Here is a 115,063-nt window from a genome sequence, read left to right as displayed (position 1 = left end):
GCGGCCGGTGAGATGGGCGGTGGCCCGCTGCACCTCCTGGCCGTCCATGCCGACGCCCGCGTCGTCGATCACCACGCAGGCGCCGTTGTGCACCGGCTGCAGGCTGACCTCGACGGTGGTGTTCGGCTGCGAGTGGCGGGCGGCGTTGTCGAGCAGCTCGGCGACCGCGAGCACCACCGGCTCGACGGCCCGGCTGGCGACGGCGATGTCGATCTGGCTGTGCACCTGGACCCGGCGGTAGTCGCGGATCCGGGACTTGGCGCCCCGTACCACGTCCGTGAGGGGGGAGGCGGCCCGCTGCCGGCCGGGCCACGAGCCGCACAGCACGGCGATGGCCTGGGCACGCCGCCCGAACTGGGAGTTCGCGTGGTCGATCTCCAGCAGGTCGCGGAGCACGTCGGGGTTGTCGTGCCGGTCCTGCATGTCGGAGATCGACAGCTGCTGCTCGTGCGCGAGTCCCTGGAGCGCCCGCATGGACGCCTTGAGTGCGGCCTTCGCCGAGGCGTCGGCCTTGGCCTGGGCCTTCTCCCCCGCCTGCGCGAAGAGGTCGAGCAGCGTCTGGAGGCTCTGCGCGTACGCCGTCCCGGCGAGCCGTCCGTCCCGGAGCCCGGGCAGCGGGCCCGGCTGGTTCAGTGCGTCGCCGATGGCCGGGAGGCGGACCGCGACCAGGTGCTGGAGCTCCTCGTCACGTGCCTGCAGGCTGCCTTCCAGAACGGCGGTTCGCCGGCGCACGGCGGCGGTGATGCGGTGCTGGCGCAGCAGCAGGATCAGCACGACGAGCAGGACCGCGGCCAGGCACCAGACCATCACCTCCGATATGTGATCTGTCATCAGTTCCTCATGGACGGGGGCGTACAGGAGTCCAGAAGCGGAATACGGCGATCATCCTAGCCACGCCGGTGACCATGCGTCCGTTCGCCGTAACAATTTGCGAAACGCTGAGGCAATTGGCGGGCGGACAGCCCGCCCCGCGACGCGGCGGATCCCGGACCCGGGGTTGCCGTTACGGTGGACCCCAGAACACGCGTGACCCGAGAAGGAAGATGTGAGCAGGTTGTTTACCGGAATCAGCGGGCCGACCAGGAGTGCGGGGTAGACACGCCATGCACATCGTGATCATGGGCTGCGGGCGGGTGGGCGCCGCGCTCGCCCAGACCTTGGAAGCACAGGGGCACACGGTCGCCGTGGTCGACCAGGACCCCACGGCCTTCCGTCGGCTGGGCGCCGGGTTCGGCGGCCGCCGGGTGACCGGCGTCGGCTTCGACCAGGACACCCTGCGCGAGGCGGGCATCGAGGAGGCCGGGGCGTTCGCCGCGGTCAGCAGCGGTGACAACTCCAACATCATCGCGGCCCGGGTGGCCCGGGAGATGTTCGGCGTGGAGAACGTCGCGGCCCGTATCTACGACCCGCGCCGCGCCGAGGTCTACCAGCGCCTCGGCATCCCCACCGTGGCGACGGTCCGCTGGACCGCCGACCAGATGCTGCGGCGACTGCTCCCCTCGGGCGCGGAACCGCTGTGGCGCGACCCGAGCGGCGGCGTGCAGCTCGCCGAGGTGCACGCCGCGCCGTCCTGGGTGGGGCACAAGGTCAGCAGGCTGCAGGACGAGACCGGGGTTCGGGTGGCGTTCCTCACCCGCCTGGGCGAGGCGATGCTGCCGACCTCGCAGACCGTGCTGCAGGAAGGCGACCTGGTGCACGTGATGATGCGCTCGGACGAGGTCGACAAGGTCGAGGCCGCATTCGCGGCAGGGCCGGAGGAAGCGTGATGAGGGTTGCCATTGCCGGGGCCGGCGCGGTGGGCCGCTCCATCGCGGGTGAGCTCCTGGAGAACGGTCATGAGGTGCTCCTCATCGACAAGGCGCCGACCGCCATCTCGGTGGAACGGGTGCCGCAGGCCGAGTGGCTGCTGGCCGACGCGTGCGAGATCACCTCGCTGGACGAGGCCGCGTTGCAGCGCTGCAACGTCGTCATCGCGGCGACCGGCGACGACAAGGTGAACCTGGTCGTCTCGCTGCTGGCGAAGACCGAGTACGGGGTGCCGCGGGTGGTGGCCCGCGTGAACAACCCCAAGAACGAGTGGCTGTTCAACGAGTCGTGGGGCGTCGACGTCGCCGTCTCCACGCCGCGCCTGATGTCCGCCCTGGTCGAGGAGGCGGTGAGCGTCGGCGACCTGGTGCGGCTGCTGCGCTTCAGCCACGGCGACGCGAACCTGGTGGAGCTGACGCTGCCGCCGGAGGCTGCCCTGGCGGGCACCCGGGTCGGCGAGGTGGCGTGGCCCGAGGACACCAGCCTGGTCACGATCATCCGCGGGACGCGGGTGCTGACCCCCAGCAAGGACGACGTGCTGGAGGCGGGTGACGAGCTGCTGTTCGTGGCGGCTCCGGCCCGCGAGGAGCAGCTGGAGGACCTGCTGTCGGTCCGGCGCGAGGACGCCACCGACTGACGGCCGCGTCTGCGTCTGCCTCTGCGCACCGAAACGGCGGACTCCCCCGGCTGTGGCTGGGGGAGTCCGCCGTTTGAGGACCGTGTTATGGGCCGGGAGCCCCCGCGGTCAGGAGGTCTCGACCTGGGCGCGCGCCGTGCGCTCGCGCTCCCGCTCGGCCTGCTCCTCCGCCTCCATCTCGGCGATGACGTCGATCGGCGGCGGCGCCTTGGCGAGGAAGATCCAGGTCAGGTAGACGCACAGCAGGAACGGCGGGATGCCCAGCGCCACCTTGACCCAGCCCAGCTGTGTGGCGTCGCCCCACCAGTAGAGCGGGAAGAGGATCGCCGACTTCGCCAGCAGGATCAGGCCCCATGCCCAGGTGGCCTTGGTGTACGCGCGGAACCGCCCCGGATTGCGGGTGCGCCAGGAGAGGTTCTCCTTGAGCATCGGGCCGAGCAGCACCCCGATCAGCGGGAAGCGGAAGATCGCCGAGAGGACGTAGGCGATGGCCAGGCCCAGCGTGTAGAGCATGCCGGGCAGGTAGAAGTTCTTGGCGTCACCGGACATCATCGCGAAGACCGCGCCGAACGCGACGCCGAAGACGCCGCTGAAGGCGTGCTTGAGGGTCTCCTTGCGCACCAGCCGCGCGACCGCGAGCAGCAGCGTCAGCGCGAGCGCGGCGATGGCCGCCAGATGGATGTCCCGCTTGATCGTGTAGAGCAGGACGAAGACCAGGCCGGGGACGGTCGTGTCGACCATCCCGCGCACCCCGCCGAACGCCTCCAGGAGCGCGGTGTCGGCCGCCGCCCTGCTCTGCGCGGCGGCGGCCGCGGCGTCCTGGTCGGTGTCGGTCGGGGTCTGCTTGCCTTCAGACGTCACCCGTCACTCCTGTCCGAGCGGTCGGAGCTCGTACTTGGGGTTGAACAGCACCCGGCGCCCGTGGCTCATGGAGATACGGCCGGTGGCTATCAGCTTGCGGCCCGGCTCTATCCCGATGATGGAGCGCCGGCCCAGCCACACCACGTCCAGGGCGGCGGTGCCGTCGAAGAGCTCCGCCTCCAGGGCGGGCACCCCGGCCCGCGGCCGCAGCGTGACCGTGCGCAGTGTACCGGTCACCTTGACGATCTGCCGGTCGCCGCACTCGCCGATCTTCGTGCAGCCCGTAGCCTCAGCGTCCTGCTCCAGCTCGGCGGCGGTGAGCTCCTCCTGGGAGCTCGACAGCCGGTCGAGCATGCGCCGGAAACGCCCGGCGGGCTTGTCGGTTCGGGATACGGCACTCATACGGTCAGCGTACCGGGGTCCCTCGCACGAGCTACCCCTCGAACGCGGTATCCCTTCTCCGGCCCCGGCTCACCCTTCGAACCGGTACCCCATCCCCGGCTCGGTGATGAAGTGCCGCGGGTGGGAGGGGTCGGCCTCCAGTTTGCGGCGCAGCTGCGCCATGTAGACCCGCAGGTAGTTGGTCTCGGTCCCGTACGACGGGCCCCAGACCTCCTGGAGCAGTTGCTTCTGGCTGACCAGCCGGCCGGTGTTACGGACCAGTACCTCCAGCAGATGCCACTCGGTGGGGGTCAGCCGGACGTCCCGGTCACCGCGGTGGACCTTCTTGGCGGCCAGGTCGACGGTGAAGCTGTCGGTTCTGATCATGACGGCGTCGTCGCTCTGCCCGGTGGGCTCGGCGCGGCGCACCGCGGCACGCAGCCGCGCCAGCAGCTCGTCCATGCCGAACGGCTTGGTGACGTAGTCGTCGGCCCCGGCGTCCAGCGCCTCGACCTTCTCGTCGGAGGTGTGGCGCGCGGAGAGCACCAGGATCGGGACCCTGGTCCAACCGCGCAGCCCCTTGATCACCTCGACGCCGTCCATGTCGGGCAGGCCCAGGTCCAGGACCACCACGTCGGGGTGGCGGGCGGCGGCGAGCTGGAGGGCGGTCGCGCCGTCGGGGGCGGCGTCCACCTCGTACTTGCGCGCCTTCAGGTTGATCACGAGGGCGCGTACGATCTGCGGCTCGTCGTCCACCACGAGCACCCGGTTCATTCGGCGGCCTGCCCTTCTGGTCTGTTGTCTCGTCGGTTGCGGCCGGTCACGTGGTGACCTGGGCCGGGAGGTCGGGGCGGGCCGGCGGCCGGCCCGGTGCGGCCTGGAGGGTGAGGACCATGGTCATCCCGCCGCCGGGGGTGTCCTCGGCGGTGAGCTGGCCGCCCATCGCCTCGGCGAAGCCCCGGGCGACGGCGAGGCCGAGGCCGACCCCGGCGCCGCGCGGGGCGTCTCCGTACCGCTGGAAAGGCTCGAAGATGCGGTCCTTGGCGCTGTCGGGGACGCCGGGGCCGCGGTCGGCGACGCGCAGCTCCACCCGCTCGCCCAGGGCGCTGGCCTTGACCAGCACCGGGGTGTCCGCGGGGCTGTACTTGACGGCGTTCTCGACGATGTTGGCGACGCTGCGCTCCAGCAGGCCGGGGTCGACCGCGACCATCGGCAGCGCCTCGGGGATGTCGAGGCTGACGCTGCCCTCGGGGACGCCGACGAGGGCCATCGGGACCACCTCGTCCAGGTCGATCTCGCGGATGAGCGGGGTGACGGTGCCGGTCTGCAGCCGGGACATGTCCAGGAGGTTGCCGACCAGGTGGTCCAGGCGGTCGGCGCCCTCCTCGATCCCCTCCAGCAGCTCCGCCTCGTCCTCGTCCGACCAGGCGACGTCGTCCGAGCGCAGCGAGGTGACGGCCGCCTTGATGCCGGCGAGCGGGGTGCGCAGGTCGTGGCTGACGGCGGCCAGCAGGGCGGTGCGGATGCGGTTGCCCTCGGCCAGCTCGTGGGCGCGCTCGGCCTGGCCGACCAGCCGCTGGCGGTCCAGTACGACGACGGCCTGGGCGGCGAAGGCGGCGAGCACCCGGCGGTCCTCGGCGGGCAGCACCCGGCCGCTGAGCGCCAGCGCCATGTGGTCGCCGACCGGCATGTCGACGTCGGCGTCCTCGGGCCGTACCGGCGGCGGGGCGTCGCCGCTGCCCGCGCTGCCCGCGCAGGTCCAGGGGTCGACCTCGCTGGTGCGCTCCAGCAGCGCGACCGAGTCCATGCCGAAGGTCTCCCGGACCCGCTCCAGCAGCGCCTCCAGGCTGGTCTCGCCGCGCAGCACGCTGCCCGCGAGGAAGGAGAGCACCTCGGATTCGGCGCGCAGCCGGGCGGCCTGGTGGGTGCGGCGGGCGGCGGTGCCCACCACGGACGCGACCAGGGCGGCGACCGCGAAGAAGATCACGATCGCGACGATGTTCTTGGGGTCCTGGATGGTCAGCGTGCGGGTGGGCGGGGTGAAGTAGTAGTTGAGCAGCAGGGAGCCGAAGGCCGCGGAGGCCAGGGCGGGCAGCATGCCGCCGAGCAGCGCCGCCAGCACGTTGAGGAACAGGAACAGCAGCACCTCGTTGGCGAAGCCCGGCCCGGAGTCGTACGAGTCGGGGTTGGCGTTGATGCCGATGAGGAGCAGCGAGAGGAGGACCGGGCCGACCATGCCGACCAGCCATCCGGCGACGATGCGCGGCCGACCGAGCCGGGCGCGGCGGGCGACGGGCAGGCCGCGGCCCTTGGCGACCTCGTCGTGGGTGACGATGTGGACGTCCAGGTCGGGTCCCGAGTCGCGGGCCACGGTGGCGCCGACGCCCGGCCCGAAGATGTACTGCCACGTCTTGCGGCGGCTGGAGCCGAGCACGATCTGGGTGGCGTTGACACCGCGCGCGAACTCCAGCAGCGCGTGGGGGATGTCCTCACCTATGACGTGGTGGAAGGTTCCACCGAGGTCCTCCACGAGGGTCCGCTGGACGGCCAGCTCCTTCGGAGAGGCGGAGGTCAGCCCGTCGCTGCGGGCGATGTAGACGGCGAGGATCTCGCCGCCCGCGCCCTTGGCGGCCATCCGGGCGGCGCGGCGGATGAGCGTGCGGCCCTCGGGGCCGCCGGTGAGGCCGACGACGATGCGCTCGCGGGCGCTCCAGATGGTGGAGACCCGGTGGTCGGCCCGGTACTGCTGGAGGTACTCGTCGACCCGGTCGGCGGTCCACAGCAGCGCGAGCTCGCGCAGCGCGGTGAGGTTGCCGGGCCGGAAGTAGTTGGAGAGCGACGCGTCGATCTTGTCGGGCTTGTAGATGTTGCCGTGCGCCATGCGGCGGCGCAGCGCGTGGGGCGACATGTCGACCAGCTCGATCTGGTCGGCGCGGCGGACCACCTCGTCGGGCACGGTCTCGCGCTGGCGGATGCCCGTTATGGACTCCACCACGTCCCCCAGCGACTCGAGGTGCTGGATGTTGACGGTGGAGATGACGTCGATGCCGGCCTGGAGCAGCTCTTCGATGTCCTGCCAGCGCTTGGTGTTGCGGGAGCCGGGGACATTGGTGTGGGCCAGCTCGTCGACGATCGCGACGGCGGGGCGGCGGGCGAGGACGGCGTCCACGTCCATCTCGGTGAAGGTGGTCCCCCGATACTCCATCGCGCGGCGCGGCACCTCCTCCAGCCCGTGCAGCATGACCTCGGTGCGGGGGCGGCCATGGTGCTCGACCAGCGCGACGACGAGGTCCGTGCCCCGCTCGACCCGCCGGTGGCCCTCCGAGAGCATCGAGTAGGTCTTGCCGACGCCTGGTGCCGCACCGAGGTAGATCCGAAGTTTGCCGCGTCCCATGGGCCCCATTTTCGTGCTTGGGCCGGTAGACCGCCCTGCCTATCGAATATGCAACCTCGACTTTACGGCCCAGGTAGCGGACAAATGGGACGCGGGGCGCCGGTGCGGCGGTATTGACACAGTCCTGACGTGCCCCTACAGACCGAAGCGGCCCGTGGCGCCCCTCGTACGGGGTGCCACGGGCCGCTGGGCCGTCGGGCGGTCGGCTCTGGATGCCGGGTGGTCAGCCCTTGGCGAGCTTCTGCACCGCGATGTTGAGCTTGAGCACGTTGACGTGCGGCTCGCCGAGGAAGCCGAAGGTGCGGCCCTCGGTGTTGTCCTTGACCAGCTTCGCGACCTGCGCCGCGGTCAGTCCGTTGTGCTTGGCGACGCGCTCGACCTGGATCTCCGCGTACTTCTTGGAGATGTGCGGGTCGATGGCCGAGGCCGAGCCGGTGACCGCGTCCTTGGGGACGTCGGCCTGCTCGACCTCGTAGTGGCCGGGCACCGTGTTGAACGCGGCGACCTGCTTCTTGGCGTCGCCCACCATCTTGACCAGCTTCGCATCGCTGGTGCCGAGCTGGCTGGAGCCGGTGGCCAGCGGGTCGTAACCGCTGTTGGACGGCCGCCCCTGGAAGAACCTCGGGTCCGGCTTGGGGTCCTCGCCCTCCTTGGCGGGCAGGTTGTAGGTCTGGCCGATCAGCTCGGACCCGACCTCCTTGCCGTCCACCTTGATCATGGAGCCGTTGGCCTTGTCGTGGAACGCGCCCTGGGCGACGCCCGTGATGGCGAGCGGGTAGAGCACGCCCGTGACCACGGTGAGGACCAGCAGCGCGCGGAACGCGGCCACCACCAGCCGGGTGGTGCTCTGTACGGATTTCATCATGAGGGTCACCCGATCCCGGGGATCGCAGAAATGATCAGGTCGATGAGCTTGATGCCGATGAACGGCGCGATCAGGCCGCCCAGGCCGTAGATGCCCAGGTTGCGGCGGAGCATCCTGTCCGCGCTCATCGGCCGGTAGCGCACGCCCTTCAGAGCGAGCGGCACCAGCGCGATGATGATCAGCGCGTTGAAGATGACCGCGGACAGGATCGCGGACTCCGCCGAGGCCAGGCTCATGATGTTGAGCTTGTCCAGGCCGGGGTAGGCGGCCGCGAACATGGCCGGGATGATCGCGAAGTACTTCGCGACGTCGTTGGCGATCGAGAAGGTGGTCAGCGCGCCGCGCGTGATGAGCAGCTGCTTGCCGATCTCCACGATCTCGATCAGCTTGGTCGGGTTGGAGTCCAGGTCCACCATGTTCCCGGCCTCCTTGGCGGCCGAGGTGCCGGTGTTCATGGCCACGCCGACGTCTGCCTGGGCCAGCGCGGGCGCGTCGTTGGTGCCGTCGCCGGTCATGGCGACGAGCTTGCCGCCCGCCTGCTCCCGCTTGATGAGCGCCATCTTGTCCTCGGGAGTCGCCTCCGCGAGGAAGTCGTCCACGCCCGCCTCGTCGGCGATCGCCTTGGCGGTCAGCGGGTTGTCACCCGTGATCATGACGGTCTTGATGCCCATGCGGCGCAGTTCCTCGAACCGCTCCCGCATGCCGTCCTTGACGACGTCCTTGAGGTAGATGACGCCCAGGACGCGGGCGCCCTTGTCGTCCTCGACGGCGACGAGGAGCGGGGTGCCGCCGGCCTCGGAGATCTGGTTGGCGAGCTTGTCGGCGTCGTCCGCGACGGTGCCGCCCTGCTCCCTGACCCAACTGATGATCGAAGCGGTCGCGCCCTTGCGGACCTTCCGGCTCACGCCGTCCTCGTGAAGGTCCACGCCAGACATCCGGGTCTGCGCGGTGAAGGGCACCCACTCGGCGCCGACGAGCTCGCCCTCGTGGCGCTCCCGCAGGCCGTACTTCTCCTTGGCGAGGACGACGATCGAGCGGCCCTCGGGCGTCTCGTCGGCGAGCGACGAGAGCTGGGCGGCGTCCGCCACCTCGGCGGCCGTGGTGCCCTTGACGGGCCGGAACTCGGCGGCCTGGCGGTTGCCGTACGTGATCGTGCCGGTCTTGTCCAGCAGCAGCGTGGAGACGTCGCCCGCCGCCTCGACCGCGCGCCCGGACATCGCCAGGACGTTGCGCTGGACCAGCCGATCCATGCCCGCGATGCCGATGGCCGAGAGCAGCGCGCCGATGGTGGTCGGGATCAGGCAGACCAGCAGGGCGGTCAGCACGATCAGGGAGGTCTCGTCGTCGGCGCCCGCGTAGATCGCGAACGGCTTCAGCGTGACGACGGCCAGCAGGAAGACGATCGTGAGGGACGCGAGCAGGATGTTCAGCGCGATCTCGTTGGGCGTCTTCTGCCGCGCCGCGCCCTCGACCAGGTTGATCATCCGGTCGATGAACGTCTCGCCGGGCTTCGTCGTGATCTTGATGACGATCCGGTCGGAGAGCACCTTGGTGCCGCCGGTGACAGCGCTCCGGTCGCCGCCGGACTCGCGGATGACCGGCGCCGACTCGCCCGTGATGGCGGACTCGTCCACGGACGCCACGCCCTCGACGACGTCGCCGTCGCCCGGGATGATGTCGCCCGCCTCGCAGACCACCAGGTCCCCGACGCGCAGCGCGGTGCCGGGCACCTGCTCCTCGGCGGTGCCGTCCTTGGTCAGGCGGCGCGCGACGGTGTCGGTCTTGGCCTTGCGCAGGGTGTCGGCCTGCGCCTTGCCGCGGCCCTCGGCCACGGCCTCCGCCAGGTTGGCGAAGAGGGTGGTCAGCCAGAGCCAGGCGGCGATCGCCCAGCCGAACCAGTCGCCCGGGTCCTTGACCGCCAGCACGGTGGTGACCACCGAGCCGATCAGCACCACGAACATGACCGGGGACTTGACCATCACCCGCGGGTCGAGCTTGCGGAAGGCGTCCGGCAGCGACTTGACGAGCTGCTTGGGGTCGAAGAGCCCGCCGCCGACCCGGCCGTCCTCCGGCTTGTGCCCGGTGGGCACGTCCTGGTGCGGCGCGGAGGTCGGGGCGTGCGTGGTGGACATGGAGCGAGGCTCCTCTTTGGTTACTTCAGTGTTCATACCGAGAGCCCCTCAGCGAGCGGACCGAGTGCCAGGGCCGGGAAGAAGGTGAGGCCGGTGATGATCAGGATCGCCCCCACCAGCAGCCCGGTGAACAGCGGCTTCTCGGTCCGCAGCGTGCCAACAGTGGCCGGGACCGGCTTCTGCTCGGCGAGCGAGCCGGCCAGCGCCAGGACGAACACCATGGGGACGAAGCGGCCGAGCAGCATGCACAGGCCCAGCGCGGTGTTGTGGTACTCCGTGTTGGCCGCGAATCCGGCGAACGCGCTGCCGTTGTTGTTCGAGGCCGAGGTGTAGGCGTACAGCACCTCGGAGAAGCCGTGCGGGTTGGGTACCCCATTGATCGGACCGTTGGTCATGGAGCTCTCGCCCTCACCCAGCGCCATCGCCAGGGCGGTGCCGATGAGCACCAGCGCCGGGGTGACGAGGATGTAGCAGGCGGCGAGCTTGATCTCGCGGGTGCCGATCTTCTTGCCGAGGTACTCGGGCGTACGGCCGACCATGAGGCCCGCGATGAAGACCGCGATGATGGCCATGATCAGCATGCCGTAGAGGCCGGAGCCGACGCCGCCGGGCGCGATCTCGCCGAGCATCATGCCGAGCAGCAGCACACCGCCGCTGAGGCCTTCGAACGAGTCGTGGAAGGAGTTGACCGAACCGGTCGAGGTCATGGTCGTGGAGACCGAGAACAGTGAGGAGGCGCCCTCGCCGAACCGCTGCTCCTTGCCCTCCATGGCGCCGCCGGCCAGCTGCGAGGCGGTGCCCGGGTGCGCGAACTCCGTAACAGTCACGGCGATGACCGCGCCGAACCAGATGATGCCCATGGCCGCGACGACGGCGTAGCCCTGCTTCACGCTGCCGACCATCTTGCCGAAGGTGCGGGGCAGCGAGAACGGGATCACCAGCAGCAGGAAGATCGTGAGCAGGTTGGAGAAGCCGTTGGGGTTCTCGAACGGATGCGCGGAGTTGGCGTTGTAGAAGCCGCCGCCGTTGGTGCCGAGGTCCTTGATGGCCTCCTGCGAGGCGACCGCGCCACCGGTGATGCTCTGCTTGTCGCCGGTGAGCGTGGTGATCTGGTGGACGTCCGAGAAGTTCTGCACCGCGCCGGCCGCGACCAGCAGGATCGCCGCGACCACGGAGATCGGGACGAGGATCCGCACGACGCCGCGGACCAGGTCGGCCCAGAAGTTGCCGAGGTCGCCGGTGCGGGAGCGGGCGAAGCCGCGGACGAGCGCGATCGCGACCGCCATGCCGACGGCCGCCGACACGAAGTTCTGGACCGCCAGGCCGCCGGTCTGGACGAGGTGGCCCATGGCCGACTCGCCCGAGTACGACTGCCAGTTGGTGTTCGAGACGAAGGACGCGGCGGTGTTGAACGCCTGGTCCGGGGTGATCGCCTTGAAGCCGAGCGAGAGCGGCAGCTTGTCCTGGAAGCGCTGGAGCGCGTACAGGAAGAGGACGCCCACCGCGGAGAACGCGAGGACGCCGCGGAGGTAGGCGGGCCAGCGCATCTCGGCGTCGGGGTTGGCGCCGACACAGCGGTAGATCAGCCGCTCTACACGCAGGTGCTTCTTGGAGGTGTAGACGGCGGCCATGAAGTCGCCGAGGGGACGGTGGACCAGGGCCAGCGCGACGATCAGCGCGGAGACCTGGAGCACATCAGCGAGGACGGGGCTCATATTGGTGCTCAGAACCTCTCCGGGAAGACAAGGGCGAGGACGAGGTAGCCCAGCAGGGCCACGGCCACGGCCAAGCCGACGATGTTCTCGACGGTCATAGCTTCGAGACCCCCTTGGCGACGAATGCCACCAGCGCGAAGACCGCGAGCGTGGCGACGACGAAGGCCACGTCGGCCATCGGTGCTCCTACGAGATGAGGTTCGGTTGAACGGACTCCCAAAGGAAACCGCCTGCGTGGGCCCGTAAGAACGCCGTTGACGGCTCCCTTACGGCCATTAGCGCGCTCTTGACGACTTTCATACGCCTATCGCTTCTACCTGCGAAAACACCGGAGGGCCGCACTCCGAAAACGGAGTGCGGCCCTCTCGGAACAGCCGCTTCCGGCCGTTTGTGGCCGGTTCTGCCCTGTCTCAGCGCACCTCGGTGATCTCGGGCCCGCGCTGCAGCCGGTCGGCGCCGCCCGCGAACCGCGAGCCCTGCGCCTCGTCCTGCTGCACGCCGTCCGGCACCATCTGCGCGTCCTCGGGAAGCTTGAGGACGATCGGGTCGCGCGGGGCCATCGGGCCCTCGCCGCGGACCACCACGGTGTCCCGGAAGATCGCCTCCAGCAGGCTGCCGGTCTCGGGCTTGACCGCGCCCTGGCCGGAGATCACGCCGCGCAGGAACCAGCGCGAGCCGTCGACGCCGACGAACCGCACCATCTGCACGCCGTTGGTGCCGTCGGGCAGCTGCACCGGCACCTGGGCGCGCAGCTCCCAGCCGAGCGGGCCCTCGACCTCGTCCACGACGCCGCCCTGCCGGGTGATGCCGCTGGCGATCTCCTCCCGCACCTCGCCCCAGATGCCTTCCTTCTTGGGCGCGGCGAACGCCTGGAGCTGCACGGCGCTGTCCCGCAGCACCACGGTGGCGGCGACGATCGCGTCCCCCGCGACCTCCACCCGCAGTTCCATGCCCTCGACACCGGGCACGAACATCCCCCCGAGGTCCACCCGGCCCTCGGCGGGCCGAGCCACCTCGGAGACGTCCCAGGGGCCGTCGGGGCGCGGCGCCGGTGGCAGGCTCACCCTGCTCACGGCCGCGTCCTCCGCGTCCTCCGTGGCGTCCTCGACCGACTCCTCGGCCGCGACGTCGAGCTTCTCGACGTCCTCCTCGCTGCGCTTGCGGCGACGTCCGAACACGTCACTGTCCTTCCCGGTCGGAACCGACCGAAGCGTATCCATTCCCACCCGTCGAGCCGTCCACGGCGGCATGTCCGCCGGTGGACCCGAAGCCCCCGTCGGCCCGAGCCGAACCGGGAAGCTCCGCGACCTCGTGGAAGCGCACCTTCTCGACCTGTTGGACGACCAATTGGGCGATCCGGTCGAACCGCTCGAACCGCACGCTCGTGCGCGGGTCCAGGTTGACCACGATCACCTTGATCTCTCCACGGTACCCGGCATCGACCGTCCCCGGGGCATTCACCAGTGCCACACCGCAGCGGGCCGCCAGACCCGACCGCGGGTGCACGAACGCCGCGTACCCGTCCGGGAGGGCGATGGACACCCCGGTCGGCAGCACCGCGCGCTCGCCCGGGGCGAGCTCGGCGGCCTCGGTGGTGACGAGGTCCGCGCCCGCATCACCGGGGTGGCCGTACGCGGGCAGGGGCACCTCGGGGTCCACCCTGCGGATCAACACATCGACGGGCGTCCGGGTCACGCCGTCCTCCTGTTCGCTTCCATGCCCGCGGTCACGGGCCTGCCGCCTGCGGGGCATACGGTCACGGGTTCACCTCGAAGGCACGCGCCACCCGGACCTGGTCGGGGTCGGCGAGTGCCGCGTCGATCTCCTCCGCGCGGCCGTTCTCGATGAAGTGGTCGATCTTCACCTCGATGAAAAGGGCGTCGGCGCGGACCGCGACCGGTCCGTCCGGGCCGCCGATCCGGCCGGTCGCGGTGGAGTAGATCTTGCGCCCGTCCACGGCGGTCACCCGCGCTTCCAGGTGCAGTACGGTGCCGACCGGCACCGGTGAGAGGAAGTCCGTCTCCAGGCGGCCGGTCACCGCGATCACGCGCAGCAGCCAGCTGAGCGCGCCCATCGTCTCGTCCAGCGCCGTGGTCAGCACGCCGCCGTGGGCCAGTCCCGGCGCGCCCTGGTGGGCGGTCTGCACGGTGAACTCGGCGGTCAGGCTCACGCCCTCGCCCGCCCGCGCCGCGAGCCGCAGCCCGTGCGACTGGCCGTCGCCGCAGCCGAAACACTGGGCGTAGTGCGATCCCAGGGGCTCCCCGGGCGCGGGGGCGTCGGGGTGCCGCACCGGTGGTCTCGCCCCGGCCGGCGGCGTCAGCGCTGTCGTTCTTCCACTCACAGCGCCGAACCTTACCCGCGCGACAGGTACGGATCGTCCGCCGTGCCAAGCTTGCTCTCATGCAGCCTTACGAAGAACGTCTGACCGCGCCCCGTTCCTGGTGGTTCATGACGGCCCTGGTAGGGGTCGCGCTGGGGCTGATCATGCTGCCCTTGGGCACCCTGCCGCTGGTGGGCGGGCTGATCGGCGGGACGGCGCTGGCGGCCGTGGCGGTGAGTTCGTACGGCTCGGCGCGGGTCCGGGTGGTGGCGGGTTCGCTGGTCGCGGGGGACGCCCGGATCCCGGTGTCGGCCCTGGGCGCCGCCGAGGCGCTGGACGCGGAGGAGGCGGCGGCCTGGCGCACGCACAAGGCCGATCCGCGGGCGTTCATGCTGCTGCGGGGATACATCCGGACCGCGGTGCGGGTGGAGGTCACCGACCCGTCCGACCCGACGCCGTACGTCTATCTCTCCACCCGCCATCCGGAGCGGCTGGCCGCGGCGCTGGACGCGGTACGGGCGGGCTGAGCGGCGCTTTCGCCGGTCAGCCGGGCGGCAGGGGTTCGAGGGACGGCAGCGCCTCCCAGGTCAGCTGCCGGGCGCGCAGGTCCTTGCGGATCTTCTCGGCGAGTTTCCTGGTCTCGCGCCGGTTGGTCGTGGCTCCGACGACCGCGCCGATCATGTAGGGCGCCAGGCCGGGCAGATTGCGGAAGGACCGCTTGAGGACCTTCTGGCGCAGCTCGCGCCGGAGCTGGACACCGAGCGCCGCGTTGACGGTGACCGGGGCGGCCACGTCGATACCGCGCTCATCCGCCCAGGAGGCGAGGTACGCGGCGGCGCGCAGACGCCTGCCGCCGGGCGCGCGCAGTCCGTAGACCTCGTGCAGCTCGGCGACGAGCTTGAACTCCACGGCGGCCACGCCGACGATCTCGGCCGCCAGCTCGGCGGGCAGCGCGGGGGGAACCGGCAGCATCGCCGCCGCGCCGATGCCCGCTCCCACGGTGGAGGTGCCTTTGACGGCACCGGCCACCAGTGCGTCGGCCAGCTCCTCCGGTCCGAGCCCGGGGAACTGCGCGCGCAGGGTCGCGAGGTCGCGGACCGGGATGCGCGGGGCGTTCGCGATGATGCGCTCGACGGTGGTGGTCAGCCCCGCCCGCACACCTCGGCCGCCCACGCGGGCACGGCGGCCGACCGCGGCCGCGAGCGAGGCCCCGCGGCCCCGCTCGACGCTCGCGTCGCCCTGCTCCGCGCTCACGCCGGTCCGCGCCTCAGGCCGCGCAGTCGCGGCAGATCGGCTGGCCGTTCTTCTCCTCGGCCAGCTGGCTGCGGTGGTGCACGAGGAAGCAGCTCATGCAGGTGAACTCGTCCTGCTGCTTCGGCAGCACCCGGACGGCCAGCTCCTCGTTCGAGAGGTCCGCCCCGGGCAGCTCCAGCCCCTCGGCGGCTTCGAACTCGTCGACGTCGACCGACGAGGTCGACTTGTCGTTCCGGCGGGCCTTCAGTTCTTCAATGCTGTCCTCGTTGACGTCATCGTCGGTCTTGCGTGGGGTGTCGTAATCCGTTGCCATGTCGCTCTCCCCCTCTGGGTGTCTGCGGTGTCTCCAGCGCACGTAACGCGTGAGAGGCCGGACTTGTGCCCGACCCGAGGCGGAGATTTTGCCTCACATCAAGGTCTGTTACTCAATCGACACCCAACCGCACCTCTAAGAGGCGATCGAGTTGAGTGGCGAAGGGGACCGTACACGGTCCGCGAGGCGCGTGGCGCACCCGCCTTGACGTGTACTTCCCGTGAGCGGGACGCCCGGAAACCCGGATTTTCCCGGCCTTCCGCCGACCGTGGCGATCACTCAGCGTGGATGGCTGGAAATTCGCTCATGTGAGCGATCACACACGAACGAAGTGGTGGTGGGGTCCGGAAAATTCCGCCTAAAGCGAACCAGTGCGCGATCGTACGGCCTGCGGACATGGTCGCAGATCTCAGCGCGGAAGGACGACTCGCATGATCAGACCACCACCCTCGCGCGGCTCCGCCGAGATCCGCCCGCCGTGCGCCCGCGCCACCGAGCGCGCGATGGAAAGACCCAGGCCAACACCCTTGTCGCTGCCCGTACGCTCCGTACGGAGCCGCCGGAAGGGCTCGAAGAGGTTGTCCACCTCGTATGCGGGAACGACCGGACCGGTGTTCGTCACCACCAGCACCGCGTGGCCGCCCTGCGCCTCGGTGGTGACCTCCACCCATCCGTCGTCCGGCACGTTGTACCGCACCGCGTTCTGCACCAGGTTCAAGGCGATCCGCTCCAGCAGTACCCCGTTGCCCTGGACCACGACCGCCCGCCGGAAGCCGCGCAGCTCCACGCCCTTGGCCTCCGCCTCGCCGCGCACCTGGTCGAGCGCCTGGGTGGCCACCTCGGCCAGGTCCACCGGCTTGCGGTCGACGATCTCGTTCTCGCTGCGGGCCAGCAGCAGCAGCCCCTCCACGAGCTGCTCGCTGCGCTCATTGGTCGCCAGCAGCGTCTTGCCGAGCTGGACGAGCTCGGGCGACGCGGCCGGATCGGAGAGCTGGACCTCCAGCAGGGTCCGGTTGATCGCCAGCGGCGTACGCAGCTCGTGCGAGGCGTTGGCCACGAACCGCTGCTGCGCGGTGAACGCCCGGTCCAGCCGCTCCAGCATCTCGTCGAAGGTGTCCGCCAGCTCCTTGAGCTCGTCGTCGGGCCCGTCCAGCTCGATCCGTCGGGACAGGTCCGAGCCGGCGACCTGGCGCGCGGTACGGGTGATCCGGCCCAGCGGCGAGAGCACCCGGCCGGCCATGGCGTAGCCGAAGGCGAAGGCGATCACCGACAGGCCCAGCAGGGCCAGCAGCGAGCGGCGCAGCAGGCTGTCCAGGGCCAGCTGCCGCTGCTCCTGCATGCAGTCGTTGAGCGCCGGGTTGAAGACCTCGGGAGGCAGCCGTTTCCCGGTGATCTCCGGGCAGGTGTCGTTGGTGGCGATCACCTGACCGCTGACCAGCTTGAACGGCAGCTCATTGCCCACATGCAGGGCCTGGGCCGCCAGCAGGTACATGATCGTCAGCAGGATGACCCCGGCGATCAGGAACACTCCGCCGTACAGGAGAGTGAGCCGTATCCGGATCGTGGGGCGCAGCCAGGGATGCCGCGGCGCGGGCAGCCACGGGTCGCGGGTCGGCTTCGGGGGGACGGTGGGCGGCGGTGGAGAGGTGGCCATGCGGGTCAGATCCGGTAGCCGGAGCCGGGCACGGTGACGATCACGGGCGGCTCACCGAGCTTGCGGCGCAGCGTCATCACCGTGACCCGCACCACGTTGGTGAACGGATCGGTGTTCTCGTCCCAGGCCTTCTCCAGGAGCTGCTCGGCGGAGACCACGGCGCCCTCGCTGCGCATCAGCACCTCCAGCACGGCGAACTCCTTGGGCGCCAGCTGGATCTCCTTGCCGTCCCGGAAGACCTCGCGGCGGTTGGGGTCCAGCTTGATCCCGGCCCGCTCCAGGACGGGCGGCAGCGCGACGGTCGTACGGCGCCCCAGGGCCCGCACCCGGGCGATGAGCTCGCTGAACGCGAACGGCTTGGGCAGGTAGTCGTCCGCGCCGAGTTCGAGGCCCGCGACCCGGTCGCTGACGTCGCCGGAGGCGGTGAGCATCAGGACGCGGGTCGGCATGCCCAGTTCGACGATCTTGCGGCACACGTCGTCGCCGTGGACCAGCGGAAGGTCGCGGTCGAGCACGACGACGTCGTAGTCGTTGACCGCGATGCGCTCCATGGCGGCGGCACCGTCGTACACGACGTCCACGGCCATGGCCTCCCGGCGCAGGCCGGTGGCCACCGCATCGGCGAGCAGCTGCTCGTCCTCGACGACGAGTACACGCACGTCGCTTGTCCTTCCCTCGGGGACCCCGCGGACGGGGCCGTGATCACTCAGCACGCTCCTTGAGCGCCTCCATCCTGCCCCGAAGCCCGATAAACCGGCGGTAAGCGCGGTGAGCGGGGCCTTTCCGGCCGGTGGACCGGCGGTGGCGGCCGTACGGACCCGGCGGTAGCGGCCGTGCGGATGGACGGTGGCGGCCGTGTGGACCGGGGGTGGCGGCCGTGTGGACGGGCACGGAAGAGCGGGCAGACGGCCGACACACGTTCGGATTCGATTCCGATTCGTCGGGTAGTCGAGGTTTCCGCCCGGCCGGCGATGGGGAGGACGACTGCACACACCCGCGATCACTCCTTGCTTCCTGGCACGCGAACGACCCGCTGGACCTCGCGGCCGGCAGGGCCACGCACGTGATCGCCACCCTCCGGCCCCGGCCGGCGGGGAAGACCGGAAAACCCCTGAGGGCACACCCCCGTGCCGCCGATCCGACCCAGACGAGGGGGCGCCATATGGACGCGTTCACCGCAGGCCTTCTGCAGCGCATAGAGACCACCCAGTCCGACCTGTCCCGCGCCCGTGAGGCGGGCGACGAGCACCTCGTCGACGTTGAGCTGGCGGAGCTGGACGATCTGCGCCGACTGGCCGCCGAGCACGGCGTGCAGGTCGGTGCCGTCGCCGTCTGAGCCCACCCCGGCTCCCCCGTACACGGGACCCGAAGCCACGGACGACGGAGCGCCCCGGTGCCTGCACGGCACCGGGGCGCTCCGCTGTCCGCGGGCGGCCCTCAGTCGTGCCAGGCGCCGAGCTCCTCCAGCCGCCGCTGCAAGGGCTCGAAAAGGCCCGGTACGGCCGCGAGCGTCAGGTTCCCGTCGGCGGGGGCGCCCGGCCTGCCGCCGGTCAGTGCGCCGGCCTCGCGCGCGATGAGCTCGCCCGCGGCCAGGTCCCACGGGTTGAGCCCCCGCTCGTAGTAGGCGTCGAGACGGCCGCACGCGACGTCGCACAGGTCGATGGCCGCCGAGCCGCCCCGCCGGATGTCCCGCACCCGGGGCAGCAGCGCCCGCAGGACCTCGGCCTGGGCGGCGCGCCGCTCGGTCAGATAGCCGAAGCCGGTGCCGACGAGCGCCTGCTCGAAGGGCGGCGTCGGCCGGACCCGGGTCCGCTCGCCGTTCCGGAACGCGCCGCCGCCCGCGACCGCGTGGTAGGTCTCCGCGCGCATCGGCGCCTCGACCACGCCCACGATCGTCTCGCCGTCCAGTTCGGCGGCGATGGACACCGCCCACGACGGCAGCCCGTAGAGGTAGTTGACCGTGCCGTCGATGGGGTCGATCACCCAGCGCACGCCGCTGCTGCCGGCCGTGTTCGCGCCCTCCTCCCCCAGCACGCCGTCGTCGGGGCGCCGCTCGGCGAGGAAGTCGGTGATCAGCTTCTCGGCGGCCACGTCCATCTCGGTGACGACGTCGATCGGGCTGGTCTTGGTCGCGGCCACGCCGAGGTCGGCGGGCCTGCCGTCGCGCAGCAGGGCTCCGGTGCGGCGGGCCGCCTCCAGGGCGACGGCGAGGAGTTCCTGCTTGAGCTGGTCGGTCACTGTTCTCCTTGGTCGTACAGACGGCCCGCCGCGGCTGCGGGCGGTCGGGTCACACGTCGGGCACCGGCATCCGGGCGGCGGCTACGCGTACGGGCTGTCGGCGCCCGCCGCGGCGGGCCTGGGGGTCCGCGCCGGGCAGCAGCCGACGGGGCACAGGTCGTGGCTCGGCCCGAGCCGGCCCAGGACGCAGTGCTCCGGGACCGGGTGGTGCTCCTCCGGCGCCGCCGCCCGGCGCTCGGTCGCCGCCCGCTCCAGCACCAGGTCGCGGACCGCGGCGGCGAAGCGGGCGTCGGCGCCGACCGTGGCGGCGCGGCCGACCGGCAGCCCGAGCTCCTCGGCCTTGGCCGCCGCCTCGGTGTCGAGGTCGTACTTGACCTCCATGTGGTCCGAGACGAAGCCGATGGGGACCATCACGGCCGCCGGTGCCCCGGCGGCGTGCAGCTCCTCCAGGTGGTCGCAGATGTCGGGCTCCAGCCAGGGGATGTGCGGGGCGCCGCTGCGGGACTGGTAGACCAGCCGCCAGGGGTGCTCGATCCCGGTCTGCTCGCGCACCTCGTCGGCGATGACCCGCGCGACGTCCAGGTGCTGGGCCACGTACGCGCCCCCGGCCCCGTCGGAGGTGTGGTCCTCTGCGGGCCCGGAGGTGTCGGCGGCGGCAGTCGGGATGGAGTGCGTGGTGAACGCCAGGTGCGCCCCGGCCCGGACGTCCTCGGGCAGCCCGGCGAGTGCGGCGAGCGTCGCGTCCACCATGGGCCGGACGAAGCCGGGGTGGTTGAAGTAGTGCCGGAGCTTGTCCACCCGCGGCAGCGGGAGGCCCTCGCTCTCCAGGGCCGCCAGCGCGTCCGCGAGGTTCTCCCGGTACTGGCGGCAGCCGGAGTACGAGGCGTAGGCGCTGGTGGCCAGCACCAGCACGCGGCGGTGCCCGTCGGCGACGATCTCGCGCAGGGTGTCGGTCAGGTACGGCGCCCAGTTGCGGTTGCCCCAGTAGACCGGCAGGTCCAGGCCGTGCTCGGCGAAGTCCTTGCGCAGCGCCTGGAGCAGCTCGCGGTTCTGCGCGTTGATCGGGCTGACCCCGCCGAACAGGAAGTAGTGCCGGCCGACCTCCTTGAGCCGCTCACGGGGGATGCCGCGGCCCCGGGTGACGTTCTCCAGGAACGGGACGACGTCCTCCGGCCCCTCGGGGCCGCCGAAGGAGAGCAGGAGCAGGGCGTCGTACGGCGCGGCGCCGGGCTGGGGTGATCGCTGGACGGACATGTTCCCGATCCTGCCACTCCCGGGCCGAACGGGCTCATGGGGCGGGAGGCCCGCCGCGGGGCTGGGACCGGCGGAAACGTGGGGCCCGGGACCGGCGGAAATCCGGGTGTGCGCCCCCCGCCGGGGACCGTAAGCTGTATCGGCTACCTACATCCCTTACCACGCTGACCGGCGGAGCGCTGCCCTGTGCCCAGTCCCTATCGCCTGATCTTCGCCGCTCCCGGCGCCAAGGGCTTCTCCGCGGCCGGCTTCCTCGGCCGGATGCCCCTGTCGATGATGGGCATCGGCGTGGTCACGATGATCTCGCAGCTCACCGGCCGGTACGGCCTCGCGGGCGGGCTCGCGGCCGCCGTGGCGCTCTCCGCCGCCGCCGTGGGACCCCAGATATCCCGGCTGGTCGACCGCTACGGCCAGCGCCGGGTCCTGCGGCCGGCCACCCTGGTCGCGGCGACGGGCGCGGCGGGGCTGCTGGTGAGCGCGCACCGCGGGTGGCCGGACTGGACGCTGTTCGTGTTCGCCGCGGTGGCCGGCTGCGTGCCCAGCGTCGGCTCGATGGTGCGGGCGCGCTGGGCGGCGATCTACCAGGACTCCCCGCGTGAGTTGCACACCGCCTACGCCTTCGAGTCGGTCGTCGACGAGGCGTGCTTCATCGTGGGGCCGATCCTGTCCATCGGACTGTCCACGGCCTGGTTCCCCGAGGCGGGCCCGCTGCTCGCCGCCTGCTTCCTGACGGCCGGGGTCTTCCTGCTCACCGCGCAGCGCGCCACCGAGCCCGTGCCGCATCCGCGCGAGCAGCACGCGGGCGGTTCGGCGCTGCGCTCCCCCGGCCTGCAGGTCCTGGTGGCCACCTTCGTGGCGACCGGGGGCATCTTCGGCGCGGTGGACGTGGTGACCGTGGCGTTCGCCGAGGAGGAGGGGCACAAGGCCGCGGCGAGCCTGGTACTCGCCGTCTACGCGCTCGGCTCCTGCCTGGCGGGCGTGGTCTTCGGCCTGCTGGACCTCAAGGGGTCCGCGGCCCGCCGGTGGCTGCTGGGCGTGTGCGCCATGGCCGTGAGTATGATCCCCCTCCAACTGGTCGGGAGCCTGCAGTTCCTGGCCGTGGCGCTCTTCGTCGCGGGCCTGTCCATCGCACCGACGATGGTCACCACCATGGCCCTGGTCGAGCGGCACGTACCACGCGCGAAACTGACCGAGGGCATGACCTGGACGAGCACGGGGCTCGCGGTCGGGGCGGCGCTCGGCTCGTCGGCCGCCGGTGCGGTGGTCGACGCCGCCGGGGCCGGTGCCGGGTACGTGGTCTCGACGGCGTCCGGAGCGCTCGCGGCGGCGGTGGGCTTCCTCGGCTACCGCCGGCTGCTGCGGCCGGCGCCACAGCGGGTGACACCGCAGGCGAGGGGAAGGTCAGGGGCGGATGGCCACGACGAGGACCGGGCGGAGCAGCGGCACTTGGCATAACTGGGCGGGGAATGTCACCGTCCATCCGGTACGGACGGTGTCCCCGGCGTCCACGGAGGAACTGGCGGCGGCGGTCCGCGCGGCGGCCGCCGAGGGCCTGGCGGTGAAGGCCGCCGGCACCGGCCACTCCTTCACCGCCGCGGCCGCCACCGACGGGGTGCTGATCCGGCCCGACCGGTTGACCGGGGTGACCGGGCTGGACCGCGCGGCCGGCACGGTGACCGTGGCGGCCGGCACCCCGCTGCGGCGGCTGAACGAGACCCTCTCCGCGCACGGGCTGTCGCTGACCAACATGGGCGACATCATGGTGCAGACCGCGGCCGGGGCGACCAGCACAGGCACCCACGGCACCGGCCGCGACAGCGCCTCGCTGGCCGCCCAGATCCGCGGCCTCGAACTGGTGACGGCGGACGGCTCGGTGCTGCGCTGCTCGCCGACCGAGAACCCGGAGGTCTTCGCGGCGGCCCGGCTGGGGCTCGGCGCGCTGGGGGTGGTCAGTTCGATCACCTTCGCGGTGGAGCCGGAGTTCCTGCTCACCGCCCGTGAAGAACCCATGTCCTTCGACCAGGTGACCGGATCCTTCGACGAACTCGTCGCGGACAACGAGCACTTCGAGTTCTACTGGTTCCCGCACACCGACCGCTGCACCACCAAGCGCAACAACCGCACCGAGGGCCCCGCCGCCCCGCTCGGCCGGGTCAGCGGCTGGATCGACGACGAGTTGCTGTCCAACGGGGTCTTCCGGGCGGCCTGCGCGCTGGGGCGGGCGGTACCGGCCACGATCCCGGGCATCGCCCGGCTCTCCAGCCGCGCCCTGTCGGCCCGTACGTACACCGACATCCCCCACAAGGTCTTCACCAGCCCGCGCCGGGTCCGCTTCCTGGAGATGGAGTACGCGGTGCCGCGCGAGGCGGCCGTCGAGGTGCTGCGCGAGCTGAAGGCGACCGTGGACCGCTCGGACTTCCGGGTCGGCTTCCCGGTGGAGGTGCGGACCGCGCCCGCCGACGACGTACCGCTGTCCACCGCGTACGGCCGGGACAGCGCGTACATCGCCGTGCACATGTACCGGGGCACCCCGCACCAGGCGTACTTCACGGCGGTGGAGCGGATCATGACCGCGCACGGGGGACGGCCGCACTGGGGCAAGCTGCACAGCCGCGACGCCGGGTATCTGGCCGGGGTCTATCCGCGGTACGGGGAGTTCACCGCGCTGCGCGACCGGTTGGACCCGGGGCGGGTCTTCGGGAACGACTACCTGCGGCGGGTGCTGGGGGCCTGACGCGGCCCGGCGACCTGACGCGGCCCGGCGGCCCGATGCGGCTCAGCGGCCGGCGGTGGTGCCCCCGTTGGAGTCGCCGGTCGCGGGGTTGGCGGGGGTCGCGGGTGGTGTGGTCGCACCGGTGTCCGTGCCGTCCTCGTCGCCGTGGCCCGCGTCGCCACCCGTAGCGCCGGTGCCCGGCGAGGGGGTCGGGGTGGGAGTGGGGCTCGGAGTGGGCGTGGCGGTGCCGTCCGGCCTGGACGTACCGTCGCCGTCACCGGTCGGGGTCTTCGACGGGGTCGGGGTCGGAGTGGGCGTCGCGCCGCCGCCTGCCGGGGTTTCGCCGCCCGGGGACGGGGCGCCGGGCGTCGGGTCGGGGCGCGGGGTGGAGCGCCGGGAGCCGCCGTCGCCCACGCTGTTGCCCACGGTGGTGCCGCCGTGGTCGCCACCCCAGACGTTGGACACCGGCCCGCCGGAGAACATCTCGATTCCGGTGATGGCCCCCATCGCGAGGGCGAAGACCGTGCCCGCCGCCAGGGCGGGACGCTTCCAGCCGCGCAGCCGCGTGCCGTGCGTCGTCGCTTCGCCGTACGCGCCGGGCACCGGTGGGTGGGAATCGCGGGCGCCGGTCCCGGACTTGGGCCGGGCCTGGACCGTCACTTCCTTCAACTGCTCACCGGTACGCCGGAACAGATGCTGGAAGACCGAACCTCCGGCCGTGGCCACCACGCTCACCACGCCGGCGCCGATGATGGTTCCGTACACACCCAGTTTGGAGGCGAGTACGGCCGCGGCGACAGCCGCCAGCGCGCTGCCCGCGACCTGAGCGACACTCAGCTCGAGGCGTCGGGTTTCCGCCTTTCCGCCGCTTCCCGCCGACTTTTCCTCACTTTCGGCTCTGACGCCCATCTCTGCCCTTGATCGACCGTTCATGCCACCTTGCAACCACAAGTGACTTCCGAGCGAAGCGAGTAGTTCCATTTCTGACGCTTCTGTGAAACTCGACACGCCACCGGATTCCGGCGGCCGCGCCGGAGGGGCGGAACTCAGCCGTCTGGCGTGAACTTGGCTGGCGCGCCGGTCCACCCAGGTGGCCCGAATGGAGTACTGTGGCGAGCCTTGGCCCCGCTTTCCCGTCCGGCCGCCCGGACCCAGCGGGAGGGGTCGACCAGCGGCAACTCGACCGGCGGCGCCGCGACATGGCAGGGGACTTGCTGCACAGAGTGACGACCGTCACTATGAGTTGCGAACAGGTAACCGTGCCATAACGGCGGATCGGGGCCCAGACCCGACACGCCGGGCAACTCGGCAATGTTGTGGCAGGCTGCACCCGGGCAGGCCACACTCGTCTAGCGGGAGAACGGCAGCGACGCACGTGACGTCGGCAGGCACCACCCGGGAGGTCCCCATGCCCGAACTGCGTGTCGTGGCCGTCAGCAACGACGGCACACGGCTGGTGCTCAAGGCTGCGGACAGCACGGAGTACACGCTACCGATCGACGAACGGCTGCGCGCCGCGGTGCGCAACGACCGTGCCCGGCTCGGCCAGATCGAGATCGAGGTCGAGAGCCATCTGCGGCCCCGCGACATCCAGGCGCGTATACGAGCCGGTGCGACCGCGGAAGAGGTCGCCCAGATGGCCGGCATCTCGGTGGACCGGGTGCGCCGCTTCGAAGGACCGGTGCTCGCCGAGCGCGCGTTCATGGCCGAGCGCGCCCGTAAGACTCCCGTCCGCCGCCCCGGTGAGAACACCGGGCCGCAGCTGGGCGAGGCCGTCACCGAGCGTCTGCTGCTGCGCGGCGCCGAGAAGGACACCGCGCAGTGGGACTCGTGGCGGCGCGACGACGGCACGTGGGAGGTGCTGCTCGTCTACCGCGTCGCCGGGGAGCCGCACTCGGCGAGCTGGACGTACGACCCGCCCCGGCGGCTGGTACAGGCGGTCGACGACGAAGCGCGGGCGCTGATCGGCGAGACCGACGACACGCCCGAGCCGAGCTTTCCGTTCGTACCCAGGATCGCGCGGCTGCCCCGGGACCGGGTACTCGACCGGCCCGACCGCCCCGAGCGCTCCACCGACCGGCTCGACCGACTGGAGCGGCTGGAACGCCCCCTGTCGGCACCGCACTCCGACGCCGACACGGAGGCCGTGGCCGCCGACGACAGCGGGGTCAGCGGCGGCGAACGCGAACGTGACTCGCTGACCAGCCTGCTGGAGGCGGTGCCGAGCTTCCGGGGCGACATGGTCGTGCCCGAGCAGTCGGGGCCGCCGTCCGACCCGTCGGACGAGCCCGCCGAGGAGCCGGAGGCGGTCGAGCCGCCCGCCCCGGCGGCGAGCGCAGGCGCGGGCGCGGCGTACGCGGATGTGCTGATGCCCCGTTCGGTGGCCGGGCACCGCGAACGGCTCACCGGCACGACCGACCGCCAGGCGGAGGCGGACGGCGTCCGCCCGGGCCGCCGGGCGGCGGTACCGAGCTGGGACGAGATCGTGTTCGGCACGCGCCGCAAGAAGCAGGACTAGCGCCGCCGCTCCTGCGGCGGGGTGCGCCTTGCCGTTGTCCCGACGGCGGGCGGTGAGCGCGCGGGCGCGCGGGCGACCACCCCGGTGAGGTGGTCGCCCGCGCCCGCCCGAGCACCCCCGCCCGCCCGAGCGCCCGCGTCCCGCAAGTGGCTTCGCGCGGTGGGTACCTGACGGGCGGGTGGGTGGGAAACGTCAGCCGGGGTGAGGGCCCGTGGCCACCGGGCGGGTCCCGTCCGACGACCACTCGCTCCACGACCCGACGTACAGCGCCGCCGGAACCCCTGCCACCGCCAGCGCCAGCACCTCCTGGGCGGCCGAGACGCCCGAGCCGCAGTAGACCCCGACCTCCACTCCCTCCTTCGCGCCGAGCCGGGCGAAGCGGTCGGCCAGCTCCGCCGCCGGCCGGAAGGTGCCGTCCGCCGCCACGTTCTCGGTGGTCGGGGCGGACACCGCGCCCGGGATGTGGCCGGCGACCCGGTCGATCGGCTCGACCTCGCCCCGGTAGCGCTCCGCCGCGCGGGCGTCCAGCAGCACCCCGCGCCGCGCCAACTCCGCCGCGCCCTGCGCGTCCAACAGCTCCAGCGCGCCCGGCGCCGGGGTGAAGTCGCCCGGCGCGACCGGGGGCTCCTCGGTGGTCAGCGGGCCGCCGGCCGCGGTCCACGCGGCGAGCCCACCGTCCAGGACGCGTACCCGGGTGTGGCCCGCCCAGCGCAGCAGCCACCAGGCACGGGCGGCCGCCCAGCCCTGGCCGCCGTCGTAGACGACGACGTCGCGCCCGGCGGTCACCCCTGCCCGGCGCATCGCGGCCGTGAAGACGGACAGGTCGGGCAGCGGATGCCGGCCCTCGGTGCCGGCCGGGCCCGCGAGTTCGGTCTCCAGGTCCACGTAGACCGCGCCGGGGATGTGCCCGGCGGCGTAGGCCGGGCGGCCGGGCGGACCGCCGAGCTGGTAGCGGACGTCCAGCAGGGTCGGCGGCTGCTCGGCGGCCGACTCGCTGCCGAGTTCGGATGCGGTGATGATGGCATTCATAAGACCCCATCCTTGCGTAGAGACGCCTGCGCCGAATGGTCTCCCGGGATACGCGGTGTACGTCGCATTGACATCATCCAGCAACGCGGCCGAAAAGGGTGCGACACATGAAAACGGGCATGCTCCTTCGGGAACCCGGGGAATGCGGCGCGGTCAGGGCGTACGGGGCGGCTGGTGGTGCAAGCATCTGCTCGGGCCCCGTCCCGTACGACCCCATCCATCCCCGAGGAGCCGATCGGCCTGTGCCGCACGGCTACCCCGATGGTCCGAGGAGAGAGTTTGATGACCGAGGCACCGGCTCGGTGCGCACCGGGCATGCCCTGCTGGACAAGTCTGATGGTGCACGGCCTGGCCACGACGGAGAGTTTCTACCAGGCGCTGTTCGGCTGGGACTTCAGGCCCGGACCACAGCAGCTGGGCGCGTACGTACGAGGAGTGCTCGACGGCCACGCGGTGGCCGGGATCGGTGAACTCGCCCCCGAACGGCACCTTCCCATCGCCTGGACGACCTACTTCGCCTCGGACGACGCCGACGAGACGGCGGAGCGGATCCGGTGCTGCGGGGGCACCGTGGCCGTGGGGCCGCTCGGCGCGGACCTGGCGGGGCGGCTGGTGATCGCCGCGGACCCGGCGGGCGCGGTGTTCGGGGTGTGGCAGGGCCGGGAGCATCTGGGCTCGGACCTGACGGGGGCGCCGGGCACCCCGGTCTGGCACCAGCTGCGCACCTACGAGACGGCCACCGTCGGCGGGTTCTACGAGGCCGTCTTCGGCTACCGGACCGAACCGGAGGGGGCGGGGAAGGCCGAGGAAGCGGACGGGGCGGACGGCGTCGACCGGGCGACGATGTATCTGGGCGGGCGGCCGGTTGCCGCGATCCACGGCGTGGGGCATGCCCTGCCGCCGGACCGGGGGCCGTACTGGCTCACGTACTTCGGCGTGGCGGACACCGACGAGGCCGTCCGCCGGGTCACGGAGCTGGGCGGGCGTGTCATCGAGCCGCCGCGGGCGGGGCCGGCGGGGCGGCAGGCCACCGTCGCGGACCCCGAGGGCGCGGTGTTCCGGGTGGTGCAGACGCCGCGTTAGGGGGCGGTGGTCACGGGCAGGACGTCCGGGGACAGCGCGCCGGCGCGGGCCGTGGCGGCGGTCATCCGGCGCCGGTGGTGGCGCCGGCACAGCACCTCGTAACCGACCTCGCCGTCAAGCCCGTTGACGTCGCCGACGACGACCTGGGCCCCCTCGACCACCATCTGCCCGCCGACGGTGCGCGCGTTGTGGGTGGCCCGGGAACCGCACCAGCACAGCGCCTCGACCTGGAGCACCTCGATGCGGTCGGCGAGTTCGACCAGGCGCTGCGAGCCGGGGAAGAGCTTGGTGCGGAAGTCGGTGGTGATCCCGAAGGCGAAGACGTCCATGTCGAGGTCGTCGACGATGCGGGCCAGCTGGTCGATCTGGAGCGGGGCGAGGAACTGGGCCTCGTCCGCGATGACGTAGTCCACCCGGCCGCCGGCCGTGAGCTGGGCGACGACGTAGGCGTAGAGGTCGAGCCCCTCCCGCGCCTCCACCGCCTCGGTGACGAGCCCGAGCCGGGAGGAGAGCCGCCCCTCCCCCGCCCGGTCGTCGCGGGTGAAGATCAGGCCCTGGAGTCCACGTGCCGAGCGGTTGTGCTCGATCTGGAGAGCGAGGGTGCTCTTTCCGCAGTCCATGGTTCCGGAGAAGAACACCAGCTCGGGCATGGTGGTGGTAACACCTTTCGTGGATACGGGGTCGGGGGCGCAGGGCAGCGGGAGCGCCGGGCGGCGCGGGGTCGGCGCGGGGATGTGGGGCCGCCGGGGACGGGCGCGGCAGGCCCGGACGGTCAGGAGCGCACTTCGAGCAGCGGGACGAGCTGCTCGACGGCGGTCATCGAACCGTGCAGCCCCACCATCGCCGACTCCTTCGGCTCGGTCAGTGACGCGACGATCGCCACGTCGTCGGCGGCCGCGGCCACGACGTCGCCGATCCGGCCGTAGACCCGCGGGTCGACGCCGCCGCCGTGATCCGGCTGCCCGAACCAGCCCGCCGCGATGGCCTCGTCCCGCGTCGCCACCCACATCCGGTCGCCGAGCACCTCGCGCCATACCGCCGCCACGTCGGCGGCGGCGCCGGGGACGGCGTAGACATGCCGGGCGCGGGCCTCGCCGCCGAGCAGGGCGACGCCCGCGCGCAGCTCCCAGTCCTCGTCGAAGTCGATCCGGGACTCGGGGTCGAAGGGGATGTCGATCATCCCGTGGTCGGCGGTGACGTAGAGCACGGAGCGGGGCGGGAGCTGCTCGGCCAGCCGCCGGGCGAGCCCGTCGACGTACATCAGCTGGCCGCGCCACTCGTCGGAGTCGGTGCCGAACCGGTGCCCCTTGCCGTCCACCTCGCTGTAGTACGTGTAGACCAGCGAGCGGTCCCCTGCGGCGAGCTGCTCGGCCGCGAGGTCCATCCGCTCCTCGCCGGAGAGCCGGCCGTGGAAGGTCCCGCCGCTCAGCGCGATCTTCGTCAGCGGGGTCTGCTCGAAGGTGGGGGCGGACACCTGGCAGGTGTGCACGCCCGCCGCGTCGGCCAGCCGGAAGATCGTGGGGTGCGGCTGCCAGACGTACGGGTCGGTCCACGGCTGCCAGCGCAGCTGGTTCATCAGGGCGCCGGTGGCCGGGTCCATGACGGTGTAGCCGGGCAGGCCGTGGGCGCCGGGCGGCAGACCGGTGCCGACCGAGGCGAGCGAGGTCGCGGTGGTGGACGGGAAACCGGCGGTGAGCGGGGTTCCCGTGCCTCCTGTGGAGCTGGACAGCAGCGAGGTCAGGAACGGCGCCTCGGCGGGATGGGCCTTGAGCAGCTCCCAGCCGAGACCGTCGATCAGGAAGACGCAGACCCGGTCGGCGGGGGCCAGCTCCAGGCCGGAGGCGAGCCCCGGGACGCCCTGGCCGGCGGCGATCGCGGGCAGCAGGTCGGCCAGCGAACCGGTGCCGTACCGGGGTACGGGGGCGGAGCGCAGGTCGAGTACGGGCGGCTGGTGCCAGGGGGAGTCGGCGGGCGCGGAGCCGGGGGTCGGACCGGACATCAGCGGCCGGTGTCCGTGGTGGCCTCGGAGAGCGCCTGGGCGAAGGCGAGGGTCTGCCGGACGCTGTCGGGGCCGTCGCCGGCCTCGCTGACCCGCAGGCTCAGGTCGTCGGCCGTGGAGGAGCCGGTGTAGCCGTGGTCGGCCTCGCAGTTGGGGTCGCCGCAGGCGGCGGGCTCCAGGTCCAGGCGGTTCACGGCGCCCCAGCCGATGGTGAGGACGACCTCGCGGGGCAGCGTGCCCGGGGTGTACGACTCGGGGTTGGCGACGACGCGGCTGAGGACGACCGAGGAGATCCGGTCCAGCTTCACCGACTCGGTGGAGGTGGTGGCGTACGGCGACGGGGAGGTGGTGTCGGCGGCCTGCTCGTCGGTGTGGCTGACGATGAACCGGGTGCCGGTGAGGACGAGGACCGTGACATGGCGGCGGACCTCGTTGGAGTCGAAGGTGGTCTCCTGGTGGACGAGGTACGACGCGATCCGCTCGCCGCCCACGGCGGCCTCCACCGCCTCGGCAACGAGTGCCGGGTAGTAGCCGCTGCGCTCGATCGCCGCGCGCAGCCCCTGGGTCGTCGTACCGGTCTTCGCCATGAGCCCCATCCTACGGGGCCGAGCCGGTGCCGGGCCCCTCCCCCGGCGGCACCGGACCGGTCAGTAGTTCGGCAGGTGGCGCGGGCCCAGGTCGCTGCGGACCGGCGGCGGGGCGAGCCGCACGCAGGCACCGAGGACGGACAGCCCGCGCGGCGCGACGACGACGGGTTCGAGGTCGACGGCGACGATCTCGGGGTGGTCGTCCACCATCCGGGACACGCGCAGCAGCAGTTCCTCCAGGGCACCGGTGTCGACGGGCTGGGAACCGCGCCAGCCGAAGAGCAGCGGCGCGGTGCGGATGGACCGGATGAGCTCGGCGGCGTCGCGGTCGGTGGCGGGGACGAGCCGGTGGGCGGTGTCGCCGAGCAGCTCGGAGGGGGCGCCCGCGAGCCCGAAGGAGAGCACGGCGCCGGCGCCCGGGTCGATGGCGGCCCGTACGACGGTGTCGACGCCGCGCGGCGCCATGCGCTGGACGACCGGCCGCAGCTCCTCGGGGGCGCCGAGGGCCTGGGTCAACTCGGCGTAGGCCCGCCGCAGTTCGGCCTCGCCCCCCAGGTCGAGCCGGACCCCGCCGAGGTCGGTGCGGTGGCGCAGGTGCGGGGCGGTGGGCTTGAGCGCGACGGGGAAGCCGAGGCGGGTGGCGGCATCGACGGCGGTGTCGGCGTCCGGCGCGGGCAGCGCGGGCAGCAGGCTGATGCCGTACCGGGCGAGAAGCCGCTGGGCGTCGGGCGCGGAGAGCCCGACGCCGACGGCCCCGGCGGGGGCACCCCCGGCGGGCTCGTCGGGCTCGACCGCGGGGGCGGCACCGCCGGGCGGCTCGACCGCAGGAGCACGGGAACCGGACGGCCCGGCCGCAGGGCGGTGGCGTCACGGGACCCGGCCGCCGGGACCGTACCGCTCCGGGAAGGCTCGTCGGGGCCGGGACCTGCGGACTCGCCCGCCGGGGGCTCCTCCCCCGCCAGCAGCACCTCGATGTCGGCCGCGGCCCCGGCCTCGTCGATGTCGTCGTACTCCGGGACCCGGCCGGGCTCCGCCGCCTGGCGCCGCCACGCGGCATACCGCACGGCCTCGGCGAGGGCCCGCACGGCGCGCTCGGCGGCGGGATAGGCGGGGACGCGAGGGCTCCGCTCCGGCGCGGGCCTACGGGGGCGAGCCCCGCCGCCGGGCGCCCCGTCGGCCCCTGCCTCCGGTCCCGCGGGCGCCGACGCAGCCGCCGCGGGCGCGCCGGTGCCCGCGGCCCCGGCCGCCGTCGGCGCGCAACCGGGCGCGGCTGCGCCCGGTCGGCCATCGGGCGCGACGACCGTCCGAGTGCCGCCCGGTGGCGCGGCGGTTCCGCCCTGTCCTGCGGACGGGGCCGCCGCCTGCCACGCGGAGGCACGGTCGTCGTCCGGTCTGTCGGCGGTGGAGCCGCCCCCTCGGTTTGCGGGGCCCGTTCCCGTGGCGGCGGGCGTGACCTCGTCCCCATGCGGCGCGGCATCGGCGCGAGTCGGTGCCGCGAGGGCTTCCGCCAGGCCAGGGATCTCCAGGTGGACCACCGCGACCGGCTTGGTCGTGCCGCTCGCGGCGGCCGTGGCGGCGGCTTGGCGCAGTGCCGCGGCCAGGTCGGAGGCGGTCGCGCCGCCGACCCAGGGCATGGCGTTGACCACGACGGCGTCGCAGGTGCCGTCGGCCAGGGCCTCCCCCAGGGCCTGGCCGAAGTCCGCCGGACCCGCGCCGGTGGTGAGGTCGCGGGGCGGCAGCGGGCGGAGTCCCTCCGTGCGGCAGGCGTCGTACGTGAGCAGGCCGAGCGACTCGGAGTTGCCGAGGATGGCGACGCGCGGGCCTTGGGGGAGTGGCTGGGAGGCGAGCAGCAGCCCGGTGTCGGCGAGTTCGGTGACGGTGTCCACGCGGATCACTCCGGCCTGCCGCAGCAGGTCGGAGACGGTGGCGTCGGGGATGGCGGAGGTCGGCACCGCGTGGCCGGGGGGCGCGCTGCCGCTGTGCCGGGAGCCCTTGACCACGACGACCGGCTTGACGGCCGCGGTGCGCTTGGCGAGCCGGGTGAACTTGCGCGGGTTGCCGATGGACTCCAGGTACATCAGGGCGATGTCGGTGTCGGGGTCGTCGTACCAGTACTGGAGCAGGTCGTTTCCCGAGACGTCGGCCCGGTTGCCCGCGGAGACGAAGGTGGACAGACCGACGAGACCGGCGCCGCGCCGGTGCAGCCCGGACAGCAGGGCGATGCCGATGGCGCCGGACTGGGTGAACAGCCCGACCCGTCCGGCCGGCGGCATCTCGGGCGAGAGGGAGGCGTTGAGCCGCGCCCCGTCCGCGGTGTTGATGACGCCGAAGGCGCCGGGGCCGATGACGCGCATCCCGTACCCGCGGGCCTGCCGGATCAGGTCGCGCTGGCGGGCGCGGCCCTCGGCGCCGCTCTCCGCGTAGCCGGCGGAGACGACGACCAGCCCTTGGACGCCGTGTTCACCGCAGTCGGCGACGACGGACGGGACGCTCGCGGCGGGGACGGCGACGACCGCGAGGTCGACGGGCTCGGCGATCTCGCCGATGGAACGGTGGGCGGGGACGCCCTCGGGCTCCAGGACGGTCTGCCCTTGCGGGAAGGCGTGGTTGACCGCGTACGCACGACCGGTGAAGCCGCCGTCGAGGAGGTTGCGCAGCACGGTGCGGCCGACGCCGCCGGCCGCGCGGCCGGTGCCGATGACCGCGACGGAGCCGGGGGCCAGCAGCCGCTGGACGGAGCGGGCCTCGGCGCGCTGCTCGCGGGCCCGCATCACCGCGAGGGACCGGTCGGTGGGTTCGAGGTCGAATTCGAGCCGGACCACGCCGTCCTCGAAGCTGCGCTGCTGCGTGTAGCCCGCGTCCGTGAACACCTTGATCATCTTGGTGTTGGCGGGCAGCACCTCCGCGGCGAAGCGCCGGATGCCGCGCTCGCGGGCGACGGCCGCGATGTGTTCGAGGAGGGCCGAGGCGACCCCGCGCCCCTGGTGGGCGTCCTGGACGAGGAAGGCGACCTCGGCCTCGTCGGCCGGGCCGGTGGCGGACATGCCGCGCTCGTCGATGCGGTCGTACCGGACGGTCGCGATGAACTCGCCCCCGACGATGGCGGCCAGCCCGACCCGGTCGACGTAGTCGTGGTGGGTGAAGCGGTGCACGTCGCGCGCGGAGAGCCGGGGGTACGGGGCGAAGAAGCGGTAGTACTTCGACTCGTCCGAGACGTGCTCGTAGAAGCTGACCAGGCGCTGGGCGTCATCCGCGGCGATGGGGCGGATCTGCGCGGTGCCGCCGTCGCGGAGCACCACGTCGGCTTCCCAGTGGGCCGGATAGGTGTGGCGGTCCGGGTCTGACGCGGTCTGCATGGGGCCAGCGTATGCGCAGGCACTGACGGCGACACCGCCCCGCGCGGGCACACCGGCGTCCGCGGGGAAGTCCGCTTCCGGACCACTCCCGACACCATGAGAGACTGGTCTAGACAACTAGCAACGACCTGAAGGGCTACACCATGGTTGAGCGCCGCGTCACCGTCGGCTGGGCCGAGGGCCTGCACGCCCGGCCCGCCTCGATCTTCGTCCGGGCGGCCACCGCGTCGGGCGTCCCGGTCACGATCGCCAAGGCCGACGGCACCCCGGTCAACGCCGCCTCCATGCTCGCCGTGCTGGGCCTGGGCGCCCAGGGCGGTGAGGAGGTCGTCCTCGCCTCGGAGGACGAGAGTGCCGAGGCCGCGCTCGACCGCCTGGCCAAGCTGGTCGCCGAGGGTCTTGGGGAGCTTCCGGAGACCGTCTGATGCACGGAATCGCCGCGATTCCGAGCAGACAAAGGCCGCGATGTCCCGATCAGGGACACCGCGGCCTTTATCGTTTCCGCATCCATGCCGCGACCATTTCCGGCAGGGCACCCGGATATCCACCAGGGCAACGCGAAATTCTCCGCGCAGCTTTTTATGGCACCTGCTCGTCTCGCGGACCTCTTGTATACGGGCCGGTTGTTAATTCTTGACGCGCGCGGTGTTTACGGATTGTTTCGGAGCGCTCACCGCGAACGGGCGGCGCGACCGGTATTCCGCCAGGGACCGCTCCGCGTGCGCCGTGGCCAGCTCGCGGGCCCGGTCGGCGTCCCCGCGCGCCACCGCGTCCACCAGGGCGCCGTGGCCCTCCCACGCCGCCACGGCCCGCACCGTCGCCGACTCGGTCCGCACACCGCCCGGCGGCGCGGACGGGATGCGCCCCGGGTCGGCCGCGTACACCCAGTCGATCTTGCGACGGAGCTGCACCAGCAGCCCCGCCAGGCTCGGGCTGCCGGAGGCCTGGGCGAGCGTCTCGTGGAACCAGTCGCCCAGCGACCGCAGTTCACCGAGCTGGCCGCGGTGGGCCCGCTCCTGGCCCAGCCTGACCAGGCCGCGCAGCACCTTCAGATGGGCCTCGGTGCGCCGCTGGGCGGCGCGCGCCGCACCCAGCGGCTCCAGCAGTGCGCGGATGTCCAGCAGATCGGCCGCCTCCCGCTCGGAGGGCCGGGCCACGCAGGCGCCCGCGTGCCGCTTGGTGGTCACGAACCCCTCGGACTCCAGGGTGCGCAGCGCCTCGCGCACCGGCACGCGTGAAACGCCGTAGCGGCGGGCGAGGAGTTCCTCGCCCAGTCGGCTGCCGGGTGGATACACGCCGGAGACGATGTCGTCGCGAATCGCCGTGCACACCGCATGCGCCGAAACCCGGCGACCGCTCTGGATCGCAGTCGTATCGCCGGTCATTTCCGGTCCCGCATCGTCGAACCTCCGCCTTAATCCCCGCGAAACGCAGCCGATTGACGCGTGTTCCGTGAACTCTATTCCAAACTGCGGGAATTTCCGACGGCCGGCCTGATTTCATGGATATTTTTTGGCCAAGCAACAGGCCCCGGCCGGGGGCCGGGGCCTGTGCGAGAGGACGTGGCGCGATGCGCCGTGGCGCTGGTGCGCGTCAGATGGCGACGCCGTGGCCGCGCAGGTACGCCACCGGGTCGATGTCCGAGCCGTACTCGGCGGTGGTGCGCGCCTCGAAGTGCAGGTGCGGCCCGGTGGAGTTGCCGGTGCTGCCCGAGAGCCCGATCTGCTGGCCGGGGGTGACGGTCTGGCCGACCGTGACGCTGAGCGACGACATGTGGCCGTACTGGGTGTAGGTGCCGTCGTTCATCTTGATCACGACGTTGTTGCCGTACGCGCCGCCCCAGCCGGCCTCGACGACGGTGCCGGAGCCGACCGCGTGCACCGTGGTGCCCGACGCGGCGTGGAAGTCCACGCCGGTGTGGCTGCCGGAGGACCACAGCCCGCTGGAGGCGTGGTACTGGGTGGAGACGTACGAGCCCGCGATCGGCGCGACGTAGGTGTTCAGGCGCTTGCGCTCGGCCTCGCGGGCGGCGCGCTCCTTGGCGGCCCGCTCCTTCTTGGCGGCGGCCTCGGCCTTGCGCTTGGCCTCGGCGGCCTCCTTGCGGGCCTGCGCCTCCGCCTGCTGCTTGGCGGCGGCCACCTCGGCCGCCCGCTCCTGGTTGGCGGCCTGGACGCCGATCTCGTCCGCGAGGTGGTCGTCGACGACGATCGCCTGGTTCAGGCCGGTGTCCTCGAACCGCGGAGAGTCGTCGGGCGCGGCGAACGCGGGAGAGGCGACGGTCGCGACGACGCCGGAGGCGGCGAGCGTGGCCATACCGGCGATGTGCGTACCGGTGAGAGGGGTGCGGCGAGGACGGCGGTGCTTCCCGGTGGGACGGGTGAACGCCATGAGTCGGCGTACTCCTTTCCTTCCTTCTCGCCTACCGGGTTAGCTGACGGGTTCGGAGCAGGAAGGTCTCCTACGGATCCCTCCGGAGAGGCACCCGATTCACCCCAGGGGGACGTGGGTCCCCGGCTCCCCTCGGCTCACGCGTCGGGGACTCGGCGATGACTGTCCGGGTCGCGGGTGCGACGCAATCTGACGAACAGCCGGATCGACGCTAGACGCACGATCTTTCAATCACCAAACGGATCCGGCTTTTTGTTGCCCTCGCCACAGGGCAGACGGGAAGCCTCTCGCCCAAATCGGACACCCAGCGCATCAGGGGACGGAAAAGCGGAACTCCGGCGTCCTATGTGACGCCGGAGTTCCGCTTCGTCCCGTATAGGTGAGCCCCCGTCAGCCGGTGACGACCTTCACCTCACCGATCCCGAGCGCCCGCACCGGCTCCTCGATGACCGAGGCGTCGCCGACGAGCACCGTGACGAGCCGGTCGACGGGGAAGGCGTTCACGACGGCCGCCGTGGCCTCCACCGTCCCGGTCTCCGCCAGCCTCGCGTACAGATGGGCCTGGAAGTCGTCCGGCAGGTGCTGCTCGACCTGGTCGGCCAGCGTGCCCGCGACGGCCGCCGCCGTCTCGTACTTGAGCGGGGCGACGCCCACCAGGTTCTGCACCGCGACGTCCCGCTCAGCGTCGGTCAGCCCCTCGGCGGCGAGCGTGCGGAGCACCTTCCAGGTGTCCTCCAGCGCGGGGCCCGTCACCTCGGTGGCCACCGAGCCGGTGATGGCGAGCATCGCGGCGCCCGTCCCCTCCGGGGTGGAGCGCAGCACCTGCCCGAAGGCCCGTACGCCGTAGGTGTAGCCCTTCTCCTCGCGCAGCACGCGGTCGAGCCGGGAGGTGAGGGTGCCGCCGAGGCAGTAGGTGCCGAGCACCTGGGCGGGCCAGACGCGGTCGTGCCGGTCGGCGCCGGTCCGCCCGATGAGCAGCTGGGTCTGCACCGCGCCGGGCCGGTCCACGATCACCACCCGGCCGGTGTCGTCGGCGGTGATCGGCCGGTACGGGCGCTTCGACGCGGTGCCGCCGGTCCAGCCACCGAGCGTGTCGGCCAGGGCCTGGTCCAGGTCGACGCCGGTGAGGTCGCCGACGACCACGGCGGTCGCGGTCGAGGGGCGCACATGCGCCTCGTAGAACGCCCGGACCGCGGCGGCGTCGATGCGCTTCACGGTCTCCTCGGTGCCCTGCCGGGGCCGGGACATCCGGGAGTCGGCCGGGAACAGCTCCTTGGACAGCGCCATCGAGGCGCGGCGGGCCGGGTTGGCCAGCTCGTGCGGGATCTCGTCCAGGCGGTTGGCCACCAGGCGCTCCACCTCACCGTCGGGGAAGGCGGGGGCGCGCAGCGCGTCGGCGAGCAGGCCGAGGGCCTTGGACAGCCGGGAGGCCGGGACCTCCAGGGAGACCCGGACGCCGGGGTGGTCGGCGTGTGCCTCGAGGGTGGCGCCGCAGCGCTCCAACTCGGCGGCGAACTCCTCGGCCGTGTGCTTGTCGGTGCCCTCGGACAGGGCCCGCGCCATGATCGTGGCGACGCCGTCGAGACCGTCGGCCTCGGCGTCCAGCGGGGCGTCCAGGTTGATCTCGACCGCGACGACCTGCTGGCCGGGGCGGTGGCAGCGCAGCACGGTCAGGCCGTTGGGCAGCTGGTCCCGGGCGGGGGCGGGGAACGCCCACGGCTTGGCGACACCGGCCTGCGGCTGCGGGTGGAACGTCATGGCGGAGGTGACGGCGTCGCTCACTGGTTCGCTTCCTCGGTCTCGTCGTCGGTCTCGTCGGCGTCGGCGGACTGGCCTTCGGGCTCGGTGGGTTCGTAGACGAGCACCGCGCGGTTGTCGGGACGCAGCCGCGCCGCGGCGACGTCCCGCACCTCCTCCGCGGTGATGTCGAGGACCCGCCGGACCGCGGTGAGCGCCAGCTGCGGGTCGCCGAACAGCACGGCGAACCGGCACAGTTCGTCCGCGCGGCCGCCGACGGTGGCGAGCCGGTCCAGCCACTCGCGCTCCAGCTGGGCCTGGGCGCGCTCCATCTCCTCCGGCGTGGGGCCCTCGGCGGCGAAGCGGGCCAGCTCCTCGTCGATGGCGGCCTCGATGTCGGGCACCTCGACACCGGCGGAGGTCTTCACGTCCAGCCAGCCGAGCGAGGGCGCGCCCGCCAGCCGCAGCAGGCCGAATCCGGCGGCCACCGCGGTGCGGTCGCGGCGCACCAGCCGGTTGTGGAGCCGGGAGGACTCGCCGCCGCCGAGGACGGTGAGCGCCAGGTCGGCGGCGTCGGCCTCGCGGGTGCCGTCGTGCGGGAGCCGGTAGGCGGCCATCAGGGCGCGGGAGGGGACCTCCTCGCGCACCTCCGCGCGCAGCTGCTCGCCGATGACGTCGGGCAGCGTGCCGTCGCGCGGCGGCTGCTTGCCGTCGTGGGAGGGGATGGAGCCGAAGTACTTCTCGATCCAGGCCAGGGTCTGCTCGGGGTCGATGTCGCCGACGACCGAGAGCACCGCGTTGTTCGGCGCGTAGTACGTGCGGAAGAAGTTCCGCGCGTCCTCCAGGGAGGCGGCGTCCAGATCGGCCATCGAGCCGATCGGGGTGTGGTGGTAGGGGTGGCCCTCGGGGTAGGCCATGGCGACCAGCCGCTCGAAGGCGGTGCCGTAGGGGACGTTGTCGTAGCGCTGGCGGCGCTCGTTCTTCACCACGTCCCGCTGGTTCTCCAGGCTCTCCTCGTCCAGCGCGGTCAGGAGGGAGCCCATGCGGTCGGCCTCCAGCCACAGGGCGAGTTCGAGCTGGTGGGCGGGCATGGTCTCGAAGTAGTTGGTGCGCTCGAAGCTGGTGGTGCCGTTGAGCGAGCCGCCCGCGCCCTGCACCAGCTCGAAGTGGCCGTTGCCCGACACCTGGGCCGAACCCTGGAACATCAGGTGCTCGAAAAGGTGAGCCAGACCGGTACGGCCCTTGACCTCGTGGCGGGAGCCGACGTCGTACCAGAGGCAGACGGCGGCGACCGGGGTCAGATGGTCCTCGGAGAGCACCACCCGCAGGCCGTTGGCCAGGCGGTGCTCGGTCGCTGTCAGGCCGCCGGAACCGGCCTGTTGCGTGGCCGTGTGACCCATGGGCATGTACGTCCCTTCGATCGCGTGCGGGAACAGTTGCGCAACCGCGTGATGAGCAGGTGCTGTCACTCTATGCAAGCGCGCGGACATCTGGCGAAGTTCCCGCCCGGCGTCCGGACGTGCGTCAGGACGTGCGTCCGGCCGCGCGCCCCGCCACCGATCATGGGTCGCGGTCCGCGTTGTCAGTGCGGCGGTCCACAATGGTCGGCATAAGACCCAGCCTCGGCAGTTGAAGGAGCCGTAGCCGCGATGGCCCGCCGCAGCACGAAGACCCCGTCCACCGGTGGGGGCACCTCCCGGACGCAGCCTGGGGGAGACTTCGAGGAGCGCATCCTCGACATCGACGTCGTCGACGAGATGCAGGGCTCCTTCCTGGAGTACGCCTACTCCGTCATCTACTCGCGGGCGCTGCCCGACGCCCGCGACGGCCTCAAGCCCGTGCAGCGCCGCATCCTGTTCCAGATGAACGAGATGGGGCTGCGCCCGGAGCGTTCGTACGTGAAGTGCGCGCGCGTCGTCGGCGAGGTGATGGGAAAGCTCCACCCGCACGGTGACGCCTCCATCTACGACGCGCTGGTGCGCATGGCGCAGCCGTTCTCCATGCGGGTGCCGCTGGTGGACGGGCACGGCAACTTCGGCTCGCTCGGCAACGACGACCCGCCCGCCGCGATGCGGTACACCGAGTGCCGGATGGCGTCGGCGACGTCGCTGATGACCGAGTCGATCGACGAGGACACCGTCGACTTCGCCCCCAACTACGACGGCAGCGAGCAGGAGCCGGTCGCGCTCCCCGCCGCCTATCCGAACCTGCTGGTCAACGGCTCGTCCGGGATCGCGGTCGGCATGGCGACGAACATGCCGCCGCACAACCTGGGCGAGGTGATCGCGGCCGCCCGCCATCTCATCAGGCACCCGGGCGCGGACCTGGAGACCCTGATGCGGTTCGTGCCGGGTCCCGACCTGCCCACCGGCGGCCGGATCGTCGGGCTCGGCGGGGTCCGGGACGCGTACGAGTCGGGCCGCGGCACGTTCAAGATCCGTGCCACGGTGTCCGTGGAGAACGTCACGGCGCGCCGCAAGGGCCTGGTCGTCACCGAGCTGCCGTACAGCGTCGGCCCGGAGAAGGTGATCTCCAAGATCAAGGACCTGGTGGGCGCGAAGAAGCTCCAGGGCATCGCCGACGTCAAGGACCTCACCGACCGGGAGCACGGGCTGCGCCTGGTCATCGAGGTGAAGAACGGCTTCAACCCCGAGGCCGTGCTGGAGCAGCTGTACAAGCTGACGCCGATGGAGGAGTCCTTCGGCATCAACAACGTGGCGCTGGTGGACGGCCAGCCGCTCACTCTGGGGCTCAAGGAGCTGCTGGAGGTCTATCTCGACCACCGCTTCGACGTGGTGCGGCGGCGCAGCGAGTTCCGGCGCGCCAAGCGCCAGGACCGGCTCCACCTGGTCGAGGGCCTCCTCGTCGCGCTGCTCGACATCGACGAGGTCATCAGGATCATTCGATCGAGTGAGAACGCGGCGGAGGCCAAGCAGTCCCTGATCGCGCGCTTCTCCCTCTCGGAGGTCCAGACCCAGTACATCCTGGACACGCCGCTGCGCCGGCTGACCAAGTTCGACCGCATCGAGCTGGAGGCGGAGCGCGACAAGCTCAACGAGGAGATCGAGAAGCTCACCCGGATCCTGGAGTCGGACGCGGAGCTGCGCAAGCTGGTCTCCGCCGAACTGGCCGCGGTGGCCAAGAAGTTCAGCACGGAGCGGCGGACGGTGCTGCTGGAGTCGGCGGGCGCGCCGGTCTCCGCGGTGCCGCTGGAGGTGGCGGACGACCCGTGCCGGGTGCTGCTCTCCTCCACCGGGCTGCTGGCGCGTACGGCGGGTGCCGAGCCGCATCCCGGGGACGGCGGCGGCAAGCGCCACAAGCACGACGTGATCGTCTCCGCGGTCCCGGCGACGGCGCGCGCCGATGTCGGCGCGGTGACCTCCACCGGGCGGCTGCTGCGGCTGTCGGTGATCGACCTGCCGATGCTCCCGGAGACGGCGGCCGCCCCGAGCCTGGCCGGCGGCGCGCCGGTCTCGGAGTTCCTGTCGCTGGCGGACGGCGAGCGGCTGGTGTGCCTGACGACGCTGGACGAGTCCTCGCCGGGGCTGGCGATCGGCACGGAGCAGGGCGTGGTCAAGCGCGTGGTCCCCGACTATCCCTCGAACAAGGAGGAGTTGGAGGTCATCGGGCTCAAGGAAGGGGACCGGATCGTCGGCGCGGTGGAGCTGCGCACGGGCGAGGAGGATCTCGTCTTCATCACCGACGACGCGCAGTTGCTGCGGTATCCGGCGAGCCAGGTGCGGCCGCAGGGCCGTCCGGCGGGCGGCATGGCGGGCGTCAAGCTCGCCTCCGGCGCGAAGGTGATCGCCTTTACGGCGGTGGATCCCGCGGCCGACGCGGTGGTGTTCACGGTGGCGGGCGCGCGGGGCACGCTGGACGACTCGGTGCAGCAGTCGGCGAAGCTCACGCCGTTCGACCAGTTCCCGCGCAAGGGCCGGGCCACGGGCGGCGTGCGCTGCCAGCGGTTCCTCAAGGGCGAGGACTGCCTGGTGCTGGCCTGGGCGGGGGCCTCCCCGGCCCGCGCGGCGACGGCGGCCGGAGCCCCGGCGCCGCTGCCGGAGCCGGACCCGCGGCGCGACGGCTCGGGATTGGCGCTGGCCAAGCCGGTGGCGGCGATCGCCGGGACGGTGTAGCCACCGGCTTCACGCCGGTCTTCCGGCCCCGGCTCCGCGCCGGTCGTCCGGCCCCCGGCTTCGCGCCGGTCTTCCGACCCCCGGCTTCGCGCCGGTCTTCCGACCCCCGGTAAGGACAACGGGCCGCGGCACCCTTCCGGTGCCGCGGCCCCGCGCTGTCCTGATCCGCCCGGTCGTGCGGCCGCCGTCCCGGCTGTCAGGGCGCGGGCACGGGCTGCGGCGGGGGCGGCCCGACGTACCGCGCCGCCGGGCGGATGATCTTGGGGTCCTCGGCCTGTTCCAGGATGTTGGCGCTCCAGCCGACGACGCGGGCGGCGCAGAAGGTGGGGGTGAACATCTCGCGCGGCAGCCCGCACAGCTCCATGACGACGCCCGCGTAGAACTCCACGTTGGTGTGCAGTTCGCGGCCGGGCTTGAGCTCGGCGAGGATCGCCTCCACCCGCTTCTCGACCTGGGTGGCGAGCGTGACCAGCGGGCCGCCGAACTCCTCGGCCGTCTCGCGCAGCATGCGCGAGCGCGGGTCCTCGGTGCGGTAGACCGCGTGTCCGAAGCCCATGATGCGCTCCCCCGCCAGGACCTGCCCGCGCACCCAGGAATCGATGCGGTCGGCGGTGCCGATGGCGTCGAGGGTGTCCAGGGCGCGGCTGGGGGCGCCGCCGTGCAGCGGGCCCGAGAGGGCCCCGACCGCGCCGACCAGGCAGGCGGCCAGGTCGGCGCCGGTGGAGGCGATCACGCGCGCGGTGAACGTCGAGGCGTTGAACCCGTGGTCGATCGTGGAGATCAGATACCGCTCGATCGCGCGCACCCGCTTCGGCTCCGGCTCGGCGCCGGTGAGCATGTGGAGGTAGTTCGCCGCGTACGGCAGGTCCTCGCGGGGCGGCACCGGCGGCAGCCCCTGCCCCAGCCGGTACAGCGCGGTGAGCAGGGTGGGGACGGCGGCGCAGGCCGCCAGCGCCTCGGCTCGGCGGGTCTCCGGGTCGATGTCGTACAGCGGGCGCAGACCGGCGGAGGCGCCCATCATCGACAGGGCGGTCCGCAGTCCCGCGAGCGGCCCCGAGCGGGCGCCGGCCCGGGCCAGCGCGGGCAGTACGGCCTCCACGTCGGCGGGCAGCCGCCGCAGGGCCGCGGTCTCGGCGGCGAAGGCCGCGCGCCGCTCGGCGTCCGGCAGCTCCCCGTGGAACATCAGATGCCAGACGTCTTCGAAGGTGCGGGTCCGGGCCAGTTCGATGGCCGAGTACTGGCGGTAGTGGTAGAAGCCCTCGCGCCCGCGCACGTCCCCGACCCGGGTGTCGGTGACGACGACGCCCGCGAGCCCGCGGGGTACGGCGATCGGGGCGTTGCTCTCCCTGGTCGGCATCTGCGTCCTCTTCTCGCTGCGTATGTTGATCTGAATGTCTATGCTTGATCAAAGAGTTGTCAATATTGATTGAATCAATGTGTACAGAGACGGATACGGTGTGACCCATGACGGATCAAGGGACGGATACGCCGCGGTTGAGCACTCGGGAGGCGGCGGAGCGGCTCGGGGTGAAACCGGAGACGGTGTACGCGTATGTGAGCCGTGGGCAGCTGACCAGCCGCCGGAACCCCGGCGGGCGCGGCAGCACGTTCGACGCCGCGGAGGTGGAGGCGCTCGCGCGGCGCAACAGGCGCGAGACCCGGGCCGGTGATGACGACGGCCCGATCGGCACCAGCATCACGCTGATCGAGAACGACCGCCACTACTACCGCGGCGTGGACTCCACCAAGCTCGCCGAGCGGTACGGCTACGAGGAGGTCGCCCAGTGGCTGTGGACGGGTGAGCTGCGGCCGGGCGTCCGGTTCACCGCGCACACCGAGACACTGGCGGCGGCGCGCCGCGCGGTGGCCGCCCTGCCCGCGCACAGCGGGCTCCTGGACCGGCTGCGCGTGGCCGCCATCGCCGCCGCGGCGGCCGATCCGCTCCGTTTCGAGCTGGAACGGTCGGCGGTCGTGGCCACCGCGCACGATCTGATCGCCACGCTGACCGACGTGCTGCCCGTGGTCGGCGAACCGGAGCCGTCCGACGCCCCGGTGGCGCGGCGGATGTGGACCCGGCTGACGACGCGGGCACCCGAGGAGTCCTGGCTGCGCGTGCTGGACAGTGCGCTGGTCCTGCTCATCGACCACGACCTGGCCGTCTCCACGGTGGCCGCGCGGGTCGCCGCCTCCGCCCAGGCCCATCCGTACGCCGTGGTCTCGGCGGGCCTGGGGGCACTCGATGGGCCGCTGCACGGCGGCGCGAGCGGCTTCGCGCACCGGATGCTGATGGACGCCGTCGAACGCGGAGGCGCGGCGGTCGTGGCGAGCCACCTGCGCGCCGGGCGCCGCGTACCGGGGCTGGGCCACAAGCTGTACCCGGGCGAGGACCCTCGCGCCCAGGCCCTCTTCACGCTGCTGGAGGACGTCCCGCAGGCCGCCGAGGCGCTGCGGGCGGCCCGGGAGATCGTCGCGACGATGGCCCGGCACGTCCCGCTGCACGCCAACGTGGACCTGGCGCTGGCCGTGCTGACGGTCGCCGCCGACATGCCGCAGGAAGCGGGCGAGACGGTCTTCGCGGTGGCGCGTACGGCGGGCTGGATCGCGCACGCGCTGGAGGAGTACGGCGAGCAGCCGCTGCGGATGCGGCCCGTGGGCCAGTACCGCGGCCCGCGCCCGCCCCAGCCCCCGCCCCTGGTCCCGCTGCCGTAGGCAGGAGGGGGCTCCGTGGCAGGTGGCGGACATCCACCGGCCGGGACCCGGTCCCGGCAACGCCTGGGCGGCGACGCGTACTTACCCCTGACAGCGAGGCGGCACAAGCTAGGTTAGGCTTACCTTCGTGAGCATGTGCGCGTCCGCCTCCCGCGACCTGTCCGAGCCGCTCGCCGGAACAGCGGCCGTCGCCCCCACCTGGCTGCTGATCGAGCAGTCCGGCCCCTGGGGCGCCGACGCCCTGACCGGCAGCCACCTCGACCCGGCGCTCGGCCGCGCCCTGGAACGGGCCACCCAGGGCACCGGGGTCCGGGTCGCGCTGATCCGCCGTCCCGGGCGGCACGCCGACTGCCACGTCCCGGCCCGGCACCGGGTCTTCGTCGCGCACACCCGGCCCGGCGGCTCCTGGATCCGTACCGCCTCCCTCACCGACCCCGTCCGCCTCATGGACCTGGATTTCGCCGCCCTCGGCGCGGGCGACGCCGCGGGCTTGCGGGACGGCTGGGAGCCCTACACCGGCGCGCCGCTGGTCCTGGTGTGCACCAACGGCAAGCGGGACCGCTGCTGCGCCCTGCTCGGCCGCCCGCTCGCCGCCGAGCTGGCCGCCTCCGGGGCCGACGGCACCTGGGAGATCACGCACATCGGCGGCCACCGCTTCTCCCCCACGCTCGTCGTGCTCCCGTACGGGTACGCGTACGGCCGGGCCACCGCCCACGCCGTCAAGGAGGTCGTCGAGGCCGTGCGGGACGGCCGCGTCGTGACCGACGGCTGCCGGGGCCGCTCCGCGTGGGAGCGGCCCGGCCAGGCCGCCGACCTCGCGGTCCGCGAGCTGACCGGCGAGACGGGGGCCGACGCGCTCACCGTCGTCCGCACCGAGGGGTCCGCACCGCTGTGGACGGTGACCGTGGCGCACGCCGACGGGCGGGAGTGGCACGTCTCGGTCGCCCAGGTCGCCGAGGAGCCCGCCCGCCCGCAGAGCTGCGGCGCGGCGCTGCTGGCTCCGGCCCGGATGGACGTGCTCGGCGTCCGCGCGGTGGCCGTCAGCCGGCGCTGACCCGGTTCCGCCCGTCACCGACCGAGGTCGCCGGGGCCTGACCAGGTCCGGTCCAGGCCCTGTGCGCTTACCCTTCGTACCCATGAGCGCTGCGAGACCCCGGGACCTGCGGGCCGCCACCCGATGGCGTATCGGCTGGCCCCGCCCGCGACGCGTGTTCTCGCAGGTCCTGCTGATGCAGCTGGCCGTCGTCGGCGGCGTCGCCGTGCTCGCGACCGGACTCTTCCTCGCCCCGCTGAGCGCTCAGCTCGACGACCAGGCCATGCGGCGGGCGCTGGCCATCGCGCAGACGACAGCCGCCGAACGCGGGCTCGCCGACGCCCTGCGGACAGCCTCGGGGCCCGACCCCGCGGGCCCGGTGCAGACCGAGGCGGAACGGATCCGCCGTACCACCGGCGCCGAGTACGTCGTGGTCATGGACCGGCGGGGCGTGCGCTGGTCCCACCCCTCCGCCGCCGAGATCGGCAAGCACGTCTCGACCGACCCCAGCCAGGTCCTGGCCGGCCGCGAGGTGATGCAGATCGACACCGGCACGCTCGGCAGGTCCGCGCGCGGCAAGGCCCCGCTGCGGGACGCCGACGGCACGGTCGTCGGCGCGGTCTCGGTCGGCATCGCGTACGAGAACGTCCGCGACCGGCTCATCGGCGCCGTACCCGGGCTGCTCGCCTACGCGGGCGGCGCGCTCGCCGTCGGCGCCGTCGCCGCGTACCTGGTCGCGCGCGGGCTCCGCCGCCGCACCCACGACCTGGCCTTCTCCGACATCTCCGCGCTGCTCGCCGAACGCGAGGCGATGCTGCACGGCATCCGCGAGGGCGTCGTCGCCCTCGACGCGCACAGCCGCATCCGGCTCGTCAACGACGAAGCGCAGCGGCTGCTGGACCTGCGGGCGGAGGACACCGGGCGGCCGCTGGACGAGGTGCTGCCGCCGGGCCGTACCGCCGATGTGCTCGCCGGCCGGGTCACCGGCGCCGACCTGCTCACGGTCAGCGGCGGCCGGGTGCTGGTCGCCAACCGCATGCCGACCGAGGACGGTGGGGCCGTGGCCACCCTGCGCGACCGCACCGAACTGGAGCAGCTCGGCCGCGAGCTGGACGGCACCCGCGGCCTGATCGACGCGCTGCGCGCCCAGGACCACGAGCACGCCAACCGGCTGCACACCCTGCTCGGCCTGCTCGAACTCGGGTTGCACGAGGAGGCCGTGGAGTTCGTGACCGAGGCCGTCGGGGTGCACCGCGCCACCGCCGAGCAGGTCACCGAGCGCATCCACGACCCGCTGCTCGCCGCGCTCCTCGTCGGCAAGGCCACGGTCGCGGCAGAGCGCGGGGTGTCCTTGCGGATCAGTACGGACACCCTGCTGCCGGACCGGGTGGTGGACCCACCGGGGCTGGTGACGGTCGTCGGCAACCTGGTGGACAACGCGCTGGACGCGGCCTCCGGCTCCCCCGACCCGTGGGTCGAGGTGGGGCTGACGGCCCGGGGCCGTACGGTCGTGCTGACGGTCGCCGACACCGGTCCCGGCGTCCCGGCCGACCGGCGCGACCTGGTCTTCACCGAGGGCTGGTCCACCAAGGAGCCGCCCGCGCACCGCAAGCGCGGCATCGGGCTGGCCCTGGTGCGCCGCCTCGCCGAGCGGCAGGGCGGCAGCGCCCGGGTGGACGGCCGCGACGGCGGGCCCGGCGCCCGGTTCACCGTCGTCCTGCCCGAGGCCCTGACCGAGGACACCGCCGTTCCGCTGACCCCGGCGGGAGAACGCCGATGATCGCCGTCCTGGTCGTCGACGACGACGTACGGGTGGCGCGTGTCAACGCCGCGTACGTCGAGAAGGTCCCCGGCTTCCGCGTCGCGGGCCAGGCGCACAGCGCCGCCGAGGCGCTGGCCTTCCTGGAGCGCACCGCGGTGGACCTGGTGCTGCTCGACCACTACCTGCCGGACGAGACGGGCCTGGCCCTGGTGCGGCGGCTGCGCCAGCTCGGCCACCACACCGACATCATCATGGTGACCGCGGCCCGCGACATCGCCACCGTGCGGGAGGCCATGCGGCACGGGGCGCTCCAGTACCTGGTCAAGCCGTTCACCTTCGCCGGGCTCCGTTCCAAACTCGACGCGTACGCCGCGCTGCGCCGCACCCTGGACGGCGGCGGCGAGGCCGAACAGGACCAGGTGGATCGCATCTTCGGCGCGCTCGGCGGCAGCTCGGCGGGCCCGGTCGAGCTGCCCAAGGGCCACTCCGCGCTGACCGCGGACCGGGTGCGCACCGCCCTGCGCGCCGCCGAAGGCCCGCTGTCCGCGCAGGAGGTGGCCGAGCGCTGCCGACTCAGCCGGCAGACCGCGCAGCGTTATCTCAAACTGCTGGAGCGGACGGGACGGGTCCGGCTCAGCCTCAGGTACGGCGAGACGGGGCGGCCCGAGCACCGGTACGAGTGGGTGTGAGGCGAGGCGCCGGTACGAGTCGGTGTGAGGCGACACCGCTACGAGTCGGTGTGCGGCGTCCGCCGGAGCACCGCGCCGGTCAGGCCGCGCCCGCGCCCGTCAGCGCCCGTACCTCCGTCTCCGCGTACCGGGCGGGATCGGCGCGCTCCGCCGAGGTGACCGTGCCCAGCCAGCCCGCCAGGAAGCCGAGCGGGATGGAGACCAGACCCGGGTTCCGCAGCGGGACGAGGTGGAAGTCCACGCCGGGGAGGAGCGCGTCCGGCGCACCGGAGACCACCGGGGACAGGGTCACCAGCAGCAGCGCCGGGACCAGCCCGCCGTACACCGCCCACACCGCGCCGCGCGCGGTGAACCGGTGCCAGAACAGCGCGTACAGCAGCACCGGCAGGTTGGCGGAAGCGGCGACGGCGAAGGCCAGCCCAACCAGGAACGCCACGTTCAGGTCCTGGGCGAGCAGCCCCAGCGCGATGGCCACCGCGCCCACGCCGACCGCCGCCAGCCGGGCGACCGCGACCTCACCGCGCGGCGCCCGCCCCGCCCTGCCCGGCCCGCGCCTGAGCGTGGCGTACAGGTCGTGCGCGACCGATGCCGAGGACGAAAGGGTGATCCCGGCGACCACCGCCAGGATGGTGGCGAAGGCGACGGCGGCGACGACCGCGAAGAGCACCGTGCCGCCGGTCGAGCCCGCGCCGCCGCCGAGGTCGAGCGCGAGGAGCGGCACCGCGGTGTTCCCCGAGGGGCTGGAGGCCCGTACCGCGTGGCTGCCGAGCACCGCGGCGGCGCCGAAGCCGAGCACGATCGTCATCAGGTAGAAGCCGCCGATGAGGCCGATGGACCAGACCACGGAGCGGCGGGCGGCGCGCGCGGTGGGCACGGTGTAGAAGCGCGACAGGATGTGCGGCAGCCCCGCGGTGCCGAGGACGAGCGCCAGGCCGAGGCTGATGAAGTCCAGCCGGGCGGTCAGGTCCCCGCCGTACTTCAGCCCGGGCGCCAGGAAGTCCCGGCCGTGGCCGCTGCGGTCCGCCGCGGTGGTCAGCAGCTCGGCCAGGTCGCCGTGGAAGCGCAGCAGCAGCACGGTGGTCAGCGCGATCGTGCCGCCCATGAGCAGCACGGCCTTGACGATCTGGATCCAGGTGGTGGCGCGCATCCCGCCCAGCGAGACGTAGACGACCATGAGGGCGCCGACGCCGACGACCGTCCAGGCGCGGGCCTGATGGCTGGTGCCGCCCAGCAGCAGGGCGACCAGGCTGCCCGCGCCGACCATCTGCGCGACGAGGTACAGGACGGAGACGGTCACCGAGGACGTCCCGGCGGCGATGCGCACCCGCCGCTCCCCCAGCCGCGCGGCCAGGACGTCGGCCAGGGTGAACCGGCCGCAGTTGCGGACCAGTTCGGCGACGAGCAGCAGGACGACCAGCCAGGCGACGAGGAAGCCGACGGAGTACAGCACCCCGTCGTAGCCGTAGAGCGCGATGAGGCCGGAGATGCCGAGGAAGGAGGCGGCGGACATGTAGTCGCCGGCGATGGCGAATCCGTTCTCCATCGGGGAGAACAGCCGCCCGCCCGCGTAGAACTCCTCGGGCGAGCCCTGCCGTTTGCGGCTCACCAAGGTGGTGATCGCCAACGTCAGCGCGACGAAGGCCAGGAAGAGCAGGAGCGCCAGGCCCTGGTGGTTTCCGGTCACCGGCGCCGCTCCCGTGCGCTCGTCTCCCGTGCCGTCATCTCCTGCGTCACCCAACGCAGTTCCAGCGCGAGACGGTCCCGGCGCAGCCGCGCGTGCCGGGCGTACGCCCACGTCAGCAGGAACGTGGTGGCGAACTGGGCGACGCCCGCGAGCATCCCGATGTTGAACGGGCCGGTGACCGGGCGCGCCATCAGGTCCGGTGCGCCGGTCGCGGCGATGACGTACCCCAGGTACCACGCGAGGAAGGCGATCGCGGCGGGCAGCGCGAAGCGGCGGTACCGGCGGCGTACCTCCTGGAAGTCGGCGCCGGCGTGCACCCGCTGGTAGACGTCGGCACCCGCGGCGGGCGGCTCGTCGGGTTCCCCGGCCTCGCCGCGGCCGGAGGCCAGCGTGTCGTACCAGGGGTCGCCCAGCCGAACCGTTCCGGCGTGGAACTCGTCCTGCCCGTCGTCGTTGTCCACCCGTGTTCTCCTTGGCTCCGCGGCGCGTTGCCGCGGAGCCAAGAATGGACAGAGCAGGAAGATCCCGGACGGTTCGCCCGGAAGGTTCACACCATCAGGTGACAGACACCCGAGAACCGGCCCGCCGGGCAGCCTTTACGTCAGGCGTCGATCCGCGACCGGTCCAAGGTGGCCGCGGAGTTCGTGATGAACTCCTTGCGCGGCGCGACCTCGTTGCCCATCAGCAGGTCGAAGGCCTGCTCAGCGGCCTCCAGGTCGCTGATGTTGATCCGCCGCAGGGTGCGGTGGCGCGGGTCCATGGTCGTCTCGGCCAGCTGGTCGGCGTCCATCTCACCGAGGCCCTTGTAGCGCTGGATGCTGTCCTTGAAGCGGACGTTGCGGCGCTGGAGGTCCAGCAGGGTCTCCTGGAGCTCCCCGTCGGAGTAGGTGTAGACGTACTTGTCCTGCCCCTTCTTGGGGTTGATCAGCTCGATGCGGTGCAGTGGCGGCACGGCCGAGAAGACCCGCCCCTGCTCGACCATCGGCCGCATGTAGCGCTGGAAGAGGGTCAGCAGCAGGCACCGGATGTGCGCGCCGTCGACATCGGCGTCAGCGAGGAAGATGACCTTGCCGTAGCGCGCCTGGTCGATGTCGAAGGTCCGGCCGGACCCGGCCCCTATGACCTGGATGATGGCTCCGCACTCGGCGTTCTTGAGCATGTCCGAGACGGACGACTTCTGTACGTTGAGGATCTTGCCGCGGATGGGCAGCAGCGCCTGGAACTCGGAGTTCCGCGCGAGCTTGGCGGTGCCGAGCGCCGAGTCGCCCTCGACGATGAACAGTTCGCTGCGGTCCACGTCGTCGCTGCGGCAGTCGGCGAGCTTCGCGGGCAGCGACGAGGACTCCAGCGCGGTCTTGCGGCGCTGCGCCTCCTTGTGCTGGCGGGCCGCGATCCGCGTACGGGCGGCGGCCACGACCTTCTCCAGCACCGCCCGTGCCTGCTGCTTGGCGTCCCGCTTGGTCGAGGTCAGGAAGGTCTTGAGCTCCTTGGCGACCACGTTCGCGACGATCCGGGAGGCGGCCGAGGTGCCCAGCACCTCCTTGGTCTGGCCCTCGAACTGCGGCTCGGCCAGCCGGACGGTGACGACGGCGGTCAGGCCCTCCATCGCGTCGTCCTTGACGACGTCGTCCTCGGCGACCCGCAGCAGCTTGGCGGAGCGCAGCACCTCGTTGACCGTCCGGGTGATAGCCCGCTCGAAGCCGGCGACGTGGGTGCCGCCCTTGGGCGTGGCGATGATGTTGACGAAGGACTTGACCGCGGTGTCGTAGCCGGTGCCCCAGCGCAGCGCGATGTCGACGCCGAGTTCCCGGGTGACCTCGGTGGGCGTCATGTGGCCGCGGTCGTCCAGGACCGGGACCGTCTCCTTGAACGTGCCCTGCCCGGTGAGCCGCAGCACGTCGCAGACGGCCTTGTCCTGGGCCAGGTAGTCGCAGAACTCGCTGATCCCGCCGTCGTAGCGGAAGGTCTCCTCGGCCGGCCCCTCTTGCCCCTCCAGGGCCCTCTGGTCCCGTACGACGATGGTGAGGCCGGGCACCAGGAAGGCGGTCTGGCGGGCGCGCGCGTGCAGCGTCTCCAGGGAGAGCTTGGCGTCCTTGAGGAAGATCTGCCGGTCGGCCCAGTAGCGGACCCGGGTGCCGGTGCGGGTCTTGGGCACCCGCTTGCCCTTGAGCAGCCCGTTCGCCGGGTCGAAGGGCGCGTCCGGGCCGGACTCGGTGAAGATGCCGGGGACGCCGCGCCGGAAGCTGATCGAGTGGGTCTTGCCGTAGCGGTCCACCTCGACGTCGAGGCGGGCGGACAGGGCGTTGACGACGGACGCGCCGACGCCGTGCAGACCGCCGGAGGCCGCGTACGAGCCGCCGCCGAACTTGCCGCCGGCGTGCAGCTTGGTCATCACGACCTCGACACCGGACAGGCCGGTCTTGGGCTCGACGTCGACCGGGATGCCGCGGCCGTTGTCCCGGACCTCCACCGAGCCGTCCTCGTGCAGGATGACGTCGATGCGGTCGCAGCAGCCGCCGAGCGCCTCGTCGACGGAGTTGTCGATGATCTCCCAGAGGCAGTGCATCAGGCCGCGGCTGTCGGTCGAGCCGATGTACATGCCGGGGCGCTTGCGCACCGCCTCGAGCCCTTCGAGGACGAGCAGGTGCCGCGCGGTGTAGTTGGATCCGCCCCGGTCTGCTCCGGTCAGCAGCGCAGTGGACGGCACGGACGTGTCGGCGGTCACGCGGTTCGCTCCTCGCTGAATTTCTGGATGGCCCGACTCCGGGCACGATGTGGCTGGGTCGCCGGTGAGAGCGTACCGAGGCCTGATAGAGCCTCTGTGCCGCCACCCATGAGAACGTCCATGCTAGTCGAGATCTTCCCCACTTCGCTCACACGTTCGAGCGCCTCGGGGGCTGCCGCAAACATCACGTTCCTTTTCAGGCATGAACCATTTAGGCTCCGGGCACGTCCTCATGCACAACCGGCAACCCGGCCGGGAGGACAAAGACCGACAAGCGACGCGAAACCGTAAACCAAGGCAATACGGCTCATTCGCCGCCAACCGTCAGCAACCGTCCATTCGGAAGAAACTTTCGAGGAAAAGCCGCGAGCGGGAACGTTTTCGGCCTGGTTGGATGTTGACCCTGGTACGACAGCTCGTCGAGCTAGAGAAGAGGCGACGTGACTACTGTTCTGACCCCCGCGAGCCCGCTGACGGCCGCCGACCGCTGCGACCGCTGCGGCGCCCAGGCCTACCTGCGCGTCGTCCTGACGAGCGGTGGCGAGCTGCTCTTCTGCGCCCACCATGGACGTAAGTTCGAGCCGGAACTCAAGAAGATCGCCGCCGAGATACAGGACGAGACGGAGCGGCTCACCACCCTCCCGGCGTCTGCGTCCGACGACGAACGCTGACATATCGCGCCCAAACGACGAGCGGACCGGCCCTGCGCCGGATCACGGGCGGCTGTCCCGAAAGCGGGACGGCCGCCCGTCCTCGTACGCGGCTGCCGTCCTCGCCTACCGTGAGGCACAGGCGGACACCGAGTGACATGAGGTGGGATGCCGAGCGGCAGAGCCGGAAGCGCCCTCAGGGCCTCGTTCAGGCGCTGACGCGCCGCTGGCTCACCTGTGTGCGGCGATCATCGGCGCCGCCGCTGAGATCCGCGTATAGACGCCGGGACTGCCGGCCCGGCCGCACCCGCTGCCCCAGGACACCAGGCCGATCAGGCGCCCCTGAGCGACCAGCGGCCCCCCGCTGTCACCCTGGCAGGCGTCCTGGCCGCCCGACGGCCGCCCGGCGCACACCATCGACCTGGCGTCATAGACGCCCTCCGCCCCCTCCACGCCCCTGGGGTAGGCCTGGCGGCACATGGCGTCGTCCAGCACCTGCACCTCCGCCGCTCGCAGCGTCGCGGAGTAGGCCCCGGTGCCCGCGGTGTCGCCCCAGCCGTAGACCGCGGCCGGGGTGCCCGGCTGGTAGGCGCTGTCGCCCCGGTACGCCATCGGCACCACGGAGCTCTTGGGCATCGCGCCCTCGACGGTGAGCACCGCCACGTCCCCGGAGTTGGTCTCGGGGGTGTAGCCGGGATTGACCCACACCTTCCGTACGCGCAACTCCTGGCCGCTGTTCCCGCCCAGGTCCCCCCGGCCGGCCACCACCCGCAGGTCCCGCACCTCACTCCACGGCACGCCGAGCACCCCGCGCCCCATGCAGTGCGCCGCCGTGAGCACCGTCGTACGGGAGACGGCGACGCCGCCGCAGAACTGACCGGAGCGCTCGATCCCGAACCGGCTGTGGCTGGCGAGCGCGACCGTCCACGGCGCGTCCGCGATACGCACCGGATGTCCGCCGACCACGGCCCGCCCCGCGACGGACGCGGGGGCTGGAGCAGCGACCAGCAGCGCTAAGGCGCCGGTGAGAGCCACGACGGGGGCCGCGGCGAGCGAACGGCGCCGGATGCGCATACTGCCTCCTGACCGATCGGAGCGACGTGCCCACCTAGCGTCACCCAGTACGGTCGCGTCCGCATCCGGAAGCGAAAAGAAAGCGAGCAGCGCGAAGGCCGAGCCCCCGGAGGGGACCCGGCCTTCGAACGATCTGGCGCCGGCCGTTCACCCACACGGGGCCACGGCCGACCAACCGACCCGATCAGTCCAGGTAGTCGCGCAGGACCTGGGAGCGGGACGGGTGGCGCAGCTTCGACATGGTCTTCGACTCGATCTGGCGGATGCGCTCACGCGTCACGCCGTAGACCTTGCCGATCTCGTCCAGGGTCTTCGGCTGGCCGTCGGTGAGGCCGAAGCGCATGGAGACCACGCCGGCCTCGCGCTCGGAGAGGGTGTCGAGCACCGAGTGCAGCTGCTCCTGCAGAAGCGTGAAGCTCACCGCGTCGGCGGGGACGACGGCCTCGGAGTCCTCGATGAGGTCACCGAACTCGCTGTCGCCGTCCTCGCCCAGCGGCGTGTGCAGGGAGATCGGCTCGCGACCGTACTTCTGGACCTCGATGACCTTCTCCGGGGTCATGTCGAGCTCCTTGGCCAGCTCCTCCGGGGTGGGCTCGCGGCCCAGGTCCTGGAGCATCTGGCGCTGGACACGCGCGAGCTTGTTGATGACCTCGACCATGTGCACCGGGATACGGATGGTGCGCGCCTGGTCGGCCATCGCGCGGGTGATCGCCTGCCGGATCCACCAGGTGGCGTAGGTGGAGAACTTGTAGCCCTTGGTGTAGTCGAACTTCTCGACCGCGCGGATCAGACCGAGGTTGCCCTCCTGGATCAGGTCCAGGAAGAGCATGCCGCGGCCGGTGTAGCGCTTGGCCAGCGAGACCACCAGTCGGAGGTTGGCCTCCAGCAGGTGGTTCTTGGCGCGGCGGCCGTCCTCGGCGATGATCTCCAGCTCGCGCTTGAGCTTGGGGGCGAGCTTGTCGGAGTTGGCGAGCTTGTCCTCGGCGAACAGGCCGGCCTCGATGCGCTTGGCGAGCTCGACCTCCTGCTCGGCGTTGAGCAGCGGGACCTTACCGATCTGCTTGAGGTAGTCCTTGACCGGGTCGGCGGTGGCGCCGGCCGCGGCGACCTGCTGCGCGGGGGCGTCGTCCTCGTCCTCGTCGGAGAGCACGAAGCCCTGGCTCTCGCCCTCGCCCTCGGACTCGGCGCCCGGCTTGCCGGGGCCCGCGGTCTCCTCGATCAGCTCCTCGCCCTCGAGCAGCTCGTCGGCGTCCTTCTTGGAGGCGGTCTTCTTGGCCGTGGCCTTCTTCGCGACGGTCTTCTTCGCCGTCGCCTTCTTGGCCGTGGTCTTCTTCGCGACGGCCTTCTTCGCGGGCGATGCCGTGGCGTCGTCTTCCGCGTCGGTGCCGACCCCGGCCGGGGCGGCGGCGGCCTTCTTGGTGGTGACCGTCTTGGCCGTGACGGTCTTGGTGGCGGTGCGCTTCGCCGGACTCTTCGCTGCGACGCTCTTGCGGGTGCGCTTGGGCGCCTCTGCGGCACTGACCATCAGCGTCACACCCTCCTCGTCGAGGATCTGGTTGAGGCTGCGCAGAACGTTCTTCCACTGGGTTGGCGGAATCTGGTCAGCCTCGAAGGCCCGACGCACGTCATCGCCGGCGATCTGCCCATCAGCCTTTCCCCGCTCGATGAGCGCCATGACAGACTCGGACTCGGCGATCTCCGGCGGGAGCGTACGGGATGTGCTGGCCGACACGAACAACCTCTCGGAATGATGGGGAACGGCTTCCGGCCCCGTCCGTGGAGGACCGGAGCCGACGACCACCGGCAGGGATGAACCGGTGGCGCGAGCGGCAGTGCAGGGGACTACAGCGTCACGAGCGACGTCTGTATTCCCACCGCGGCTACCACCTCTTTAGTCATCGCACTGCTGCAAAGAGCGTTACGCCCAATCCTCGTGGCCCGAGTCACACCACAAAGCAGTACGAATGCCGATAGAAGCGGACAGATCACAGTGCGTCGCCGAATCTTCGGAGCCGGTCGGAGCCGGCCTCCGGAGATCCGGCGACGCCGCCCCGTGTTCATGTCCGTTCCGCGTGGCCGGTGGGTCAGTGCTCACGCGGTGCTGGCACCACGCGCTCGACCTCAGGGTGGACGGTGAGCAGTTGACGCATCGCGGCCTCGGCCGCCGCGGCGTCGCCCGAACCGACGGCGTCGACGATGCGGCGGTGGTGTCCGACGCCGGCCTCGGTGGGCCGGTCGCAGCCGGTGACCGGCCCCCCGGAGACATGGAGGGCGGAGGCGACGATGCCCGCGAGGTGCTCCAGCATGCGGTTGCCCGCGACCTGGAGGAGCAGCGTGTGGAACTCGGCGTCGGCGCGGGAGAAGGTCAGGGCGTCCCCCTGCGCCAGTGCGTGCGCCATGATCTCCACCATGTCGGCGAGCCGCTGCTGGACCTCCTCACGGCCGTGCCCGGCGGCGAGGCGGGCGGCCAGCGGCTCGATGGTCCAGCGCAGCTCGCACAGCTCGCGGCGCTGGTCGTCGCGCTGCGGGCCGAACGCCCGCCACTCGATGATGTCGGGGTCCAGCAGGTTCCAGTCGCTGACCGGCCGGACCCGGGTGCCGACGTTGGGCCGCGCGCTGACCAGGCCCTTGGCCTCCAGTACGCGGAGTGATTCGCGGACGACGGTCCGGGAGACCTCGAAGCGCTGGCCGATCTCCTCGGGTACGAGCGGACGATCGGCACCCAGGTCACCGGAGACGATCATCTGGCCCAGTTGCTGGACGAGTTGGCCGTGCAGGCCGCGGCCTCGATTGCCGGCGGCACGCCGCCCCACGCGGCCGATCTCCGCGTCGGCGCCGTCCCAGGAGGGGGCGCTGCCGCGGTCGGCGCCGGGGGCGTCGGGGTAGGAGTAGCGGTCTAGCTCGCCCGGGCCGGCGAGGCCGGATTCGGCTGGGCGAGCCGCGGTCATCGTGGTGTGCGCAAGGGTACTCACGCATCCTTTGTCGGCGACACCTCGGAGACCCTTAGGGTCTTTGGTGAAAAGCACACGAAAGGGTGATCGCGCATTACCTCACAATTGACGTCCAACCGGACAGAAATCGCCACGCTGCGGGGAGTTGCGGGCACGCTGGGCAACGGACGCGCGGACGGCGAGGCGCTTCGCGGCCCGGCGGCGCGCGGCCGGGGATACACGTCACCACGCTAGCTCGATTTATCCGTATTTCCTGTTAAGCATAGGTCACGCTGAGGGCGTGTCAGACCTCGGGGCGCAGCATCGGAGGATTGAGCAGCGTCGCGCCTCCGGCCCGGAACAGCTGGGCGGGGCGGCCGCCCTGACGGGTCGTCGTCCCTCCGGTCGGCACCAGGAAGCCCGGGGTTCCGGTCACCTTGCGATGGAAGTTGCGCGGGTCCAGGACCACTCCCCACACCGCCTCGTAGACCCGGCGCAGCTCGCCCACGGTGAACTCCCGCGGGCAGAACGCCGTGGCCAGCGACGAGTACTCGATCTTCGAGCGGGCGCGTTCGACGCCGTCCGCGAGGATGCGGGCGTGGTCGAAGGCGAGCGGTGCCGCCGCCTCTCCGTCGCGGCTGAACGCCCCGTCCTGGTCGAGCAGCGACTCCACCGGCGCCCAGCGCACGCTGTGCGCGTCACCGCCGGGGCGCGGCGCGGGCAGGTCGGGGGCGAGTGCCAGGTGCGCGACGCTGACCACACGCATGCGGGGGTCGCGCTTGGGGTCACCGTAGGTCGCGAGCTGTTCGAGGTGGGCGGCGTTGGGCGGCGCGGGGAGGGAGGGATCGTGGGCGAGCAGCCCCGTCTCCTCCGCGAGCTCTCTCGCGGCGGCCGCCGCGAGATCCTCGTCGGCCCGCACGAATCCACCGGGCAGCGCCCACCGCCCTTGGAAGGGCGGCTCACCGCGGCGGACGGCCAGCGCGCACAGCGCGTGCCGCCGCACGGTGAGCACGACCAGATCGACGGTGACGGCGAAGGGCGGGAAGGCCGACGGGTCGTAGGGCATGAAGTGATCATAGTCGTCTGCCTGACGATAAACAGGCTCTTGGCCATGACGGGCCGGGTCCGTGGGACCGCTCCCGCCCGGTCGTGCCGGCACTGCGGCACGACGGGGCCGGAACCGTCGCGGGGCCCGTCTCGACTGGTCCGCTGCCGGCAGGTGCCGTCACCGGCGGCCGCCGGCTCCCCGGTGCCCCGCCCGGCGCCGCGTCCGCGGCCTGGCTTCGGGCCGGCGCCCGTCACGACCGCCGCGCGGGCCTCCCGGTCCGCAGGGCGTCGGCCGCCCGGACCGGGCCGCGCGAGCGCCGCGCCTGCGCGCGGCCCTTTCCCCTGCTCCGCCGCCCGCATCTGTTCCAGCCCCGTCGGCCGGGGCTTCGGCGACATCTGTTCCAGCCCTGTCGGCCGGTGCTTCGGCGACACCGGTGGAGGCACCGGCCGCAGAACTGTTCATGGAGACGTCGGCGGGGGCGTCAGGCGCCTCGGGACCGCTCGCCGCGACGTCGGCGTCCGGCGCGGACGCCATGCCCGATCCGCGCGCCAGTTCCTCGTGGATGGCGGCGTGGACCGCCTGATCCGCACGCGCCCGCCGCAGGCACCGCCGCAGCGGCTCGGGGTCGAGTCCCTCGTTGCACGCCTCGTGCAGCATCTTGGCGAACAGGTAGTTCGGATCGGCGCGCAGGGCGCGGCCGAGCGCGACCCTGGCGGAGGGCTCGTCCCCCGATGACCAGGCCACCCAGCCGGCGAGGGTGAGCGGCACGGCGGCATGCTCGACGTAGGCCCCGACGCAGCGCCGGGCCAATGCTCGCCAGAGCCGCAGCGCCGGTTCCGCGTCCGCGCCTTCCATCCACTCCGCCGCGCGGTCGCGCGTGACCCGGTCCTGCAGCCCGATGATCACGGCCGCCGCCTCACCGGGGTCGAGAAGGCGGTCGTCGTGGAGGTCGGCGGCGGCCGTGTCGGCGATCGGCACGGCCGCGCGGAACCGCTCCAGCATCCGCCGCAGCAGCACGAGCGTCTCCTCCCGCACGGCGGCGGAGTCGGCGTCCCCCAGGATGCGGGGCAGCAGCGCCTCGCCCGCCGTCTCCAGCGCTTCCTCCTGCTCCGCGGCCCGCGGTGCGGCGAGCGGGGCAAGGCGGGCCTCCATCTCCCGCAGCGACCCGCGCACCCTGATCCCCGCGTACGCCGCCGCGGCAGCCATCACCGACGTTCCGGGAATGCCCAGCGGCGTGCCCTCCGCCGGACAGCAGCGCTGGTCGGGGCAGCAGTAGGACCAGAAGCGGCCGCCGGAGACGCACAGTGCCTCGAAGACCGGCACCTCGTGCGTACCGCAGGCCGTGCGCAGGAGCTGGGCCAGCGGCCGCAGCCGCTCCATCACGTCCTGCCCGGACTCGTCCGCGGCCGGGTCCTGGCGCAGGAAGACGATGATGCCGTCGGGCCGTGACCCGCGCCGCTCACCCCCGGTCACCAGGCACTCGGCGAGTTGGTCGCTGACCTCGGGCCAGTCGTCGCGGGCTTCGGGGATGCCCAGCCTGAGCCGCCCGCCGAAGCGGCCCTCCGGGCCGTGCAGGGCGACCAGGACGATGCTGTCGTCCGGGTGGAACCCGACCAAGTACGGCAGGGCGTCGGCGAGTTCGGCCGGGCTGCGGAGGGTGACCTGCTCGTGGTCGGAGGGGCTGGCGAATGCGTCGTTTTTCGTCATGGCCAGAAGGTCTCGTGATCAAGCCGATCTCGCCACCCCTGTGGAAAAACGTCTTTCCACAGCCTCGCGGACCTCGGTCGCGCGATGTCGGTGGCATCGGGTTGCATGGGGGGATGAGCAACGAAGATCTGCGTGCCTCGGCCGACCACGTCCTCGCCCGCCTCGTCGGGGACCCCTCCGGTGCCGCCCGGCTCCGGGAGGACCAGTGGCGTGCGGTGGAGGCGCTGGTCGCCGAGCGCCGCCGGGCCCTGGTCGTGCAGCGCACCGGCTGGGGCAAGTCCGCGGTGTACTTCGTCGCCACCGCCCTGCTGCGCGAGCGCGGCAGCGGCCCCACTGTGATCGTCTCACCGCTCCTGGCGCTGATGCGCAACCAGGTGGACGCCGCCGCGCGGGCCGGTATCCACGCGCGCACGATCAACTCCGCCAACCCGGAGGAGTGGGACACCATCCAGGCCGAGGTGGCCGCGGGCGAGGTGGATGTGCTGCTGGTCAGCCCCGAGCGGCTGAACAATCCCGACTTCCGCGACCAGGTGCTGCCCAAGCTCGCCGCCGCCACCGGCCTGCTGGTCGTCGACGAGGCGCACTGCATCTCGGACTGGGGCCATGACTTCCGGCCGGACTACCGCAGACTGCGCACGATGCTCGCCGACCTGCCGCCCGGCGTTCCGGTGCTGGCGACGACCGCCACCGCCAACGCGCGGGTCACCGCCGACGTCGCCGACCAGCTGGGCACCGGCGGGCACGAGGGGGACGGTGACGGGTCCGGTCCGGCGCTCGTCCTGCGCGGGGCGCTGGAGCGCGAAAGCCTGAGCCTGTCGGTGCTCCGGCTGCCCGACGCCGCACACCGCCTCGCGTGGCTCGCCGACCATCTCGACGCGCTGCCGGGCTCCGGGATCGTGTACACGCTCACGGTCGCCGCGGCCGAGGAGGTCACCGCCTATCTGCGCCGATGCGGCCACACCGTCTCCTCGTACACGGGACGGACGGAGAACGCGGACCGGCAGCAGGCGGAGGAGGATCTGCTCGCCAACCGCGTCAAGGCGCTCGTCGCCACCTCGGCACTCGGCATGGGGTTCGACAAGCCGGATCTCGGCTTCGTGGTCCACCTGGGGTCGCCGTCCTCCCCCATCGCCTACTACCAGCAGGTGGGGCGCGCCGGGCGCGGCGTGGAGCACGCCGAGGTGCTGCTGCTGCCCGGCCGTGAGGACGAGGCGATCTGGCAGTACTTCGCCTCGCTCGCGTTCCCGTCCGAGGAGCAGGTACGGCGGACCTTGGACGTCCTCGCGGCGTCCGACCGCCCGGTGTCGCTGCCCGCGCTCGAACCGCGGGTCGACCTGCGCCGGTCGCGCCTGGAGATCATGCTCAAGGTGCTCGACGTGGACGGAGCCGTGCGCCGGGAGCGCGGCGGCTGGACCGCGACCGGCCGACCCTGGGCCTATGACGCGCAGCGATACGCCTGGGTGGCGCGCCAGCGGGAACTGGAACAGCAGGCCATGCGGGACTACACCAACACGACCGGGTGCCGGATGGAGTTCCTGCGACGGCAGCTGGACGACGAGACGGCGGCGCCCTGCGGGCGCTGCGACAACTGCGCGGGGGCCCGCTTCACCGCCGAGGTGTCGGCCACCGCCCTGGACGCGGCACGCGGTGAACTGGGGCGGCCGGGCGTCGAGGTGGAGCCGCGCCGGATGTGGCCCACCGGGCTGCCGGCCGTGGGTGTCGACCTCAAGGGCCGCATTCCGGCGGGTGAACAGGCCGCTCCCGGCCGGGCTCTGGGCCGGCTCTCCGACATCGGCTGGGGCAACCGGCTGCGTCCGCTGCTCTCCGCGCAGGCACCGGACGGCCCGGTGCCCGACGATGTCGCGGACGCCGTCGTGACCGTGCTCGCGGACTGGGCGAAGGGCTCCGGCGGCTGGGCCTCGGGCGCTCCGGATGCTCCGGCCCGCCCGGTCGGAGTCGTCACACTCGACTCGTACAAGCGGCCGCGGCTGATCCGGTCACTCGGCGAACGGATCGCGGCCATCGGGCGGATGCCGCTGCTGGGCACGGTCACGTACGCGGAGGGCGAGCTGGGCGCGCCGGTCTCCCGGAGCAACAGCGCGCAGCGGGTCCGGGCGCTGCACGGGGCGCTGACCGTGCCGCCCGAGCTGCGGGCCGCGCTCGCCCAGGCGGCCGGACCGGTGCTGCTGGTGGATGATCTGGCCGATTCGGGCTGGACGTTGGCGGTCGCTGCCCGGCTCCTGCGCCGGGCCGGAGCCGGGGAGGTGTTTCCGCTGGTCCTGGCAGTGCAGGCGTGACGCACTGGTGCGGCCGCCGGGTCGGGAGGAATATTGGCGGCGCACCGCCCTATACCGGTCAGCGGCGCCAATTGCTCGTTGCCGCAAGCCGGCAGGGCGACGAGAATTGTCAGTGCTCCCCACCCCGCTTCGCTCGCGGCCTCGCTGGAGCTGTGCTGTGGCGTGCGCCCCCGTGCCCGGCACACTGCGCGATCCGTGGGCGCGCAGACGAAGGGAGGACCGTGACCCTCGGCTCCGTTCCGCCGCCCGCCACTGATTCCGTGTCCCGGCTGGGCCGGATGCTCGAACCGGCCGAGTGGGCCGACGCGGGCATCCCCTTGCTGCGCAATCCCCGTGAGGTGGTCACCGGCCTCCACGCGCGCCATCTGCCGACCCCCTCGACGGCCGTCGTCGCGGTGCTCGGCCCGGACGAACGGCTGGCGGCCAGCGCCTCGTTCGCCCACCGGGCCAGGGCCGCCGACGGCTGGGAGTTCCGCAACGCGCTCCTTGAGCAGCTGCGTCGGATCATCCCGCACGACCTGCGCCGCCGTACGCCGGTGCGTACGGCCGTGCTGCTCTACTGCCGTGACGGCGACGACCGGTGGACCGAGGAGGACGGCGCGTGGATGTGGGGGCTCCGCGACGCCTGCACCCTGCACGGGCTGCGCTGCGGGGCGTACATCACGCTCACGCCCGGCGGCTGGCAGGTGCTGGGCGACGGGCGTACCGGCCGAAGGCCGAACTCGGCCTCGTGCCAGGGCTGGCAGCACCCCGTGGCGCCGGGCGCCGCGGACCATGCGGGTCCGGGCGCGCTGACGCGCTCGGGCGGGGGCGCGCCGGACGCGCTGCGGCGCACAGCCGCCCGGTGACGGGCGGCCCCGGCAGGGGCCGCCCGTCACCGGGCGTACGGTCAGCGGCGGCGGGCAGCAGGTTCAGACGCCGGCGCCCATGAGCGCGTTGATGCGCTGCGGATCACCGCAGACGATCAGCAGCGCCCCGGCCCGGGACATGGCCTGCGGGAGCGCACGGGCAACGGCGTCGTCCGCGCCTCCGTTGACGGCCACGACCACGACCGGGCGGCCGGTGGCCCGGCCGGCTTCGGCGGCGGCGTAGAAGACGTCGTCTCCGGAGTCGTGCTGGGCCCAGTACGACTGCTCGCCGAAGGACAGCTCGTGGGCCGCCCACGGGTGCTGGCCTCCGGTCGTCAGGACCAGGATGTCGCCGGGCGCGCGGCCGGAGTCCAGCAGCAGGTCTACGGCCTCGTCTGCGGCGTCCAGCGCCCCCTCCGCCGGAGCGGGGATGAGCTGGATCTGCGGAGCGGACGAAGCGCTCTCGGTGGACGGCACGGGGCCGGCCTGATCGCTCGCCGCACGCTGCGACGGGGGCATGGCCGGGCCGCGGTTCGGGCCTGGGGTACCTGGCCGCCGCGGGGCGGGCCGGGGGCCGGGACCGGGGACAGGGCGGGGGTCGGCACGGTGCGGCCTGCGGCCGGCGTCGCGCGGGGACCCGGGACACTCTCGTGAATCTGAGGCTCCTCGGGATGAGAGGCATGAGGTGATATCTATCAAACGTCGGTGCGAGTCGCATCGGCGGGTGGCGGAAAAGTCCGCTCAGAAGTCGAAGCCGAGTTGGCCGCCGGCTTCCATCGCAGCGGTTTCAGGGACGCTGCGGCCCTGCTTGAGGTGCCGCCAGCGCGGCAGGTTGTCCAGATAGGACCAGGACAGACGGTGGTGCGGGGTGGGTCCCAGCTCCGCCAGCGCCGCGCGGTGCACCGGCGAAGGGTATCCGGCGTTGTCACCGAAGCAGAATTCCCGGTGGTCCGAGCCCAGTTCGGCCATCATCGCGTCCCGCCGGACCTTGGCGATCACGGAGGCCGCGGCGACGACCACACAGCTCTGGTCGCCCTTGATCACCGTACGTACCCGCCAGGGCGCGCCGAGGTAGTCGTGCTTGCCGTCGAGGATCACCGCGTCGGGACGCATCGGCAGCGCGTCGAGGGCCCGGGTGGCGGCCAGGCGCAGCGCGGCGGTCATCCCCAGGTCGTCGATCTCGCGCGGCGAGGCGTGACCGAGCGCGTAGGCGGTGAGCCAGGGCTCCAGTTCGCGGACCAGTTCAAGGCGCCGCTTGACGGTCAGCAGCTTGGAGTCGGTGAGCCCCACGGGCGGGCGGCGCAGTCCGGTGACGGCCGCGCAGACGGTGACCGGCCCGGCCCAGGCACCGCGTCCGACCTCGTCGATTCCGGCGACGACGCGTGCTCCCGTGGTGGCGCGGAGCGAGCGCTCGACGCTGTGAGTGGGCGGTTCGTACGGCATGGCATCAACCACATTACGCGGCCGCCTCAGGCGCCGTGCACCCGGAGCAGGGGCAGCAGGACGCGGTCGACGATCTCCACCGCGTCGCCGGAGGTCAGTTCGCCGGCGGAGACCTTCGCGCGGTACATCATCAGGGCCGGTACGACGTCCTCGACCATGCCGCCCTCCGCGTCCGGCCGGACCTCGCCGCGTTCGATGCCCTCGCGGACGATCTCGCGGAAGGTCCGCTTCCCGGGGGCGAGCACCGCGCCGTGGATCAGTTCGGTGAAGCGCTTCACGGCGCCGTGGTCGCACTCGTGGATCACGGCGCGCAGCGCGATGCCGGCGGGCGAGTACATCGCGGCGAGCATGGAGCGGCAGAAGCTGAGCAGGTCCGCGCGGAGGCTGCCCAGGCCGGGCGGTTCAAGGGGTCGGGGAGCCCCGCCCGGAGCGCGTCCAGGACCAGGTCCTCCTTGGAGGGCCACCGGCGGTAGACCGCGGCCTTGCCGGTCCGGGCGCGAGCGGCGACCCCCTCCATGGTGAGCCCGCGCCAGCCGACCGCGCTCAGCTGGTGGAGCGCGGCGGCGAGGATCGCGCGCTCCAGTACGGGGCCGCGGCGGCGCGCGACCGGCGGCAGCGCATCTGCGCCTGACCGACCCGAACTGACCATGTTTCTCTCTCCGTTGTGTCCGTCGACAGCGCTTGCGCCCCGGACATCGTGCTCACTAACGTCGCCATGACAGTGAACGGTTCCGTTCACTAATTCGCATAGGGGGATACGCTGTGACGACCTCTCACCTCATATCCGGCCGGAAGCCGGGCGCTGCGAGACGGGAGGGCAGACCCGGGATCGCCCTGGCCGTCATCGCCTCCTGTCAGCTGATGGTGGTGCTCGACGCCACGATTGTGAACATCGCGCTCCCGCACATCCAGGACGCGCTCGACTTCTCCACCACGGATCTTTCGTGGGTGGTCACGGCCTACACCCTCACCTTCGGCGGGCTGCTGCTGCTCGGCGGCCGGGCCGGCGACATCCTCGGCCGCAGGCGCGTCTTCACTGCCGGCATCGTGCTGTTCACCGTGGCTTCGCTGGCGGGCGGCTTCGCTCAGGAGCCATGGCAGCTCCTGGTGGCCCGTGCCCTGCAGGGTATGGGCGGTGCCATCGCCTCTCCCACCGCCCTCGCGCTGATCACCACCACGTTCCCCGAAGGGCCGGAGCGGAACCGGGCGTTCGGTGTCTTCGCCGCCGTGTCGGCCGGCGGCAGCGCGATCGGACTGCTGGCGGGCGGCATGCTCACGGAGTGGCTGGACTGGCGCTGGGTGCTGTTCGTGAACGTCCCGATCGGCGCACTGATCGTGGTCCTCACGCCGCTGTACATCAGCGAGTCGGAACGGCACTCCGGCAGCTTCGACGTCGCGGGGGCACTGGCCTCCACCGCCGGTATGGCGTCCCTGGTGTACGGGTTCATCCGGGCCTCCGAGGACGGCTGGAGCGACGGCATCACCCTGCTGTCGTTCGGCGCGGCCGTGGTGCTGCTCGCGGCGTTCGCGCTGATCGAGCAGCGTGCCCGCGAGCCGATCACCCCGCTGCGGATGTTCTCCGACCGCAACCGTGCGGGGACGTACGTGATCATGTTGAGCCTCGCCGCGGCCATGTTCGGCATGTTCTTCTTCATCGTGCTCTTCGTGCAGAAGGTCCTGGAGTACAGCCCGATCAAGGCCGGACTCGCGTTCCTGCCGGTCAGCGCCGCGATCGTGGTCTCGGCGGGGCTGTCCCAGCAGTTGCTCCCCAGGTTCGGGCCCAAGCCGTTCATCGTGGTCGGTTCGACCCTCACCGCGCTGGGCATGGGCTGGCAGACGCTGGTCGAGCCGGACAGCTCGTACGTGGGCGGGGTGCTCGGCCCGATGCTGCTGTTCGGCTTCGGCATGGGGCTGAACTTCGTGACGCTCACCCTGACGGCCGTCTCCGGGGTGTCGCAGCACGAGGCGGGTGCCGCGTCGGGCCTGCTCAACGCGACACAGCAGGTGGGTGGTTCGCTCGGCCTGTCGATCCTGATGACGCTCTTCACCTCCGCCAGTGAGGACGAGGCGAAGCGGCAGATGCCGTCGTTCCTGAAGGAGGCGACGCCGGAGCAGCTCGCGGCGGCGGAGAAGACGAAGGAGCTCCCGGCACCGTGGGGCCACTATGTGCTGGCCGAGGGCATCTCGACGTCCTTCGTCGCGGCCACGGCGCTCGTGCTCGTCGCCCTGGTCACCGGGCTGGTGGTCGTCAAGGTCCGGAAGAGCGATCTCGAGGCGCTCAGCGGTACGGCGGGCGGCGCCGGCCCGGTGGCCTGAGGAGCCGGTCAGCCGGTGATCCGCGGGAGCCAGTCCGGAAGCGGCTCGGTGCGGTCGAGCCACGCGGCGGGCGGAGCGCCCGCCGCACCGCCGGCGAGTACGCCGCCGACGATGGCGCAGGTGGTGTCGATGTCCCCTCCCGCCTGCGCCGTCGTCCAGAGCGCCGTCTCGAACGAACCGAGATGGCGGGCCGCCGCCCACAGCGCGAAGGGCACCGTGTCATGGGCGCTGGTGCGGCGGCCGCAGCCGAGCACCGCGGCGACGGTGCCCGTGTCCCCGTAGTCGAGCATGTCGCGGGCCCGACGCAGCCCGGCCTGCACGGCGCTGCGCGGTACGAGCGCCACCACGGCGTCCAGCAGTTCCTCCGGGCCCCTGGGCCCCGCGGGGTCGGCCACCAACGCTGCCGCGGCGGCGACGGCCATCGCCCCGGCGACCGCCTCCCGGTGCTGATGTGTGGTGTAGGCGGAGATCTCCGCCTGGTGGGTGGCCTGCTCGGCGTCGCCCGCGTACCAGGCGCCGAGCGGGGCGATCCGCATGGCGGCACCGTTGCCCCAGGACCCCTGCCCGTTGAAGAGGCCCGCCGCCAGCTCACGCCAGTCGCCGCCCTCCCCGATCAGCCGGAGCATCCGGTTCACCGCCGGGCCGTAGCCGCGGTCGGCGTGATGGTGCTCGGCGAAGGACCGGGCCAGCGCGTCCTGGTCGATCCTGCCGTGCGTGGCCAGGACGGCCAGCACCGAGCAGGCCATCTCGGTGTCGTCCGTCCAGTGCCAGGGCCCGGGTGGCGCCTCGCGGCGGGCCAGGGACGGGAAGTTGGCGGGCACGAGGAACTGGGAGCCGAGGGCGTCACCCACGGCCAGCCCCCGCAGGCTGGCGAGGGCACGCGCGAAACGGTCAGCGTTCATCGCTTCGAACTTTAGCCGGTGGGGCCGTATGGCTCGGGTGTGCACCAGCGCTCGAAGGGCCGGTCGAGGTGGTATCGGCCGTCCCTGCCGAGCAGCAGCGCCCGCGTCTCGCCGTTCCCGGGGTTGGACAGCGACTCGAACTCCGCGACCGACCAGTGCAGCCAGCGCATGCAGAACAGCCGCATGGTCAGGCCGTGGGTGACCAGCAGGACGTTCGGCGGGTGGGCCGGGTCCTGGAAACTGCGCCACAGACTCTCCAGGAAGGCGTCCACGCGGTCGTAGACATCCGCACCGGACTCGCCTTGTGCGAATCGGTAGAAGAAGTGCCCGTAGGCGTCGCGGTACGCCTTCTGCCTGCGGATGTCCTCCCGGTCCTGCCAGTTCCCCCAGTCCTGTTCGCGCAGCCTCGGCTCCTCCCGGACCCGGGTCCGGGACGGGTCGAGGCCCAGCAGGCGCAGGGTCTGGTGGGTGCGGCGGTACGGCGAGACATAGACCGAGACCGCCTCGTCCCCGAACAGCTCGCGCAGCCTCACGCCCGCCCGCTCCGCCTGCCGCCGCCCGGTCGGGGTCAGTCCGAGCGCGTGGTCGGGCTCCCGCTCGTACACCCTGTCGTCGACATTGCCCTCCGATTCTCCGTGCCGGATGAGAACGATGCGCCGGGGTCGTGCCATGCGGACACCCTAGGGGGCGGGCACCGCCACGGCCGCGCGCCGAGCCCCCATGACCTCGTGCCGAGCCCCCATGCCCTGGTGCCGAGCCTCCATGACCGGGCGGCCGTCCCGTATCTCGCACAGGCGGCCGGTGAACCTGTTGCGCAGCAGCCGGTCGTGGGAGACCAGGACCAGCGCTCCGGCCCACCGCTCCAGCGCCTGTTCGAGCTCTTCGACCAGTCCCAGGGCCAGGTGGTTGGTCGGCTCGTCCAGGAGCAGCACGTCCGCGGGGCGGGCCAGCAGCCGGGCGAGGGCCAGTCGGCGGCGCTGTCCCGCCGACAGCGCTCCGACCGGCACCCGTAGGTCCCGGTCACGGAAGAGACCGTACGAGAGGAGGAGTTCGGTCTGCTCCTGCGGTGTTCCGGGCAGTCCGCGGCCGAACGCGGACAGCAGCCGTTCCGCCGGACGGGCCACCGGGATCTCCTGTGCGAGGTAGCCGATCCGGCCGCGGCGCACGACGTCGCCCCGGTCCGGCTCCACGAGCCCGGCCATGACCTTCAGCAGGGTGGACTTGCCCGCGCCGTTCCCGCCGTGGATCAGGAGGCGCTCGCCCGCGGCGACGGTGAGCCCGTCGACGGCCAGTCGGTCCCCGACCCGCACCCCGTCGAGGCCGATGAGGATCCCTTCCGCGCTGCCGGCGGCGGGCCGTGCCGCGAAGCGCAGCGGCTCCGGCGGCCGGGGCACCGGGTTCTCGGTGAGCCGTCGCAGCCGCTCCTGGGCGTTGCGCACGCGGCTGGAGACCGATGCCTGGACGCGGCCCTTGTCCCGGTCGTAGGCCATCTTGTTGCCGTCCTTCCTGGCCCGGCCGGGCGCCACGCGCTGGGCGGTGGCGGTGGCGGCCTCGGCCAGCGCGGCGGTCTCGGCGCACCACTGCTCGTACTCCTGCTCCCAGCGCCGGCGGGCGGCGGCCTTCTCGGCGACGAAGCCCGCGTACCCGCCGCCGTAGCGGACGAGGGTGCGGCGGTCGGCGTCCACCTCGACGATGGCGGTGGCCACGCGCTCCAGGAACACCCGGTCGTGGGAGACGGCGACGACGGTGCCGCGGTGGGCGCGCAGGGCGTCTTCCAGCCAGCTGAGCGCCGCGGCGTCGAGGTGGTTCGTGGGTTCGTCCAGCAGCATCACCTCCGGGGCCGCGGCGATCAGGCAGGCCAGGCCCAGCCGGGCCTGCTCGCCACCGGAGAGGCTGCCCAGCGACCGTCCGCGGCCGATGTGCGCCAGCCCGAGTCCGTGCAGCGCTCTGTCGATCCGGGCGTCCGCGTCATAGCCGCCGCGTGCCTCGAAGGCGGTGAGCAGGTCGCCGTATTCGGCGAGGACCTCGGGGGGCGCGTCACCGAGGTCCGGTTCCAGCTCGCGCAGCCTGCGCTCCATGCTGCGCAGCTCGGACAGGGCCGCGTCGATGGCGTCCCGTACCAAGCGGTCCGGAGCGAGTTGAGGCGTCTGGGCGAGATGGCCCGCTCCGCCGTCGGCGACCGTGACAGCCGTCCCCTCGTCGGGGAGCTCTGCACCCGCCAGCAGTCGCAGCAGGGTGGACTTGCCCGCGCCGTTCTCTCCGACGACGCCGATCCGGTCACCGGGCCGTACGGAGAAGGACGCGTCGTCCAGGAGCAGCCGGTCTCCGCGGGAGACGGTCACACCGCGCAGTGAGATCTGGGTAGGCATGGGTGGACCTCCAGGCAGCCAGGCAGACGGAATGGGCGACGACACCGCACCAAACGCAACACGAGTTGCGTTACGATGATGATGGCACGGCTCATCCGACTAACGCAACTGGAGTTGCACTTGACCGCGGAATCCCGCCCCCCGACGCCGGGCACCGTCCGCCCCGGCGGACGCACCGCCCGCACCCGCGCCGCCGTCCGCGACGCCGTCCTCACCGGCCTCGCCGAGCACGGCTACCCCGGACTGACCGTCGAGTACGTCGCGGAGCACTCCGGAGTCCACAAGACCACGCTGTACCGGCGCTGGGGCGGCGTCGAGGACCTCGTCGCCGACGCTCTCGACCTCGCGGGCGAGGACAGCTGGACGCCACCCGACACCGGGAGTCTCGAGGGTGATCTGCGGGCACTGGCCCGCGAGGTCGTCGACACCTTCGGCGACCCGTCTGCCGCTGCCGCTCCCCTGGCGTTCGTCGCGGCCGGCTTCCAGTCGGAGCGCGCCGCCCAGGCGCTGCGCGCCTTCTACACCGAGCGCTTCGCGCGCTGCGCGGCCGTCGTCCAGCGCGCGGTCGAACGCGGCGAGGCCCCGGCGGACAGCGACGCGGGGGCGGTCGTGCGGGCCGTGTCGGCGCCGCTGTTCTTCCGGGCGTTCGTCACCCGGGAACCACTCGACACCGCGGTCGCCGACCAGTCGGCGACCGCGACCCTGGCCGCCGTCCGCGCCGGGGCGTACGTCACCGCGGAGGGGTCCGGCCTCAGCGGCCGGTGATCAGCCACCGCCGCCCCGCGCCGCCCGAGGCGGACGAAGCGGGCGCCGCACCCCTCACGGCGCGCTCACACCGTCCAGGCGGACTCCAGGCTCACCACGTCACCGGCTATCGCGGCCACGTCCGCCTCGGTCTGCGCGCGCAGCGCCAGCCGCTCCACCCGTTCCGCGCGGTACTTGCCGTGCTCGGCGGCCGAGTTCCACATCGACAGCACGAGGAACTCGTTGCCCGGCGCCTCACCGAACACCCCGCGCAGCATGCCCGGGGACCCGGCCATCGCCGGGTTCCACACCTTCTCCTGTACGTGCGTGAAGTGCTCCACCCGGTCCTCGTGGACCCGGCAGTGCGCGACCCGCAGCACGTCCACGTCCGTGAACTTCGGCTGGAAGCCGACCTTCACGTCGAAGCGGTGCTCGAAGAGCCGTATCCGCACGTCCTTGTACGTCCCTGACTGCGCGGCCGCCAGCCGATCGTGCGACCGCGCCATGAAGGAGTCGTAGAACGCGCGGCTCTCCCAGAAGCCGAATATGTGGGCCACCGACTCGCGCCGCTGGCTCCAGCCGCCGCCCTGTCCCCGGAACCCGGGTTCGCCCAGCAATCCCGCCCACTTCCGCTGCCCGCGCTCGAAGCCACGGCGATCGACCACGGTGCAGCGAATCCACTTGACCAGCACCGCGCTATCGTACGGCGCCGAACGTGGCGGCGATCACGTCTACGCGGCAGATGTACGCGGCCTGGGGTCGATGGGCGCCAACACGCCGAAGCTCGCCTCGATCGCGGCGGCGGCGTCCAGACACAGATCCTCCCGATAGGCACGGCCGATCACCTGCACGCCGGTGGGCAGGCCGTCGGCGATCCCGGTCGGTACGGCGACCGCGGGCACCCCGGCGAAGCTGGTCGCCGAGCACAGCCGCATGGCCGTCGTCACGCGCGCGTGCCCCTCCCGGTCCCGCGACTCGATGCCGGGTTCCACCGGCGGCTCGGTGAACACCGGCCCGAGCAGCAGCGGGTACTCCTCCAGGAACTCCGCCCAGCTCCGCTGGACGGAGAGCCGGACCCCGGTCAGGCGCAGATACTCCTCGAGATCCACGGGGGGCGTCCGCTCCATCGACATCTCGATATAGCGATGTCCGCCCTCCCCAGCAGGGTGCGCACGACCGGCCATCGCACATTGAACTCCGTGACGGTCATGCGACCGTACGCCTCCAGCGTCTCGGCGAGCCGGGGCACGTCCGGCACCTCCTCCACCGCGTAGCCGGCCCGCGCGAGGGCATCCGCCGCGCGGAGCACCGCCTGCCGCACGCCGGGGTGCACTCCCTGGCCACCTGGATCGGCGACCACGGCGACCTTCACCGGGCGGCCGATCGGCTCGCCGCGCACCGGCGCCGGCACCGCCCGCGGATCACGCGGATCGGTTCCGGACAGAGCCTCGAAGGCGGTGCGCAGATCGGCGACCGTACGGGCCAACGGACCGTCGACGACCAGCATCTGGGCTGACAACGGCGGGTCCTCCGGGCTGATCCGGTGGTCCGCGGGAAAGCGTCCGTATGTGGGTTTGAGAGCCGCGACACCACAAAAGGAGGCCGGAATACGGACCGAGCCCCCGGAGTCGTTGCCCAGCCCGAGGCCCGCCATCCCCGTGGCGACCGCGGCGCCGTCGCCTCCGCTGGTCCCGCCGGGAGTACGCCCGGAGTCCCACGGGTTGGTGGTGTCGCCGAACAGCTCGCTGCGGCTGTGCATACCGGCCAGCGTGAGTGTCGGCATGTTGCTGTGCCCGATCGGGATGGCGCCGGCGGCGCGCAGCCGTGCGACCGGGGGCGCGTCGCTGGACGCGATCAACCCGCTGAACCGCTTCGCGCCGTGCGTGGTCGCCACACCCGCGATACCGATGCTCTCCTTCACCGTGAACGGCACGCCGGCCAGCGGCCCCAGCTCCTCCCCCGCCACCCGCCGCCGGTCCAGCGCCGCCGCCTCGGCCACCGCCCGTTCGGCCAGCAGCTGAGTGACCGCGTTCACCGCCGGGTTGACCTCGGCGATGCGGTCGAGGTGGCTCTCCACCACCTCGACCGCGCTGACCTCGCCGCGCGCCACAGCCGCCCCCAGCTCGTTCGCCGCCATCCTCCACAGCACGTCGCCCATGACTCTCCCTTTCCGATGCGCTTGCATCAGATCGTAGAGTAGGTAGCGATACAAGCGCATCGGATTAGATGGGACGCGAGGTCATGCCGAAGCAGATCGATCACCAGGAGAGGCGTCGCCTCATCGCGGAGGCGGTGTGCCGGCTCGCCGACACCCGCGGCCTGGAAGGCGTGACCCTGCGCGATGTGGCGGCGCAGGCCGGGGTGTCCATGGGCGCCGTACAGCGCTGTTTTCGCACCAAGGAGGAAATGCTCGGCTTCGCCCTGGGGCACATCGGCGAGCGCATCGCCGCGCGCACCCGCGCCCGCATCGCCGAGTCACCGGCTCCGTCGGCCCGTACGGCCCTCGCCCATACGGTCACCGAGATCTCGCTGCTGGACGAGCAGCACCGGGCCGAAGCCCGGGTCTGGCTCGCCTTCGTCGCGCAGGCCGCCGTCTCCCCCGGTCTCGCCCAGATCATCCAGCTCAACTACACAGCACTGCACGGGATGTTCTGCCGGCTGATCGCGGAGGCCACCGGCACCCCGCACGCCGAGCGGGAGGCCGACGCCCTGCTCGCCCTCTCCGACGGGCTGACCACGCACGTACTGATCGGGCACCTGGCCCCGCAGGCCGCCCACGACGCCCTCGGCGCCCACATCGCCCGGCTCCTGGGAGAAGCGGCCGAGCACCCCGCATGAAAACGCCGGAGCGGGGACCGGCTCTCTCGCCCGGTCCCCGCTCCGGCGGGTGTACGACGTCAGCTGCAGCCGCTGGTGGAGCCGCAGCCCTCGCAGATGTAGCAGCTTCCGGCGCGCTGCATCTTCGTACCGCAGGAGAAGCACAGCGGCGCGTCAGCGCTGATGCCCAGCTGCATCTCGACCAACTCGGCCGAGGTGTGCGCCTGCTTCGGCGCCGGGACGGCCGCGGGCTCCGGCTTCACAGCCGCGACGGCCTTCGGCGCCTCCATCTGGCGCGGAGCGGACTGGGCCAGCCCCTCGACGTCCACGTCCTCCTCGGCCGGCTCGTACGAACCGGTCTCCAGGTGGCGCTGGCGCTCCTCGGCCGAGTGGATGCCGAGGGCCGAGCGGGTCTCGAACGGCAGGAAGTCCAGCGCCAGGCGGCGGAAGATGTAGTCGACGATCGACTGCGCCATCCGCACATCCGGGTCGTCCGTCATGCCCGCCGGCTCGAAGCGCATGTTGGTGAACTTCGAGACGTAGGTCTCCAGCGGCACGCCGTACTGGAGGCCGACCGAGACGGCGATGGAGAAGGCGTCCATCATGCCCGCGAGGGTCGAACCCTGCTTGGACATCTTGAGGAAGACCTCGCCGAGGCCGTCGTCCGGGTAGGAGTTGGCGGTCATGTAGCCCTCGGCGCCGCCCACCGTGAACGAGGTGGTGATGCCGGGCCGGCCCTTGGGGAGGCGCTTGCGGACCGGACGGTACTCGACGACCTTCTCGACGGCCCCGCGGATGGTCTCCTCGGCCTTCTCCGTGATCTCCGCTTCCTTGTCCTTCTTCTTCGCGGAGAGCGGCTGGCCGACCTTGCAGTTGTCGCGGTAGATGGCCAGCGCCTTGACGCCCATCTTCCACGCCTCGAAGTAGATCTCCTCGACCTCTTCGACCGTCGCGCTCTCCGGCATGTTGACCGTCTTGCTGAGCGCGCCGCTGATCCACGGCTGGATGGCGGCCATCATGCGCACGTGGCCCATCGCCGAGATGGACCGCTCGCCCATCGCGCAGTCGAAGACCTCGTAGTGCTCGTGCTTGAGGCCCGGGGCGTCGATCACGTTGCCGTGTTCGGCGATGTGGGCGACGATCGCCTCGATCTGCTCCGGCTGGTAGCCGAGGCGCCGCAGCGCCTGCGGGACCGTGCCGTTGACGATCTGCATGGAGCCGCCGCCGACCAGCTTCTTGAACTTGACCAGGGCGAGGTCGGGCTCCAGGCCGGTGGTGTCGCAGGACATCGCGAGACCGATGGTGCCGGTCGGGGCGATGACCGAGGCCTGGGAGTTACGGAAGCCGTGCTTCTCGCCGAGGCGGAGCACGTCCTGCCATGCCTCGGTGGCCGCGGCCCAGATCGGGGTGTCCAGGTCGTCCATGCGGACGGCCTCGCCGTTGGCGTCGGCGTGCTGCTTCATCACGCGCTTGTGCGGCTCGGCGTTGCGGGCGTAGCCGTCGTACGGGCCGACGACCGCGGCCAGCTCCGCGGAGCGCCGGTACGAGGTGCCGGTCATCAGCGAGGTGATGGCGCCGGCGAGCGCGCGGCCGCCGTCGCTGTCGTACGCGTGGCCGGTGGCCATCAGCAGGGCGCCGAGGTTGGCGTAGCCGATGCCCAGCTGACGGAAGGCGCGGGTGTTCTCGCCGATCTTCTGGGTGGGGAAGTCGGCGAAGCAGATGGAGATGTCCATCGCGGTGATGACCAGCTCGACGACCTTGGCGAAGCGCTCGGAGTCGAACGACTGGTGGCCCTCGCCGTCGTCCTTGAGGAACTTCATCAGGTTCAGCGAGGCGAGGTTGCACGAGGTGTTGTCCAGGTGCATGTACTCGCTGCACGGGTTCGACGCGGTGATCCGGCCGGACTCCGGGCAGGTGTGCCACCGGTTGATGGTGTCGTCGTACTGGATGCCGGGGTCGGCGCAGGCCCAGGCGGCCTCGGCCATCTTGCGGAAGAGGGCCTTGGCATTGACGCGCTCGATGATCTCGTTGCTGAGGCGGGCGCGGAGCCCGAACGTCCCGCCGGACTCGACGGCCTTCATGAACTCGTCGTTCACGCGGACCGAGTTGTTGGCGTTCTGGTACTGGACGGAGGTGATGTCGTCCCCGCCCAGATCCATGTCGAAGCCCGCGTCCCGCAGGGCGCGGATCTTCTCCTCTTCCTTGACCTTGGTCTCGATGAAGTCCTCGATGTCGGGGTGGTCGACGTCGAGGACGACCATCTTGGCGGCCCGGCGGGTCGCGCCGCCCGACTTGATCGTTCCGGCGGAGGCGTCGGCACCGCGCATGAAGGAGACCGGACCGGAGGCGTTGCCGCCGGAGGACAGCAGCTCCTTGCTGGAGCGGATCCGGGAGAGGTTCAGGCCGGCGCCGGAGCCGCCCTTGAAGATCATCCCCTCCTCCTTGTACCAGTCGAGGATCGACTCCATGGAGTCGTCGACGGAGAGGATGAAGCAGGCGCTGACCTGCTGGGGCTGCTGGGTGCCGACGTTGAACCACACCGGCGAGTTGAAGCTGAAGATCTGGTGCAGGAGGGCGTAGGCGAGCTCGTGCTCGAAGATCTCCGCGTCGGCCGGGGAGGCGAAGTACCGGTGGTCCTCGCCGGCCTTCCGGTAGGTCTTCACGATGCGGTCGATGAGCTGCTTCAGGCCGGTCTCGCGCTGCGGGGTGCCGACCGCGCCGCGGAAGTACTTGCTCGTGACGATGTTGACCGCGTTCACCGACCAGAAGTCGGGGAACTCGACGCCACGCTGCTCGAAGTTGACCGAGCCGTCGCGCCAGTTGGTCATGACGACGTCACGGCGCTCCCAGACCACCTCGTCGTACGGATGCACGCCGGGGGTGGTGTGGATACGCTCGATACGCAGGCCCTTGCCGGCCTTGCTTCCCTTGGAGCGGGAGCCTCGCGCGGGGCCGCTCGCCGTCTCTGTCATTCCGCCTCCCTGTACGGGCGAAAACGCCCTGATGTGCCTGATTCTTCCTGGGCACGGTGTTCTTGTTCTCTCGCCCGGGTGCGTGCGACGGCACGCCCGGACACGTTCGTGGCCGTCGCCTCAGTCGGCGACGACGGCAGGCGCGGGGACTCCCGCCGCCCCGTCGGCGCCGGACCCGCGATCGGCGGGCGCGGGAGGCCGCTGCTGCTCACGCAGCTCGGCGACCGCCGCCTCGAAGTCCTCCAGCGAGTCGAAGGCCTGGTAGACCGACGCGAAGCGCAGGTAGGCGACGAGGTCGAGGTCCTTGAGCGGACCGAGTATCGCGAGCCCCACGTCATGAGTGGACAGCTCGGCGCTTCCGGTGGCGCGCACGGCCTCCTCGACCCGCTGGCCGAGCTGCGCCAGCGCGTCCTCGGTGACCGGGCGACCCTGGCACGCCTTGCGCACGCCGGAGATGACCTTGTTGCGACTGAAGGGCTCGGTGACCCCGCTCCGCTTGATCACCATCAGTGACGCGGTCTCGACGGTCGTGAACCGCCGGGAGCAGTCCGGACACTGGCGGCGCCTTCGGATCGAGCAGCCGTCATCAGTGGTCCGGCTGTCGACGACGCGACTGTCGGGGTGCCTGCAGAAGGGGCAATGCACGGTTTCCCACCCTTCTCCACCCTCGGAATACGACGTACGACCAGGTACGACTGACAGCCCCGGCAAGCCCGTTGAGGGCCCGTCCGGAGCACCACCAGCATAGGCGAAGACCCGGGGCCGATGAGCATCGGGACCACTACCCGTGGGTGGCGGGCACTCATCCAACCACTAGATGTGGTGCCTGGCCTCAAAACGCACGGCTGGTGTGTCGGAGTGCGGGAGCAGCCACGAGACTACGCGAGTCCCCCCGGTCACCCCGCCACGGGGGCCGGAGTGCCACACTGAGCCGGGCCGAGCGGGCCCCCGATCCGGCGCCAGCCCCATACACCCGAGCCATCGCCCAGGTCACCTGATCTGCGAAATTTCACTCGAACGTGTGTTTGGCGCAACCTTTCGAAAGCAACTACCGTTGACTGACCAGGGAGAACATTTCGAGAGGGGCCGACGACGTGACCACCGCCGCAGAGAGTGCCACCATCACCAGCCAGGACCGCTCCCAGGGTCGACTCGAACACACCACGCACGCCATGAATGACGCAGTCACGAATCATGAAGGCATGAAGCCCACGCGCTCGCTCCCTGGCCGACCTCCAGGCATCCGGGCCGACAGCTCGGGGCTCACCGACCGGCAGCGGCGGGTGATCGAGGTGATCCGGGACTCCGTGCAGCGGCGCGGTTACCCCCCGTCCATGCGGGAGATCGGTCAGGCCGTAGGGCTCTCCAGCACCTCGTCGGTGGCACACCAGCTCATGGCCCTGGAGCGCAAGGGGTTCCTCCGGCGCGATCCGCACCGCCCCCGCGCGTATGAGGTGCGCGGCTCCGACCAGCCCAGCGCACAGCCGACCGACACGGCCGGGAAGCCCGCCGCGTCCTACGTTCCCCTGGTCGGCCGGATCGCGGCCGGTGGCCCGATCCTCGCCGAGGAGTCGGTGGAGGACGTCTTTCCGCTCCCCGGCAGCTCGTGGGCGACGGTGAGCTGTTCGTCCTCAAGGTCGTCGGTGACTCCATGATCGAAGCCGCCATCTGCGACGGGGACTGGGTGACGGTACGCCGCCAGCCCGTCGCGGAGAACGGCGACATCGTGGCGGCCATGCTCGACGGGGAAGCGACGGTGAAGCGCTTCAAGCGGGAGGATGGCCACGTCTGGCTACTGCCCCATAACGCTGCGTACCAGCCGATTCCCGGCGATGACGCGACCATTCTCGGCAAGGTGGTCGCCGTCCTCCGGCGGGTCTGAGGAGCCGCCGCACGACCGGGCCCCGGGACCACCTGCGCCGGTTCCGGGGCCTGCCTTTGCGCCTACGCCGGCGCGGCTGGTCGTGTGCCGTGGCGGCCGCGCCGTTAGTCGCTCGCCTTGGCTGCCGCGTCGATGGCGGCCAGGGAGCGGCGGACCTGGTTGCGGTCCGTTGTGTACCAGAAGTCCGGCATCGAGGCGCGCAGGAAGCTGCCGTACCGGGCGCGGTCCAGCCGGGGGTCCAGGACCGCGACCACGCCGCGGTCCCCCGAGGCCCGCACCAGACGGCCGGCGCCCTGGGCCATCAGCAGGGCCGCATGGGTCGCGGCCACCGCCATGAAGCCGTTGCCACCCGCCTCCTCGACCGCCTTCTGCCGAGCGCTCATCAACGGGTCGTCCGGGCGCGGGAAAGGGATACGGTCCATGACCACCAGCTGGCAGCTGGCCCCGGGGACGTCCACGCCCTGCCACAGCGACAGGGTGCCGAACAGACAGGTGCGGTCGTCGGCGGCGAACGCCCTGATCAGCTCGCCGAGGGTCTCCTCGCCCTGGAGCAGGATCGGCATGTCCAGCCTGCCGCGCAGTTCCTCCGCCGCCGCCTGGGCGGCGCGCATCGACGAGAAGAGACCGAGGGTGCGGCCGCCCGCCGCCTCCACCAGTTCGGCCAGCTCGTCCATCATGTCGCCGCGGCTGCCTTCCCGGCCGGGCTGGGCCAGGTGCTTGGCGACGTACAGGATCCCCTGCTTGGGATAGTCGAACGGCGAGCCGACGTCGATGCCCTTCCAGTCCGGGCTGTCCTCGCCGCCGGTCCCCTCGGGCGCCAGGCCGAGGGACGCCGCGACGCCGTTGAAGTCGCCGCCGAGCTTGAGCGTGGCCGAGGTGAGCACCACGGACCGCTCGCTGAACAGCTTCTCGCGCAGTAGGCCGGAGACCGAGAGCGGAGCCACGCGCAGCGAGGCGCCGAACCTATCGTGCCGCTCGTACCACACCACGTCGTACTCGGAGCCCTGCACGATCCGCTCCGCCACCGCGTGGATGTTCTCCACGGCCGCCAGCGCCTGCTTGCGCACGGCGTCCTCGTCCTGGACCGACTTGTCGCGGGTGGCGCCGATCGCCGAGACGACCGTTCGAGAGGCGTCCCGCAAGGCCATCAGGGCGTAGCCCAGGTCCTCCGGGATCTCCTCGATGCGGCCGGGCAGCGCCAGCTCCATGAGCCGTTCGAAGCCCTCCGCGGCGGTCTGCAGGGCGTCGGCCGCCTTCTCGTTCACGAGCTTGGCGCAGCGGCGCACCGCCCGGTTGACCTGCCCGGGGGTGAGTTCGCCGGTGGCCGCCCCGGTCACGCGGGAGACCAGCTCGTGCGCCTCGTCGATGATCAGCACCTCGTGGCTGGGCAGCACCGGCGCGCCCTCGATCGCGTCGATCGCCAGCAGGGCGTGGTTGGTGACCACCACGTCGGCGAGCTTGGCCCGCTCCCGGGCGGCCTCGGCGAAGCACTCGGCCCCGTAGGCGCACTTCGAGGCGCCCAGGCACTCCCGCGAGGTGACGGAGACCTGGGACCAGGCGCGGTCGGAGACCCCGGGGGTCAGGTCGTCCCGGTCGCCGGTCTCCGTCTCGTCCGCCCAGTCCCGCATCCGCAGCAGGTCCTTGCCCAGCTTGCTGGTGGGGGCAGCGGCCTCGAAGGGATCGAACAGCCCGTCCTCGTCCTCCTGCGGAACCCCCTCGTGCAGCCGGTGCAGGCACAGGTAGTTCGACCGGCCCTTGAGCATGGCGAACTGGGGGCGGCGGCGCAGCAGCGGATGCAGCGCGTCGACGGTCCGCGGCAGGTCGCGCTCGACGAGCTGCCGCTGGAGCGCCAGCGTCGCCGTGGCGACGACGACTCTCTCCCCGTGCGCCAGGGCGGGCACCAGATAGCCCAGGGACTTGCCCGTACCGGTGCCGGCCTGGACGAGCAGATGGGAGTCGTCGTCGATGACCTCGGCGACGGCTTCGGCCATGGCGACCTGGCCGGGGCGCTCCGTGCCCCCGACGGCGGAGACGGCGGCGTGCAGGAGCTCGGGGAGGGAGGGCTTCGTCATAACGTGGCCAGCCTACGGCGCGCTACCGACAACGGGCGATCACACCTGGTGGAGGGGGTTGGGCACGGTACCGTGGACGGCTGCGTGCGGGCGGGTGGAGCGGTCGCGGTAGCCGTCGAGGTGCAGCCGGTTCCGGTTCAGGCACAGCCGCTCGATGCGAGGGGTGAGCAGGTCGAAGATCTCGAAACGCTCCTTGAGGTCGGGGAAGCGCTGGTGGTGGCGGAGGATCTCGGACCGCACCAGGTGCCAGAAGTTCGCCTCGGGGACGCCGAGTTGGTCCTCGCACAGCGGCGCCAGGTAGCGGAAGACCCCGACGAACAGCCCGGAGTGGATGAACTGGGTCAGGAAGCCCGGCGGCTCGGTGAGCAGCACGTCCCGCACCTCGTCCGGCATGGCGGCGTGCTCGGGCAGCGGCACCGCGCTGATGTTGATGTCGTCGACGAAGTCCTTCATGGCCAGCCGCACCGGGACGTCGTTCCCGTCGAAGACCACGACGGCGTTCTCGCCGTGCGGGGAGAAGACGGTGCCGTAGCGGTAGAGGAAGTGCAGCAGCGGCGGCAGCAGGGCGGCGAAGAGGCGGCGCAGCCACGCGTCGGGGGCGAGCCCGGAGCGGCTGACGAGCTCGGCGACGAACGCCCGCCCGGCGGGGTCGGTGTGCAGGAGGGCCGCGAGCGTACGGGCCCGCTCCCCTGGCTGGAGGTATTGGGTGATGGGTTCCCGCCAGATCGCGCCCAGCAGCTCCTTGTACTGGTACGGGACGTCCGGCAGCTGGTCGTAGACGGCGTGCCCGACGGCCACGGAGGCGACCTCGCCCAACAGGATCACCCGGCAGCCGTCGCGCAGGAACGGGTCGTCCTCGCGGAGTCCGTGGACCCACTCGGTGACGGCGGGCGCGGCGAGGGTGCGCTCGGTCGGCAGGCCCCGCCACACCAGGGTGTTGAGGATGGCCAGCGGCAGCTTGACGCTGTGCCGGTCGGGGCGGCTCGTGTTGAGGAAAGTGCGGATGGACTGCTGCGGCAGCCGCAGGTCGCGGTCGGCGGGCGGCAGCGGGACGATGCCGCCGGTGGCCAGGGCAGGGGCGAAGAGCGGGACGACGATCTGGTCCCACTGCCACGGGTGTACGGGCAGGTAGAGGTAGTCGCCGGGGTCGAGTCCCTCGGCGCGCAGGGCGGTGGCGAAGACGTCGCGTACGTCGTCGTCCAGTTCGCGCCGGTAGAGCCGGTCGGGGGTGTCGAGGCCGGAGACGCCGCGGAAGGTGGCGAGGCCCTCGCGGACCGCGATCCACGGCAGGGGCCGCGGGCGGCGCGCCTCGGGCGCCCAGCGGCTGGTGTCCGTGGCCGAGAAGCCCATGCGTCCTTTGTTGAGGACGATCCAGGGGTGGCCGGTCTGGTGGCCTTCCAGCTCGGCGTATCCGAGGTCGGCGAGCTCGGCGGCGCTGCGGGCCCGGTGCGCCAGACGGGCGTCGGCGTTGAGGGTGGCGCTCAGTTCGCGTACGACGTGGCCGAGGGTGGCGCCGTCGAGACCGAGGAGGCGGCGGGCCCGGATGAGGAACTCCAGCGGGTTCACGGGGTCGAGGCCGGGGGCGGAGTCGGGGTCCGGGGCTGAGGCTGGGACGGAGTCGGGGTCCGGGGCTGAGGCTGGGGCGGAGTCGGGGTCCGGGGCTGAGGCTGGGGCGGAGTCGGGGTCCGGGGCTGAGGCTGGGGCGGAGTCGGGGTCCGGGGCTGAGGCTGGGGCGGAGTCTCGGGCCGGTGCGGGGTCCGGGGCCGGTGCGCCGGGTGCGGGCTCCGTGTCCTGGGCCTCCCAGCGGATGCTCCGCTCGTCCACACGCCAGCCGCCGTAGGCACCGCGACGGGCGCGGAATCGGAGCGCGCCACCTGCGGCGGAACCGCCGTCGGCGGCCTCACCGGAGGCGTTCGAGGCGTCCGAGGCATCGGAGGCGTCGAGGGGCAGGCGGTAGGCGTCTCCCCAGGCGCCCTCCGGACCGGGGTCCTCGGCGCCGCCGGGGTCGGGCACGGGCCGGATGATCTCCTCGTAGGCGAACTCGGCGAGGGTCTTGGCGAGCAGGCGGCGTGCGGCGCGCTCCCAGGCGGGCCGGTTCAGCTCCGGCGGGAGCGGCAGTGCCGTGGGGGCCGCGAGGTCGTCGGCGCCATGGGGGCCCTCGGCGGCTTCGGCGACGGCACCGGCGGTGCCCGCGGCATGAACGGCGCCGGCGGCGTTCGGGGTGTTCGGGGCGTCTACGGCCGTGGCGGCGTCTGCTGCGTGCGTGGCATCGGTAAGGCTTCGTTTCGGCACAGACAGGACTCCTTGCCGGGTAACGGGAACAGTGGGTACGGCGTGGCGGGACGGCCGGGGACGGCGGAACGCGGCACAGGTCGCCTCACAGAAGGTGGCGCAGGGCGCGGTCGCGGATCACCAGCGCCGCGCGCTTGTCGGGGAGGTCCAGCTCGGCGCAGAAGCGGAAGCCGGCGCCGAGGAACGCGGCGACGGAGGGGATGTTGCGCAGGTCGGGCTCGGCGATCACCCGGCCGCAGCCGGGCCGGTGGTCCAGGACCAGGTCGGCGACGGTGCGCAGCAGCGCCGTACCGAGGCCGCGGCCGCGGTCGGGCACCCCGCCGATGAGCAGGTGCAGGCCGGTGTCGTGCGGGCGGGCGGGGTAGTGCCGGGCGAGCGGGTCGAGGTCGGCGCGGTAGACCTCCCAGTAGCTCATCGGGACGCCGTCGAGCGCCCCCAGGCAGGGCACGCTGCGCCCGTCGCCTTCGAGTTGGGCGCGCACATGCTTCTCGGTGCGGTCCTCCGCGCCGGCCAGTTCCCAGAAGGCGGCGACCGCCGGATCGTTCATCCAGCCGGCGATGAGCGGCAGATCGCGCTCGACGCGGACCGGGACGAGCTGGAAGGCACCCGCCGGGGTGCTCACCGGGCCCCAGGCCGCGATGTGGTCGAGCAGATCGGGGCCGGTGCCGTCGCCGGGATGGGCGGCGACGGCGAGGCGTTCGGCGGGCAGGCGGGGTACGAGGTCATCGGACAGCCGCAGGTCGAGGGTGTCGTCGGTGGCGGAACCCGTAGGGGCGGGCGTGGCATCGGAAGGCTGCACGGCGACGGTCTCCTCTCGGGTCTCGGGGATGCGGTGGGTTACATCGCACCGGCTACCAGGGGGTTGGCGACGGTGACGTACACGGACTGGGTGTCGACCGGGCCCACGAGCTCGTCGAGTCCGCGCAGCCGCGTGAGGAGGTTGGCCTTGCACCGCAGGGTGGGGGCCTCCAGCAGCCGCGCGGGCAGAGTCGATCCCGTACGTGCCGGGCCGGACGCGGCGTCGGCGAGGAACCGGCGGAACGCGGCGAGCAGCACGCTCTCGTCGGCGAGCCGCTGCGCGCCGAACGCCCCGATGAGACCGAGGACGTTGTTGACGCCGAGGTAGTAGGCGAAGCGCTCGTCGGTGACGTCGTCGGGGACGAAGGTGTCGCTGCGCTCACCGATGCCGGGCAGCAGCCGGCCCAGCTCGGCGCGCCGGGACTCGCGGAAGTAGTACCCCTGGTTGTCGCGGTAGCGGCCGCCTACGGGCCAGCCCTCGGGGTCCAGCAGCACCAGCGTGTTCTGCTGGTGGGCTTCCAGGGCGATGCCCGCCGCGCCGTCGAGCCACAGGATGGGCCGTACGACGGAGCGCAGATAGCGCAGGAACCACTCGGCGGCGACGGTGCGCAAGGGGCGGCCGGTACGGACGGCGAGCCGGGCGATCGTGTACGCGAGCCGGGAGCGCAGCACGGTCTGGCCGGGCCAGGGGCGCGGCGAGGTGAGGCCCGCGACGCACACCGCGTCGTCGGCCGGTCCGAACGGGTTGTGCCGGACGACCACGTCGAGCCCGGTCAGCTGCGTGCCGTCCGGCCCGTCGACGGCCAGCCAGGCGGGGTCGCGCACGATGTCGAAGCCGGGCGCACCGGGGCAGGCCGCCCGCCACCGCGCGAAGAGGCCGCCGCCGCGCAGCAGCCGGTGGACCTCGACGCCGCGGTGCAGCTCTTTGCGGAGGTTCTCGCGGCGGGAGTTGGTGATCCGCAGGGCGAGGGACAGCTTGAGCATGGCGGGCGCGTCCGGCCGGTACACGGTGCGCACCGAGGAGGTCGGGTACCAGGCCGGGCCGTACGGACCGAGGTCGTGCAGCAGCCCGGCGTCGAACAGCGCGGCGACGGCGGGTCGGTGCCGGATCTCGCGCGCTTGCCATGGGTGCAGCGGCAACGGAACCGTACCCTCCGGCAGCGCGGGCAGCTCCGGACCGGCGAGCCCGGCGACGAGCTGTGCGGCGGAGACGGGGCGCCCGTGCCGGGTCCAGGCCGAGTCCTGGGCCAGCACGCTGTGGTCGACGGCCAGCCAGTGCAGCGGGAACGCGCCGCGCAGCTCCGGGGAGTAGACCCGGGCCTCGGCTTCGGACAGCCCTTCGCGGCTCTTGGGCGTGGGGTGCAGGGGATGGCCGAGGACCAGCGACTGCTCGGCGGTGAGGAACGGGCCGTAGGCGGCCGGATCGGTCGGTGCGGACCGCCGCTCGGCGAGGAAGGCGGCGGTACGGCGCACGGAGTCGGCGACGCGGCCGACGAGCGCGGCGGCCTCGTCCGCCGCGTCTGCCGGACCGCGGTCCGGGTCGGGCATGTCCGGGTCGGCCGCGTCTGCGGGGGCGGCGTCTACGGAGGCGGCGTCCGCGTGGGCGGCGACCGCGTGGGACGCGTCTGCGTAGGCCGTGTCCGGGTGGGCGCCGTCCGCGTGGGCCGTGTCCGGGTGGGCTGCGTCTGCCTGGTGGGTACGGGTGGCTGCGCCATCCGGGTGCGCCGCGTCGGCGAGGTCCGTGGGAACGGCGCGGTGCGCGGCGTCGGGGCGGTGGCCGGGATCGGCTTGGCCCGCGGCGTCGGGGCGGGGGGCGGGGCCGGCGCGGTGACCGGGATCGGCGCCGTGCGGGGCGTCGGCGGAGTCCGGGGAAACGCCGCGGTGGCCGGACTCGGCGCGATGCGCGGGAGCGACATGGTGGGCTGGATCGGCGTGGTGCGTGGAACCTGCGGCGCGTGCGGCATACGCGGCCTCCCGGACGAGGAGGGCCGCCAGCGTGACCGCGTCGACCGGCGGTGCGCCCGACGGGGCACCGTCCAGGGTCGGGCGGCCGAAGCGGTGCCAGCCGGTGGCCGACCAGAAGCGCACTGGGACGCGGAGGACGATGCCGCTCGCGGTGAGCGGGATGCACAACGTGTCGCCGGCCGGGCGCACGCCGCCGGTCTCCCTGATCCAGCAGCGCAGCAGGTTCTCGGTGGCGGCCGCGTCCGCCGCGCGCGCGGGGTCGGGGTGGTCCAGCGGGTCGGCGCCGAGGGTGGCCGGAGGGCCGGCCGGGTCCGGGGTGGCCATGCGGTCTTCGCCGCGACGGCCCTGGCGGGGCACCGAGGATGTCACGCCGCCTGGGGCGGAGAACGCGGCGAGCGCTGAGGGCACGGTGAGCGCGGCGACCGGCCCGGACGCCGCGGATGGCACAGACGTCCCGGATGACCCGTACGGCCCGGACGCCGCAGACCCGGATGTCACGGACGACCCGGACGCCGCAGCAGGCCCGGACGGCGGCATGGCCATCGCCGCGGACGCCTCCCTCGCGGTGTCATCGCATCGGGTGCGGTGCGCGGCGCGAGGGGCGGGTGGTGGGGGCTGCCGGTCCCGGGGCGGTGCTGCATGGCGTGAGTGGCGCGCACGTCGCGGCGTTCGTGCCGGGAACCGGGCGCCTCCCTCCTTCGACGGTGTGGGGGTGGGGATGCGGTCGTGGGGCCGGGCGGGCCGTCATCGGCCGCGCCCGGTGGTCTGCTGCGCGGGCAGCGGGGTGTCGGGGGCTCCGGCGGCGGCCCGCTCGGCCGCGCCGATCGCGTCGGCGAGCCGGTCCAGCACCGCCTCGGCCTGTTCGTCGGTGATCGTGAGCGGCGGCAGCAGGCGGACCACCGAGGAGTCCCGGCCGCCGAGTTCGACGATGAGGCCGCGGCGCAGACACTCCCTCTGCACGGCCCTCGCGAGCGCGGGAGCGGCGGGCAGCGGCCCCCGGCCCGCCGCTCCGGCAGGCAGCGGCCCCGGGCCCGCGTCTCCGGCGCGCGGCAGCCCCTCGCGCCCCGTGCGCTGCTCGGCGCCCGGCCCCGCGCCCGGCCCCCCGTACGGACCGGCGCCCCGCTCCGCCGCCGCAGCCGCAGCCGCAGCCGCCCACCGGCTCGGGGCAGGACCGCTCATCGGGTCGGCCCGAACGTCCACCAGCTCCAGGCCCATCATCAGCCCGCGGCCGCGCACATCACCGACGCATGGCCAGCGCTCCGTGAACTCCCGCAGCCGCCGCAGCATCCGCTCCCCCAGCGCCGCCGCCCGTTCCGCCAGTCCGTTCTCCCGGACGAACGCCAAGGTGGCGGCTCCGGCGGCCATCGCCAACTGGTTGCCGCGGAAGGTGCCCGCGTGGGCGCCGGGCTGCCAGACGTCCAGGTCGTCGCGGTAGACCACGACCGCCAGCGGCAGACTGCCGCCGATGGCCTTGGACAGCACCATCACATCCGGCACGATCCCGCTGTGCTCGACCGCCCAGAACGACCCGGTCCGGCCGACCCCGGTCTGTACCTCGTCGGCGATCAGCGGAATGCCGCGCGCCGCGGTGATCTCCCGCATCCGGCGCAGCCAGCTGTCCGGTGCGGGGATCACCCCGCCCTCGCCCTGCACCGGTTCGAGGATCATCCCGGCCGGATCGGGCACCCCGCTCTTGCGGTCGTCCAGGAGGGTCTCGGTCCAGCGGGCCGACAGCTCCGCGCCGTGTTCTCCGCCGGTGCCGAACGGGCAGCGGTAGGCGTACGGATACGGCAGCCGGGTCACGCTCACCCCCGGGGCGCCGCCGGACGCCGCCAGCGCGCCCGTGGTCATGCCGTGGTACGCGCCGGTGAAGGCGAGCAGCCCCTCCCGGCCGGTGGCCGTGCGGACCAGGGTGAGGGCGGCCTCGACCGCGTCGGTGCCCGCGGGGCCACAGAACTGGACGCGGGCCCGGTCGGCGAGCTCCCGCGGGAGGGTGGCGAACAGCTCGCTGGTGAACGCGTCCTTGACCGGTGTCGCCAGGTCCAGCACGTGCAGGGGGGCGCCCGAGTCGAGAACGGAGCGGATCGCCTCCAGCACCACCGGGTGGTTGTGCCCCAGGGCCAGCGTGCCCGCCCCGGACAGGCAGTCCAGATAGCGGGACCCGTCGGCTCCCTCGATGGTCAGTCCACGGGCGCGCACCGGGACGATCGGCAGCGACCTGGCATACGTACGGGCGGCGGACTCCCGCAGCGACTGGCGCCGCAGGATGCCCTCGATACCTTCGTACGCCAAGGTCCGCTCCGTCGGCGGAAGCTGGGTCACGGCCACGGGCGTCGGCCCCTCCTGCTGCTGCGAATGTTGCTGCGAACAAGGCTGCGAGTAAAAGCGGTCGGCTGAGTCGGCTGAGAGCGGTCGGCTCTTCCCCCGTACGTACCAACGACGCTCACACCGGCTGATCACGGTCAATTCGAAGATCCTTGATGGCGGGAACCAGGGACCCGCCTGTGACCGTCGTAGGCGTCACCGGCATAGTGGGGGCCGCCTCCCGTGCCGGGGTGGTGCATGACAAGTCCAAGGGCTTCGCACGTCCGAAGATTCATGACAAGTCCAAAGACTTTCAGAGTCGCCCCAGAAGTCCCGAACATCGAGTCCCGAACATCTCAGGGGGAGTTCCACCCATGCGATCCATTCGCCGATCCGCAGTGGCGGCGGCCGCCGTGGCCGCCGTGCTGGCGCTGACCGCCACCGCGTGTGGCCCGGAGGACGACGGCGCGGACGCCGATCCGAGCGCCTCCGCCACTCAGGGCAGCGAGGACATCGCCCTGCCCGACAACCTCGACGACAGGTTGAAGGACCTGGGCATCGACCTCGACAAGTGGAAGGACGGGGCGTGGAAGAACTGGGACAAGGACAACTGGCTGCGTGAGGCCGGGGAGTTCATCAACCCGATCATCGAGGACCTCTGGAAGCCGGACCGGATGAGGGAGGCCCAGGAGCCCGACCAGCCGGTCGAGGAAGAGGACATCTCCGGCGACCAGGGCGTCACCGACCCGGACCCGCAGCCGGTGGACGCCAAGCAGGTCTCCGCTCCGTACAGCGCGCAGGTCCCCGAGGCCGGCAAGGTGTTCTTCGACGGCCCCGAAGGCTCGATGGTCTGCTCGGCGACCGTGGTCAAGGACCCGGCGCACCCCGGCAAGTCGAACCTGGTGTGGACCGCCGGCCACTGCGTCCACGCGGGCGCGGGCGGCGGCTGGTACAAGAACCTGGCGTTCGTCCCCGCCTACAACGACGCCGGGAAGTCGGCGGCGCAGCTGAAGAACGCCACCCGCGAGGAGCTGGCGCCCAAGGGCGTCTGGTGGGCGGACTGGGCGCAGACGTCCTCGCAGTGGATCGACACCGGCGCGAGCGTCGGCGGCAAGGGCGCGCCGTACGACTTCGCGGTGCTGCACGTGAAGCCCGAGGGCACCGGCGGCAAGTCCCTGGAGGAGACGGTCGGCGGAGCGCTGCCGGTCGACTTCAACGCCCCGGCGGTCAAGTCGATCGACGAGATCACGGCCACGGGCTACCCGGCCGCGCCGCCGTTCGACGGCCAGAAGATGCACCAGTGCGCCGACAAGCCGGGCCGACTCTCGCTGGATGCGGCGAAGCCGACGATGTACCGCATCGGCTGCCGGATGACCGCGGGCTCCTCCGGTGGCGGCTGGGTCGCGAAGGGCAGCGACGGCAAGCCGGCGCTGGTGTCCAACACCTCGATCGGTCCCAGCAGCGCCACGTGGCTGGCCGGACCGCACCTGGGCCCGGAGGCCAAGGGCGTCTACAACGCGGTGAGCGAGAAGTTCGCCAACAAGTAGCCGACACGTGAGAGCGTGACAGCACATGGCTGAGGCCCGCCCCCGTGATCGGGGGGCGGGCCTCAGCCGTTGTCACGCGGGGGCGCGGCTCACACGCTCGCCGGGGCGAACGGCCTGAGCTCGGCGGCCAGTTCCTCGTGCACCCGCGCCTTGAGGAGCGTGCCCTCCGCGGTGTGCTCCTCGGAGATGACCTCGCCGTCGGCGTGGGTACGCGCGACGAGCTTGCCGTGCGTGTACGGCACGAGCGCGGCGATCTCGACCTGCGGCCGCGGTAGTTCGTCGTCGATCAGCGCGCGCAGCTCGTCGATGCCCTGGCCGGTGCGGGCCGACACGGCGATCGAGTGCTTCTCGATCCGCAGCAGCCGCTGGAGGACGAGCGGATCGGCCGCGTCCGCCTTGTTGACCACCACGATCTCGGGCACGTCCAGCGCGCCCACGTCGCGGATGACCTCGCGCACGGCCGCCAACTGCTCCTCCGGGGCCGGGTGCGAGCCGTCCACGACATGCACGATCAGGTCGGCGTCGCCGACCTCCTCCATCGTGGAGCGGAACGCCTCGACCAGGTGGTGCGGCAGGTGTCGGACAAAGCCGACCGTGTCCGCGAGGGTGTAGAGCCGCCCGCTGGGCGTCTCGGCCCGGCGCACGGTCGGGTCGAGGGTGGCGAACAGGGCGTTCTCCACCAGCACACCGGCACCCGTCAGCCGGTTGAGCAGCGAGGACTTTCCGGCGTTGGTGTATCCGGCGATGGCGACCGACGGGACCTTGTGGCGCTTGCGCTCCTGCCGCTTGATGTCGCGGCCGGTCTTCATCTCCGCGATCTCCCGGCGCATTTTCGCCATCTTCTCGCGAATGCGCCGCCGGTCGGTCTCGATCTTGGTCTCACCGGGACCGCGGGTGGCCATGCCGCCGCCCGAGGAACCGGAGCCACCGCCACCCATCTGCCGGGACAGCGACTGACCCCAGCCGCGCAGCCGCGGCAGCATGTACTGCATCTGCGCGAGCGAGACCTGCGCCTTGCCCTCGCGGGACTTGGCGTGCTGGGCGAAGATGTCGAGGATCAGGGCGGTCCGGTCGACCACCTTCACCTTGACGACGTCCTCCAGGTGGATCAGCTGGCCAGGGCTGAGCTCACCGTCGCAGACGACGGTGTCGGCCCCGGACTCCAGGACGATGTCCCGCAGCTCCTGGGCCTTGCCGGAGCCGATGTAGGTGGCCGGGTCCGGCTTGGGGCGGCGCTGGATCACCCCGTCGAGGACGAGCGCGCCCGCCGTCTCGGCGAGGGCGGCCAGCTCGGCCAGGGAGTTCTCGGCGTCCTGCGCCGTGCCGGACGTCCAGACGCCGACCAGCACCACGCGCTCCAGGCGCAGCTGCCGGTACTCGACCTCGGTGACGTCCTCGAGCTCGGTGGACAGGCCCGCCACGCGGCGCAGCGCGGCCCTTTCGGAGCGGTCGTACTGGTCGCCGTCACGCTCCTCGTCGATCTCCTGACTCCAGGCGACGTCCTCTTCCATCAGGGCGTCGGCCCGAAGGCTGTCGGCGAGTCGCTGCCGGTCCTGCGGAAGGGAAGAGGAGAAGGTCAATGCGATCCTTACGTCGTGGGAAGCTGTCATCGTCGACAACGTCCGGGACCGCCGGAGGATTCCCCTCGGCGGCGGCCGCGTCGCCGACCTGTCGATGGTCGCACGCCCCGGGGCGGCGCGTCACTCGGGTTTCACGGCACCGCTGAAGGATTCACCCCGCTACCCCGCTCACCGGGCTTCACGGCGCTACCCGCTAACCGGGCTTCACGGCGCTCTTGGCACCCCGCGCGCCGCGGGCCCCGTGGGCGCCCGCCGCTCCGGGGCCGCCCTTGACAGGCTTGCCGGGCTGGGCGCGCTTCCAGTCCGGGTGTCCGGGCATGGGCGGGGTCTTCTTCCCGTACAGCCAGGGGCGCAGGAATCCGGTCAGGTCGCGGCCGGCCACGGCGGAGGCGAGCCGGACGAAGTCGTCGGTGGCCGCCACACCGTCCTGGTGGCGCTGGACCCAGGCGCGCTCCAGCCGCTCGAACGCGGCCCGGCCGATCTCCTGCCGCAGGGCGTAGAGGACCAGGGCACTGCCGTCGTAGACGACCGGGCGGAAGATGCCGATCGGGTTGCCGGGGACCGCGGCCGTGGGCGCGGCGGGCGGGCCGCCCTGGGCGCGCCACATGTCGGAGTGGGCGTACGCGTACCGCATCCGCTTGTCGAGGGCCAGCTTGCCGCGTTCGGCGGCGTACAGCGCCTCGTACCACGTGGCGTGGCCTTCGTTGAGCCACAGGTCGGACCAGGTACGCGGGCTCACGCTGTTGCCGAACCACTGGTGCGCCAGTTCGTGCATCATGATCGATTCCACGAACCAGGCGGGTGTGCCCGCCGCGGTGAACAGTCCTCTTTCAAAGAGGGAGAGCGTCTGGGTCTCCAGCTCGAAGCCGGTGCTCGCGTCCGCGATGAGCACACCGTAGGTCTCGAACGGGTACGGGCCGACCTTCCGCTCCATCCACGCGATCTGCTCCGGGCCTTTGGCCAGCCATTTCGTGAGGCGGCGGCGGTCTCCCGCGGGCACCACGTCCCGCAGGGTGAGCCCGTGCGGGCCGGGGCGCCGCAGGATGGCGAAGCGGCCGATGCCGACCTGGGCGAGTTCCGTGGCCATGGGGTGGGCGACGGCGTAGTCCCAGCGGACGCGGGCCCCGTCGCGGGTCTGTCCGGTGGGCAGTCCGTTCGCGACGACCGTGAGGTCCTTCGGCGCGGTGACGTGGAAGGTGAAGTGGGCCTTGTCCGAGGGGTGGTCGTTGGAGGGGAAGACCCGGTGGGCGGCGCTGGCCTGGTTGGCCATGACGAGCCCGTCGCGGGTACGGATCCACCCGCCGCCCCTGCCGCGCGGGTCGCTGGTGTGACGCACGACGACCTTGAACGGCTGCCCCTCGGGGACGGTGACCGCCGGGGTGATCACCAGGTCCTCTCCGGCCTGGGCGTACCGCGCCGGCCTGCCGTCGACCTCGACGGACCGTACGGCGCCGTGGGTGAAGTCGAGGTTGAACCGGTCGAGGGTGTCGGTGGCGCCGGCGACGACAGTGGTCACGGCGTCCAGCGGCCGGCGGTTGCCGTGGTACTGCAAGGCGATGTCGTACGCGGCGACGTCGTACCCGGGGTTGCCGAGCTGCGGATACAGCCGGTCGCCGATGCCCTGGGGGCCGGCCGGCCCCGGCGGCTCCGCGGCGGCGGCGAGAGCCAGGACGGCGGCCACCAGGGCGGCCCGGCGGCGGACGGTGCGGCGGCGGAGGGAGGTGTGCGGCATGGGCTACCGGTACCAGCACCAGGTCACGGGCGCGGGGTGTCGCGACCGGAGTCCACCCGATCGGGGGCGGGCAGGCGACAGGCGGCCCCGTCGCCGTCCGCCGGGCCGCTCCCGGCCGGATCCCGCGGACGCCGTCCCCGGGACCTCGGCCAGGCGGCCGGAGCTCAGTCCGGGAGACCCCGGATAGGCAGCCCGGGGCTCGGGTCCGCAGGACCCCGGGCACGTGGCCCGGGGACTCGGGTCGGCACGACCCGGGCACATGGCCCGTTGCTCAGGGTCGACAGGACCCCGCGCACGTGGCCCGTTGCTCAGGTCCGGGCGGCTTCCGCCAGCTGTCGGCGGGCGACGTCGTACACCCCGGGCACCCGGCGCATCGCGCGCATCAGCGTCGGGAGACTGGCCGGGTCCGGCAGCTGGAGGGTGTAAGTGTGCCGGACCCGCTGCTCGTGCGGCGGTTCCACGGCGGCGGCGACGACGGCCACGCCCTCCGCCGCGATCGCCTCGGTGAGGTCGGCGAGCAGGTGGGGTCTGCTGAACGCCTCGGCGCACAGCGTGACGCGGTAGTCGGCCGCCGCCCGGTCGCTCTCCGGGGCGTGCCAGTGGACGCCGACCGGGCTCCGGCCGGCCGCGGTCATGCGGGCCACCGCCGGACACTCCGCGCGATGGACGGTGACGGCCCCGCCGCGCACGGCGAATCCGGTGACCGCGTCGGGCGGCACCGGGGTGCAGCATCCGGCGAGCCGTACCGACGCGCCCGGCAGGTCGGCGGTGACGCCCGCCTCCCTGCGGCCGTCGCCGGTCGGGCCCGGGCTCGCCGGGCGGCCCAGGCCGCGGGCGTCCGCGGCGGGGCCTTCGGGGAGCGCCGGGTGGGCGGCCAGCCAGCGGCTGATGGCGATCCGCGCGGCGGGCGTGCGGGCGTGGTCCAGCCAGTCCGGTGAGGGCCTGGAGGCGGCGGCGTCGCGGGCCATCAGCAGTTGCAGGGTGTCGCCGTCGTGCAGCACGGTGCCCAGGGCCGCGAGGCGGCCGTTGACCCGCGCCCCGATGCAGGCGTGCGCGGCCTCGCCGTGCTGGGCGTACGCGGCGTCGACGCAACTGGCACCGGCGGGCAGCCCCAGCGTGCCACCGTCGGCCCGGAAGACGGTGATCTCCCGGTCCTGCGCGAGATCGTCGCGCAGCGAGCTCCAGAAGGCGTCGGGGTCGGGGGTGGCGCGCTGCCAGTCGAGGAGCCGGGAGAGCCAGCCGGGGCGGGTCGGGTCGGCGCGCTCACCGTCGGGGCGGGCCGCGGCGCCGTGGTCGCCCGCGGGCGGTGCGTACGGATTGCCGAGGGCCACGACGCCCGCCTCGGCGACCCGGTGCATCTGCTGCGTACGGATGAGGACTTCGGCGACGTGGCCGTCGCGGCTCGCCACCGCGGTGTGCAGCGACTGGTACAGGTTGAACTTCGGGACCGCGATGAAGTCCTTGAACTCCGTGATGACGGGGGTGAAGCAGGTGTGCAGCTCGCCGAGGACCGCGTAGCAGTCGGCGTCCTCCGCGACCTGCACCAGGAGGCGGCCGAGGTCGAACCCGGTCAGCTCGCCCCGTTTCCTCCGCACCCGGTGGACGGAGACGAAGTGCCGGGGCCGGACCGCGACTTCGGCGGCGATGTCCGCCTCGTGCAGCACGGCGCGTACGTCCTCGGCGACCCGGGCGAGCGGGTCGGGGCGGCCCGCGTGCTCCATCAGCAGTTCGCGGGTGCGGGCGTACTCCTCGGGATGGAGGATGGCGAAGACCAGGTCCTCCAGTTCGGTCTTGAGGGCCTGGACCCCCAGCCGTTCGGCGAGCGGGATCAGGACGTCGCGGGTGACCTTGGCGATCCGGGCCTGCTTCTCGGGCCGCATCACGCCGAGCGTGCGCATGTTGTGCAGCCGGTCGGCGAGTTTGATGGACATCACGCGGACGTCGTTGCCGGTGGCGACGAGCATCTTGCGGAACGTCTCGGGCTCGGCGGCCGCCCCGTAGTCGACCTTCTCCAACTTGGTGACGCCGTCGACGAGATAGCGGACCTCCTCGCCGAACTGCTCCCCCACCTGATCGAGGGTCACATCGGTGTCCTCGACGGTGTCGTGGAGCAGCGACGCGGTCAACGTGGTGGTCTCGGCGCCCAGTTCGGCCAGGATCAGGGTGACGGCGAGCGGGTGGGTGATGTACGGCTCGCCGCTCTTGCGCATCTGCCCGCGGTGCGAGGACTCGGCGAGTACGTATGCCTGGCGGAGCACGTCCAGGTCGGCGCCGGGATGATGGCCGCGATGGACCTTGGCGATGTGCTCGATCGCGTCGGGCAGCCGGTCGCGGGAGGCGGGGCCCAGTAAGGCGGTCCTGCCGAACCGGCGGAGGTTCAGCAGATCGATTCGGGGGAGGCCGCGCCTGCGGCCAAGAGCGGCGTCGTCCGTGGCCTCTGCGCTCATGGGCACCTCCGGCAAGATCGACCGGCGTGGGCTCGCCCCCGGGGCCGGTGCTTGATGCTATCGAGCCCATCACGCACGGCCGACCGGCTCTCGCCGAGAGTGAAACGGATCACCCATTCGAGCGAGTTATTTCTCCCGAAACTCGGTTATGGGCAGAGTCCCGCTTGAGTGTTGGCCGAGCGCGCTTGGGCGCAGCGAGGCTGCCGTTGAGCATGGGACGCCCGCGGTCGGGCGCCGGGGCGCCGTCGGGTGGGGCGTCAGACGGCCGACGCGGCCCACCACTCGGGGGCGATGGTGCCCTCGGCGACGATCACTGCGGGGCCGGTCATCTCCACCGTCCCGTCCGGCAGCTCACTGATCACCAGGCTGCCGCCGGGCACGTCCACGGTGTACACGGCGGGGACGCCGGTGACCGCGGGGTCGACGCCGTCCCGGCGCGCGGTGGCCACCGCGACGGCACAGGCGCCGGTGCCGCAGGAGCGGGTCTCGCCCACGCCCCGCTCGTGGACGCGCATGGCGACATGGCGGGGGCCGCGGTCCACGACGAACTCGATGTTGACGCCGTCGGGGTAGACGTCGGAGGGGCGGTACGGGGGCTCGGTGAACAGGTCGCCCGCGTGGTCCAGGTCCTCGACGAACGCGACGGCGTGCGGGTTGCCCATGTTCACGTTGCGGGCGGGCCAACTGCGGCCGCCGACGGTCACGGTGACCTGTCCGTCGGGCAGTCGGGCCCGGCCCATGGCGACGGTGACGTCGCCGTCCTTGGCGATGTGCACGCGCTTCACACCTGACCGGGTGGCGACGGCGAGGTCGCCGTACGCCACATGCCCGGCATGCCGCAGATAGCGGGCGAAGACCCGGACGCCGTTGCCGCACATCTCGACCGCGGAGCCGTCGGCGTTCCGGTAGTCCATGAACCACTCGGCCTCGTCCGCCATCGCCCGCGCCTCGGGATGCGCCGCGGACCGCACGACGCGCAGCAGGCCGTCGCCGCCGATGCCGACCCGGCGATCGCAGAGGCGGGTGACGTCGGCGGGGGTCAGGTCCAGGGCACCGTCCGGGTCGGGGACGATCACGAAGTCGTTCTCGGTGCCGTGGCCCTTGAGGAAGGACAGGGGTCGCGTGGTGCTCACGCCTCGATCTTACGGGTCCGCCGCGTGCGGGGCGGCGCCCCGGTCGGCCGCGCTGATAAGGCGGCCGTACCGCCCCCGCCGACGCGGGAGCGGTCAGCGCAGTCGCGCGACCCGCAGGATCGCGAGGGCGGCCATGAGGCCGACGACCGCGACGTACAGGGCGACGAACCGCCAGTCCGGGCGGCGGCCGGAGCCGCGCGGCGGCAGTCCCGGCCAGGTGTAGCCGACCCGCCGCGCCGCCATCAGCCCCCAGCCCGCCGCGCAGCAGCTGAGCAGCAGGCCGAGCATGGCGACGACGGCGCCGCCGTCGCCGAACTCGAAGGCGAGCGGGAAGGCGAACATCAGGGAGCCGAGGATGGCCAGGCCCACGATCGGGGCGATCTGCCAGATCCGCAGACGACGCGGGGGGCGCAGGTCGCGGAACGACTCTCCGGAGCCCGCCGCGCCCTCGGGGCCGTCGGCGACCTCAGCGCCGTCCGGATCACCCGGTACATCCAGCACGTCGGGATCGCGCGGTGCATCCAGCGCATCTGGATCGCCTGGTACATCCAGCCCGTCCGGAATGAGTGTCTCCGGATCGTTCAGCGGCTGCTGCGACGAGTCGCGAGGGCCGGCCTCCATCGCCACACGCCCTCCCAACTCCAGACACCACGGCACGATCGAGGTCGATGATGGCACGGACCAAGGGGCGCTATTGACACACGAGGCGTCCCGATGCAATCACGTGATCAGGCTGTGACCGCTCGTTCGACCAACATCAGCGCCTTTGCCGCGAGTTCCCCCTGGTTCTCGGCGGCGCCACTGAGCCAGTGGACGCGCGGATCGCGGCGGAACCAGGAGTCCTGACGGCGCGCGAAGCGCTTGGTGGCGCGCACGGTCTCGGCGCGGGCCTCGTCCTCGTCGCACTCCCCGCGAGCGCCGCGAGCACCTGCTGGTAGCCCAGCGCGCGGGAGGCGGTACGGCCGGAGCGCAGGCCTTCGGCTTCGAGCCGGCGCACCTCGTCGACCAGTCCGGCCTCCCACATCCGGTCCACGCGCAGGGTGATCCGCTCGTCCAGTTCGGGCCGCTCGACGTCCACGCCGATCTGGAGCGTGTCGTAGACGGCCTCGTGACCCGGCAGGTTGGCGGTGAAAGGGCGGCCGGTGATCTCGATGACCTCCAGGGCGCGCACGATCCGGCGGCCGTTGCCGGCCAGGATCGCGCGGGCGGCCTCCGGGTCGGCGGCGGCGAGCCGGGCGTGCAGCGCGCCGGGGCCGTGTTCGGCGAGCTCGGCCTCCAGCCGGGCCCGGACGGCAGGATCGGTGCCGGGGAACTCCAGGGCGTCGATGGCTCCGCGTACGTACAGGCCGGAGCCGCCGACCAGGACGGGGGTGCGGCCTTCGGCGAGCAGCCGGTCGATCTCGGCGCGGGCCAGCCGCTGGTATTCGGCGACGCTCGCCGTCTGGGTGACGTCCCAGATGTCGAGCAGTCGGTGGGGCACCCCCTGCCGTTCCTCTTCCGTCAGCTTGGCGGTGCCGATGTCCATGCCGCGGTAGAGCTGCATGGAGTCGGCGTTGATGACCTCGCCGCCGAGGTGGCGGGCGAGGGCGACGCCGAGGTCGGACTTGCCGGCGGCGGTGGGGCCGACGACGGCGATGACTCGGGGTGCGGGAACTGCGCTGTTCACGGGACCAGTTTCGCAAACATCGAAAGTGCCCCTCGAACGGGCGACGTGACATGCGGGGTGCGGGGTCGTTGCCCCGACAGAGAGCGCCGAGGGCCGGTGCGGCGGACGGGGTCCGGCAGCGGCGCGAGGAGGCGCTCCGACGGCGGCACGGAATGTCGCCCACACGAGTAAGGTATATGGAGTAGTTATGGGCGTTTTTTCAATGTTTCGCCGCCGTAAGTCCGAGGCTCTGACCGTGGAGGCTCCGACCGAGGAGGCCGCGGTCGCGGCGGCTTCGGCCGAGGAACCCGCGGACCCGGCGACGGAGGAAGTACCGTCGGCGGCCACCGAGGACACGGCCGCCGAAGACACCGGCCCGACAGGGGAGGAGGAACCGGTCGGGACGACCGATGCGGGCGACGGCGTCGACATTCCGAAGCAGCAGGGCGCGGACGAGGCGGCCGACAGCGAGGCCGGCGAGGGCGCCCGCACCTGATGCCGCGAGGGCGCCCATAACCCGATGAATGTGGGGTATGCGGCGTGACGTACGTTTTCGGTACGTACGTTCCGTGATGAGGGAAGGTGGCTCATGGGCCTGCTGGACACTCTCAAGGCCAAGGCCGACCGCGTGAAGGGCAAGGCCGGCGATTTCGTGCACCAGCACGAGGACAAGATCGAGCGAGGTCTCGACAAGGCCGCGAAGACCGTCGACACCAAGACCAAGGGCAAGTACAGCGATCGGATCGGGACCGGCACGGGCAAGGCCAAGGAGGCCCTCGGCCGCATCGCCCACAAGGACACCGGGGCTCCTGGCGCCGGGGCTTCCGACACCGGCACCCCGGGCACCCCGCCTGGTGCCGCGCCCGAGGCCGGGAAGGACCGCGAACCCGGTACGTGAGGAGCCGCCCCGTCAAGGACCCGCCCCGGACTTCGTCCGGGAGGTACCCGTGGCGGTCCCCTCAAGGCGGCGCCTGAAAGCCGTGGACGGCCGCGGAGCCGATGCTCCGCGGCCGTCCACGGCTTCGACCGGATCCCGGCCGGGCGGTCACGACCAGGTCGCGACCATGTACCCCACCCCGTACGGCGCGTCCTCGTACAGCAGCGTGCCGGTCAGGCCCGCGCCCTCCCCCGCGCCCGCGAGCACCTGCCACGGCGCGCGGCCCGCCACCAGCAGCTCACGCGCCGACTCCCGGTCCAGCGCCGCCAGCGCGGCCGTGTCCGCGGCGCCCAGCGCACGCGCGACCCCGGCGTCGAAGTCCGCCGCGCGCTCGTCGAGATAGCCGGGCGCCTTGAGGGTGCGGCACGCGCTCCCGTCCCCCATCACCAGCAGCGCGACCCGGTCGGCGGAGGCCGCCAGCTCCCGCCCGGCCGCCGCGCACTCCGCGCCCGTTGAGACCTCGCCGACCCCGAGCCCGGTCACGGGCGCGGCGGCCCAGTCCGCGCGCTCCAGAAGCCAGGCGGCCACGGCCAGGGACGGCGGCAGCTGCGGCGCGGCAGTCGCGGCCTCGCCGCGCCCCAGCCACACCTCGGCGTCCACGCCGAAGCCGCGGAACGAACCGCGCGCGCCCTGCGGATACGAGCCCGGTCCGGGCGCCGGGCCGAGGACGGCCAGCCGGTCCGGGCGCGCGGCCGCGAGCACGCCGATCGCGTCGGCGCACGCGTCGCGCAGGGCCGCCAGCTCGGGCGCGGCCCCGGCAGCCACCTCGGGTACGAGCAGCGGTGGGCACGGGCATACGGCGGCGGCTACGAGCATGATCGGAACCCTAACAAGGCGGGCGCCCGGCCGCCGGGCGTCAGGACAGGTCGGTGCGGCCGAGCCAGGACGGCTTGACCGGCACGCCGTCGTCGAAGCGGGCCTCGTCCGGCACCCCGTCCAGCGGCCCCGGCTCGGGCGCCTCGGGTTCCGGGGCGGGCTCCAGGTCGGCCGCCGGGGGCCGCGGATCGGCGGAGGCGGGCGGAGCATCGCTGTCGTACAGCAGCTCCGCCACGGTGAACCGGGTGTACCGGTTGTGCATGCCGCGCTCGGTGATCAGCATCAGCGCGTCGCCGGCCCGGAACAGCTGGGTCCGCTTCGTCCAGCGCGAGGGCGGCGGGAAGCGCCGCCTGGCGTGCGCTTCCAGCTCCCGCAGGGCCTGCTCCCGCGTGCCGTCGACGTAGCCCATGACGTACGCCGACCAGCTCCTCCCCTCCCCCCGACGCTCGCTGACCTCGACAATCAGCCCCCATCGAGCCATGCTCGCCCCCTCGGATCCGTTAGTCGCAACCGCAGCCCGCCGCCGGGGCCGGGCTCGCCGCCGGGGCCGGTACGCCGATGGTCGGCAGGCCCAGCATCACGCCCGCGGGCTTCGGCTGGGGGGCGGCGTTGCGCTTCTCCCACGCGTCTCCGGCGCGCGTGCGCCGTACGCCGAGCGCCGAGCCCTCCGCGAGCAGGTGGTGCGGGGCGGCGTACGTGACGTCTACGGTCACCATGTCGCCCGGGCGAACCGGTTCCTCGGGGCGCGTGAAGTGGACCAGCCGGTTGTCGGGGGCGCGGCCGGACAGCCGCCGAGTGGCGTCGTCCTTGCGGCCCTCGCCCTCGGCGACCATGAGCTCAAGGGTGCGGCCGACCTGCTTCTTGTTCTCCGACCAGGAGATCTCCTCCTGGAGGGCGACCAGCCGCTCGTACCGCGCCTGCACGACCTCCTTGGGGATCTGCCCGTCCATCTCGGCGGCCGGGGTGCCCGGCCGCTTGGAGTACTGGAAGGTGAAGGCCTGGGCGAAGCGCGCCTCGCGTACGACGTGCATCGTCTGCTCGAAGTCCTCCTCGGTCTCGCCGGGGAAGCCCACGATGATGTCGGTGGAGATGGCGGCGTGCGGGATGGCCGCGCGCACCTTCTCGATGATGCCGAGGTAGCGCTCCTGCCGGTACGAGCGCCGCATCGCCTTGAGCACGATGTCGGAGCCGGACTGCAGCGGCATGTGCAGCTGCGGCATCACGTTCTCGGTCTCGGCCATCGCGGCGATGACGTCGTCGGTGAAGTCACGCGGGTGCGGGGAGGTGAAGCGGACCCGCTCCAGGCCCTCGATCCGGCCGCAGGCGCGCAGCAGCTTGCTGAACGCCTCGCGGTCGCCGATGTCGGAGCCGTAGGCGTTGACGTTCTGGCCGAGCAGGGTGATCTCGGTGACGCCCTCGCCGACCAGCGCCTCGACCTCGGCCAGGATGTCGCCGGGGCGGCGGTCCTTCTCCTTGCCGCGCAGCGCCGGAACAATACAGAACGTACACGTGTTGTTACAGCCGACGGAGATGGAGACCCAGGCCGCATACGCCGACTCGCGGCGCGTGGGCAGGGTGGAGGGGAAGGCTTCCAATGACTCGGCGATCTCGACCTGCGCCTCTTCCTGGACGCGGGCCCGCTCCAGCAGCACCGGCAGCTTGCCGATGTTGTGGGTTCCGAAGACCACGTCGACCCACGGCGCCTTCTTGACGATGGTGTCGCGGTCCTTCTGGGCCAGGCAGCCGCCGACGGCGATCTGCATCCCGGGCCGCTTCGCCTTCATCGGGGCGAGTCGGCCGAGGTTGCCGTACAGCCTGTTGTCGGCGTTCTCCCGCACCGCGCACGTGTTGAAGACGATGACGTCGGCCTCGCCCTCGCCGGTGCCCTCGGCTGTCCGGACGTAGCCGGCGTCCTCCAGCAGACCGGAGAGCCGCTCGGAGTCGTGGACATTCATCTGGCACCCGTAGGTGCGGATCTCGTATGTCCCTTAAGGCCCACTTCGTCCACTACTTCGCTCCGGTCGCTGCTGGTCATGCAACCAGGGTAGGTGGTGCCGGGAGTACGTCCCGACCGGACCGGGGGCCGCACCGCACCGTGCCGTAGACCACCCGCCTCAGCCCCTCCCGTCCCGCCCGGACGCCTGGCAGGATCGGTGACTGTGCCCGATGCCCTCGCCCGCCCGCGCAGACGCCGCGTCCTGCGGTCCGTGGCCGCCGCCGCGGCCCTCGCGCTGCTGCTGTGGTGGCTGCTGCCGCTGCGCGGCGGCTCGTCGCCCAGCGGCAAGGTCGTGCTGTCCACGGGCGTGCCCACCGGGGTGTACGAGAAGTACGGCAAGCTGCTGCGCACCGACCTGCGCCGGGACCTGCCGGACGTGGACGTCCGGCTGCTGCACAGCCAGGGCTCGGTGGACAACATCCAGCGGCTGGTGCGCGGGGACGCGTCGTTCGCCATCGCCACCGCCGACTCCGTGGCCACGTACAGCGCGGAGGGCGGCCACGGCGCCGAGCGGCTGCGGGCCTGCGCGCGGCTGTACGACGACTACATGCAGCTGGTGGTCCCCGCGGACTCCCCGGTGCGCTCGGCGCGGGACCTCAAGGACCGGCGGGTCGGGGTCGGCGAGGACCGGTCGGGCGTGCAGCTGATCACCCGGCGGCTGCTGGCGGCCGCCGGGCTGGACTTCGTCACGGACATCGACGCGCGCCGGGTCGGCATCGACCGCATGACGGGGCTGCTGCGCGAGGGGAAGCTGGACGCCTTCTTCTGGTCGGGCGGGCTGCCCACCACGGCCTTGGAGAACCTGGCCGACGACGTCCCGATCCGCCTGGTCCAGCTCGGCGACCTGACCGAGGCACTGCACCGGCAGGGCGAGGCGACCCGCTACTACCGGTCCGCGGTGATGCCGCCGGACACCTATCCGAAGGCGCAGCGCGGCCGGCCGACCAAGACCATCGCGGTGGCGAACCTGCTGGTCACGACCGAGCGGGCGGACGCCGAGCTGACGGAGGGGCTCACCCGTACGGTCATCCGCAGCCGGGACCGGATCGGCGAGGTGGTGCACGCGGCGCAGAAGGTGGACCTGCGGACCGCCGTGTTCACCGACCCGCTGGACCTGCACGAGGGCGCCGCGCGCTACTACCGGTCGGCCAAGCCCTGAGATACCAGTCGGCCAACCCCTGAGATACCGGTTGGCCAAGCCCTGAGATATCGGCCGGTCAGGCACTGAGCCACCGGCCGGTCAGGCCCTGACTCCCCGGCGGTTCGCCTGGGGGGCCTGTCGACCTACCGCTTCAGCGGGCCGTGGCCGCGCCCCGCCGGTGTCGCCGGCCCCTCCCGCTCCTCCGGCCCGGTGCGCGGCACGGTGACGGTCACGCGCAGCCCGGTCGGTTCGTTGGGGGCGTACGCGATCGTGGCGCCGCCCGCGGCGAGCAGGGCGCGCGAGATGGACAGGCCGAGGCCCGAACCGGAGACGTTCTGGTGGCGGCCGCTGCGCCAGAAGCGGTCGCCGACACGTGCGAGTTCGTCCTCGGTGAGCCCCGGGCCGCCGTCGGCGACGGTGATCGTGACGGCGTCGGCGTCCGGTGCGAGCGCGACGGCCACTTCGACCGCCGCGCCCTCGGGCGTGAACTTCAGGGCGTTGTCGACCACGGCGTCGAGCGCGCTGGAGAGCGCCACCGGGTCGGCCCAGCCGGTAACGGCCGCGGACCCGGCACAGGTCAGTTCGATGCCCCTGTCCTCGGCGACCGGCAACCAGGCGCCGACCCGGTCGGCGGCGAGTGCGGCGATGTCGGTGAGGGCGAGCTGGCTGGTGGAGTGCTCGGCGACGGCCAGGTCCAGCAGGTCGTCCAGGACGCGGGCCAGCCGTTTGCCCTCGGTCCGTACCGAGGCGATCTCCTCGTGGCCCTCGGGCAGTTCGAGCGCGAGCAGTTCGATGCGCAGCAGCAGCGCGGACAGCGGGTTGCGCAGCTGGTGGGAGGCGTCGGCGACGAAGGCCCGCTGCTGGTCGAGGACCTCCTCGACGTTGTCGGCCATCTCATTGAAAGAGCGGGCGAGGCGGCGCAGCTCGGGCGGGCCCGAGGCGGCGGCGACCCGGGACTTCATCCGTCCCGTGGCGATGTCGTGGGTGGCGGAGTCCAGGATGCGGACGGGGCGCAGCACCCAGCCGGTGAGCCGGATCGCCGCGGCGACGGCGACCAGCATGGCCGCGGCCTCGCCCGCGACGATGAGCAGCCAGCCGTCGAGGATGCGGGAGCGCATCGGGCCGGTGGGCGACTCGGTGACCACCACGTAGACGACGTCGCCGTCGCGGACGACCGGCGAGGCGACGGCGAGCCGGTCCCGCTGCCAGGGCCAGACCTGGTCCGGGCCGCTGCTGCGGCGGCCGGCCAGGGCCTCCTCGAAGGCGCGCCGGCCCTCCCCCTCGGGTGGCAGCCGCCAGTCGCCGGGAGCCTGGGCCAGCGGGGTCCCGTCACGCTGGAAGACCCCGGCCCGTATGCCGTACACGTCGTAGTAGCGGTCGAGGTCCTCCTGGAGCGCCGACAGCCGCTCGTCCTCCTCGGAGGGCGGGCGGGGGGTGGCCGCCCGGACGGGACTGGCAGTGACGAACTGGGACATGGCGGCGAAGCGGGCCGTGTCGTCGATCCGGTCGACGACCACCCGCTGCTGCTCCCTGGCGGCCATGCTGCCGGCGAGCGGGAAGCCGAGCGCCAGCAGGACGCCCGCCATGAGGACGATGAGCAGCGGAAGGAGTCGTGAGCGCACGTCGGGCTTCAGGCTTCCGGCTTCGGGCTTGCGGCTTCGGACTTCGGGCCGGTGGCTTCGGACTGCACGCGGCGGTCAGCGGGCGGGGGCGACGAGGCGGTAGCCGACGCCGCGGACGGTCTCTATCAGGGCGGGCATCCGCAGTTTGGAGCGGAGGGAGGCGATGTGCACCTCCAGGGTGCGCCCGGTCCCCTCCCAACTGGTGCGCCACACCTCGCTGATGATCTGTTCGCGGCGGAAGACGACGCCGGGGCGCTGTGCGAGCAGGGCGAGCAGGTCGAACTCCTTGCGGGTCAGCGGCACGGTGGCGCCGCTCACCGAGACCTGGCGGGTGGGGAGCTCGATGGTCAGGGCGCCGAGCCGCAGCGGCGGCCTGGGCCCCTCGGCCGGCGGCTCCTCGACCGGCGCGGGACCGTCGGCGGAGGTGGTGCGGCGGCTCACCGCGTGGATGCGGGCGAGCAGTTCCATCGGGTCGTAGGGCTTGACGACGTAGTCGTCGGCGCCCAGGTTGAGCCCGTGGATACGGGAGCGTACGTCGGCCCTCGCGGTCACCATGATCACGGGCGTGGTGGTGCGCTTGCGGATGCGGCCGCACACCTCGAAGCCGTCCTGGTCCGGCAGCCCGAGGTCCAGGAGTACGACGCCGAACGGCGGCCCGGCGTCGGGGAGCAGCGCCTGGAGCGCCTCCTCGCCGCTACGGGCGTGGGTGACGTCGAAGCCGTGCCGGGCGAGGACGGCGGAGAGGGCCGCGGCGACGTGGTTGTCGTCCTCGACGAGCAGCAGTCGCACCGGCCTCTCCTCCTTACCCGTTCGTGTCCTGGATGCGTAGCCGGTGTGACCGGCGGATGACATGTCTCAGGGCATCCACTCCGATACTTGGCGTACGCGTCAAGATGCAGCGGGGGTCCGTTATGCACCCGGTACGGAACGATCCGCGGCGTACGGAGGGATTCGGCGTCCTGTTCACGCAGAGTGTCTGTTTGCAGCCGGATCGTTATGCTCAATTTCAGCTCAGATGTAATGACGCTGGTCGTGACCGCTCATTAAGGTCCTCCCAACCGAGGAGGATGGAGCGAGACGCCGATGAGCGAAGTATCGGTGACCAAGGACGCCACACCCCGTGCGGCGGGCGAGCTGGTCGCGCTGTCAGGAGTCAACAAGCACTTCGGCGCGCTGCACGTGCTCCAGGACATCGATCTGTCCATCGCCCGGGGTGAAGTGGTCGTCGTGATCGGACCATCCGGGTCGGGCAAGTCCACCCTGTGCCGGACGATCAACCGCCTGGAGACGATCGACTCGGGCACGATCACGATCGACGGCAAGCCCTTGCCCCAGGAGGGCAAGGAGCTCGCACGCCTGCGGGCCGACGTCGGCATGGTCTTCCAGTCGTTCAACCTCTTCGCACACAAGACGGTGCTGGAGAACGTCACGCTGGGGCAGATCAAGGTCCGCAAGGCGGACAAGAAGGCCGCCGAGGAGAAGGCGCGCGCCCTGCTCGACCGGGTCGGCGTGGGCACCCAGGCGGACAAGTACCCCGCCCAGCTCTCCGGCGGCCAGCAGCAGCGCGTGGCGATCGCCCGCGCACTGGCCATGGACCCGAAGGTGATCCTCTTCGACGAGCCCACGTCGGCTCTCGACCCGGAGATGATCAACGAGGTGCTGGAGGTCATGCAGCAGCTCGCCCGGGACGGCATGACGATGGTCGTCGTCACCCACGAGATGGGCTTCGCGCGCTCGGCCGCGAACCGGGTGGTCTTCATGGCGGACGGCCGGATCGTCGAAGAGGCCACGCCGGACCAGTTCTTCAGCAACCCCCGCAGCGACCGGGCCAAGGACTTCCTGTCGAAGATCCTGCACCACTGACGCCCTGATCGCCGATCGTCGATCACCGATCGCCGGTCACCCCCGCTCGACGCTCGACGTCTCGACGACTCGACCTCTTAAGGATGTTCACCATGAAGTTCCGCAGGACCACCGCCGCGGCCGCCGCCGTACTCGCCCTGTCCGCGACCGCCACCGCGTGCGGGGGCGGGGGCGATGACGACAAGATCAAGATCGGCATCAAGTTCGACCAGCCGGGTCTGGGCCTGAAGACGCCCGACGGCAAGTTCACCGGCTTCGACGTCGACGTCGCCAAGTACGTGGCCAAGGAGCTGGGTTACGACGAGAAGGACATCAAGTTCGTCCAGGCGCCCAGCGCCGAGCGGGAGAACCTGATCTCGCGCGGCGACGTGAAGTTCGTCGCGGCGACGTACTCGATCAACGACGACCGGAAGAAGAAGGTCAGCTTCGCCGGCCCGTACTTCCTCGCCCACCAGGACCTGCTGGTCCGCAAGGACGACAACTCCATCAAGGACGCCAAGGACCTGAACAGCAAGAAGCTGTGCTCGGTCACCGGCTCCACCTCCGCGCAGAACGTCCACGACGACTTCGCGCCCAAGGCGGACCTGCAGGAGTTCGGCGGCTACTCGGAGTGCCTGACCGGCCTGGAGAACGAGGCCGTCGACGCGCTCACCACGGATGACTCCATCCTCGCCGGCTACGCCTCGCAGGACGAGCACAAGGGCAAGTTCAAGCTCACGGGCCTGAAGCTGAGCGACGAGAACTACGGCATCGGCATCAAGAAGGGCGACACCGAGCTCCAGGGCAAGATCAACAAGGCCCTGGAGAAGATGGTCAAGGACGGCTCCTGGGACAAGGCCGTCAAGGCGAACTTCGGTCCGGCCAACTACAAGTACGAGCCCGCGCCGAAGATCACCGAGAAGAGCTGAGGACACCGCGGCGCGTCGTCCTCAGCGGACGGCGCGCCCCTTCCATCCGATCAGGGGAGAGCGCGGTAGAACGTGTTCGATTTTCTTGAAGGGTATGACCTGCTCGCGGCCTTCTGGACCACGGTGCAGCTCGCCCTCTACTCAGCGATCGGTTCCCTGATCTGGGGAACCATCCTCGCAGCCATGCGGGTCAGCCCCGTCCCGGTGATGCGCGTCTTCGGCACGGCGTACGTCAACCTCATGCGGAACACCCCGCTGACCATCGTCCTTCTCTTCACGTCCCTGGGACTGAACCAGACGCTGGAGGTCGACCTCTTCGGCGGTGAGTCGGACGCCGTCAACTTCCAGCTCGCGGTGCTCGGTCTGACCGCGTACACCGCGACGTTCGTCTGCGAGTCGCTGCGCGCCGGGATCAACACGGTGCCCGTGGGCCAGGCGGAGGCGGCACGCGCGCTGGGCCTGAGCTTCACGCAGGTGCTGTTCCTGGTGGTGCTGCCGCAGGCGTTCCGCGCGGTGATCGCGCCGCTGGCGAACGTCCTGATCGCGCTCACCAAGAACACCACGGTCGCCGCGGCCATCAGCGTCGCCGAAGCCGCGGCCCTGATGAAGGAGATGATCGAGATGGAGAGTCACGCGATCTTCCTTGTCTTCGCGGTGTTCGCCTTCGGCTTCGTGGCGCTGACCCTTCCGACCGGTCTGCTGCTCGGATGGGTGGCCAAGCGCGCGGCGGTGAAGCGATGAACAACCTCTCCGTGCTCTACGACACGCCTGGGCCGCGCGCCCGGCGGCGGAACGTCGTCTTCACCGGCCTGTTCTTGATCGTCCTGGCCCTCGTGGCCTGGTGGGTCCTTCAGAAGATGGCGGACCACCATCAGCTGGACGCCGAAAAGTGGAACCCGTTCGTCGAGGACGGCCGCGTCTGGACCGAGTTCCTGCTGCCCGGCCTGGAGGGGACCCTCAAGGCCGCCGCGCTCTCCATCGCCATCGCGTTGCCACTCGGGGCGGCGCTCGGCATCGGCCGGCTCTCCGACCACGCCTGGATCCGCATCCCCGTAGGCGCGGTGGTCGAGTTCTTCCGCGCCATCCCGGTGCTGATGCTGATGTTCTTCGCCACCCAGGCGTACGCGGAGTTCACCGACATCGAGTCCGATGTCCGGCCGCTGTACGCGGTGGTGACCGGCCTGGTGCTCTACAACGCCTCCGTCATCGCCGAGATCGTCCGGGCGGGCATCCTCTCGCTGCCGCGCGGCCAGACGGACGCCGCGAAGGCCATCGGCATGCGCAAGGGTCAGCTCATGACCTCCGTGCTGCTGCCGCAGGCGGTCACCGTGATGCTCCCGGCACTGGTCAGCCAGCTCGTGGTGATCGTCAAGGACACCGCGCTGGGCGGTGCGCTGCTGGGCTACGAGGAGTTGTTCTTCCAGGTCCGCCCGATCACCGCGAACTACGGTGCCAACACCATCGCCACGATCACCGTCGTCGCGCTGATCTACATCTTGGTGAACTTCCTGCTCACCAGCTTCGCGAGCTGGCTGGAGCGCAAGATGCGGAGCCGTAAGAAGGGAACCGGCGCGGTCCTGTCGGTCGACCAGGCCGACCAGTTGGAGACCGTGGGCGGCCCATCCATGGTGACGGATCGGCAGAGCGGCCACTCCCAGGGCGGCTTTTCCGCGTGACCGTTCGGCACTCTGCGTAAACGGCAGGCGGCGGCGAATGCGCCGCCGCCTGCGCCGTGTCCGCTTCCCCTCTGCCTCGTGTCTCCCTCGTCTGCCTCCTGTCGGCCCCTTTGATCGCTTGACGCAAGCGCCCGCAGTGGGTTGCATACGCTGTGTGATCACGCACCGGGCACCCTCCGCCAACACCCCGTCACCTCGCTCCACCGCCAGCCGAGGAGCCGCGCCGTGGACCCGGTGATCGTCGCTGGGGCGGGTCCGGTGGGGCTGTCCCTGACCCTGGCGCTGGCCCGGCTGGATGTGCCCGTGGTCCTCGTGGACGAGGGTCCCGGACGGGACGAACGGCGGCCGGCGCGTACGGCCGTGCTGCGGCCGGACACCGTGGCGCTCCTGTCGCGGATGGGGTGTGCGAGCGCCTTCGGCGACGAGCGCTGGGTGGCGTGGCGGACGATGCGGCGGCGGCATCTGGTGCGGCGGGTGCCCTTCGGGCCGGGGGCGGGAGAGGCCACGGGTTCCGTGGCCGGGCCGGGTGCCGTCGCAGAGGTCGCCGAGAGTAAGGCTTCCGGTGCTTCCGGTGCTTCCGATGCGGCGGCCGCGGGCGCGGGCACCGCGCCGGTGCACCTGGCCCAGCACGACCTCACCCGCGTGCTCCGCGCCGAGCTGGCGGCGCTCGCTGCCACCGGCCTGGTCACGCTCGTCACCAACAGCCGCATCGACAGGCTGGAGCAGGACGCCGTGGGCGTCTCCGTGCACACCCGGGGGGCGACCGAGACCTGGTGGCGCGGCAGCCATCTGGTCGGCTGCGACGGCCCCAGGTCCACGGTCCGCAAGCTCCTCGGGGTGCGCTTCCCCGGACGCACGGCGGTGGAACGGCAGGCGATCGCCGCGCTGCGTACCGAACTCCCCTGGCCGGGCGAGGGCGTTCTGCACCGCTCACCGCCCTGGCGTACCGCCGACGACGAGGTGACCGCCCGGCCGCTGCCCGGCGGTGTGTGGCGGCTGGACTGGCTGCTGCCGCCCGGTGGCGACCTGGTGACGCCGGACGCGCTGCTCGCGCGCGTGAACGACACCCTCGCGGGGTGGTACGACGATGCCGCGCCCCCGTACGAGCTGCTGGACACCGGCGTGTACACCGTGCACCACCGGCTCGCGCGGCGCTGGCGGGTGGGGCGCGCGTTCCTCGCCGGAGACGCCGCCCACCTGCTGGGCGCGCTCGGCACCCAGGGCCTGGACGAAGGACTGCGGGACGTCGGCAACCTGGCCTGGAAGCTGGGGCTGGTCTGGCACCACGCGGCAGGGGATCCGGACACCCTGCTGGACAGCTACCAGGCGGAGCGGCGCGGCGCGGTCGGCGCCCGGCTGCGGGCCGCGGACCAGGCGCTGCCGCCGGTACGGGCCACGGGCGGCTGGCGCGCGGTGCGCCGCACGGTCGTGCCCGGCGCGGCGCGCGGGCACGATGCCCTGCTCACCGAGGGGCATCTCGGGGAGGGGCCGCTCGGCGCGCCCCCGGTGTACGCCCGCTCGCCGCTGGCGCCCGCCGCCGTGCCCGACGGCGGCGTCACCGTCGGTACACCGCTCGGTGCGCTGGTCGCCGATGTGCCGGTGACCGCGTCGGACGGCGCGTCGGTGCGGCTGCGGGACCGGCTCGGCCGGGATCTGCTGGTGGTGCTGGTCGCCCCCGGTACGGGCGTGTGGGACCGGCGGCACTGGTTGCGTGCGGGCCTGATGCCGCGTCTGGCGGCGGCCGTGGCGGCGCTGCCGCTCCCGGCGGAACTGCTGGTGGCCGAGGAGTATCCGGGCGCCGCCGCGCACACGGTGCTGCTGGTGCGCCCGGACGGACATCTGGCCGCGGCGCTGTCGGGCGTCCGGCCCGCCGAGCTGTACGCGTACGCGGACGCGGTACGCGGCGGCAGCGCGGCGCGAGGGGCGGAGGGCGTCCCGGGGCAGTCGGAGAAGCCGAAGAGGTTCCAGGAGTTGGACGGGGCGGAGAGGGCGGAGGACAAGGCCAGGACGGCGGCCCGGGGCTAGGCCCGGGGCTGTGGGCCCAGGGCTGGGGTCCATGTGGCGGTACGTGGTTGACCGCCTCTTCGCGCGCGTGGTTCACTGCGCGGCGTGACCGGCACCCGGCTTCCGCGCTTCTGGCGGAGGGTCCATGTGGACCTCCTCCGCTACGCGGGCTGCGTGTGTCGCCCGTCCTGTTGATCCGCTTCCCGCGCGCGGCATGGGCCGCGCCCCTTCGCGATCCCTCAGGACGGTCCCTGTGTCTGACGTACGTACTCCCCTGCCCGCGCCCGCCGCGGTGCCCGCACATGCCGATGAGCCACCGCACGCCGCTCGGCCGCCGCAGACCGCTCGGCCGCCGCACGCCGATTCCGCGGCCGTAGCGCCCGGTTCCGGCCCCGACGCCGCCGAACTGCTCGCATTCGCCCTCCGTACAGCCGCCGACACCGCTCTCGTCGCCGCGCTTCCGCTGGACCCGGAAGGCCGCACCTGGCTGCGGCTGGACGGTCCCGGCGGCAGCGAGGCATGGCTGATCGCGTGGCCGCCCGGCGCCGGCACCGGCTGGCACGACCACGGCGGCTCGCGCGGCGCCTTCGCCACCGCCCAGGGCGAGTTGACCGAGCAGTCCCTCGCCGCGCGACTGCCCGGCGAGGGCTGGAAGACGCTGGAGCTGGCGGACGGCCTCGACCGGACGCGGCGCCTGCCGGACGGGCGCGGCCGGGCCTTCGGGCCGCACCACGTCCACCAGGTGTTCAACGCCTCGGCGGAGCGGCACGCGATCTCGGTGCACGCGTACTACCCGCCGCTGCCGCTGATGCGGCGGTACAGCCGCACCGGGCCGGTCCTCCGGCTGGAGCAGGTCGAACTCCCGGAGGAGTGGGCATGAGCCCCGGCGTCGACGTGCTCCTGACCGAGGCCCGCGAGGAGCTGGAACGGGTCGGTCCGACAGAGGCCGCGCGGGTCAGGACCGAGGGCGGCCTGCTGGTCGACATCCGGTACGCGGCGCTCCGGGAACGCGACGGCACGATCCCCGGTGCGTTGATCGTGGAGCGCAACGAACTGGAGTGGCGGCTGGATCCGCTGTGCGCCCACCGGCTTCCCGAGGCGACCGGGCACGAGCTGCCGGTGGTCGTGATCTGCAACGAGGGCTATGCGTCGAGCTTCGCGGCCGTCTCGCTGCGCCGACTCGGCCTGAGCCGGGCGACGGACCTCATCGGCGGCTTCCAGGCATGGCGCGCCGCGGGCCTGCCCATACGGACCTGAGCCACGCCGGTCGGCGTCCCCTTGCCTGCGGGCAGGTGGATACGTGCCTGACACGGGCGGCGGGGTCCCGCCGGCCCGCGCGGCGCCTCGCGCGCTCCCCCAGACGCTTCCGGCGGCCATACAGCCCGCGCCTCACGCCCCGGTGCGGACCGCGGCGCGCAGGGCCGCACCGCCGAGGCCCTCCGCGCGGCCCCGGTCGCGCGGACCGGCTCTGATCGCGGGCCGGTTCTGGTCGGGGCGGCGCGGTCAGTCGTCGGGGAGGTGGGCGTCGAGGATTTCCGGGTCCGCGCCCTCCTCCTCCAGCGCGCGCCGCACGACGCGCAGGGCCAGCCCCTCGGGGTAGCCCTTGCGCGCCAGCATCCCGGCGAGGCGGCGGAGCCGCTTGTCGGGGGCGAGGCCGCGGGTGGTGCGCAGCTTGCGCTCCACCAGCTCGCGGGCGGTGTACTCCTCCTGCTCGGAGTCGAGGCGGCCGACGGCCTCGTCGATCACCCCGGAGTCCACGCCCTTGGTGCGCAGTTCGCGGGCGAGCGCACGGCGGGCCAGGCCCCGGCTGTGGTGCCGGGACTCCACCCACGCCCCGGCGAAGGCGGCGTCGTCGATCAGCCCGACGTCCTCGAAGCGGGACAGCACTTCCTGGGCCGCGTCTTCGGGGATGCCGCGCTTGCGCAGCGCGTCGGCGAGTTGCTTCCGGGTGCGCGGGGTGCCGGTGAGCAGGCGCAGGCAGATCGCCCGCGCCTGCTCCCGCGGGTCCTGCGGACGGGCCGGAGCCCCCGGCTCACCCCCGGCGGCGTCCTCCCCGAAGGGCGGCCCACCGCGGGCGGGGGCTCCGTCCTCCCCGGTACGGCCCCGGCGTCCTCCGCGGTCGCCGCGGAGCGAGCCGCCGCGCCCGCCGCCGGGCGACCGGCCCGGCGGCTCCGGCTCAGGCTCCGGCCAGTCGGTTCGCCGCGTCACGGATCAGCTCTTGGCCGCGGCGGCCTTGGTCGCCTTCGCTCCGGTCTTGGCCGTGGCGGGCGCGGCCTTCACCGGTGCGGCGGCCGCGGCACCGGCCGCGCCGGCGGCGTCGGCACCGGGCTCGGCGGCCGGGGCCTCGGGCTTGACGCCGATGCCCAGCTTCTCCTTGATCTTCTTCTCGATCTCGTTGGCGAGGTCGGGGTTGTCCTTGAGGAAGTTGCGGGCGTTCTCCTTGCCCTGGCCGAGCTGGTCGCCCTCGTACGTGTACCAGGCGCCGGACTTGCGGATGAAGCCGTGCTCGACGCCCATGTCGATCAGGCCGCCCTCGCGGCTGATGCCCTGGCCGTAGAGGATGTCGAACTCGGCCTGCTTGAAGGGCGGCGCGACCTTGTTCTTGACGACCTTGACGCGGGTGCGGTTACCGACCGCGTCGGTGCCGTCCTTGAGGGTCTCGATGCGGCGGATGTCCAGCCGCACGGAGGCGTAGAACTTCAGCGCGCGGCCACCGGTCGTCGTCTCCGGGGAGCCGAACATGACGCCGACCTTCTCGCGGAGCTGGTTGATGAAGATCGCGGTGGTCTTGGACTGGTTCAGCGCACCGGTGATCTTCCGCAGCGCCTGGCTCATCAGCCGGGCCTGGAGGCCGACGTGCGAGTCGCCCATCTCACCCTCGATCTCCGCGCGCGGCACCAGCGCGGCCACGGAGTCGATGACGATGAGGTCGAGCGCGCCGGAGCGGATCAGCATGTCCGTGATCTCCAGCGCCTGCTCGCCGTTGTCCGGCTGGGACAGGATCAGGGAGTCGGTGTCCACGCCGAGCTTCTGGGCGTAGTCGGGGTCGAGCGCGTGCTCGGCGTCCACGAAGGCCACCGTGCCGCCCGCGCGCTGGGCGTTGGCCACCGCGTGCAGGGTCAGGGTCGTCTTACCGGAGGACTCCGGGCCGTAGACCTCCACGACACGGCCGCGCGGCAGCCCGCCGACGCCGAGGGCGACATCCAGAGCGGTCGACCCGGTGGGGATGACCTCGATGGGCTCGTTCGGCCGCTCGCCCATGCGCATCACGGCGCCCTTGCCGAATTGCCGTTCAATCTGTGCGAGCGCGGCGTCGAGCGCCTTCTCGCGGTCGGTTCCTGCCATGGGTTCCACCCGGTTTGCTTGAGTCGATCGCTTCACGTCCATGACGCTAACGCCTGCCACTGACAATGCGCCCGGACGGCGGCCGGCCTGTGGAAAACCCGGGCCGGAACACCCATGAGAATGGATGTTCGATTTTCGTGTCAACCGCGCCGCATACGTCTCAATCGCGCCGCGTACGTGTCAACCGCGCCGCACCAGCGCGCCGCGGGCCCGCGCCAGCGCCGACGGCCGGGGCCCCCGCCGCGGCCGCCCGTGGACCCGCGGATCGTCGG

The 115,063-nt window shown here is 72.4% G+C and carries 93 protein-coding genes, 6 pseudogenes and 1 riboswitch (2 of these 100 cut by a window edge); of the genes and pseudogenes, 33 read left to right on the top strand and 66 right to left on the bottom strand.

All coding sequences use genetic code 11. The features are described from left to right. Positions 1–831, bottom strand: partial view of an ATP-binding protein gene (locus Q3Y56_RS26850; protein WP_304464383.1) — the 5' portion only. It extends 669 nt beyond the left edge of the window; 831 of the gene's 1,500 nt are visible here — the first part of the coding sequence; the start codon lies at positions 829–831; the stop codon falls past the left edge of the window. Positions 832–1,103: 272 nt separating this feature from the next. Between Q3Y56_RS26850 and Q3Y56_RS26845 the strand changes: the two genes are divergently transcribed. Together Q3Y56_RS26845 and Q3Y56_RS26840 are read left to right on the top strand one after the other, a co-directional pair. Continuing rightward, positions 1,104–1,766 carry a TrkA family potassium uptake protein gene (locus Q3Y56_RS26845; protein ID WP_304464382.1) on the top strand — a complete coding sequence of 221 codons (663 nt, stop codon included), beginning with the start codon at positions 1,104–1,106 and terminating at the stop codon, positions 1,764–1,766. Further along, positions 1,766–2,443, top strand: a complete 678-nt coding sequence (locus Q3Y56_RS26840) for a TrkA family potassium uptake protein (protein WP_304464381.1) — start codon at positions 1,766–1,768, stop codon at positions 2,441–2,443. Before Q3Y56_RS26845 ends, Q3Y56_RS26840 begins: the two co-directional genes overlap by 1 nt. Before the next feature lie 108 nt (positions 2,444–2,551). Here Q3Y56_RS26840 and Q3Y56_RS26835 read toward each other — a convergent pair whose 3' ends face one another. From Q3Y56_RS26835 to Q3Y56_RS26785, 11 genes are all read right to left on the bottom strand, one after another. Beyond that, entirely contained in the window at positions 2,552–3,304 is a 753-nt protein-coding gene (locus Q3Y56_RS26835) for a DUF3159 domain-containing protein (RefSeq protein ID WP_304464380.1), read from the bottom strand. A 3-nt stretch (positions 3,305–3,307) separates the two neighbouring features. Next, a complete protein-coding gene (locus tag Q3Y56_RS26830; protein WP_304464379.1) occupies positions 3,308–3,706 on the bottom strand; it encodes an OB-fold nucleic acid binding domain-containing protein in 399 nt (132 codons plus the stop codon). Between the two features lie 69 nt (positions 3,707–3,775). Continuing rightward, complete coding sequence (locus Q3Y56_RS26825; RefSeq protein WP_304464378.1) at positions 3,776–4,459, bottom strand: response regulator; 684 nt, start codon at positions 4,457–4,459, stop codon at positions 3,776–3,778. 46 nt (positions 4,460–4,505) lie between these two features. Continuing rightward, positions 4,506–7,079, bottom strand: coding sequence for a sensor histidine kinase KdpD (locus tag Q3Y56_RS26820; RefSeq protein ID WP_304464377.1), 2,574 nt, complete (start codon positions 7,077–7,079; stop codon positions 4,506–4,508). Positions 7,080–7,302: 223 nt separating this feature from the next. Continuing rightward, positions 7,303–7,944: a potassium-transporting ATPase subunit C gene (locus tag Q3Y56_RS26815; RefSeq protein ID WP_304464376.1), complete on the bottom strand. Its 642-nt coding sequence runs from the start codon at positions 7,942–7,944 to the stop codon at positions 7,303–7,305. Between the two features lie 5 nt (positions 7,945–7,949). Continuing rightward, on the bottom strand, positions 7,950–10,112 hold the full coding sequence (gene kdpB / locus Q3Y56_RS26810; RefSeq protein WP_304464375.1) for a potassium-transporting ATPase subunit KdpB: 2,163 nt from the start codon (positions 10,110–10,112) through the stop codon (positions 7,950–7,952). Next, the gene (gene kdpA / locus Q3Y56_RS26805; RefSeq protein ID WP_304464374.1) at positions 10,109–11,791 is read right to left on the bottom strand and encodes a potassium-transporting ATPase subunit KdpA; all 1,683 of its coding nucleotides are present in this window, start codon (positions 11,789–11,791) and stop codon (positions 10,109–10,111) included. Before kdpA ends, kdpB begins: the two co-directional genes overlap by 4 nt. Before the next feature lie 8 nt (positions 11,792–11,799). After that, positions 11,800–11,889 carry a K(+)-transporting ATPase subunit F gene (gene kdpF / locus Q3Y56_RS26800; protein ID WP_304464373.1) on the bottom strand — a complete coding sequence of 30 codons (90 nt, stop codon included), beginning with the start codon at positions 11,887–11,889 and terminating at the stop codon, positions 11,800–11,802. 312 nt (positions 11,890–12,201) lie between these two features. After that, positions 12,202–12,969: a DUF3710 domain-containing protein gene (locus Q3Y56_RS26795; RefSeq protein ID WP_304464372.1), complete on the bottom strand. Its 768-nt coding sequence runs from the start codon at positions 12,967–12,969 to the stop codon at positions 12,202–12,204. Between the two features lies 1 nt (position 12,970). Then, positions 12,971–13,486, bottom strand: a complete 516-nt coding sequence (gene dut, locus Q3Y56_RS26790; RefSeq protein WP_304464371.1) for a dUTP diphosphatase — start codon at positions 13,484–13,486, stop codon at positions 12,971–12,973. A gap of 61 nt (positions 13,487–13,547) precedes the next feature. Further along, on the bottom strand, positions 13,548–14,132 hold the full coding sequence (locus Q3Y56_RS26785) for a PaaI family thioesterase (RefSeq protein WP_304464370.1): 585 nt from the start codon (positions 14,130–14,132) through the stop codon (positions 13,548–13,550). Positions 14,133–14,191: 59 nt separating this feature from the next. On the opposite strand from Q3Y56_RS26785, the gene Q3Y56_RS26780 reads away from it, so the two are divergent. Then, positions 14,192–14,638 carry a DUF3093 domain-containing protein gene (locus Q3Y56_RS26780; RefSeq protein WP_304464369.1) on the top strand — a complete coding sequence of 149 codons (447 nt, stop codon included), beginning with the start codon at positions 14,192–14,194 and terminating at the stop codon, positions 14,636–14,638. 16 nt (positions 14,639–14,654) lie between these two features. Here Q3Y56_RS26780 and Q3Y56_RS26775 read toward each other — a convergent pair whose 3' ends face one another. The 4 genes from Q3Y56_RS26775 to Q3Y56_RS26760 all read right to left on the bottom strand — a co-directional run bounded on the left by Q3Y56_RS26775 (position 14,655) and on the right by Q3Y56_RS26760 (position 17,991). After that, the gene (locus tag Q3Y56_RS26775) at positions 14,655–15,365 is read right to left on the bottom strand and encodes a hypothetical protein (RefSeq protein ID WP_304464368.1); all 711 of its coding nucleotides are present in this window, start codon (positions 15,363–15,365) and stop codon (positions 14,655–14,657) included. 13 nt (positions 15,366–15,378) lie between these two features. Then, complete coding sequence (locus Q3Y56_RS26770) at positions 15,379–15,678, bottom strand: DUF4193 domain-containing protein (RefSeq protein ID WP_304464367.1); 300 nt, start codon at positions 15,676–15,678, stop codon at positions 15,379–15,381. Between the two features lie 409 nt (positions 15,679–16,087). Next, positions 16,088–17,332: a cell wall metabolism sensor histidine kinase WalK gene (locus Q3Y56_RS26765; RefSeq protein ID WP_304464366.1), complete on the bottom strand. Its 1,245-nt coding sequence runs from the start codon at positions 17,330–17,332 to the stop codon at positions 16,088–16,090. 5 nt (positions 17,333–17,337) lie between these two features. Continuing rightward, the gene (locus Q3Y56_RS26760; protein WP_304464365.1) at positions 17,338–17,991 is read right to left on the bottom strand and encodes a response regulator transcription factor; all 654 of its coding nucleotides are present in this window, start codon (positions 17,989–17,991) and stop codon (positions 17,338–17,340) included. Between the two features lie 503 nt (positions 17,992–18,494). On the opposite strand from Q3Y56_RS26760, the gene Q3Y56_RS26755 reads away from it, so the two are divergent. Continuing rightward, on the top strand, positions 18,495–18,668 hold the full coding sequence (locus Q3Y56_RS26755) for a hypothetical protein (RefSeq protein ID WP_304464364.1): 174 nt from the start codon (positions 18,495–18,497) through the stop codon (positions 18,666–18,668). Positions 18,669–18,769: 101 nt separating this feature from the next. On the opposite strand, the gene Q3Y56_RS26750 is transcribed toward Q3Y56_RS26755, so the two are convergent. Both Q3Y56_RS26750 and Q3Y56_RS26745 read right to left on the bottom strand, forming a co-directional pair. After that, on the bottom strand, positions 18,770–19,570 hold the full coding sequence (locus tag Q3Y56_RS26750; protein ID WP_304464363.1) for an inositol monophosphatase family protein: 801 nt from the start codon (positions 19,568–19,570) through the stop codon (positions 18,770–18,772). 81 nt (positions 19,571–19,651) lie between these two features. Further along, positions 19,652–20,824: a ferrochelatase gene (locus Q3Y56_RS26745; protein WP_304464362.1), complete on the bottom strand. Its 1,173-nt coding sequence runs from the start codon at positions 20,822–20,824 to the stop codon at positions 19,652–19,654. A gap of 186 nt (positions 20,825–21,010) precedes the next feature. On the opposite strand from Q3Y56_RS26745, the gene Q3Y56_RS26740 reads away from it, so the two are divergent. Next, entirely contained in the window at positions 21,011–22,279 is a 1,269-nt protein-coding gene (locus Q3Y56_RS26740; protein ID WP_304464361.1) for an MFS transporter, read from the top strand. Next, complete coding sequence (locus tag Q3Y56_RS26735; protein WP_304464360.1) at positions 22,236–23,558, top strand: D-arabinono-1,4-lactone oxidase; 1,323 nt, start codon at positions 22,236–22,238, stop codon at positions 23,556–23,558. Before Q3Y56_RS26740 ends, Q3Y56_RS26735 begins: the two co-directional genes overlap by 44 nt. A 42-nt stretch (positions 23,559–23,600) precedes the next feature. On the opposite strand, the gene Q3Y56_RS26730 is transcribed toward Q3Y56_RS26735, so the two are convergent. Continuing rightward, positions 23,601–24,302: a hypothetical protein gene (locus tag Q3Y56_RS26730; RefSeq protein ID WP_304464359.1), complete on the bottom strand. Its 702-nt coding sequence runs from the start codon at positions 24,300–24,302 to the stop codon at positions 23,601–23,603. A 610-nt stretch (positions 24,303–24,912) separates the two neighbouring features. Here Q3Y56_RS26730 and sepH point away from each other — a divergent pair. Beyond that, entirely contained in the window at positions 24,913–26,055 is a 1,143-nt protein-coding gene (sepH, locus tag Q3Y56_RS26725) for a septation protein SepH (RefSeq protein ID WP_304464358.1), read from the top strand. 192 nt (positions 26,056–26,247) lie between these two features. Here the strand turns inward: sepH and Q3Y56_RS26720 are convergent, their stop codons facing one another. After that, positions 26,248–27,084 (bottom strand): sulfurtransferase, encoded by an 837-nt coding sequence (locus tag Q3Y56_RS26720; RefSeq protein WP_304464357.1) that lies wholly within the window; start codon positions 27,082–27,084, stop codon positions 26,248–26,250. Positions 27,085–27,366: 282 nt separating this feature from the next. Between Q3Y56_RS26720 and Q3Y56_RS26715 the strand changes: the two genes are divergently transcribed. Further along, on the top strand, positions 27,367–28,167 hold the full coding sequence (locus Q3Y56_RS26715) for a VOC family protein (RefSeq protein WP_304464356.1): 801 nt from the start codon (positions 27,367–27,369) through the stop codon (positions 28,165–28,167). On the opposite strand, the gene Q3Y56_RS26710 is transcribed toward Q3Y56_RS26715, so the two are convergent. From Q3Y56_RS26710 to Q3Y56_RS26695, 4 genes and pseudogenes are all read right to left on the bottom strand, one after another. Beyond that, entirely contained in the window at positions 28,164–28,817 is a 654-nt protein-coding gene (locus Q3Y56_RS26710) for a thymidine kinase (protein WP_304464355.1), read from the bottom strand. The two genes, Q3Y56_RS26715 and Q3Y56_RS26710, sit on opposite strands and share 4 nt — an antisense overlap. Positions 28,818–28,939: 122 nt before the next feature. Next, positions 28,940–30,166 carry an alkaline phosphatase family protein gene (locus Q3Y56_RS26705; protein ID WP_304464354.1) on the bottom strand — a complete coding sequence of 409 codons (1,227 nt, stop codon included), beginning with the start codon at positions 30,164–30,166 and terminating at the stop codon, positions 28,940–28,942. After that, complete coding sequence (locus tag Q3Y56_RS26700; RefSeq protein ID WP_304464353.1) at positions 30,166–30,753, bottom strand: DUF5998 family protein; 588 nt, start codon at positions 30,751–30,753, stop codon at positions 30,166–30,168. Before Q3Y56_RS26700 ends, Q3Y56_RS26705 begins: the two co-directional genes overlap by 1 nt. A 60-nt stretch (positions 30,754–30,813) precedes the next feature. Further along, positions 30,814–34,109 (bottom strand): annotated as a pseudogene (locus Q3Y56_RS26695) (GNAT family N-acetyltransferase). Positions 34,110–34,252: 143 nt separating this feature from the next. Here Q3Y56_RS26695 and Q3Y56_RS26690 point away from each other — a divergent pair. Beyond that, positions 34,253–34,534, top strand: coding sequence for an HPr family phosphocarrier protein (locus tag Q3Y56_RS26690; protein ID WP_304464352.1), 282 nt, complete (start codon positions 34,253–34,255; stop codon positions 34,532–34,534). Positions 34,535–34,735: 201 nt separating this feature from the next. Here the strand turns inward: Q3Y56_RS26690 and Q3Y56_RS26685 are convergent, their stop codons facing one another. From Q3Y56_RS26685 to Q3Y56_RS26670, 4 genes are all read right to left on the bottom strand, one after another. Further along, a complete protein-coding gene (locus Q3Y56_RS26685; protein ID WP_304464351.1) occupies positions 34,736–35,494 on the bottom strand; it encodes a GntR family transcriptional regulator in 759 nt (252 codons plus the stop codon). A 208-nt stretch (positions 35,495–35,702) separates the two neighbouring features. Beyond that, positions 35,703–36,497, bottom strand: a complete 795-nt coding sequence (locus Q3Y56_RS26680; RefSeq protein ID WP_304464350.1) for a M23 family metallopeptidase — start codon at positions 36,495–36,497, stop codon at positions 35,703–35,705. A gap of 13 nt (positions 36,498–36,510) precedes the next feature. Next, positions 36,511–36,665, bottom strand: a riboswitch (cyclic di-AMP (ydaO/yuaA leader). A gap of 222 nt (positions 36,666–36,887) precedes the next feature. Further along, positions 36,888–38,255, bottom strand: a complete 1,368-nt coding sequence (locus Q3Y56_RS26675; RefSeq protein WP_304465815.1) for a pitrilysin family protein — start codon at positions 38,253–38,255, stop codon at positions 36,888–36,890. 20 nt (positions 38,256–38,275) lie between these two features. Further along, positions 38,276–39,640: a pitrilysin family protein gene (locus tag Q3Y56_RS26670; protein WP_304464349.1), complete on the bottom strand. Its 1,365-nt coding sequence runs from the start codon at positions 39,638–39,640 to the stop codon at positions 38,276–38,278. Positions 39,641–39,883: 243 nt separating this feature from the next. Here Q3Y56_RS26670 and Q3Y56_RS26665 point away from each other — a divergent pair, with 243 nt between their 5' ends. Continuing rightward, positions 39,884–42,367 carry a DNA topoisomerase (ATP-hydrolyzing) subunit A gene (locus tag Q3Y56_RS26665; protein ID WP_304464348.1) on the top strand — a complete coding sequence of 828 codons (2,484 nt, stop codon included), beginning with the start codon at positions 39,884–39,886 and terminating at the stop codon, positions 42,365–42,367. Between the two features lie 196 nt (positions 42,368–42,563). Here the strand turns inward: Q3Y56_RS26665 and Q3Y56_RS26660 are convergent, their stop codons facing one another. Then, on the bottom strand, positions 42,564–43,724 hold the full coding sequence (locus Q3Y56_RS26660; protein WP_304464347.1) for a citrate synthase: 1,161 nt from the start codon (positions 43,722–43,724) through the stop codon (positions 42,564–42,566). Between the two features lie 107 nt (positions 43,725–43,831). On the opposite strand from Q3Y56_RS26660, the gene Q3Y56_RS26655 reads away from it, so the two are divergent. The 4 genes from Q3Y56_RS26655 to Q3Y56_RS26640 all read left to right on the top strand — a co-directional run bounded on the left by Q3Y56_RS26655 (position 43,832) and on the right by Q3Y56_RS26640 (position 48,560). Then, the gene (locus tag Q3Y56_RS26655) at positions 43,832–45,076 is read left to right on the top strand and encodes a citrate synthase (protein WP_304464346.1); all 1,245 of its coding nucleotides are present in this window, start codon (positions 43,832–43,834) and stop codon (positions 45,074–45,076) included. Positions 45,077–45,203: 127 nt separating this feature from the next. Next, the gene (locus Q3Y56_RS26650; RefSeq protein WP_304464345.1) at positions 45,204–46,130 is read left to right on the top strand and encodes a sucrase ferredoxin; all 927 of its coding nucleotides are present in this window, start codon (positions 45,204–45,206) and stop codon (positions 46,128–46,130) included. 82 nt (positions 46,131–46,212) lie between these two features. Then, positions 46,213–47,889: a sensor histidine kinase gene (locus Q3Y56_RS26645; RefSeq protein ID WP_304464344.1), complete on the top strand. Its 1,677-nt coding sequence runs from the start codon at positions 46,213–46,215 to the stop codon at positions 47,887–47,889. Further along, entirely contained in the window at positions 47,886–48,560 is a 675-nt protein-coding gene (locus Q3Y56_RS26640) for a response regulator (protein WP_304464343.1), read from the top strand. Before Q3Y56_RS26645 ends, Q3Y56_RS26640 begins: the two co-directional genes overlap by 4 nt. Before the next feature lie 79 nt (positions 48,561–48,639). Here Q3Y56_RS26640 and Q3Y56_RS26635 read toward each other — a convergent pair whose 3' ends face one another. The 3 genes from Q3Y56_RS26635 to Q3Y56_RS26625 all read right to left on the bottom strand — a co-directional run bounded on the left by Q3Y56_RS26635 (position 48,640) and on the right by Q3Y56_RS26625 (position 52,969). Then, entirely contained in the window at positions 48,640–50,244 is a 1,605-nt protein-coding gene (locus tag Q3Y56_RS26635) for a cation acetate symporter (RefSeq protein ID WP_304464342.1), read from the bottom strand. After that, positions 50,241–50,705 carry a DUF485 domain-containing protein gene (locus Q3Y56_RS26630; RefSeq protein ID WP_304464341.1) on the bottom strand — a complete coding sequence of 155 codons (465 nt, stop codon included), beginning with the start codon at positions 50,703–50,705 and terminating at the stop codon, positions 50,241–50,243. Before Q3Y56_RS26630 ends, Q3Y56_RS26635 begins: the two co-directional genes overlap by 4 nt. A gap of 140 nt (positions 50,706–50,845) precedes the next feature. Beyond that, positions 50,846–52,969 (bottom strand): type IIA DNA topoisomerase subunit B, encoded by a 2,124-nt coding sequence (locus Q3Y56_RS26625; protein WP_304464340.1) that lies wholly within the window; start codon positions 52,967–52,969, stop codon positions 50,846–50,848. Positions 52,970–53,409: 440 nt separating this feature from the next. Between Q3Y56_RS26625 and Q3Y56_RS26620 the strand changes: the two genes are divergently transcribed. After that, positions 53,410–53,640, top strand: coding sequence for a hypothetical protein (locus Q3Y56_RS26620; RefSeq protein WP_304464339.1), 231 nt, complete (start codon positions 53,410–53,412; stop codon positions 53,638–53,640). 210 nt (positions 53,641–53,850) lie between these two features. Here Q3Y56_RS26620 and Q3Y56_RS26615 read toward each other — a convergent pair whose 3' ends face one another. From Q3Y56_RS26615 to Q3Y56_RS26595, 5 genes are all read right to left on the bottom strand, one after another. Then, positions 53,851–54,693, bottom strand: a complete 843-nt coding sequence (locus Q3Y56_RS26615; protein WP_304464338.1) for a trypsin-like serine protease — start codon at positions 54,691–54,693, stop codon at positions 53,851–53,853. Between the two features lie 184 nt (positions 54,694–54,877). After that, positions 54,878–56,425, bottom strand: a complete 1,548-nt coding sequence (locus Q3Y56_RS26610; protein ID WP_304464337.1) for an RNA polymerase sigma factor — start codon at positions 56,423–56,425, stop codon at positions 54,878–54,880. Between the two features lie 352 nt (positions 56,426–56,777). Beyond that, a complete protein-coding gene (locus Q3Y56_RS26605) occupies positions 56,778–57,665 on the bottom strand; it encodes a FadR/GntR family transcriptional regulator (protein ID WP_304464336.1) in 888 nt (295 codons plus the stop codon). A 262-nt stretch (positions 57,666–57,927) separates the two neighbouring features. After that, positions 57,928–58,689, bottom strand: a complete 762-nt coding sequence (locus tag Q3Y56_RS26600) for an NUDIX domain-containing protein (RefSeq protein ID WP_304464335.1) — start codon at positions 58,687–58,689, stop codon at positions 57,928–57,930. A gap of 159 nt (positions 58,690–58,848) precedes the next feature. Next, entirely contained in the window at positions 58,849–60,378 is a 1,530-nt protein-coding gene (locus Q3Y56_RS26595) for a DUF4192 domain-containing protein (RefSeq protein ID WP_304464334.1), read from the bottom strand. A gap of 113 nt (positions 60,379–60,491) precedes the next feature. Here Q3Y56_RS26595 and Q3Y56_RS26590 point away from each other — a divergent pair, with 113 nt between their 5' ends. Together Q3Y56_RS26590 and Q3Y56_RS26585 are read left to right on the top strand one after the other, a co-directional pair. After that, complete coding sequence (locus Q3Y56_RS26590) at positions 60,492–62,675, top strand: RecQ family ATP-dependent DNA helicase (protein ID WP_304464333.1); 2,184 nt, start codon at positions 60,492–60,494, stop codon at positions 62,673–62,675. Positions 62,676–62,953: 278 nt separating this feature from the next. After that, positions 62,954–63,523, top strand: coding sequence for a hypothetical protein (locus Q3Y56_RS26585; protein ID WP_304465814.1), 570 nt, complete (start codon positions 62,954–62,956; stop codon positions 63,521–63,523). A gap of 63 nt (positions 63,524–63,586) precedes the next feature. On the opposite strand, the pseudogene Q3Y56_RS26580 reads toward Q3Y56_RS26585, so the two are convergent. The 3 genes and pseudogenes from Q3Y56_RS26580 to Q3Y56_RS26570 form a co-directional block, all read right to left on the bottom strand. Further along, positions 63,587–64,215 (bottom strand): annotated as a pseudogene (locus tag Q3Y56_RS26580) (hypothetical protein). A 49-nt stretch (positions 64,216–64,264) separates the two neighbouring features. Continuing rightward, positions 64,265–64,966 carry a ribonuclease HII gene (locus Q3Y56_RS26575; RefSeq protein WP_304464332.1) on the bottom strand — a complete coding sequence of 234 codons (702 nt, stop codon included), beginning with the start codon at positions 64,964–64,966 and terminating at the stop codon, positions 64,265–64,267. 26 nt (positions 64,967–64,992) lie between these two features. Beyond that, positions 64,993–65,615, bottom strand: a pseudogene (locus Q3Y56_RS26570) (TetR/AcrR family transcriptional regulator). A 113-nt stretch (positions 65,616–65,728) separates the two neighbouring features. On the opposite strand from Q3Y56_RS26570, the gene Q3Y56_RS26565 reads away from it, so the two are divergent. Then, entirely contained in the window at positions 65,729–67,282 is a 1,554-nt protein-coding gene (locus tag Q3Y56_RS26565) for an MFS transporter (protein ID WP_304464331.1), read from the top strand. Positions 67,283–67,290: 8 nt separating this feature from the next. Here the strand turns inward: Q3Y56_RS26565 and Q3Y56_RS26560 are convergent, their stop codons facing one another. From Q3Y56_RS26560 to abc-f, 3 genes are read right to left on the bottom strand one after another with little or no spacing between them, the layout of a single operon-like run. Continuing rightward, positions 67,291–68,184, bottom strand: a complete 894-nt coding sequence (locus Q3Y56_RS26560) for an ADP-ribosylglycohydrolase family protein (protein WP_304464330.1) — start codon at positions 68,182–68,184, stop codon at positions 67,291–67,293. An 11-nt stretch (positions 68,185–68,195) separates the two neighbouring features. Then, the gene (locus tag Q3Y56_RS26555; protein ID WP_304464329.1) at positions 68,196–68,855 is read right to left on the bottom strand and encodes a histidine phosphatase family protein; all 660 of its coding nucleotides are present in this window, start codon (positions 68,853–68,855) and stop codon (positions 68,196–68,198) included. A gap of 9 nt (positions 68,856–68,864) precedes the next feature. Next, a complete protein-coding gene (gene abc-f, locus Q3Y56_RS26550) occupies positions 68,865–70,553 on the bottom strand; it encodes a ribosomal protection-like ABC-F family protein (protein WP_304464328.1) in 1,689 nt (562 codons plus the stop codon). Between the two features lie 81 nt (positions 70,554–70,634). On the opposite strand from abc-f, the gene Q3Y56_RS26545 reads away from it, so the two are divergent. Next, the gene (locus Q3Y56_RS26545; protein WP_304464327.1) at positions 70,635–71,318 is read left to right on the top strand and encodes a TetR/AcrR family transcriptional regulator; all 684 of its coding nucleotides are present in this window, start codon (positions 70,635–70,637) and stop codon (positions 71,316–71,318) included. Positions 71,319–71,383: 65 nt separating this feature from the next. Here Q3Y56_RS26545 and Q3Y56_RS26540 read toward each other — a convergent pair whose 3' ends face one another. Together Q3Y56_RS26540 and Q3Y56_RS26535 are read right to left on the bottom strand one after the other, a co-directional pair. Continuing rightward, positions 71,384–71,989, bottom strand: coding sequence for a YdbC family protein (locus Q3Y56_RS26540; RefSeq protein WP_304464326.1), 606 nt, complete (start codon positions 71,987–71,989; stop codon positions 71,384–71,386). Positions 71,990–72,028: 39 nt separating this feature from the next. Continuing rightward, positions 72,029–73,455 (bottom strand): annotated as a pseudogene (locus tag Q3Y56_RS26535) (amidase). A gap of 83 nt (positions 73,456–73,538) precedes the next feature. On the opposite strand from Q3Y56_RS26535, the gene Q3Y56_RS26530 reads away from it, so the two are divergent. After that, entirely contained in the window at positions 73,539–74,135 is a 597-nt protein-coding gene (locus tag Q3Y56_RS26530; protein WP_304464325.1) for a TetR/AcrR family transcriptional regulator, read from the top strand. 59 nt (positions 74,136–74,194) lie between these two features. Here the strand turns inward: Q3Y56_RS26530 and Q3Y56_RS26525 are convergent, their stop codons facing one another. Continuing rightward, complete coding sequence (locus tag Q3Y56_RS26525) at positions 74,195–77,086, bottom strand: vitamin B12-dependent ribonucleotide reductase (RefSeq protein ID WP_304464324.1); 2,892 nt, start codon at positions 77,084–77,086, stop codon at positions 74,195–74,197. Positions 77,087–77,206: 120 nt separating this feature from the next. Further along, positions 77,207–77,731 carry a transcriptional regulator NrdR gene (gene nrdR, locus Q3Y56_RS26520; RefSeq protein ID WP_304464323.1) on the bottom strand — a complete coding sequence of 175 codons (525 nt, stop codon included), beginning with the start codon at positions 77,729–77,731 and terminating at the stop codon, positions 77,207–77,209. 449 nt (positions 77,732–78,180) lie between these two features. Between nrdR and lexA the strand changes: the two are divergent. Then, positions 78,181–78,968: pseudogene (lexA, locus tag Q3Y56_RS26515) on the top strand (transcriptional repressor LexA). Between the two features lie 104 nt (positions 78,969–79,072). Here lexA and Q3Y56_RS26510 read toward each other — a convergent pair. From Q3Y56_RS26510 to Q3Y56_RS26490, 5 genes are all read right to left on the bottom strand, one after another. Continuing rightward, a complete protein-coding gene (locus Q3Y56_RS26510) occupies positions 79,073–81,040 on the bottom strand; it encodes an ATP-dependent DNA helicase (RefSeq protein ID WP_304464322.1) in 1,968 nt (655 codons plus the stop codon). A gap of 39 nt (positions 81,041–81,079) precedes the next feature. After that, on the bottom strand, positions 81,080–83,158 hold the full coding sequence (locus tag Q3Y56_RS26505; RefSeq protein ID WP_304465813.1) for an IucA/IucC family siderophore biosynthesis protein: 2,079 nt from the start codon (positions 83,156–83,158) through the stop codon (positions 81,080–81,082). 259 nt (positions 83,159–83,417) lie between these two features. Continuing rightward, on the bottom strand, positions 83,418–84,131 hold the full coding sequence (locus tag Q3Y56_RS26500) for a GNAT family N-acetyltransferase (protein ID WP_304464321.1): 714 nt from the start codon (positions 84,129–84,131) through the stop codon (positions 83,418–83,420). A 38-nt stretch (positions 84,132–84,169) separates the two neighbouring features. Further along, positions 84,170–86,419, bottom strand: a complete 2,250-nt coding sequence (locus Q3Y56_RS26495; RefSeq protein ID WP_304465812.1) for an IucA/IucC family siderophore biosynthesis protein — start codon at positions 86,417–86,419, stop codon at positions 84,170–84,172. A 420-nt stretch (positions 86,420–86,839) separates the two neighbouring features. Beyond that, on the bottom strand, positions 86,840–88,423 hold the full coding sequence (locus tag Q3Y56_RS26490) for a diaminobutyrate--2-oxoglutarate transaminase family protein (RefSeq protein WP_304464320.1): 1,584 nt from the start codon (positions 88,421–88,423) through the stop codon (positions 86,840–86,842). Positions 88,424–88,773: 350 nt separating this feature from the next. On the opposite strand from Q3Y56_RS26490, the gene Q3Y56_RS26485 reads away from it, so the two are divergent. Continuing rightward, a complete protein-coding gene (locus Q3Y56_RS26485; RefSeq protein ID WP_304464319.1) occupies positions 88,774–89,946 on the top strand; it encodes a serine protease in 1,173 nt (390 codons plus the stop codon). A gap of 89 nt (positions 89,947–90,035) precedes the next feature. Here Q3Y56_RS26485 and hflX read toward each other — a convergent pair whose 3' ends face one another. The 6 genes and pseudogenes from hflX to miaA all read right to left on the bottom strand — a co-directional run bounded on the left by hflX (position 90,036) and on the right by miaA (position 98,504). Further along, positions 90,036–91,526, bottom strand: coding sequence for a GTPase HflX (gene hflX / locus Q3Y56_RS26480; RefSeq protein WP_304464318.1), 1,491 nt, complete (start codon positions 91,524–91,526; stop codon positions 90,036–90,038). A 193-nt stretch (positions 91,527–91,719) separates the two neighbouring features. Then, on the bottom strand, positions 91,720–93,258 hold the full coding sequence (locus Q3Y56_RS26475) for a M1 family metallopeptidase (protein ID WP_304464317.1): 1,539 nt from the start codon (positions 93,256–93,258) through the stop codon (positions 91,720–91,722). 308 nt (positions 93,259–93,566) lie between these two features. Continuing rightward, a complete protein-coding gene (locus Q3Y56_RS26470) occupies positions 93,567–95,705 on the bottom strand; it encodes a bifunctional (p)ppGpp synthetase/guanosine-3',5'-bis(diphosphate) 3'-pyrophosphohydrolase (protein WP_304464316.1) in 2,139 nt (712 codons plus the stop codon). A 257-nt stretch (positions 95,706–95,962) separates the two neighbouring features. Continuing rightward, the gene (gene dapF / locus Q3Y56_RS26465; RefSeq protein ID WP_304464315.1) at positions 95,963–96,838 is read right to left on the bottom strand and encodes a diaminopimelate epimerase; all 876 of its coding nucleotides are present in this window, start codon (positions 96,836–96,838) and stop codon (positions 95,963–95,965) included. 93 nt (positions 96,839–96,931) lie between these two features. Then, the gene (locus Q3Y56_RS26460) at positions 96,932–97,459 is read right to left on the bottom strand and encodes a hypothetical protein (protein WP_304464314.1); all 528 of its coding nucleotides are present in this window, start codon (positions 97,457–97,459) and stop codon (positions 96,932–96,934) included. Between the two features lie 107 nt (positions 97,460–97,566). Then, positions 97,567–98,504, bottom strand: a pseudogene (gene miaA / locus Q3Y56_RS26455) (tRNA (adenosine(37)-N6)-dimethylallyltransferase MiaA). A gap of 235 nt (positions 98,505–98,739) precedes the next feature. On the opposite strand from miaA, the gene Q3Y56_RS26450 reads away from it, so the two are divergent. Continuing rightward, positions 98,740–98,979 carry a gliding motility protein gene (locus Q3Y56_RS26450; RefSeq protein WP_304464313.1) on the top strand — a complete coding sequence of 80 codons (240 nt, stop codon included), beginning with the start codon at positions 98,740–98,742 and terminating at the stop codon, positions 98,977–98,979. 93 nt (positions 98,980–99,072) lie between these two features. Continuing rightward, positions 99,073–99,381, top strand: coding sequence for an antitoxin (locus tag Q3Y56_RS26445; protein WP_304464312.1), 309 nt, complete (start codon positions 99,073–99,075; stop codon positions 99,379–99,381). A 147-nt stretch (positions 99,382–99,528) separates the two neighbouring features. On the opposite strand, the gene Q3Y56_RS26440 is transcribed toward Q3Y56_RS26445, so the two are convergent. Genes Q3Y56_RS26440 through miaB form a run of 3 tightly spaced genes read right to left on the bottom strand, consistent with a single transcriptional unit; the run spans position 99,529 to position 102,191 of the window. Then, complete coding sequence (locus tag Q3Y56_RS26440) at positions 99,529–100,236, bottom strand: class III extradiol dioxygenase subunit B-like domain-containing protein (RefSeq protein ID WP_304464311.1); 708 nt, start codon at positions 100,234–100,236, stop codon at positions 99,529–99,531. Between the two features lie 40 nt (positions 100,237–100,276). Then, complete coding sequence (locus tag Q3Y56_RS26435) at positions 100,277–100,717, bottom strand: hypothetical protein (protein ID WP_304464310.1); 441 nt, start codon at positions 100,715–100,717, stop codon at positions 100,277–100,279. 19 nt (positions 100,718–100,736) lie between these two features. Continuing rightward, positions 100,737–102,191, bottom strand: coding sequence for a tRNA (N6-isopentenyl adenosine(37)-C2)-methylthiotransferase MiaB (gene miaB, locus Q3Y56_RS26430; RefSeq protein ID WP_304464309.1), 1,455 nt, complete (start codon positions 102,189–102,191; stop codon positions 100,737–100,739). Between the two features lie 198 nt (positions 102,192–102,389). Here miaB and Q3Y56_RS26425 point away from each other — a divergent pair, with 198 nt between their 5' ends. Further along, entirely contained in the window at positions 102,390–103,391 is a 1,002-nt protein-coding gene (locus Q3Y56_RS26425; RefSeq protein ID WP_304464308.1) for a TAXI family TRAP transporter solute-binding subunit, read from the top strand. Positions 103,392–103,516: 125 nt separating this feature from the next. On the opposite strand, the gene Q3Y56_RS26420 is transcribed toward Q3Y56_RS26425, so the two are convergent. Next, positions 103,517–104,995, bottom strand: a complete 1,479-nt coding sequence (locus Q3Y56_RS26420; protein WP_304464307.1) for a HAMP domain-containing sensor histidine kinase — start codon at positions 104,993–104,995, stop codon at positions 103,517–103,519. A gap of 75 nt (positions 104,996–105,070) precedes the next feature. Further along, on the bottom strand, positions 105,071–105,784 hold the full coding sequence (locus tag Q3Y56_RS26415; RefSeq protein ID WP_304464306.1) for a response regulator transcription factor: 714 nt from the start codon (positions 105,782–105,784) through the stop codon (positions 105,071–105,073). A 294-nt stretch (positions 105,785–106,078) separates the two neighbouring features. Between Q3Y56_RS26415 and Q3Y56_RS26410 the strand changes: the two genes are divergently transcribed. The 8 genes from Q3Y56_RS26410 (at position 106,079) to Q3Y56_RS26380 (ending at position 112,703) form a co-directional block, all read left to right on the top strand. Continuing rightward, positions 106,079–106,858 carry an amino acid ABC transporter ATP-binding protein gene (locus tag Q3Y56_RS26410; RefSeq protein ID WP_304464305.1) on the top strand — a complete coding sequence of 260 codons (780 nt, stop codon included), beginning with the start codon at positions 106,079–106,081 and terminating at the stop codon, positions 106,856–106,858. A 92-nt stretch (positions 106,859–106,950) separates the two neighbouring features. Then, positions 106,951–107,766 (top strand): glutamate ABC transporter substrate-binding protein, encoded by an 816-nt coding sequence (locus Q3Y56_RS26405; protein WP_304464304.1) that lies wholly within the window; start codon positions 106,951–106,953, stop codon positions 107,764–107,766. 72 nt (positions 107,767–107,838) lie between these two features. Continuing rightward, complete coding sequence (locus Q3Y56_RS26400) at positions 107,839–108,507, top strand: amino acid ABC transporter permease (RefSeq protein WP_304464303.1); 669 nt, start codon at positions 107,839–107,841, stop codon at positions 108,505–108,507. Continuing rightward, positions 108,504–109,442 (top strand): amino acid ABC transporter permease, encoded by a 939-nt coding sequence (locus Q3Y56_RS26395; protein WP_304464302.1) that lies wholly within the window; start codon positions 108,504–108,506, stop codon positions 109,440–109,442. Before Q3Y56_RS26400 ends, Q3Y56_RS26395 begins: the two co-directional genes overlap by 4 nt. A gap of 225 nt (positions 109,443–109,667) precedes the next feature. Beyond that, positions 109,668–111,467: an FAD-dependent monooxygenase gene (locus tag Q3Y56_RS26390; protein WP_304464301.1), complete on the top strand. Its 1,800-nt coding sequence runs from the start codon at positions 109,668–109,670 to the stop codon at positions 111,465–111,467. 84 nt (positions 111,468–111,551) lie between these two features. Further along, positions 111,552–111,641: a putative leader peptide gene (locus Q3Y56_RS33600; RefSeq protein ID WP_369696806.1), complete on the top strand. Its 90-nt coding sequence runs from the start codon at positions 111,552–111,554 to the stop codon at positions 111,639–111,641. 58 nt (positions 111,642–111,699) lie between these two features. Next, positions 111,700–112,326, top strand: coding sequence for a cysteine dioxygenase (locus Q3Y56_RS26385; protein WP_304464300.1), 627 nt, complete (start codon positions 111,700–111,702; stop codon positions 112,324–112,326). Continuing rightward, positions 112,323–112,703 (top strand): rhodanese-like domain-containing protein, encoded by a 381-nt coding sequence (locus Q3Y56_RS26380; protein ID WP_304464299.1) that lies wholly within the window; start codon positions 112,323–112,325, stop codon positions 112,701–112,703. The genes Q3Y56_RS26385 and Q3Y56_RS26380 overlap by 4 nt, the downstream gene beginning before the upstream one ends. 246 nt (positions 112,704–112,949) lie before the next feature. Here the strand turns inward: Q3Y56_RS26380 and recX are convergent, their stop codons facing one another. From recX to Q3Y56_RS26365, 3 genes are all read right to left on the bottom strand, one after another. Then, complete coding sequence (gene recX / locus Q3Y56_RS26375; protein WP_304464298.1) at positions 112,950–113,654, bottom strand: recombination regulator RecX; 705 nt, start codon at positions 113,652–113,654, stop codon at positions 112,950–112,952. 3 nt (positions 113,655–113,657) lie between these two features. Further along, a complete protein-coding gene (gene recA, locus Q3Y56_RS26370) occupies positions 113,658–114,791 on the bottom strand; it encodes a recombinase RecA (RefSeq protein WP_304464297.1) in 1,134 nt (377 codons plus the stop codon). A 180-nt stretch (positions 114,792–114,971) separates the two neighbouring features. Next, positions 114,972–115,063, bottom strand: the final stretch of a protein-coding gene (locus Q3Y56_RS26365; protein ID WP_304465811.1) for an AI-2E family transporter. The gene runs 1,075 nt beyond the window's last position; only the last 92 of its 1,167 coding nucleotides appear in the window; its start codon lies beyond the right edge, outside the window; it ends in the stop codon at positions 114,972–114,974.

This window comes from Streptomyces sp. XD-27, from assembly GCF_030553055.1.
GTDB lineage: Bacteria > Actinomycetota > Actinomycetes > Streptomycetales > Streptomycetaceae > Streptomyces.
The sequence above is the reverse complement of the archived record's forward strand: the minus strand, read 5'-3'. Positions and strand labels throughout refer to the sequence as shown.

Excerpts from the sequence above, each read along its gene's own strand:
- Q3Y56_RS26820 (WP_304464377.1), bottom strand. The coding sequence starts at position 7,079 with ATGGGACGCGGCAAACTTCGGATCTACCTCGGTGCGGCACCAGGCGTC.
- Q3Y56_RS26645 (WP_304464344.1), top strand. The coding sequence starts at position 46,213 with ATGAGCGCTGCGAGACCCCGGGACCTGCGGGCCGCCACCCGATGGCGT.
- Q3Y56_RS26665 (WP_304464348.1), top strand. The coding sequence starts at position 39,884 with ATGGCCCGCCGCAGCACGAAGACCCCGTCCACCGGTGGGGGCACCTCC.
- Q3Y56_RS26555 (WP_304464329.1), bottom strand. The coding sequence starts at position 68,855 with ATGGCACGACCCCGGCGCATCGTTCTCATCCGGCACGGAGAATCGGAG.
- Q3Y56_RS26720 (WP_304464357.1), bottom strand. The coding sequence starts at position 27,084 with ATGAATGCCATCATCACCGCATCCGAACTCGGCAGCGAGTCGGCCGCC.
- Q3Y56_RS26615 (WP_304464338.1), bottom strand. The coding sequence starts at position 54,693 with ATGCGCATCCGGCGCCGTTCGCTCGCCGCGGCCCCCGTCGTGGCTCTC.
- Q3Y56_RS26755 (WP_304464364.1), top strand. The coding sequence starts at position 18,495 with ATGGACGCGTTCACCGCAGGCCTTCTGCAGCGCATAGAGACCACCCAG.
- Q3Y56_RS26825 (WP_304464378.1), bottom strand. The coding sequence starts at position 4,459 with ATGAACCGGGTGCTCGTGGTGGACGACGAGCCGCAGATCGTACGCGCC.
- Q3Y56_RS26510 (WP_304464322.1), bottom strand. The coding sequence starts at position 81,040 with ATGACGAAGCCCTCCCTCCCCGAGCTCCTGCACGCCGCCGTCTCCGCC.
- Q3Y56_RS26780 (WP_304464369.1), top strand. The coding sequence starts at position 14,192 with ATGCAGCCTTACGAAGAACGTCTGACCGCGCCCCGTTCCTGGTGGTTC.
- Q3Y56_RS26765 (WP_304464366.1), bottom strand. The coding sequence starts at position 17,332 with ATGGCCACCTCTCCACCGCCGCCCACCGTCCCCCCGAAGCCGACCCGC.
- Q3Y56_RS26525 (WP_304464324.1), bottom strand. The coding sequence starts at position 77,086 with ATGACAGAGACGGCGAGCGGCCCCGCGCGAGGCTCCCGCTCCAAGGGA.
- Q3Y56_RS26410 (WP_304464305.1), top strand. The coding sequence starts at position 106,079 with ATGAGCGAAGTATCGGTGACCAAGGACGCCACACCCCGTGCGGCGGGC.
- Q3Y56_RS26715 (WP_304464356.1), top strand. The coding sequence starts at position 27,367 with ATGACCGAGGCACCGGCTCGGTGCGCACCGGGCATGCCCTGCTGGACA.
- Q3Y56_RS26770 (WP_304464367.1), bottom strand. The coding sequence starts at position 15,678 with ATGGCAACGGATTACGACACCCCACGCAAGACCGACGATGACGTCAAC.
- kdpB (WP_304464375.1), bottom strand. The coding sequence starts at position 10,112 with ATGAACACTGAAGTAACCAAAGAGGAGCCTCGCTCCATGTCCACCACG.
- Q3Y56_RS26380 (WP_304464299.1), top strand. The coding sequence starts at position 112,323 with ATGAGCCCCGGCGTCGACGTGCTCCTGACCGAGGCCCGCGAGGAGCTG.
- Q3Y56_RS26495 (WP_304465812.1), bottom strand. The coding sequence starts at position 86,419 with ATGGCCACCCCGGACCCGGCCGGCCCTCCGGCCACCCTCGGCGCCGAC.
- Q3Y56_RS26700 (WP_304464353.1), bottom strand. The coding sequence starts at position 30,753 with ATGGCGAAGACCGGTACGACGACCCAGGGGCTGCGCGCGGCGATCGAG.
- Q3Y56_RS26705 (WP_304464354.1), bottom strand. The coding sequence starts at position 30,166 with ATGTCCGGTCCGACCCCCGGCTCCGCGCCCGCCGACTCCCCCTGGCAC.
- Q3Y56_RS26590 (WP_304464333.1), top strand. The coding sequence starts at position 60,492 with ATGAGCAACGAAGATCTGCGTGCCTCGGCCGACCACGTCCTCGCCCGC.
- Q3Y56_RS26595 (WP_304464334.1), bottom strand. The coding sequence starts at position 60,378 with ATGACGAAAAACGACGCATTCGCCAGCCCCTCCGACCACGAGCAGGTC.
- Q3Y56_RS26840 (WP_304464381.1), top strand. The coding sequence starts at position 1,766 with ATGAGGGTTGCCATTGCCGGGGCCGGCGCGGTGGGCCGCTCCATCGCG.
- abc-f (WP_304464328.1), bottom strand. The coding sequence starts at position 70,553 with ATGCCTACCCAGATCTCACTGCGCGGTGTGACCGTCTCCCGCGGAGAC.
- Q3Y56_RS26440 (WP_304464311.1), bottom strand. The coding sequence starts at position 100,236 with ATGCTCGTAGCCGCCGCCGTATGCCCGTGCCCACCGCTGCTCGTACCC.
- Q3Y56_RS26735 (WP_304464360.1), top strand. The coding sequence starts at position 22,236 with ATGGCCACGACGAGGACCGGGCGGAGCAGCGGCACTTGGCATAACTGG.
- Q3Y56_RS26640 (WP_304464343.1), top strand. The coding sequence starts at position 47,886 with ATGATCGCCGTCCTGGTCGTCGACGACGACGTACGGGTGGCGCGTGTC.
- Q3Y56_RS26460 (WP_304464314.1), bottom strand. The coding sequence starts at position 97,459 with ATGGAGGCCGGCCCTCGCGACTCGTCGCAGCAGCCGCTGAACGATCCG.
- Q3Y56_RS26435 (WP_304464310.1), bottom strand. The coding sequence starts at position 100,717 with ATGGCTCGATGGGGGCTGATTGTCGAGGTCAGCGAGCGTCGGGGGGAG.
- Q3Y56_RS26680 (WP_304464350.1), bottom strand. The coding sequence starts at position 36,497 with ATGGCGTTCACCCGTCCCACCGGGAAGCACCGCCGTCCTCGCCGCACC.
- recA (WP_304464297.1), bottom strand. The coding sequence starts at position 114,791 with ATGGCAGGAACCGACCGCGAGAAGGCGCTCGACGCCGCGCTCGCACAG.
- Q3Y56_RS26655 (WP_304464346.1), top strand. The coding sequence starts at position 43,832 with ATGACGGATCAAGGGACGGATACGCCGCGGTTGAGCACTCGGGAGGCG.
- Q3Y56_RS26675 (WP_304465815.1), bottom strand. The coding sequence starts at position 38,255 with ATGACGTTCCACCCGCAGCCGCAGGCCGGTGTCGCCAAGCCGTGGGCG.
- Q3Y56_RS26585 (WP_304465814.1), top strand. The coding sequence starts at position 62,954 with ATGCTCGAACCGGCCGAGTGGGCCGACGCGGGCATCCCCTTGCTGCGC.
- Q3Y56_RS26660 (WP_304464347.1), bottom strand. The coding sequence starts at position 43,724 with ATGCCGACCAGGGAGAGCAACGCCCCGATCGCCGTACCCCGCGGGCTC.
- Q3Y56_RS26475 (WP_304464317.1), bottom strand. The coding sequence starts at position 93,258 with ATGCCGCACACCTCCCTCCGCCGCCGCACCGTCCGCCGCCGGGCCGCC.
- Q3Y56_RS26690 (WP_304464352.1), top strand. The coding sequence starts at position 34,253 with ATGGTTGAGCGCCGCGTCACCGTCGGCTGGGCCGAGGGCCTGCACGCC.
- Q3Y56_RS26670 (WP_304464349.1), bottom strand. The coding sequence starts at position 39,640 with ATGCCCATGGGTCACACGGCCACGCAACAGGCCGGTTCCGGCGGCCTG.
- kdpA (WP_304464374.1), bottom strand. The coding sequence starts at position 11,791 with ATGAGCCCCGTCCTCGCTGATGTGCTCCAGGTCTCCGCGCTGATCGTC.
- Q3Y56_RS26710 (WP_304464355.1), bottom strand. The coding sequence starts at position 28,817 with ATGCCCGAGCTGGTGTTCTTCTCCGGAACCATGGACTGCGGAAAGAGC.
- Q3Y56_RS26600 (WP_304464335.1), bottom strand. The coding sequence starts at position 58,689 with ATGCCCTACGACCCGTCGGCCTTCCCGCCCTTCGCCGTCACCGTCGAT.
- kdpF (WP_304464373.1), bottom strand. The coding sequence starts at position 11,889 with ATGACCGTCGAGAACATCGTCGGCTTGGCCGTGGCCGTGGCCCTGCTG.
- Q3Y56_RS26470 (WP_304464316.1), bottom strand. The coding sequence starts at position 95,705 with ATGAGCGCAGAGGCCACGGACGACGCCGCTCTTGGCCGCAGGCGCGGC.
- miaB (WP_304464309.1), bottom strand. The coding sequence starts at position 102,191 with ATGAATGTCCACGACTCCGAGCGGCTCTCCGGTCTGCTGGAGGACGCC.
- Q3Y56_RS26560 (WP_304464330.1), bottom strand. The coding sequence starts at position 68,184 with ATGAACGCTGACCGTTTCGCGCGTGCCCTCGCCAGCCTGCGGGGGCTG.
- Q3Y56_RS26845 (WP_304464382.1), top strand. The coding sequence starts at position 1,104 with ATGCACATCGTGATCATGGGCTGCGGGCGGGTGGGCGCCGCGCTCGCC.
- Q3Y56_RS26405 (WP_304464304.1), top strand. The coding sequence starts at position 106,951 with ATGAAGTTCCGCAGGACCACCGCCGCGGCCGCCGCCGTACTCGCCCTG.
- Q3Y56_RS26545 (WP_304464327.1), top strand. The coding sequence starts at position 70,635 with ATGGCACGGCTCATCCGACTAACGCAACTGGAGTTGCACTTGACCGCG.
- Q3Y56_RS26395 (WP_304464302.1), top strand. The coding sequence starts at position 108,504 with ATGAACAACCTCTCCGTGCTCTACGACACGCCTGGGCCGCGCGCCCGG.
- Q3Y56_RS26830 (WP_304464379.1), bottom strand. The coding sequence starts at position 3,706 with ATGAGTGCCGTATCCCGAACCGACAAGCCCGCCGGGCGTTTCCGGCGC.
- Q3Y56_RS26815 (WP_304464376.1), bottom strand. The coding sequence starts at position 7,944 with ATGATGAAATCCGTACAGAGCACCACCCGGCTGGTGGTGGCCGCGTTC.
- Q3Y56_RS26530 (WP_304464325.1), top strand. The coding sequence starts at position 73,539 with ATGCCGAAGCAGATCGATCACCAGGAGAGGCGTCGCCTCATCGCGGAG.
- Q3Y56_RS26745 (WP_304464362.1), bottom strand. The coding sequence starts at position 20,824 with ATGTCCGTCCAGCGATCACCCCAGCCCGGCGCCGCGCCGTACGACGCC.
- Q3Y56_RS26485 (WP_304464319.1), top strand. The coding sequence starts at position 88,774 with ATGCGATCCATTCGCCGATCCGCAGTGGCGGCGGCCGCCGTGGCCGCC.
- Q3Y56_RS26445 (WP_304464312.1), top strand. The coding sequence starts at position 99,073 with ATGGGCCTGCTGGACACTCTCAAGGCCAAGGCCGACCGCGTGAAGGGC.
- Q3Y56_RS26575 (WP_304464332.1), bottom strand. The coding sequence starts at position 64,966 with ATGCCGTACGAACCGCCCACTCACAGCGTCGAGCGCTCGCTCCGCGCC.
- Q3Y56_RS26685 (WP_304464351.1), bottom strand. The coding sequence starts at position 35,494 with ATGACCGGCGATACGACTGCGATCCAGAGCGGTCGCCGGGTTTCGGCG.